Origin of the sequence: Falsigemmobacter intermedius, from assembly GCF_004054105.1 — a bacterium.
GTDB classification, from domain to species: domain Bacteria; phylum Pseudomonadota; class Alphaproteobacteria; order Rhodobacterales; family Rhodobacteraceae; genus Wagnerdoeblera; species Wagnerdoeblera intermedia.
This window is the reverse complement of the sequence record NZ_SBLC01000001.1, coordinates 56,064-171,406: the sequence shown is the minus strand read 5'-3', so window position 1 is coordinate 171,406 and position 115,343 is coordinate 56,064. Positions and strand designations below refer to the sequence as shown.

The 115,343-nt window shown below is 63.8% G+C and carries 100 protein-coding genes and 1 pseudogene (2 of these 101 cut by a window edge); 51 read left to right on the top strand and 50 right to left on the bottom strand.

Annotated elements, in window-relative coordinates; genetic code table 11:
• The 3 genes in view from coaE to EP867_RS00760 are tightly spaced (each overlapping or abutting the next) and all read right to left on the bottom strand, a layout consistent with a single transcriptional unit that may run on beyond the window.
• A protein-coding gene (gene coaE / locus EP867_RS00770) for a dephospho-CoA kinase (protein ID WP_128486309.1) crosses the window boundary here: on the bottom strand, positions 1-27 show its start. It extends 564 nt beyond the left edge of the window; only the first 27 of its 591 coding nucleotides appear in the window; its start codon is at positions 25-27; the stop codon falls past the left edge of the window.
• On the bottom strand, positions 24-875 hold the full coding sequence (locus EP867_RS00765) for a shikimate dehydrogenase (protein WP_128486308.1): 852 nt from the start codon (positions 873-875) through the stop codon (positions 24-26). The genes coaE and EP867_RS00765 overlap by 4 nt, the downstream gene beginning before the upstream one ends.
• Complete coding sequence (locus tag EP867_RS00760; protein ID WP_128486307.1) at positions 872-1,471, bottom strand: Maf family protein; 600 nt, start codon at positions 1,469-1,471, stop codon at positions 872-874. The genes EP867_RS00765 and EP867_RS00760 overlap by 4 nt, the downstream gene beginning before the upstream one ends.
• A 397-nt stretch (positions 1,472-1,868) precedes the next feature.
• On the opposite strand from EP867_RS00760, the gene EP867_RS00755 reads away from it, so the two are divergent.
• From EP867_RS00755 to EP867_RS00725, 7 genes are all read left to right on the top strand, one after another.
• A complete protein-coding gene (locus tag EP867_RS00755; RefSeq protein ID WP_128486306.1) occupies positions 1,869-2,330 on the top strand; it encodes a CopD family protein in 462 nt (153 codons plus the stop codon).
• A 129-nt stretch (positions 2,331-2,459) separates the two neighbouring features.
• Entirely contained in the window at positions 2,460-3,740 is a 1,281-nt protein-coding gene (gene rho / locus EP867_RS00750) for a transcription termination factor Rho (RefSeq protein WP_128486305.1), read from the top strand.
• Positions 3,741-3,751: 11 nt separating this feature from the next.
• Positions 3,752-5,038, top strand: coding sequence for a tRNA uridine-5-carboxymethylaminomethyl(34) synthesis GTPase MnmE (gene mnmE / locus EP867_RS00745; RefSeq protein ID WP_128486304.1), 1,287 nt, complete (start codon positions 3,752-3,754; stop codon positions 5,036-5,038).
• Between the two features lie 11 nt (positions 5,039-5,049).
• Positions 5,050-6,921, top strand: a complete 1,872-nt coding sequence (gene mnmG / locus EP867_RS00740; protein ID WP_128486303.1) for a tRNA uridine-5-carboxymethylaminomethyl(34) synthesis enzyme MnmG — start codon at positions 5,050-5,052, stop codon at positions 6,919-6,921.
• Positions 6,918-7,541 carry a 16S rRNA (guanine(527)-N(7))-methyltransferase RsmG gene (rsmG, locus tag EP867_RS00735; RefSeq protein WP_128486302.1) on the top strand — a complete coding sequence of 208 codons (624 nt, stop codon included), beginning with the start codon at positions 6,918-6,920 and terminating at the stop codon, positions 7,539-7,541. Before mnmG ends, rsmG begins: the two co-directional genes overlap by 4 nt.
• 11 nt (positions 7,542-7,552) lie before the next feature.
• The gene (locus EP867_RS00730) at positions 7,553-8,347 is read left to right on the top strand and encodes a ParA family protein (protein ID WP_128486372.1); all 795 of its coding nucleotides are present in this window, start codon (positions 7,553-7,555) and stop codon (positions 8,345-8,347) included.
• Positions 8,344-9,252, top strand: a complete 909-nt coding sequence (locus EP867_RS00725; RefSeq protein WP_128486301.1) for a ParB/RepB/Spo0J family partition protein — start codon at positions 8,344-8,346, stop codon at positions 9,250-9,252. The genes EP867_RS00730 and EP867_RS00725 overlap by 4 nt, the downstream gene beginning before the upstream one ends.
• On the opposite strand, the gene hemW is transcribed toward EP867_RS00725, so the two are convergent.
• From hemW to rph, 3 genes are read right to left on the bottom strand one after another with little or no spacing between them, the layout of a single operon-like run.
• Positions 9,244-10,401 carry a radical SAM family heme chaperone HemW gene (gene hemW / locus EP867_RS00720; RefSeq protein WP_128486300.1) on the bottom strand — a complete coding sequence of 386 codons (1,158 nt, stop codon included), beginning with the start codon at positions 10,399-10,401 and terminating at the stop codon, positions 9,244-9,246. The genes EP867_RS00725 and hemW overlap by 9 nt on opposite strands.
• A 24-nt stretch (positions 10,402-10,425) precedes the next feature.
• Positions 10,426-11,031, bottom strand: coding sequence for an RdgB/HAM1 family non-canonical purine NTP pyrophosphatase (rdgB, locus tag EP867_RS00715; RefSeq protein WP_128486299.1), 606 nt, complete (start codon positions 11,029-11,031; stop codon positions 10,426-10,428).
• Positions 11,028-11,741, bottom strand: coding sequence for a ribonuclease PH (rph, locus tag EP867_RS00710; RefSeq protein WP_128486298.1), 714 nt, complete (start codon positions 11,739-11,741; stop codon positions 11,028-11,030). The genes rdgB and rph overlap by 4 nt, the downstream gene beginning before the upstream one ends.
• A gap of 128 nt (positions 11,742-11,869) precedes the next feature.
• Between rph and hrcA the strand changes: the two genes are divergently transcribed.
• Both hrcA and EP867_RS00700 read left to right on the top strand, forming a co-directional pair.
• Positions 11,870-12,940: a heat-inducible transcriptional repressor HrcA gene (gene hrcA, locus EP867_RS00705; RefSeq protein ID WP_128486297.1), complete on the top strand. Its 1,071-nt coding sequence runs from the start codon at positions 11,870-11,872 to the stop codon at positions 12,938-12,940.
• Positions 12,941-12,945: 5 nt separating this feature from the next.
• Positions 12,946-13,488, top strand: coding sequence for a nucleotide exchange factor GrpE (locus EP867_RS00700; protein WP_128486296.1), 543 nt, complete (start codon positions 12,946-12,948; stop codon positions 13,486-13,488).
• Between the two features lie 50 nt (positions 13,489-13,538).
• On the opposite strand, the gene mutS is transcribed toward EP867_RS00700, so the two are convergent.
• Positions 13,539-16,190, bottom strand: coding sequence for a DNA mismatch repair protein MutS (gene mutS, locus EP867_RS00695; RefSeq protein ID WP_128486295.1), 2,652 nt, complete (start codon positions 16,188-16,190; stop codon positions 13,539-13,541).
• Between the two features lie 124 nt (positions 16,191-16,314).
• On the opposite strand from mutS, the gene EP867_RS00690 reads away from it, so the two are divergent.
• Positions 16,315-18,570 (top strand): NADP-dependent malic enzyme, encoded by a 2,256-nt coding sequence (locus EP867_RS00690; RefSeq protein ID WP_128486294.1) that lies wholly within the window; start codon positions 16,315-16,317, stop codon positions 18,568-18,570.
• A gap of 43 nt (positions 18,571-18,613) precedes the next feature.
• On the opposite strand, the gene EP867_RS00685 is transcribed toward EP867_RS00690, so the two are convergent.
• From EP867_RS00685 to EP867_RS00645, 9 genes are all read right to left on the bottom strand, one after another.
• On the bottom strand, positions 18,614-19,642 hold the full coding sequence (locus tag EP867_RS00685; RefSeq protein WP_194085559.1) for an alpha/beta hydrolase: 1,029 nt from the start codon (positions 19,640-19,642) through the stop codon (positions 18,614-18,616).
• A 481-nt stretch (positions 19,643-20,123) separates the two neighbouring features.
• Positions 20,124-21,974, bottom strand: coding sequence for a DNA mismatch repair endonuclease MutL (gene mutL, locus EP867_RS00680; RefSeq protein WP_380049804.1), 1,851 nt, complete (start codon positions 21,972-21,974; stop codon positions 20,124-20,126).
• 53 nt (positions 21,975-22,027) lie between these two features.
• Positions 22,028-23,326, bottom strand: coding sequence for a M16 family metallopeptidase (locus EP867_RS00675; RefSeq protein ID WP_128486291.1), 1,299 nt, complete (start codon positions 23,324-23,326; stop codon positions 22,028-22,030).
• Positions 23,323-24,651 (bottom strand): M16 family metallopeptidase, encoded by a 1,329-nt coding sequence (locus tag EP867_RS00670; RefSeq protein ID WP_128486290.1) that lies wholly within the window; start codon positions 24,649-24,651, stop codon positions 23,323-23,325. The genes EP867_RS00675 and EP867_RS00670 overlap by 4 nt, the downstream gene beginning before the upstream one ends.
• Positions 24,652-24,753: 102 nt before the next feature.
• Complete coding sequence (locus tag EP867_RS00665; RefSeq protein WP_128486289.1) at positions 24,754-25,275, bottom strand: DUF3035 domain-containing protein; 522 nt, start codon at positions 25,273-25,275, stop codon at positions 24,754-24,756.
• Positions 25,276-25,336: 61 nt separating this feature from the next.
• Positions 25,337-25,822 (bottom strand): signal peptidase II, encoded by a 486-nt coding sequence (lspA, locus tag EP867_RS00660; protein ID WP_128486288.1) that lies wholly within the window; start codon positions 25,820-25,822, stop codon positions 25,337-25,339.
• Between the two features lie 64 nt (positions 25,823-25,886).
• Positions 25,887-27,473: a bifunctional phosphoribosylaminoimidazolecarboxamide formyltransferase/IMP cyclohydrolase gene (gene purH, locus EP867_RS00655; protein ID WP_128486287.1), complete on the bottom strand. Its 1,587-nt coding sequence runs from the start codon at positions 27,471-27,473 to the stop codon at positions 25,887-25,889.
• A 16-nt stretch (positions 27,474-27,489) separates the two neighbouring features.
• Entirely contained in the window at positions 27,490-29,208 is a 1,719-nt protein-coding gene (locus EP867_RS00650) for a heparinase II/III family protein (RefSeq protein WP_128486286.1), read from the bottom strand.
• A gap of 72 nt (positions 29,209-29,280) precedes the next feature.
• Complete coding sequence (locus tag EP867_RS00645) at positions 29,281-30,552, bottom strand: RsmB/NOP family class I SAM-dependent RNA methyltransferase (RefSeq protein WP_128486285.1); 1,272 nt, start codon at positions 30,550-30,552, stop codon at positions 29,281-29,283.
• A gap of 112 nt (positions 30,553-30,664) precedes the next feature.
• Here EP867_RS00645 and EP867_RS00640 point away from each other — a divergent pair, with 112 nt between their 5' ends.
• From EP867_RS00640 to EP867_RS00630, 3 genes are all read left to right on the top strand, one after another.
• Complete coding sequence (locus EP867_RS00640) at positions 30,665-30,856, top strand: DUF1674 domain-containing protein (RefSeq protein WP_128486284.1); 192 nt, start codon at positions 30,665-30,667, stop codon at positions 30,854-30,856.
• Between the two features lie 99 nt (positions 30,857-30,955).
• On the top strand, positions 30,956-31,495 hold the full coding sequence (locus tag EP867_RS00635; RefSeq protein WP_128486371.1) for an RNA polymerase sigma factor: 540 nt from the start codon (positions 30,956-30,958) through the stop codon (positions 31,493-31,495).
• Positions 31,492-33,420: a vWA domain-containing protein gene (locus EP867_RS00630; RefSeq protein ID WP_128486283.1), complete on the top strand. Its 1,929-nt coding sequence runs from the start codon at positions 31,492-31,494 to the stop codon at positions 33,418-33,420. Before EP867_RS00635 ends, EP867_RS00630 begins: the two co-directional genes overlap by 4 nt.
• A 156-nt stretch (positions 33,421-33,576) precedes the next feature.
• Here EP867_RS00630 and EP867_RS00625 read toward each other — a convergent pair whose 3' ends face one another.
• From EP867_RS00625 to EP867_RS00610, 4 genes are all read right to left on the bottom strand, one after another.
• Positions 33,577-34,044 (bottom strand): Hsp20 family protein, encoded by a 468-nt coding sequence (locus tag EP867_RS00625; protein WP_128486282.1) that lies wholly within the window; start codon positions 34,042-34,044, stop codon positions 33,577-33,579.
• A 113-nt stretch (positions 34,045-34,157) separates the two neighbouring features.
• Positions 34,158-34,946: a 3'(2'),5'-bisphosphate nucleotidase CysQ gene (locus tag EP867_RS00620; RefSeq protein ID WP_128486281.1), complete on the bottom strand. Its 789-nt coding sequence runs from the start codon at positions 34,944-34,946 to the stop codon at positions 34,158-34,160.
• A complete protein-coding gene (locus EP867_RS00615) occupies positions 34,933-36,297 on the bottom strand; it encodes a TldD/PmbA family protein (protein ID WP_128486280.1) in 1,365 nt (454 codons plus the stop codon). Before EP867_RS00615 ends, EP867_RS00620 begins: the two co-directional genes overlap by 14 nt.
• A gap of 65 nt (positions 36,298-36,362) precedes the next feature.
• Positions 36,363-37,559, bottom strand: a complete 1,197-nt coding sequence (locus EP867_RS00610; protein ID WP_164888724.1) for a DUF2125 domain-containing protein — start codon at positions 37,557-37,559, stop codon at positions 36,363-36,365.
• Between the two features lie 147 nt (positions 37,560-37,706).
• Between EP867_RS00610 and EP867_RS00605 the strand changes: the two genes are divergently transcribed.
• From EP867_RS00605 to pyrF, 3 genes are all read left to right on the top strand, one after another.
• Positions 37,707-38,453, top strand: coding sequence for an SDR family oxidoreductase (locus EP867_RS00605; protein WP_128486278.1), 747 nt, complete (start codon positions 37,707-37,709; stop codon positions 38,451-38,453).
• Positions 38,450-39,067, top strand: coding sequence for an enoyl-CoA hydratase/isomerase family protein (locus EP867_RS00600; protein ID WP_128486277.1), 618 nt, complete (start codon positions 38,450-38,452; stop codon positions 39,065-39,067). Before EP867_RS00605 ends, EP867_RS00600 begins: the two co-directional genes overlap by 4 nt.
• A gap of 72 nt (positions 39,068-39,139) precedes the next feature.
• Positions 39,140-39,847, top strand: coding sequence for an orotidine-5'-phosphate decarboxylase (gene pyrF, locus EP867_RS00595; RefSeq protein WP_128486276.1), 708 nt, complete (start codon positions 39,140-39,142; stop codon positions 39,845-39,847).
• 33 nt (positions 39,848-39,880) lie between these two features.
• Here the strand turns inward: pyrF and EP867_RS00590 are convergent, their stop codons facing one another.
• From EP867_RS00590 to EP867_RS00565, 6 genes are all read right to left on the bottom strand, one after another.
• Positions 39,881-40,639, bottom strand: coding sequence for an SH3 domain-containing protein (locus EP867_RS00590; protein WP_128486275.1), 759 nt, complete (start codon positions 40,637-40,639; stop codon positions 39,881-39,883).
• A 4-nt stretch (positions 40,640-40,643) separates the two neighbouring features.
• Positions 40,644-40,913, bottom strand: coding sequence for an NfeD family protein (locus tag EP867_RS00585; protein ID WP_241656773.1), 270 nt, complete (start codon positions 40,911-40,913; stop codon positions 40,644-40,646).
• On the bottom strand, positions 40,913-41,788 hold the full coding sequence (locus tag EP867_RS00580; protein WP_128486273.1) for an SPFH domain-containing protein: 876 nt from the start codon (positions 41,786-41,788) through the stop codon (positions 40,913-40,915). Before EP867_RS00580 ends, EP867_RS00585 begins: the two co-directional genes overlap by 1 nt.
• A 65-nt stretch (positions 41,789-41,853) precedes the next feature.
• Positions 41,854-42,471: a Smr/MutS family protein gene (locus EP867_RS00575; protein ID WP_128486272.1), complete on the bottom strand. Its 618-nt coding sequence runs from the start codon at positions 42,469-42,471 to the stop codon at positions 41,854-41,856.
• Between the two features lie 3 nt (positions 42,472-42,474).
• A complete protein-coding gene (mltA, locus tag EP867_RS00570; RefSeq protein WP_128486271.1) occupies positions 42,475-43,479 on the bottom strand; it encodes a murein transglycosylase A in 1,005 nt (334 codons plus the stop codon).
• A 10-nt stretch (positions 43,480-43,489) separates the two neighbouring features.
• Positions 43,490-44,161 carry a Tim44/TimA family putative adaptor protein gene (locus EP867_RS00565; protein WP_128486270.1) on the bottom strand — a complete coding sequence of 224 codons (672 nt, stop codon included), beginning with the start codon at positions 44,159-44,161 and terminating at the stop codon, positions 43,490-43,492.
• Positions 44,162-44,293: 132 nt separating this feature from the next.
• On the opposite strand from EP867_RS00565, the gene EP867_RS00560 reads away from it, so the two are divergent.
• From EP867_RS00560 to rimM, 6 genes are all read left to right on the top strand, one after another.
• The gene (locus EP867_RS00560; protein WP_128486269.1) at positions 44,294-44,815 is read left to right on the top strand and encodes an FxsA family protein; all 522 of its coding nucleotides are present in this window, start codon (positions 44,294-44,296) and stop codon (positions 44,813-44,815) included.
• Positions 44,816-45,036: 221 nt separating this feature from the next.
• Positions 45,037-46,548, top strand: a complete 1,512-nt coding sequence (gene ffh, locus EP867_RS00555; RefSeq protein ID WP_128486268.1) for a signal recognition particle protein — start codon at positions 45,037-45,039, stop codon at positions 46,546-46,548.
• Positions 46,545-47,096, top strand: a complete 552-nt coding sequence (locus EP867_RS00550; RefSeq protein WP_128486267.1) for a GNAT family N-acetyltransferase — start codon at positions 46,545-46,547, stop codon at positions 47,094-47,096. The genes ffh and EP867_RS00550 overlap by 4 nt, the downstream gene beginning before the upstream one ends.
• 17 nt (positions 47,097-47,113) lie before the next feature.
• Entirely contained in the window at positions 47,114-47,410 is a 297-nt protein-coding gene (locus tag EP867_RS00545; RefSeq protein WP_380075218.1) for a chorismate mutase, read from the top strand.
• A gap of 39 nt (positions 47,411-47,449) precedes the next feature.
• Positions 47,450-47,800 (top strand): 30S ribosomal protein S16, encoded by a 351-nt coding sequence (gene rpsP / locus EP867_RS00540; protein WP_128486265.1) that lies wholly within the window; start codon positions 47,450-47,452, stop codon positions 47,798-47,800.
• Positions 47,801-47,874: 74 nt separating this feature from the next.
• Positions 47,875-48,381 (top strand): ribosome maturation factor RimM, encoded by a 507-nt coding sequence (gene rimM, locus EP867_RS00535; protein ID WP_128486264.1) that lies wholly within the window; start codon positions 47,875-47,877, stop codon positions 48,379-48,381.
• A 135-nt stretch (positions 48,382-48,516) separates the two neighbouring features.
• Here rimM and EP867_RS00530 read toward each other — a convergent pair whose 3' ends face one another.
• The 4 genes from EP867_RS00530 to EP867_RS00515 form a co-directional block, all read right to left on the bottom strand.
• On the bottom strand, positions 48,517-49,770 hold the full coding sequence (locus EP867_RS00530; protein WP_128486263.1) for a DNA polymerase IV: 1,254 nt from the start codon (positions 49,768-49,770) through the stop codon (positions 48,517-48,519).
• Positions 49,771-49,809: 39 nt separating this feature from the next.
• Positions 49,810-51,171 (bottom strand): FAD/NAD(P)-binding protein, encoded by a 1,362-nt coding sequence (locus EP867_RS00525; protein WP_128486262.1) that lies wholly within the window; start codon positions 51,169-51,171, stop codon positions 49,810-49,812.
• Between the two features lie 259 nt (positions 51,172-51,430).
• Positions 51,431-51,982 (bottom strand): RBBP9/YdeN family alpha/beta hydrolase, encoded by a 552-nt coding sequence (locus EP867_RS00520; protein WP_128486261.1) that lies wholly within the window; start codon positions 51,980-51,982, stop codon positions 51,431-51,433.
• Positions 51,983-52,084: 102 nt separating this feature from the next.
• Positions 52,085-52,558, bottom strand: coding sequence for an Lrp/AsnC family transcriptional regulator (locus EP867_RS00515; RefSeq protein ID WP_128486260.1), 474 nt, complete (start codon positions 52,556-52,558; stop codon positions 52,085-52,087).
• Positions 52,559-52,905: 347 nt separating this feature from the next.
• Between EP867_RS00515 and EP867_RS00510 the strand changes: the two genes are divergently transcribed.
• From EP867_RS00510 to EP867_RS00480, 7 genes are all read left to right on the top strand, one after another.
• On the top strand, positions 52,906-53,121 hold the full coding sequence (locus EP867_RS00510) for a hypothetical protein (RefSeq protein ID WP_128486259.1): 216 nt from the start codon (positions 52,906-52,908) through the stop codon (positions 53,119-53,121).
• A gap of 216 nt (positions 53,122-53,337) precedes the next feature.
• Positions 53,338-54,435: a sulfate/molybdate ABC transporter ATP-binding protein gene (locus tag EP867_RS00505; protein WP_128486258.1), complete on the top strand. Its 1,098-nt coding sequence runs from the start codon at positions 53,338-53,340 to the stop codon at positions 54,433-54,435.
• Positions 54,432-55,433, top strand: coding sequence for a sulfate ABC transporter substrate-binding protein (locus tag EP867_RS00500; RefSeq protein ID WP_128486257.1), 1,002 nt, complete (start codon positions 54,432-54,434; stop codon positions 55,431-55,433). Before EP867_RS00505 ends, EP867_RS00500 begins: the two co-directional genes overlap by 4 nt.
• Positions 55,434-55,443: 10 nt before the next feature.
• Positions 55,444-56,286, top strand: a complete 843-nt coding sequence (cysT, locus tag EP867_RS00495; protein WP_128486256.1) for a sulfate ABC transporter permease subunit CysT — start codon at positions 55,444-55,446, stop codon at positions 56,284-56,286.
• On the top strand, positions 56,283-57,104 hold the full coding sequence (gene cysW / locus EP867_RS00490) for a sulfate ABC transporter permease subunit CysW (RefSeq protein WP_128486255.1): 822 nt from the start codon (positions 56,283-56,285) through the stop codon (positions 57,102-57,104). Before cysT ends, cysW begins: the two co-directional genes overlap by 4 nt.
• Positions 57,105-57,295: 191 nt before the next feature.
• Entirely contained in the window at positions 57,296-58,816 is a 1,521-nt protein-coding gene (gene amaB, locus EP867_RS00485; RefSeq protein WP_128486254.1) for an L-piperidine-6-carboxylate dehydrogenase, read from the top strand.
• Between the two features lie 74 nt (positions 58,817-58,890).
• Positions 58,891-59,880, top strand: coding sequence for an aldo/keto reductase (locus EP867_RS00480; RefSeq protein ID WP_128486253.1), 990 nt, complete (start codon positions 58,891-58,893; stop codon positions 59,878-59,880).
• On the opposite strand, the gene EP867_RS00475 is transcribed toward EP867_RS00480, so the two are convergent.
• The gene (locus tag EP867_RS00475) at positions 59,871-61,127 is read right to left on the bottom strand and encodes a GumC domain-containing protein (RefSeq protein ID WP_128486252.1); all 1,257 of its coding nucleotides are present in this window, start codon (positions 61,125-61,127) and stop codon (positions 59,871-59,873) included. The two genes, EP867_RS00480 and EP867_RS00475, sit on opposite strands and share 10 nt — an antisense overlap.
• Entirely contained in the window at positions 61,127-61,972 is an 846-nt protein-coding gene (locus EP867_RS00470) for a CpsD/CapB family tyrosine-protein kinase (protein WP_128486251.1), read from the bottom strand. Before EP867_RS00470 ends, EP867_RS00475 begins: the two co-directional genes overlap by 1 nt.
• Positions 61,973-62,198: 226 nt before the next feature.
• On the opposite strand from EP867_RS00470, the pseudogene EP867_RS00465 reads away from it, so the two are divergent.
• A pseudogene (locus tag EP867_RS00465) lies at positions 62,199-63,142 on the top strand (glycosyltransferase).
• On the opposite strand, the gene EP867_RS00460 reads toward EP867_RS00465, so the two are convergent.
• Positions 63,143-63,898 carry a WecB/TagA/CpsF family glycosyltransferase gene (locus tag EP867_RS00460; RefSeq protein ID WP_128486250.1) on the bottom strand — a complete coding sequence of 252 codons (756 nt, stop codon included), beginning with the start codon at positions 63,896-63,898 and terminating at the stop codon, positions 63,143-63,145.
• Between the two features lie 130 nt (positions 63,899-64,028).
• Between EP867_RS00460 and EP867_RS00455 the strand changes: the two genes are divergently transcribed.
• The 7 genes from EP867_RS00455 to EP867_RS00425 all read left to right on the top strand — a co-directional run bounded on the left by EP867_RS00455 (position 64,029) and on the right by EP867_RS00425 (position 79,806).
• The gene (locus tag EP867_RS00455) at positions 64,029-65,411 is read left to right on the top strand and encodes a hypothetical protein (protein ID WP_128486249.1); all 1,383 of its coding nucleotides are present in this window, start codon (positions 64,029-64,031) and stop codon (positions 65,409-65,411) included.
• Positions 65,412-65,504: 93 nt separating this feature from the next.
• Entirely contained in the window at positions 65,505-71,801 is a 6,297-nt protein-coding gene (locus tag EP867_RS00450; protein WP_241656772.1) for a type I polyketide synthase, read from the top strand.
• Positions 71,798-72,745: a glycosyltransferase family 2 protein gene (locus EP867_RS00445; protein WP_128486247.1), complete on the top strand. Its 948-nt coding sequence runs from the start codon at positions 71,798-71,800 to the stop codon at positions 72,743-72,745. The genes EP867_RS00450 and EP867_RS00445 overlap by 4 nt, the downstream gene beginning before the upstream one ends.
• The gene (locus tag EP867_RS00440) at positions 72,746-77,281 is read left to right on the top strand and encodes a MupA/Atu3671 family FMN-dependent luciferase-like monooxygenase (protein WP_128486246.1); all 4,536 of its coding nucleotides are present in this window, start codon (positions 72,746-72,748) and stop codon (positions 77,279-77,281) included.
• A complete protein-coding gene (locus EP867_RS00435) occupies positions 77,278-77,979 on the top strand; it encodes a 4'-phosphopantetheinyl transferase family protein (RefSeq protein ID WP_128486245.1) in 702 nt (233 codons plus the stop codon). The genes EP867_RS00440 and EP867_RS00435 overlap by 4 nt, the downstream gene beginning before the upstream one ends.
• A complete protein-coding gene (locus EP867_RS00430) occupies positions 77,961-78,932 on the top strand; it encodes a hypothetical protein (protein ID WP_128486244.1) in 972 nt (323 codons plus the stop codon). The genes EP867_RS00435 and EP867_RS00430 overlap by 19 nt, the downstream gene beginning before the upstream one ends.
• 40 nt (positions 78,933-78,972) lie before the next feature.
• Complete coding sequence (locus tag EP867_RS00425; protein ID WP_128486243.1) at positions 78,973-79,806, top strand: glycosyltransferase family 2 protein; 834 nt, start codon at positions 78,973-78,975, stop codon at positions 79,804-79,806.
• Positions 79,807-79,816: 10 nt separating this feature from the next.
• Here EP867_RS00425 and EP867_RS00420 read toward each other — a convergent pair whose 3' ends face one another.
• From EP867_RS00420 to surE, 6 genes are all read right to left on the bottom strand, one after another.
• A complete protein-coding gene (locus EP867_RS00420; RefSeq protein ID WP_128486242.1) occupies positions 79,817-81,022 on the bottom strand; it encodes a glycosyltransferase in 1,206 nt (401 codons plus the stop codon).
• 71 nt (positions 81,023-81,093) lie between these two features.
• Entirely contained in the window at positions 81,094-81,690 is a 597-nt protein-coding gene (locus tag EP867_RS00415) for a LysE family translocator (protein WP_128486241.1), read from the bottom strand.
• A gap of 79 nt (positions 81,691-81,769) precedes the next feature.
• A complete protein-coding gene (locus EP867_RS00410; RefSeq protein ID WP_128486240.1) occupies positions 81,770-82,105 on the bottom strand; it encodes a YnfA family protein in 336 nt (111 codons plus the stop codon).
• Positions 82,105-83,373 (bottom strand): peptidoglycan DD-metalloendopeptidase family protein, encoded by a 1,269-nt coding sequence (locus tag EP867_RS00405; protein WP_128486239.1) that lies wholly within the window; start codon positions 83,371-83,373, stop codon positions 82,105-82,107. The genes EP867_RS00410 and EP867_RS00405 overlap by 1 nt, the downstream gene beginning before the upstream one ends.
• 83 nt (positions 83,374-83,456) lie before the next feature.
• Entirely contained in the window at positions 83,457-84,188 is a 732-nt protein-coding gene (locus EP867_RS00400; protein WP_128486238.1) for a protein-L-isoaspartate O-methyltransferase family protein, read from the bottom strand.
• Entirely contained in the window at positions 84,185-84,973 is a 789-nt protein-coding gene (surE, locus tag EP867_RS00395) for a 5'/3'-nucleotidase SurE (RefSeq protein WP_128486237.1), read from the bottom strand. The genes EP867_RS00400 and surE overlap by 4 nt, the downstream gene beginning before the upstream one ends.
• Before the next feature lie 263 nt (positions 84,974-85,236).
• Between surE and EP867_RS00390 the strand changes: the two genes are divergently transcribed.
• From EP867_RS00390 to EP867_RS00355, 8 genes are read left to right on the top strand one after another with little or no spacing between them, the layout of a single operon-like run.
• Positions 85,237-85,482 (top strand): hypothetical protein, encoded by a 246-nt coding sequence (locus EP867_RS00390; RefSeq protein WP_128486236.1) that lies wholly within the window; start codon positions 85,237-85,239, stop codon positions 85,480-85,482.
• The gene (locus tag EP867_RS00385; RefSeq protein ID WP_128486235.1) at positions 85,473-89,171 is read left to right on the top strand and encodes a PAS domain S-box protein; all 3,699 of its coding nucleotides are present in this window, start codon (positions 85,473-85,475) and stop codon (positions 89,169-89,171) included. The genes EP867_RS00390 and EP867_RS00385 overlap by 10 nt, the downstream gene beginning before the upstream one ends.
• A gap of 54 nt (positions 89,172-89,225) precedes the next feature.
• Complete coding sequence (locus EP867_RS00380; RefSeq protein ID WP_128486234.1) at positions 89,226-90,590, top strand: hypothetical protein; 1,365 nt, start codon at positions 89,226-89,228, stop codon at positions 90,588-90,590.
• A gap of 30 nt (positions 90,591-90,620) precedes the next feature.
• Positions 90,621-91,895 (top strand): ABC transporter substrate-binding protein, encoded by a 1,275-nt coding sequence (locus EP867_RS00375; protein ID WP_128486233.1) that lies wholly within the window; start codon positions 90,621-90,623, stop codon positions 91,893-91,895.
• Positions 91,896-91,942: 47 nt separating this feature from the next.
• On the top strand, positions 91,943-92,821 hold the full coding sequence (locus EP867_RS00370; RefSeq protein ID WP_128486232.1) for a branched-chain amino acid ABC transporter permease: 879 nt from the start codon (positions 91,943-91,945) through the stop codon (positions 92,819-92,821).
• Complete coding sequence (locus EP867_RS00365; RefSeq protein WP_128486231.1) at positions 92,818-93,753, top strand: branched-chain amino acid ABC transporter permease; 936 nt, start codon at positions 92,818-92,820, stop codon at positions 93,751-93,753. Before EP867_RS00370 ends, EP867_RS00365 begins: the two co-directional genes overlap by 4 nt.
• On the top strand, positions 93,750-94,460 hold the full coding sequence (locus tag EP867_RS00360) for an ABC transporter ATP-binding protein (protein WP_128486370.1): 711 nt from the start codon (positions 93,750-93,752) through the stop codon (positions 94,458-94,460). Before EP867_RS00365 ends, EP867_RS00360 begins: the two co-directional genes overlap by 4 nt.
• Positions 94,447-95,142 (top strand): ABC transporter ATP-binding protein, encoded by a 696-nt coding sequence (locus EP867_RS00355; RefSeq protein WP_128486230.1) that lies wholly within the window; start codon positions 94,447-94,449, stop codon positions 95,140-95,142. Before EP867_RS00360 ends, EP867_RS00355 begins: the two co-directional genes overlap by 14 nt.
• 9 nt (positions 95,143-95,151) lie before the next feature.
• On the opposite strand, the gene EP867_RS00350 is transcribed toward EP867_RS00355, so the two are convergent.
• Complete coding sequence (locus EP867_RS00350) at positions 95,152-95,850, bottom strand: sugar transferase (RefSeq protein ID WP_128486229.1); 699 nt, start codon at positions 95,848-95,850, stop codon at positions 95,152-95,154.
• A gap of 439 nt (positions 95,851-96,289) precedes the next feature.
• Positions 96,290-96,532 (bottom strand): hypothetical protein, encoded by a 243-nt coding sequence (locus EP867_RS00345; protein ID WP_128486228.1) that lies wholly within the window; start codon positions 96,530-96,532, stop codon positions 96,290-96,292.
• Positions 96,533-96,799: 267 nt separating this feature from the next.
• Here EP867_RS00345 and smc point away from each other — a divergent pair, with 267 nt between their 5' ends.
• Entirely contained in the window at positions 96,800-100,258 is a 3,459-nt protein-coding gene (gene smc / locus EP867_RS00340; RefSeq protein ID WP_128486227.1) for a chromosome segregation protein SMC, read from the top strand.
• Positions 100,259-100,348: 90 nt separating this feature from the next.
• On the opposite strand, the gene EP867_RS00335 is transcribed toward smc, so the two are convergent.
• Positions 100,349-101,320, bottom strand: coding sequence for a quinone oxidoreductase family protein (locus EP867_RS00335; RefSeq protein WP_128486226.1), 972 nt, complete (start codon positions 101,318-101,320; stop codon positions 100,349-100,351).
• Positions 101,321-101,487: 167 nt separating this feature from the next.
• Positions 101,488-103,818, bottom strand: a complete 2,331-nt coding sequence (locus tag EP867_RS00330) for a Tex family protein (protein ID WP_128486369.1) — start codon at positions 103,816-103,818, stop codon at positions 101,488-101,490.
• A gap of 126 nt (positions 103,819-103,944) precedes the next feature.
• On the opposite strand from EP867_RS00330, the gene EP867_RS00325 reads away from it, so the two are divergent.
• Positions 103,945-105,108 (top strand): amidohydrolase, encoded by a 1,164-nt coding sequence (locus EP867_RS00325; RefSeq protein WP_128486225.1) that lies wholly within the window; start codon positions 103,945-103,947, stop codon positions 105,106-105,108.
• Between the two features lie 39 nt (positions 105,109-105,147).
• Here EP867_RS00325 and EP867_RS00320 read toward each other — a convergent pair whose 3' ends face one another.
• Positions 105,148-105,498 carry a hypothetical protein gene (locus tag EP867_RS00320; RefSeq protein ID WP_128486224.1) on the bottom strand — a complete coding sequence of 117 codons (351 nt, stop codon included), beginning with the start codon at positions 105,496-105,498 and terminating at the stop codon, positions 105,148-105,150.
• Between the two features lie 238 nt (positions 105,499-105,736).
• On the opposite strand from EP867_RS00320, the gene EP867_RS00315 reads away from it, so the two are divergent.
• Genes EP867_RS00315 through EP867_RS00300 form a run of 4 tightly spaced genes read left to right on the top strand, consistent with a single transcriptional unit; the run spans position 105,737 to position 109,017 of the window.
• Positions 105,737-106,918, top strand: coding sequence for a lytic murein transglycosylase (locus EP867_RS00315; RefSeq protein WP_128486223.1), 1,182 nt, complete (start codon positions 105,737-105,739; stop codon positions 106,916-106,918).
• Complete coding sequence (locus tag EP867_RS00310; protein WP_128486222.1) at positions 106,918-107,868, top strand: glycosyltransferase family 2 protein; 951 nt, start codon at positions 106,918-106,920, stop codon at positions 107,866-107,868. The genes EP867_RS00315 and EP867_RS00310 overlap by 1 nt, the downstream gene beginning before the upstream one ends.
• Positions 107,865-108,674, top strand: coding sequence for an SDR family oxidoreductase (locus EP867_RS00305; RefSeq protein WP_128486221.1), 810 nt, complete (start codon positions 107,865-107,867; stop codon positions 108,672-108,674). Before EP867_RS00310 ends, EP867_RS00305 begins: the two co-directional genes overlap by 4 nt.
• On the top strand, positions 108,667-109,017 hold the full coding sequence (locus EP867_RS00300) for a dihydroneopterin aldolase (protein WP_164888722.1): 351 nt from the start codon (positions 108,667-108,669) through the stop codon (positions 109,015-109,017). Before EP867_RS00305 ends, EP867_RS00300 begins: the two co-directional genes overlap by 8 nt.
• Before the next feature lie 157 nt (positions 109,018-109,174).
• On the opposite strand, the gene EP867_RS00295 is transcribed toward EP867_RS00300, so the two are convergent.
• The 6 genes from EP867_RS00295 to EP867_RS00270 all read right to left on the bottom strand — a co-directional run.
• Positions 109,175-109,516, bottom strand: a complete 342-nt coding sequence (locus tag EP867_RS00295; RefSeq protein WP_128486219.1) for a DUF2853 family protein — start codon at positions 109,514-109,516, stop codon at positions 109,175-109,177.
• 241 nt (positions 109,517-109,757) lie between these two features.
• Entirely contained in the window at positions 109,758-111,146 is a 1,389-nt protein-coding gene (gene ahcY, locus EP867_RS00290) for an adenosylhomocysteinase (RefSeq protein WP_128486218.1), read from the bottom strand.
• A gap of 122 nt (positions 111,147-111,268) precedes the next feature.
• Positions 111,269-113,308 (bottom strand): DNA helicase RecQ, encoded by a 2,040-nt coding sequence (gene recQ / locus EP867_RS00285; protein WP_128486217.1) that lies wholly within the window; start codon positions 113,306-113,308, stop codon positions 111,269-111,271.
• 3 nt (positions 113,309-113,311) lie between these two features.
• Positions 113,312-113,596, bottom strand: a complete 285-nt coding sequence (locus EP867_RS00280) for a YggT family protein (protein WP_128486216.1) — start codon at positions 113,594-113,596, stop codon at positions 113,312-113,314.
• Between the two features lie 119 nt (positions 113,597-113,715).
• The gene (gene trmD / locus EP867_RS00275) at positions 113,716-114,540 is read right to left on the bottom strand and encodes a tRNA (guanosine(37)-N1)-methyltransferase TrmD (protein ID WP_128486215.1); all 825 of its coding nucleotides are present in this window, start codon (positions 114,538-114,540) and stop codon (positions 113,716-113,718) included.
• A 48-nt stretch (positions 114,541-114,588) separates the two neighbouring features.
• A protein-coding gene (locus EP867_RS00270; protein WP_128486214.1) for an N-formylglutamate amidohydrolase crosses the window boundary here: on the bottom strand, positions 114,589-115,343 show its 3' portion. 115 nt of this gene lie beyond the right edge of the window; the window shows 755 of its 870 coding nt (coding positions 116-870); its start codon lies beyond the right edge, outside the window; the stop codon is at positions 114,589-114,591.

Genomic DNA, 115,343 nt, shown 5'->3' with positions numbered 1-115,343 from the left:
TGTCAGGCCCAGAATATAGCGTTTCATGCAGAAAGCACTGCCTGCCGGGTTTCCGTATCCACGCTCGGCCGCAGGCCAAACCAGCGCTCAAAGCCGGGAACCGCCTGATGCAGCAGCATCCCCAGGCCATCAACCGTCCGGCAACCGGCCTGGGCTGCGGCCTGCAGGAAGGGCGTCTCAAGCGGGGTATAGACGATATCGGTGACCAGGGCTGCGGGATTGATCCGGTGCAGCGGCGTCTTAAAATCGGACTTCCCAACCATCCCGAGAGACGTGGTGTTCACAACCGTTGCGGCGTCTTCGATCATCTCGCCGCCGGCGTTCCAGTCCACCACGACAACCCGGCTGCCGAAATCATGACGCAGGATGTCAGCGCGGGTTCTGGTGCGGTTTGCCACCCGAACCTCCGGTGCCCCTGCCTCAAGAAGCGCCGAGATAACGGCACGCGCAGCGCCCCCGGCGCCAAAGACAGCCGCCGCCCCAAGCGCCGCGTTCCAACCTGGCGCTTCCTGGCGAAGATTGTTCAGAAAACCGATACCATCAGTGTTATCTGCCTGAATTTTCCCGTCTTTTCGGAAAATAACCGTATTTGCCGCCCCGATCAGCGCCGCGCGATCCGTGACGATATCCGCGACCGAGAGCAGCGCCTCTTTATGCGGAATGGTCACATTGCAGCCGACAAAGCCCAACTTCGGCATCATCTGCAAGGCCGCGGCAAAGTCCTGCGGGGCGATATCCAGCGGGACATAATGCCCGGCGATCCCATAGCGCTTCAGCCAGAATCCATGCAAAGCCGGTGAGCGAGAATGCGCGATCGGATGCCCGATCACACCAGCGAGCGGAATCTGAGACGGGGCAGGGGTCTGAGTGGTCATGCTGCAATCATTCCGCGTTGAGCCAGGTAGCCAAGAAGTGCGACGAGCGGCAATCCGAGGACGGTAAAGTAGTCGCCCTGTACCGCTGAAAAGAGCCGCACACCCTCTTCTTCAAGCTTATAGCCCCCAACACTGTCGAGCACAGAGGTGCCGTTCCGCGAGAGGTAAGCCTCCAGATAGTCATCCGAGAATTCACGCATCGTCAGACGCACCTCTCCCACATGCCGCCAGACCGGCTTTTCTCCTTCATAGACTACCACCGCTGAGAGAAGTTTGTGAGTCTGTCCCCGCAGCATCTGCAACTGCCCGCGAGCGGCCTGGAGGTCGCCAGGTTTTGCAAAGACCTGGCCTTTGAAGTCCAGCACCTGATCACAGCCGATGACCACCGCGCCAGGAAAGCGGCCCGCGACTTTGCGCGCCTTCATCTCAGCCAGAGCATCGGCCTGGTCGCGCGGCGTGGCCCCTTCGGCCTCGAGGGCCGTCCGGATGGCCTCTTCATCGATGCGGGCAGGGTGAAGCGCCACCTCAACACCCGCCCGTGCCAGCAGTTCAGCCCGGATCGCCGAGGCGGAAGCAAGGATCAGCTCTGTCATCATAAAACCTGTGGAAAACCCCGGTTATTTTCGCCCCATAAGTTCGCGGAACCTGGCGCTGCCTGCGGGAATGGGCGATACTGCGGGATAAGTGTCAAGTCTGACGCCCGAAAATCCACAGCCGGATAACTTCTCAGCGCCCAGGTTGAAAACCCTGGCGAAGAGAAAGTTTCCATAAACATGTCCACAGGCCTGGCGCAGACCCGCGGTTGTCTAATACACTGAGATTCCGACGGAATTTTTTCCGGACGGACTGATTCTGTGAATCCCTACCAGGTTTTTCCACAGCTGGCCAGGCCTGTGGGAAAGAAACCTGGTAATTTGTGTTTTCCTGTTTTCCACCGCCCCTACTATCTACTACATCTTTAATTCTTATTTCTTATTATAAAGAAGAAGACGGATGACCTGGCTGGCTGCGCTGCTTTCAGACCTCTACCCCTGGACCAAAACGCTGCATGTCATCTCTGTGATCTCCTGGATGGCAGGGATCTTTTATCTGCCGAGACTCTACGTCTATCACGCTGAGCGGGTCTCTCAGGGCATTCCTGAGGCCGAAGAGATGTTTCGCACCATGGAACGCAAGCTTCTTCGTGGAATTATGAATCCCGCGATGATCGCGACCTGGCTCTTCGGGCTTTGCCTGGTCTTCACACCAGGTATTATTGACTGGTCAATGGCCTGGCCCTGGACGAAAGCCGCCTCCGTCCTGGGGATGACGTGGTTTCATCACTGGCTGTCGGCGCGGCGCAAAGAGTTTGCCCTGGGTCAGAACCGGCGGCCAGGACGGACTTACCGGCTGATGAACGAGGTTCCGACCCTTCTGATGGTGCTGATTGTCGCCTCTGTGATCGTGAAATTCTGAGGCTTACGTTGACTCGCCAGGTCTGACCAGGCTATCAGCGGGTTTGGCGGCCGTCCGGCCAGGCCAATTCCCATTTCTGACCCTCCTGGCCGCGCCCTGGCGTGGCCCCTGTGTATTTGAGGCCTGCCCATGAGCCAGGACGTCCTGGAACAGCTGAAACTCTCGGACCTGAAAGCCAAGACCCCGGCAGATCTGCTGGCCATGGCTGAGGAATGGGAGATTGAGAACGCCTCGTCCATGCGTAAGGGCGAGATGATGTTCCAGATCCTGAAGGAACATGCGGAAGAGGGCTTTGAGATCGGCGGCGATGGCGTCCTGGAGGTTCTCCAGGACGGTTTTGGCTTCCTGCGCAGCCCGGAGGCCAACTACCTGCCAGGTCCGGATGACATCTATGTCAGCCCGGAAATGATCCGTCAGTGGTCGCTGCGCACGGGCGACTCGATCGAGGGCGTGATCCAAGCGCCGCGCGAGAATGAGCGCTATTTCAGCCTGACCAAGGTGACGAAGATCAACTTTGATGACCCTGAAAAGGCGCGTCACAAGGTTCACTTCGACAACCTGACCCCGCTTTATCCCGATGCGCGCCTGAAGATGGAGATCGAAGATCCGACCATCAAAGACCGCTCGGCCCGTATCATTGACCTGGTGGCTCCCATCGGGAAGGGCCAGCGCGCTCTGATCGTGGCACCGCCGCGGACCGGTAAAACCGTTCTGTTACAGAACATTGCTAGGTCGATCGAGGTGAACCACCCCGAGTGCTATCTGATCGTTCTGCTGATCGATGAGCGCCCGGAAGAGGTGACGGATATGCAGCGATCGGTGAAGGGTGAGGTCATCTCCTCGACCTTCGACGAGCCCGCAACCCGTCACGTCGCAGTGGCCGAAATGGTGATCGAGAAGGCCAAGCGCTTGGTCGAGCATAAACGAGATGTTGTGATCCTTCTCGACTCGATTACAAGACTTGGTCGCGCCTTCAACACTGTGGTGCCGTCCTCGGGTAAAGTGCTTACCGGTGGTGTCGATGCCAATGCCCTGCAGCGCCCGAAGCGCTTCTTCGGTGCAGCGCGTAACATTGAAGAGGGTGGCTCGCTGACAATCATTGCGACCGCGCTGATCGACACCGGCTCGCGCATGGACGAAGTGATCTTTGAAGAGTTCAAAGGCACGGGTAACGCCGAGATCGTTCTGGACCGCAAAGTTGCCGACAAGCGCATCTTCCCGGCGATGGATATTCTGAAGTCCGGCACCCGGAAAGAGGAACTGCTGGTCGATCGCAACAACCTGCAAAAGACTTATGTTCTGCGCCGGATCCTGAACCCGATGGGCACTACGGATGCCATCGAGTTCCTGATCTCAAAACTGAAGCAGACCAAATCGAACTCGGAATTCTTCGAGTCGATGAACAGCTGAGGAACCGGGGAATGGACACGATCTATGCCCTGGCGACCGCCCGGGGCAAAGCCGGTGTCGCCGTGATCCGCATCTCAGGGCCCCTCGCATGCGAGGGGCTTTTGCCGTTGGTCGGAAGCTTTGCCGCCCCCAGGGTTGCGGCGCTGCGGCGCCTGCGCCACGAGGGCGAGGTCGTTGACCAGGCGCTCGTCCTGCGTTTTACAGCAGAGGCCAGCTTCACCGGCGAGGAGGTTGTAGAGCTTCATCTGCATGGCAGCACGGCCATCGTTCGTGCCGTTCTGGATATCCTGGCGCAACTGCCAGGTTTGCGTCTGGCTGAAGCGGGGGAGTTTACCCGTCGCGCGCTTGAAAACGGGCGTATGGACCTGGCGCAGGTCGAAGGTCTGGCCGATCTGATAGAGGCGGAAACCGAAGCGCAGCGTCGTCAGGCGATGCGCGTCTTCTCCGGCGCCCTGGGGGATCGCGTGGAAACCTGGCGCTCACGCATCCTGCGTGCGGCGGCTCTGCTTGAGGCGGTGATTGACTTTGCAGATGAGGATGTTCCGGTCGACGTGCGCCCTGAGGTCCGGAGCCTGATCGTCGCTGTTCTCGAAGAACTGCGCCAGGAAGCCGCGGGCTATAAGGCAGCGGAACGTATCCGCGATGGTTTCGAAGTGGCGATTCTTGGCGCGCCGAATGCCGGTAAATCGACACTTCTCAATAGGTTAGCAGGTCGTGAAGCGGCGCTGACGTCCGAATACGCCGGCACCACCCGCGACGTTATTGAAGTGCGCATGGATCTTGGGGGCCTGCCGGTGACTCTACTGGACACCGCTGGACTGAGAGAAGCCAGCGATCCGGTCGAGGCCATGGGCATTGCCCGGGCCGTAGACCGCGCCAGGTCTGCTGATTTGCGGGTCTTCCTGCTCGGTGGTGACAATGACCAGTTTGATCTGCCGCCACAGGAGGGCGACATTGTCGTCTCGGGTAAGTCTGACCTTCGGCCCGGCCCGGGCTTTTCAGTCTCGGGCCGGACTGGCGAAGGTGTTGAGCAACTGGTCGGGTGCATAACTGCGCGCCTGTCAGAGCTTTCCGCCTCTGCCGCTACCATCACGCGCGCGCGGCATCGTGCTTCCGTTCTGCGGTCCATCGGGGCTTTGGAAAGCGCGTTGAAAATGGTAGAAAGCCGAAACCTGAGTGAGGAGCTTGCGGCCGAGGCCCTTCGGACCGCGATTGCTGCCATGGATGATCTCGTCGGGCGAATTGGTGTTGAAGAGCTGTTGGGTGAGATATTCTCGTCCTTTTGCATCGGGAAGTAGGATTGTTTCACATGAAACACTATGATGTTGTCGTGGTCGGCGGCGGGCATGCCGGTGTTGAAGCTGCGGATGCTTCTGCGCGCATGGGCGCTGCTACGGCTCTGATTTCGCTGAAACGGGATGGCATCGGCGTTATGTCCTGCAACCCGGCGATCGGCGGGCTTGGTAAAGGCCATTTGGTGCGCGAAGTCGATGCCTTTGACGGCATCATGGCCCGTGCCGGGGATATGGCTGGTATTCAGTATCGTCTGCTCAATCGCCGAAAAGGCCCTGCCGTTCAGGGGCCGCGTATTCAGGCAGATCGTGCGCTTTATCGCGAGGCCGTTCAAACCCTTCTCAGCCAGCGCCAAGGCCTTGATATTATTGAGGGTGAGGCGGTCAGCTTCGGGATTGAGGGGGATCGGATTACTGGTGTTGAGCTTGCTGATGGCAGCTTCCTTCAGGCAAGGGCGGTTATTCTGACCTCGGGCACCTTCCTGAATGGTGTGATCCATGTCGGGCCGGAGCGGTCCACCGGCGGTCGTGTCGGCGATCCGGCGTCTGAGTGTCTGGCCGCGATGCTGCGCGAAATTGCACCTGGTCGCGGGCGCCTGAAGACCGGTACGCCGCCGCGCCTGGATGGACGCACCATTGCCTGGGACAAACTGGAAGTGCAGGAGGGGGATGAAGAGCCGATGATGCTCTCTTTCCTGAATGACCGTCCGCAGGTCCGTCAGATCGCCTGTGGTATCACCCATACCAATGAACGCACGCACCAGATCGTGCGCGATAACCTCTCGCTGTCCGCAATGTATGGCGGGCATATTGAGGGGGTTGGTCCGCGCTATTGCCCTTCGATTGAAGACAAGATTGTTCGCTTTTCTGAAAAGGACAGCCACCAGGTCTTCCTGGAGCCGGAGGGCCTCAACGATCATACGGTCTATCCGAACGGAATCTCGACCTCGCTTCCGGCACACGTGCAGGAAGCTTACGTTCGTTCGATCGCTGGCCTGGAAGAGGTTCAGATCCTTCAGGCTGGCTATGCCATTGAATATGATTACTTTGATCCCTGCGGTCTGAGCCGCGGTCTCCAGGTTAACGCGCTCAAGGGACTGTTCTTTGCCGGGCAGATCAATGGGACGACCGGCTATGAGGAGGCGGCGGCTCAGGGCATCCTGGCCGGAATGAACGCCGTTCGCTATGCGCGTGGCGAAGGCGAAATCGTTCTGCAACGCTCTGACAGCTATATCGGTGTGATGGTTGATGACCTGGTTACCCGCGGCGTGACAGAACCCTACCGTATGTTCACTTCGAGGGCCGAGTATCGCCTCACGCTGCGCGTCGACAACGCGGATCAGCGCCTGACGCCACTTGGCATTGAACTTGGGCTTGTTGGCGAAGACCGCGCATTGGCCTTTGCCGAAAAGATGGCGCGTTTGGAGGCCGGCAAAGCGGTCATGTCCGACCAGGGCTTTTCACCGCGAGAGCTTGAGACGGTCGGAATTTCGGTCAGCAAAGACGGGGTTCGCCGTACTGCCCTCGAGGTCATGGCATTTCCGGATGTAACCCGGTCGCAGATTGAAACTCTTGTTCCGGCAGTGTCAGAGATCTCGGCGGCAGATTTCCTGCAACTGCATTCGCAATCGCTCTATGCGGCCTATGAAGAGCGTCAGCGGGCCCAGGTTGAAATCATGCGGCGCGAAGAAGGTCAGATCATTCCGGCCGAATTCGACTATGAGATGGTTTCAGGCCTTTCCAACGAATTGAAACTAAAACTGCAGCGTGCGCGCCCGGAGAGCCTTGCTCAGGCCTCGCGGATTGAAGGTATGACACCGGCAGCGATCGCACTGATCCATATCCGGATCAAAATGTTGGCGCGTGGCAGGCAGGAGGCTTCTGCGTGACCTGGACTGTTAAGGTACGTGGGCAATCATTAACAGCAGAGACCTGCGAGCGCCTCGAGACGTTCGAGGCAATGCTGGCGCGCTGGTCACCCAGGATCAACCTCGTTGCCAAATCGACGCTTGCTGATATCCGCCAGCGTCACGTTCTGGATTCGGTTCAGCTCTACGACTATGTTCCTGAAAACACGCAAAGATTTGCGGATTTTGGCAGCGGTGGCGGGCTCCCGGGGATCATCATGGCGATCCTCTCGACCCAGTTTGAGCCGCGCGCTCAGCATATTCTGGTCGAGTCTGATCAGCGTAAGGCGACCTTCCTGCGCGAGGCCGCGAGAAGCTGCTCGGTGAATGTAAAGGTCATCAGCGACCGTATTGAGACCGTTGCCCCTTTAGGTGCTGAGGTGGTTACGGCACGGGCCCTGGCGGCATTACCACTGCTCTTTAGCTGGATTTCGCCACATATGGCCCCTTCCGCCGTGGCCGTTCTTCCAAAGGGCGAAGCCTACCAATCGGAAGTCGACGCCGCTTTGGAAAAATGGCAGTTTGACCTGGCGGTCCACCAAAGTGTCACGGAACCTCTGGCACGCGTTTTGTGTGTGACAGCATTAAGCAGACGATCATAACCGAGGCGGGAATGAGAATTATCGCGATTGCGAACCAGAAGGGTGGGGTGGGAAAAACCACAACGACCATCAATCTTGGAGCGGCTCTGGCGGAGGCTGGCAAGCGCGTACTTCTCATTGATCTTGATCCGCAGGGGAACACCTCTACGGGCGTCGGGATCGAGCCGGAGCAGCGTGGATTCTCCAGCTATGACCTGCTGCTGAGCGGGCGAAAGCCGATGCCACTAGAGGTGAAGACCGCAGCCTCATCGCTTTGGGTAATTCCAGCGACGACCGATCTGGCTTCGGCTGATATTGAGCTGCATGCCCATGAAAAGCGCAGCTTTCTTCTGAGCCAGGCGCTTCGCCGTAAGGCACTGATGGAAATGGCTTTCGACTTTGTCCTGATCGATTGTCCCCCCTCGCTGAACCTTTTGACGGTGAACGCAATGGTTGCGGCGACTTCGGTGCTTGTCCCCCTTCAGGCGGAGTTTTTTGCGCTCGAGGGGCTGTCGCAACTCATGATGACAATCCGGGAGATCCGCGCAAAGGCCAATCCGGCGCTGCGTATTGAAGGCGTGGTGCTGACGATGGCGGATATGCGAAACCGCCTGTCGCAGCATGTGGAAGCGGATGTGCGTGCAACTTTGGGTGAAGTTGTCTTTAATGTTGTCATCCCGCGCAATGTGCGCATCAGCGAAGCGCCTTCTTACGCGACCACGATCCTGGACTATGACCCGTCATCCAAGGGGGCCTTGGCCTACCGCGCACTTGCAAGAGAACTTCTGGAACGGCACGATGGCCAAAAACGTGGAGAACGGGGATGAGTGAACGCAGAGCAGAGCGGCGTGGCCTCGGACGCGGGCTTTCGGCCCTGATGGCTGACGTCGGCATGATGGAGCAGTCGACGGGGCGTGGGGCCCATGCGCCTGGCGTGCGGGAAGTTCCCATCGAAAAAGTCCATCCCAATCCGGATCAGCCGCGTCGCATCTTTGACAAAGACGCATTGGAAGACCTGTCAAACTCGATCCGTGAGAAGGGTGTTCTTCAGCCGCTGCTTGTGCGTGAGGTGAACGGAAGTTTTGAAATCGTTGCCGGTGAACGGCGCTGGCGTGCGTCGCAGCTTGCGCGGCTGCATACGCTTCCGGTTATTGTTCGCGATTATTCGGACACTGAAGTTCTCGAAGTGGCTATCATTGAGAACATTCAACGTGCTGATCTCAGCGCGGTGGAAGAGGCGCAGGCCTATAAGCAACTGATCGATCGCTTCGGTCACACGCAGGAAAAAGTTGCCGAGAGCCTTGGCAAGAGCCGCAGTTATATCGCCAACTCCTTGCGGCTTCTGAGCCTGCCTGACGATGTGGTTGAGCTGATCGAGAACGGGTCTCTTTCTTCGGGCCATGCGCGTGCGCTTGTGGCCCTGGAGAACGCGTCGACGATGGCACGCCGGATTGTCGATAAGGGAATGAGCGTTCGGGAGGTCGAACGTCTTGTTCGGGAAGGAAAAACCGGCACAGGTCAGGCGCGGAAATATGCCGTTCGTTCGGATGCCCGCGATGATGACACCGTCGCACTTGAGGCTGATATTTCAGGAAATCTCGGAATGGCCGTTCGGATTCGCCATGAGCCCAATACGGGTGCGGGAACCGTAACGATCGCTTATAACTCGCTGGAAGAGCTCGACCGGCTTTGCGGACTTCTGTCGCAAATACCGGCCGAAAAATTACACTGAAATCAGCGGAACATCTGTCGCCAGCTCTGCAACCAATGTGTTGAGGAGCAGGCGACCCTCGAGGGTGGTGCGGATACCTTCGCCATCTGCGATAACGAATTTTTCTTCGATCATCAGGTCGAGTTTCGGCCAGGGGCCGCGCGCAATCCCTTCTGCAGAAAGAAGCTCCCAGCTCAGGCCTTCACGAACGCGCAGCCCCATCATCAGAAGTTCTTCCGCACGATCCATCGCGGACAAGGGCGTGCTGAGAAGATCACCGCTGCCTTTGCGCTCAACCGCACTCAGCCAGAGTGTGGGTTCGCGGATCGCCTCAGTCGCGCGGCGCTGATCGCCCCGTCCGATTCTGCCATGTGCGCCAGGTCCTATGCCGGCGTAACGGCCGCCTTGCCAGTAAAGACGATTGTGACGGGACTCCTCTCCAGGCACGGCGTGGTTTGAAACCTCATATGCCAACAGGCCGGCGCGGTCGCAGACCTCCTGAGTGGACATGAACATATCAACGGCGCGGTCCTCATCGGGCAGGCCACGCAATTGGCCCGCGGCAAAGCGGCGACCGAAGACAGTCCCATCTTCAATTGTCAGCTGGTAGAGGGAAAGATGTCTGGTTCCGAGGCTCAGTGCTTCGTCGAGTTCGCTGCGCCATTGTTCCAGCGTCTGGTTCTGCCGCGCATAGATTAGATCGATATTGACCCGATCAAAAGTTGAATGCGCGATACCAATGGCTTTGCGCGCTTCATCCGCGCTGTGCATTCGGCCCAGAAGTTTAAGATCGCCATCGTTAAGGGCTTGAATCCCCAAGGAAACACGATTTACGCCGGCAGCCCGATAGCCCGCAAAGCGACCCGCTTCGACCGAGCCGGGGTTGGCTTCCATGGTGATCTCAACATCATTGCTCCAGCGCCAGGCCTTACGTGCGCTTTCGATAATGGCGTGAACAACTTCGGGATCCATCAATGACGGTGTCCCACCGCCAATGAAGATGGTTTCCAGAATTTCGTCCGGGCATTCTGCCGCGAGACGCTGGATTTCTTGTTGATAAGCCGAAATCCAGCGCTTCTGGTCAATATGCGTCGCCACATGCGAGTTAAAATCGCAATAGGGGCACTTGGTCTGACAATAGGGCCAGTGGATATAGAGGCCAAAGGCCATAAGTCACCTCAGTTCAGTTGTGTTTCACGTGAAACATGCCTGGAGCTTTGCGAAAGCGCGGGCTCTGTGGCTAATACGATTTTTCTCCCAGCGATCCATCTCGCCAAAGGTCACATCATAACCTTCAGGTTTGAAGATCGGATCATAGCCGTGACCATTCTCACCAAGGCCGGGCCAGACAATCTCTCCATCCACTTTACCTTCGAACACCTCATCATGTCCATCGGGCCAGGCCAGGACAAATGTGCAGACAAAACCTGCACGCCAGGGCTGAGGTCGCCCTGTTTCCACCAGGCGATCATAGACTTTGCGCATAGCTATCGCAAAATCCCGTCCATTTGGTGTTTCGGCCCAATCAGCGGTGTAGACGCCAGGTTCACCCCCCAGATCATCCACCATCAGGCCGGAATCGTCCGAAAGAGCGGGCAGGCCGGTCGCTTTGGCAGCGGTGTGGGCTTTGATCCGGGCGTTTCCGACGAAAGTGGTCTCGGTCTCGGCGGGTTCGGGCAGGCCAAAATCTGCTGCGCCTTTTACGCTGACCTGGCGGTCAGAGAAAAGGGCTGCGATCTCTTCGAGTTTCCCCTTGTTATGCGTGGCAACCAGCAGCTCGGATCCGGTGAATTTTCTCATGCGATGGCTGCCTTTTGTGCTGCGACCAGTTGCTGAACACCGGCTTCCGCCAAGTCGAGTAGACGGTTCATATCCTCGCGCGCAAAGGTGGCACCCTCTGCGGACATCTGCACTTCAACAAGGCGGCCACGGCCCGTCAGGATGAAGTTGCTATCTGTTCCGGCTGCGCTGTCCTCTGCGTAATCAAGATCAAGGACAGTCTGGCCCGCATAGATCCCGCAGGAGACAGCAGCGATGTGATCGGGCAGGGGGTCAGAGGTAATGGCACGGGTCTGCAGCAGGCGGTTCGCTGCAAGGCGCAGGGCCACCCAGCCACCGGTAATCGCGGCGCAGCGCGTGCCGCCATCGGCCTGCAGGACGTCGCAGTCGATCACGATCTGACGCTCACCCAGGGCGGCGCGGTCGACGCCTGCGCGCAGGGCGCGGCCGATCAGGCGCTGGATCTCAACCGTACGGCCCTGCTGCTTGCCGGTCGCAGCCTCCCGCCGGGTACGCGATCCGGTTGCGCGGGGAAGCATACCGTATTCGGCGGTGACCCAGCCAAGGCCCGTGCCTTTCAGAAAGGGCGGCGGACGGTCTTCGATGGTTGCCGTGCAGAGCACATGGGTGTCACCCACTTTAATCAGGCATGATCCTTCGGCATGTTTGACCACGCCGGTCTCAATCGAGACCGTCCGCATTTCGTCGAGTTTCCGTCCAGAGGGGCGCATGATCTGTCCTTTCAACGCAGGTGCCTTCGAGTTACTCCCCCGACCCCTGTGAGACAAGTCTGTGCGGGGCAGGGTCCATTGACGCAGCCGTCGGGATTTCCATATTGGAAGCGAAAGGCAGGGCTCACATGACAGAAACATCTAACCCGCTGGCAGATATGAACGCCCGCTCGCGTGAGGTCTTCCGTCGTGTCGTGGAAGGCTATTTGCAATCGGGCGAACCTGTTGGCTCACGCACACTTACACGCTCCATGTCCGAAAATGTTTCGGCTGCGACCATTCGAAATGTAATGAATGATCTGGAGTATCTGGGTCTTCTGAACAGCCCGCATGTCTCTGCCGGCAGGGTGCCGACGCAGATGGGACTGCGCATGTTCGTGGATGGACTCCTCGAGGTGGAAGAACTGCAGCACGAGGACCGTGAGAAGCTTGATGCGACCTTCGGTGGTAACAGTCCGGATGTAACGCAGATGCTTGACCGCATCGGCTCGACGCTTTCGCGGATCACCCGCGGGGCCAGCCTGGTGCTTGCGCCGAAGCATGAGGCTGAGATCCGCCACATAGAATTTGTCAGCCTGGGGCCGGACCGCGCGCTTGTCGTACTCGTTCTCGCGGATGGCCATGTCGAAAACCGGGTCTTTGTGCCGCCCAAGGGCATGACCCCCTCGGCCATGCGGGAAGCTGCGAATTTTGTCAACGCCTGGGCGGGCGGTCGCAATCTCAGCGATCTGCGCAAGCAGATGCGGGCCGAACTGGAGAGCCGTCGTCAGGAACTGGACGTTCTTGCCGGACGTCTGGTGGAAAGCGGCCTCGCGCTTTGGGAAGACGCCGGAACCGTGTCAGAGCGTCTGATCGTACGCGGCCAGGCAAATCTGCTGCCCGAAAGCGACAATTCTGAAGATCTGGAGCGTGTTCGCAGCCTTTTCGAAGATCTGGAGCGCAAACAGGATATCGCCGATTTTCTGGATCTGACGGAAAGCGGCGAAGGTGTGCGCATCTTCATCGGCTCAGAGAACAAGCTTTTTTCACTTTCGGGTTCCTCTCTGGTGGTTTCGCCCTATATGAACGCTGAAAGAAAAATCGTGGGTGCGATCGGGGTCATCGGGCCAACCCGGCTGAACTATGGTCGCATTGTCCCGATAGTCGATTACACCGCACAACTGGTCGGACGCGTATTGTCAGATCGAACGAAAGGATGAGGAAAATGCAGGACGAAAAGCTCAACCCTGAAGCTGAAGTCGTGGCGGAAGGGGGCGAGCAGGAGTTCGGCTACATCGATGCAGCAGAACTCGACGCCCTGAAGGCTGAACGCGATGAGCTGCGCGATAAGTATATGCGCGCGCTTGCTGATGCCGAAAATTCGCGTCGCCGTGCAGACCGTGACCGTCGCGAGGCGGAGCAGTATGGCGGTTCGCGGCTGGCGCGTGACCTGCTGCCGGTGCACGACAACCTGAAGCGCGCGCTTGAAGCGCTCGGTGAAGAGCAGCGTGCCCAGTCCGCGGCTTTCGTTGAGGGCGTTGAACTCACTCTGCGTGAGCTGCACAGCATTTTCAGCAAGCATGGCGTGCGGGTGATTTCCCCGGCCATTGGTGATGCCTTCGATCCGCAGGAGCATGAGGCCATGTTCGAGGCGCCGGTTCCGGGCACTGTCAAGGGCACCATTCTTCAGGTCATGGCGGATGGCTTTATGCTGCACGACCGCCTGCTGCGTCCGGCTCAGGTGGGCGTTTCGTCCTTTCCGGGCTGAGACAGCCTGAACGGGAATGAAAAAGGCCGGCCCCTCGGGGCCGGCCTTTTTTATGTCCGGGGCAAAAGCCCGCGCAGCTCGTAAAGCAGATCAAGCGCCTCCCGCGGGCTCAGATCGTCGGGCACGATGCTGCGCAGACGATCTTCCACCGCTGAGGCTTTCTCGACCACAACCGGGGCAGGGGGCGGTGCGATAGCCGCTGAGAAGAGCGGCAGATCGTCAATGACGGCCTTTTGCCGTTTCGTGCCACCCTGGCCACCCTCGCCCTTCTCCAGAGCCTCCAGGACCACTCTGGCGCGTTCGACCACCGTGGCCGGAAGACCCGCCAGACGGGCCACCTGGACGCCGTAAGAGCGATCGGCCGCTCCCTTTTTGACCTCGTGAAGAAAAATCACCTCGCCGTTCCATTCCCGAACGGAAACGGTCGCATTTTCAACGCCGTCGAGCCGCTGCGACAGCTGCGTCATCTCATGGTAATGCGTGGCGAAAAGTGCCCGGCAGCGGTTGGTGCCATGCAGATGCTCCAGCACGGCCCAGGCGATCGAGAGGCCGTCCCAGGTCGCCGTCCCGCGTCCGATCTCATCGAGGATCACCAGCGCCCGATCATCGGCCTGATTGAGGATGCCCGCGGTCTCGACCATCTCGACCATGAAGGTTGAGCGGCCCCGCGCCAGGTCGTCTGAGGCGCCAACACGGCTGAAAAGCTGGCTGACCAGACCGATCCGCGCTTTGGTTGCCGGAACGAAAGACCCCGCCTGGGCCAGCAGCGCGATCAGTGCATTCTGGCGCAGGAAGGTCGATTTACCCGCCATGTTCGGGCCGGTCAGCAGCCAGATCGCCGGAGTATGCCCGTCCGAGAGTGCGCAGTCATTGGCAACGAAAGCCTCGCCCTGACGTTTCAGCATGCGCTCGACCACCGGGTGACGTCCGCCGGTGATCTCAAAGGCGCGGCTGTCGTCGACCTCAGGCTCACACCAGTCCAGCTCTGCCGCCAGGTCCGCAAAGGCGCAGGCCAGGTCAATCTCAGCAAGGCTGGCAGAGGCAAGGCCGATCGGTCCGGAATGATCGAGCACAAAGCGCTGAAGGGCGCTGAAGTGGCGTTTTTCCGTTTCCAGGACATGGTTTGCCGCATTGAGAATACGGGTCTCAAGCGCGCTCAGCTCAACAGTGGTGAAGCGGACCTGGTTGGCCGTCGTCTGACGGTGGATGAAGCGTTCTGACAGCGGCGGGGCCATCATGCGCTCGGCATGACGGTCGGTCGTCTCGATGAAATACCCCAGGACGTTGTTATGCTTTATTTTCAGCGCCTGGATGCCGGTCTCGCTGATGTAATCGGCCTGCATTCCGGCGATCACACCGCGCCCCTCGTCGCGCAGACGGCGGGTGTCATCAAGATCGGGATCAAAGCCGGGCGCGATAAAGCCACCATCGCGGGTCAGCAGGGGCGGTTCTGCCACCAGGGCCGACCCCAGATGGCTGGTGATCTCCTCATGGCCCTTCAGCGCGTTCAGCGCCTGCGCCAGGTTCCGCGGAACGCCCGGATGCGCCAGAAGATCTGAGACATCGGCTGCCTTCTCAAGGCCGCTGCGCAGCGCGGCCAGATCACGCGGGCCACCGCGATCCAGCGCCAGCCGCGACAGGGCGCGGTCCATATCCGGCACAGCTTTCAGCGCGGCGCGCAGCCTTTCGCGCAGACCGGATTCCGCGCGCAGGAACCGCACAGCCTCCAGACGCTCATGAATGGTCCTCAGATCGCGTGAGGGGCCCGACAGCCGCCGTTCCAGCAAACGTGCCCCGGCGGCAGTCACCGTGCGGTCAACGCTGCCCAGAAGCGAGGTCTCACGTCCGCCCTGCGCGCCCTGTGTGATCTCAAGGCTGCGCCGCGTCGCGGCATCAATCTGCATGACGCCGCCTGCGGTTTCGCGCACCGGCGGACGAAGCAGCGGAAGCCTGCCGCGCTGCGTCAGGTCCAGATAGTCGGCCAGCGCGCCCATCGCCGAAAGCTCGGCCCGGTCAAAGCTGCCAAAGCCGTCGAGCGTGGTGACCTTCCAAAGCGCACAAAGCCGCTTCGTCGCCGCCGTGGAGTCAAACGATGACCTGGGCCGGATCGTCTCGGCCGCTCCGCTCTCAGCGACCTGGGGGGCCAGGGCGACATGGGTTTCGGGCAAAAGCACCTCACGCGGGGCCAGGCGCGCAAGCTCAGGCCCAAGGCGCAGGACCGGGCAGGGCATCACGCGCATCTCGCCGGTTGAGATATCCACCCAGGCCAGCGCGGCCTCATCCCGCACCTCTGCGAAGGCCGCGAGGAAGTTGTTGCGGCGCGCCTCCAGCAGGCTGTCCTCGGTCAGGGTGCCGGGGGTAACGAGACGCACAATATCCCGTTTTACAACGGACTTTGAGCCACGTTTCTTTGCCTCTGCCGGATCTTCCATCTGCTCGGCAATCGCCACGCGAAAGCCCTTGCGGATCAGCGCCAGCAGATAACCCTCAGCCGCATGGACCGGCACGCCGCACATCGGAATGTCTTCATCCAGATGCCTGCCGCGTTTCGTCAGGGCAATATCGAGCGCCGCCGCGGCATTGACCGCATCCTCGAAGAACATCTCATAGAAGTCTCCCATGCGGTAAAACAGGATTGCATCCTGGCAGCCGGCTTTGATCTCAAGATATTGTGCCATCATCGGCGTGACGGTAGCGGTCATCGGTCATCCCCTGGTGTTGCACAGACCCTACCTCAGCCTTGAATAAGGGAAAAGCGCGGCAAATCCGTTGCGGCCTTAAGTCCATGGGTGATAAGGACGCAGGAGCGTTCAGAGAGGATTATTCATGTCCCGCACCAAGATCACGCCGGAAGAGGCGCTCGCCTATCACCTTGAGCCGCGTCCGGGTAAATACGACATTGTCGCCTCCACCCCAATGGCGACCCAGCGTGATCTTTCGCTTGCCTACAGCCCCGGTGTGGCCGTTCCGGTCCAGGCAATCGCCGACAATCCGGAAACCGCTTACGACTATACCGTCAAAGGCAATATGGTGGCCGTGGTCTCCAACGGGACCTCGATTCTTGGAATGGGCAACCTGGGCGCTCTGGCTTCCAAGCCGGTGATGGAGGGTAAAGCCGTCCTCTTTAAGCGCTTTGCGGATGTGAATGCGATCGATATCGAGCTTGATACCGAGGATGCGGATGAGATCATCAAAGCCGTCAAGCTGATGTCGCCGACCTTCGGGGGCATCAACCTTGAAGATATCAAGGCGCCGGAATGCTTTATCATTGAGCAGCGCCTGAAAGAGATCTGCGATATTCCGGTTTTCCATGATGACCAGCACGGCACGGCGGTGATCTGTGCTGCCGGTCTGATCAACGCGCTGGAACTGTCGGGCAAGCGCATTCAGGATGTGCGCATCGTTCTGAACGGTGCCGGGGCCGCAGGGATCGCCTGTCTCGAGCTGATCAAGGCCATGGGCGCGACCCCGAATAACTGCATCATGTGCGATACCAAGGGCGTGGTCTATCAGGGCCGTACCGAAGGTATGAACCAGTGGAAATCGGCCCATGCCGCCCGCACGGACCACCGCACCCTTGAAGAGGCGATGCGCGGTGCGGATGTTTTCCTTGGCGTCTCTGCCAAGGGGGCAGTCACCCAGGAGATGGTCGCCTCCATGGCCGAAAATCCGGTGATTTTCGCCATGGCGAACCCCGATCCGGAAATCACCCCTGAAGAAGCCCATGCCGTCCGGCCTGATGCCATCGTGGCGACCGGGCGTTCGGATTACCCCAACCAGGTCAACAATGTCCTTGGTTTCCCTTATCTTTTCCGTGGTGCGCTGGATATCCATGCCCGCGCCATCAATGATGAGATGAAGATCGCCTGCGCCGAAGCCCTGGCCCGTCTGGCCCGTGAAGATGTGCCTGATGAAGTGGCCATGGCCTATGGCCGCAAACTCTCATTTGGTCGCGATTACATCATCCCGACGCCGTTTGACCCGCGTCTGATCTATGTGATCCCGCCCGCTGTGGCCCGCGCAGGCATGGATACCGGCGTTGCCCGTCGCCCGATCATAGATATGAAGGCCTATGAGCAGTCGCTGAAAAGCCGCATGGATCCGACGGCCTCGATCCTGCAGGGCGTCCACGCCCGCGCCAAACAGGCCCAGGCCCGCATGATCTTTGCCGAAGGCGATGATCCGCGCGTGCTGCGTGCGGCGGTGGCCTATCAGCGCTCGGGCCTTGGCCGTGCCCTGGTGGTTGGCCGCGAGAACGACGTGCGCGAGAAACTTGAGGCTGCGGGCCTTGGGGATGCTGTGCGCGAGCTGGAGGTGGTGAACGCCGCCAATACCCGCCATCTCGAGATCTACAAAGATTTCCTTTACAAGCGCCTGCAGCGCGAAGGGTTTGACCGTCAGGACATCCACCGCCTTGCCGCCCGCGATCGCCATGTTTTTGCAGCGCTGATGCTGCAGCACGGCCATGGCGATGGTTTGGTGACCGGTGCCACCCGGAAATCGGCCCATGTGCTGAACCTGATCAACCATGTCTTCGACGCCAAGGCGGAAGACGGCGCGGTGGGCGTGACCGCCCTGCTGCATAAGGGCAAGATCGTTCTGATGGGCGATACCCTGGTGCATGAGTGGCCCGAGCCAGAAGACCTGGCGACCATTGCCGAGCGTGCCGCCGGTGTGGCCCGCAGCCTCGGGATTGAGCCGCGTGTGGCCTTCGTCTCCTTCTCAAACTTTGGCTATCCGGTCTCAGAGCGCGCGACCAAGATGTATCGCGCAGCCGATGTGCTCGACCGCCGCCGCGTCGACTTTGAGTATGAAGGCGAAATGACGGTGGATGTTGCCCTGAACCCTGAGCAGATGAAGCAATATCCCTTCACCCGTCTCAGCGGCCCGGCAAACATTCTGGTCGTCCCGGCCCGTCACTCGGCCTCGATCTCGGTCAAACTGATGCAGGAAATGGCCGGTGCAACCGTGATCGGCCCGATCCTCACCGGTGTCAAAAAGCCGATCCAGATCTGCTCGACCACGGCCACGGTGAACGACATCGTCAACATGGCTGTCATGGCCGCCTGCAGAATCGGCTGAGAGCGCCGGAATGCGAAAAAGGGGCGCCACTGGCGCCCCTTTTTTATTCTCCCCAGCGGGCGACGGGGTTGAGAACCATCTGCGTCACCCCCTGTACCCGCAAAGCCGCCCCCGGGAGCAGCCCCACGCGCGAGCGGGCGTCCTGGCCAAGCGCCAGTTCGATATCCCCGGCGCGCTTCAGAAGCGCGATCAGCGCAGGAGAGGTGGCGGCCGCGAAGTGGCTGTCACCATCGCTATAAGCTCCGGTCTCAACCAGGGTGACATTGAGCCCGGCAAGCTGTGAGGCATCGCTGAGATTGCCAAGGCGCTCGCGCTCTCTCGCGATCGTGGCCGAAAGCGCCAGGGCATTGTCCCGCTTTGAAGTCATCACCACGAACGGCTGAGGCAGCGGCCCCATCCGTGCGGCCTGGGTTTTGAACACCTCAACATCGACGTCGGGCGACATCAGCACCACGCCCGCGAGACGACTGCGGATGTCGCGGTTCTGCCCGACCAGGCGCAAAGTCTCCATCGTCAGGGCTGAACCCATGGAATGGGCAACGATCAAAATCCGGTCGGCTCCGGCTGCAGAGACATCATGTAAAAGTGTCTCCAGCCCGTCACGGGCGAACAGCGTGGAGTCGCGGTCATAGGCATAGGCCAGGACCGACCCGCGCGAGGGCCAGGAGTAGTGAACCGCCACGCCCGGTAGTTCAAGATCATGATAAAGCTGGGCAAAGCGATAAAGACCTTCGGCGAAAGTGTTGTTGAAGCCATGCACGAAGATCACGGCCTCCCGGGTGCCCCGGCGGGACACGGACATCTCTTTTGCCAGCGCGGCCCGGAAGGCGCTGGCACCCGGGTAAAGATCGCGATTGATTGTCACCATGTGCTTTTGCGGGTCCGCAGGCCTGTTTCGGGGCGGCCAGGGCAGGCTGCCTGCCTCGCGATCCGGGGGGATAGAGATGTCAAACCTGGCGTAGCGGGGCATATATTGCCGCTTTGCCGACCAGGCCTCTCCTTCGCCATCATCCGCACGGGTGGTGGCGACAAAGACCTTCTGGACCTCTCCGACACCTCTGGCCCCCGGCATAAACTGCAATTCTCCGCGTGGCGCGCAGGCCCCCAGCATTATCAGCCCGCATAATCCGATCAGACGCAGCACAATCACCTCCGTGAAGATGCTGCATCATGGAATGCAGGATCCGTTCAGGCAATCCTCCGCTGACGACCGGACGCAGAACTTTCGCTGATGGGGAGAAAAGATGTTCCAAAAAGAGCATAACTAAACCGCGATAAATGAGATTTATAGATGTTTCATCTAATGCCCATTAATTATAAATTACGCAAATATGAATCTTAAGTACCTTTAATTTATAGAAGACTTATTTGAAACATGGGAGAGGCTTGATGATCTGCCCGCGGTACCCTGAGAGTGGAAATGCAGATGCTTTGATAAAGGCGCGTTTCAATGACCGCCCTGAGCGGTCTGTTGAAGGCTGAGCGGAGCGGGTGCAGCCAGGTCCGCGCAGGCAGCTTTAGGCGTACACTGTCAGGCCGATCCAGGACGAACCTCAGGTTCGGCCGAAAAGCCGTTCAATATCGCTCAGGCGCAGTTCAACATAGGTGGGGCGTCCGTGGTTGCACTGGCCCGAATGCGGCGTTGCTTCCATCTCGCGCAACAGAGCGTTCATCTCTTCCGCCCGCATCTGCCGGCCGGAGCGGACCGAGCCATGACAGGCCATCCGGCTGAGGATCGCGTCGATGCGCACCTGCAATGCGGAGGTGGAGCCCTGGTCGGCCAGTTCGTCCAGGATATCGCGGATCAGACCCTGGCTGTTGACCTGGCCAAGGATTGCCGGGGTTTCACGCACCGCAATCGCACCGCCGCCGAAGGCCTCGATGACCAGGCCCAGCTTTTCCAGCTCGGGGGCGAAGTCCAGAAGGCTGGCGGCCTCGTCCTGGGCCAGCTCGATGATATCGGGGATCAGCAGGGCCTGGGCTGCGATACCGGTCTCTGCGGCCTGGCGTTTCAGGCGCTCATAGACCAGCCGCTCATGGGCAGCATGCTGATCGACGATGACGATGCCGGTTTCGGTCTGAGCGATGATGTAATTCTCATGCACCTGAGCGCGCGCAGCGCCAAGCGGGCGGCGGCTCAGATCCTCGGTCACCTCAGGGGAAGGGGCAGGCTCAAACCTGGCGGAGGGCGTCTCCGACAGACCTGGCGCGGGCGCCTGAAAGGCAAAGCTGCTGCGCAGCGCGCCCTGCGAGGGGCGATCCATCTGCCAGACCCGCGCATTATGAGTGGTGGTCCAGGATGCGGCTCCGGAAAGCGGCACCTGCGCAACGGGCTCGGGCCGCATGGCGGACAGCGTCGCCTCTGCCACGGTGTTGGAGCTGCGATGCCCTTCACCGGCCAGCGCATGGCGCAGCGCCGAGACGATCAGCCCCCGCGTCATGGCCGGATCACGGAAGCGCACCTCAGATTTCGCGGGGTGGACGTTGACGTCCACAAGCTGCGGATCGCAGTCCAGAAACAGCACCGCCCCGGGGTGGCGGTCGCGCGACAGCAGATCCTGATAGGCGGCACGCAAAGCGCCAAAGAGCATCCGGTCCAGCACCGGGCGACCGTTTACAAAAAGAAACTGCGCCACCGCCGTGCCGCGTGACCAGGTCGGCAGCGCCGCATAGCCGGTCAGCCGCACCCCCTCCCGGGTGGCATCGACGGGGATGGCGTTTTCGGTGAAATCCGCACCGATGATCCTGGCGAGACGCCCGCGCAGGGCATCAAAAAGATCGCCCTGTTCGGCATCGGCGCGAAAGATCAGCCGCCCCTCACCACCGTCGCTGACATCCCGAAGGGTAAAGCTCACAGTGGGTTCAGCCATGGCCAGGCGCTTCATCACATCGCTGATCGCCATGGCTTCCGCCCGGTCCGAGCGCAGGAATTTCAACCTGGCGGGTGTGGCGTAGAAGAGATCGCGCAGCTCGACCACGGTGCCACGGTTCAGGGCTGCGGGGCGCACCTTCTCCATCCGGCTGCCCGAAACGGTGACCGTGGCCGCCTCATGGCCTGCGGCGCGGCTGGTAATGGTCAGCCGCCCCACAGCGCCCAGGCTGGGCAGGGCCTCGCCGCGAAAACCAAAGGTATGGATGTTGAGCAGATCCTGGCCGTCAATCTTTGACGTCGCATGGCGCGAAAGGGCCAGCGGCAGATCTTCCGGCGACATGCCGCAACCGTCATCGGTGACCCGGATCAGGGATTTTCCGCCCTGGGCATAGGCCACATCGACCCGTTTTGCCCCGGCATCCAGGGCGTTTTCGACCAGTTCTTTGATGGCCGAGGCCGGACGTTCCACCACCTCGCCTGCGGCGATGCGGTTGATGGCGGATTCGTCTAACTGCCGGATCACCGGCCGCATCTGAGGGAGGGTCTGGTCCATCCCTCAGATTTAGCAGAAGCCCCGCGCCAGTTCTACTGCTGCTCCAGGCCCTCAGGGCGTCCCACGACGATGAAGGACAGATCCTTTGCGCGGAAATGGGCCTTTGCTGCTGCCTGCACCTGATCGAGGGTCACGGCTTCGATATAGCTGTTGCGCTTTGATGGATAATCAATCGGCCAGCCCTGAAGCTGCAGCCCCACCAGCGCACGGGCGATATTGGCATTGCCGTCCCAGCGAAGCGGATAAGAGCCGGTCAGATAGCGCTTGGTAGCTTCGAGTTCTTCTTCGGTGATATCGGGCAGGCGGTCCCATTCGGCGCGGATGACATCGATGGTTTCTTTCACGGTGCCATTGGCGGTCTGAACCTGGCCGGTCAGCAGTTCTGCCTGATCGAGTGAGGAGAACCCCGCGCCAATCCCATAGGTCAGCCCGCGTTTTTCGCGCACTTCCGTCATCAGGCGGGTGCCAAAACGGCCACCGCCCAGGATTTCAGAGGCGATAAAGGCCGGGAAGAAATCCGGATCGGTGTTTTTGATCCCTTCATGCCCGAAAAGAACCACAGCCTGAGGGCCGGGAAATTCCTCGGTCACGACCTGGCCATTCAGCTTTACCTCCGCCGGGCCGGGCAGGGCGCCGCCCTTTTCCGGCAGACCGGAGAGAAGCCTGTCCAGCAGCAGGCCAAGGGCCTCCCCAGTAATATCACCCGTTGCCGCGATGATGACATTGTCGCGCGCCAGGGCCGCCTTATGGACGGCCTGGAGATCCGCCAAGGTCAGGGCTTTCACGCTGTCCTGGGTTCCGTCAGCGGGGCGGGCATAGGCATGGCCTTCAAAGGTGATCTCATTGAACAGCTTTGCCGCCACGGCACCCGGATCACGCTCTTCGGCGGTGAGATTGGACAGGATCTGCATCCGGACCCGCTCAACAGCCTCCTCAGGGAAGGAGGGCTCCGTCAGCGCGCGGCGCAGCAGATCAACCGCTTTGTCCTGGTTCTCACTCAGGAATCTCGCCGAAACACTGACCATTTCACGGGAGGGGCGGAAGGAATAGGAGGCTGCAAGATCATCGCGTGCCGCCGCGAACCCCTGGGAATCAAGATCCCCGGTGCCCTCTTCCAAAAGCCCGGTCATCAGGGAAACCGCGCCCTCTTTACCTGGCGGGTCCAGTGTTGCCCCGCCCTTAAAGCGCAGCTCCAGGGCGACAAAGGGGATCTCATGGGCCTCAACCAGCCAGGCCTTCAGCCCGCCCGGAGAGGTGACCTCTTTCACCGGAACATCGGCAAAAACCGGCAGGGCGATCAGGGCGAAAAATGCTGTCAGTCGCGCGATCATTCCGCAGACTCCTTTTGCAGCCAGCCGGTCACCGACTGTTTGCGGTCGAGAACTTTCTTTGCCGCCGCCATCACCTGCTCAGGCGTCACGGCCTGCAGAACCTCCGGCCAGGCCTGCTGGTCGGCCACGGTGAGCCCGGTGGTCAGCGCGGTGCCATAGCGGCGCGCGACGCCCATGGCGCTGTCGCGGGCATAGATCTCACTGGCCTTCAGCTGCGCTTTGATCCGGCGGAATTCGTCGTCTTTGATGCCCTCGGCCAGGAATTTTTCCAGGGCCGCATCCACAGCCGTCTCCGCCTCCTGCAGCGAAACGCCCGGTGCGGGCATGGCGTATACGCCAAAGGTCGAGCCGTCATAGCCGGTCGGATCGTAAAAGGCCGAGGCCGAGACCGCGACTTTTGAATTTACGGTCAACTCACGCCCGAGAACCGAGTTCACCCCGGCCCCGCCCAGAAGCTGAGCCAGAACGACCAGGGCTGCTGCCTCATCCTGCGCGCCGCTCTGACGCGAGGGGGCGATGTAATGGCGGATCACATAGGGCTGGCCGACCCGGTCATCCTGCATGATAACCCGCCGCTCGGCGATCTGCGGCGGCTCCAGGGGGCGCTCGCGTCCGGTGATATGCTCCGAGGCTTGCAGCGGGCCGTAGTATTCCTTCGCCAGCCGTTCAACCTCAGCCGGGTTCACATCGCCTGCGATGACGACAATGGCATTATCCGGGGCATAGTGGCGCTTGTAAAAATCCAGCGCGGCTTCACGGTTTAACGCCTCAAGCTCGTGCCGCCAGCCGATGATGGGCCGCCCATAGGGGTGGTTCAGATAAAGCGTGGCCGACATCTGCTCTGAGAACAGACCCTCAGGGCTGGAATCCGTGCGGGTGGTGCGCTCTTCGAGAACGACATTGCGTTCCGTCACGACATCGCTTTCCGCAAGGGTCAGATTGACCATGCGGTCGGCTTCCATCCGCATCACCATTTCCAGGCGGTCCGAGGCGACCCGCTGGAAATAGGCCGTGAAATCATAGCTCGTAAAGGCGTTGTCAGAGCCGCCCTCTGCCGCCACAAGCTGCGAAAATTCGCCAGGTGCGAGGGTCTTGGTGCCTTTGAACATCAGATGCTCAAGGAAATGCGCCAGCCCGGATTCCCCCGAGCGCTCATCGGCAGAGCCGACGCGATACCACACCATATGAACGACAACCGGCGCACGGTGATCTTCGATCACCACCACCTGCAATCCGTTGTCGAGCCGGATTTCCGTGACCTTCTCTTCCGCCTGCGCCACCAGTGGCGCGATGAAAGACAATGCCAGAGCCAGCAATAACCGCATTCAGGGCCTCCTCAGATCAGCCTCGCGCGAGGCTAAATCAGACAGAGGCGGCGTCAAGCGCAGCGGACGGGCTGAGACGGGATTGTGATCGCTGAAACGCGCTCAGCGCCCCGAGTCTTTCGGTGGGGCCGAAGGGGTCCGGGCCTGGGCGGCACGCCAGCGCTCAAGTTCCTCATAAGACTGCGTTGTCTGATCGCTGTAGACCCGCTGATAGGAGGAGCGGTTGAACAGACGCTCCAGCAGACGCGGGCTGTTCTTTTTGCGGAAAGCCTCATCCTCAGCGGCGAGGGTCTGGCGCACGTTCGGATCAATGCCATTGCGCCCGGCGGCTGCAACCAGGGCCGCATCTGCGCCACCAGCGCCCGGACGGCCGCCAAGCGCGATGACCGCATCATCAAGCGGGCGCGGGTCCACCAGGTTCGGTGCGCCGCGCACAGGCTCAGGCAAAGCGCTCATATCGGCGGGCATTTCCAGCGGTTTGGTCGGCAGGATCGAGAATTCATCCGGGCCGTCGCCGCTGGCCTGCAGCCGCATCAGCCGTGGTGCCTCATCAGATCCGCCACAGGCTGAGACCAGCAGCACAGCCGTCAGCACAGCTGCCACCCGCGTTTTCCCTGCCGTCATCGAACTCTCCTGTCCCGATCTTCGCGCTCTCGCCAAGCCTTAGCGCATCATGCCGCAGCCGTCACGGCTTCTTTGCTTCCCCGCGCGGGCTCCCGCCGGAAAAGAGAACCAGCCCGATCGCACCGGCGAAGATGGTGATATCGGCCACGTTAAAGGAATAGGGATTGCTGAAACCGCAGCAGGACATGTTCAGGAAATCCGCAACCGCGCCATAAATCAGCCGGTCAATCACATTCCCAAGCGCCCCGCCGATCAGCAGACCGGTGGAGATCTGAACCAGCGGGCGGTCAGCCTCGCGCTTTGCCCAGATCCAGACCCAGGCCGAGATAATCAGCGAAATGACAATCAGCGCCCAGCGGGTCAGCTCATCCTGGCCGGAAAAGAGACCGAAATTGATGCCCTGGTTCCAGGCCATCCGGAAGTTGAGGAAAGGCGGCCAGACATCGATGCCGCGCACCCGGTCAAGCTCCAGCCCGTGCACCACGGCGAATTTGCTGGCCTGATCGAGGAGAAACACGCCCAGGGCGACCAATGCGGCAAGCTTCATGCTTTCTCTTTCCTTTACAGGCGTGGAAAGCCGGGGGGTCCCGCCCCCCGGCCGGTTTCACCCGTCAGTGACGGAAGTGACGCATACCCGTAAACACCATCGCAAGCCCGGCTTCATCCGCTGCCGCGATCACTTCTGCGTCACGCATCGAGCCACCCGGCTGGATGATGGCCGTCGCACCCGCCTGAGCAGCGGCCAGCAGACCGTCTGCAAAGGGGAAGAAGGCGTCAGAAGCCACGACCGAACCCACGGTGGTCGGCTGCGGAAGCCCCAGGACTTCCGCCATATCCTGCGACTTGCGAGCTGCAACCCGGGTCGAGTCGAGACGGCTCATCTGACCGGCACCCACGCCGACGGTTGCGCCGTCTTTGACATAGATGATGGCGTTGGATTTCACGTGCTTCGCGACTTTCCAGGCGAAGAGCATGTCGGCCAGTTCCGCCTCAGAGGGGGCGCGTTTGGTCACAACCTTCAGATCAGCCAGCGAAATCTGACCAACGTCACGGTCCTGCACCAGGAAGCCGCCCGAAACCTGGCGCCAGGCCAGAGCTTTCTCGGTGGCATCCGGCAGCGCGCCGGTGGTCAGCAGACGCAGGTTCTTTTTGGCAGCAAAGATTGCCTTCGCTTCATCGGTCGCATCAGGGGCGATGACCACTTCGGTGAAGATCTCTGCGATTTTCGCAGCCGTTTCGCCGTCGAGGGTCTGGTTCAGGGCGATGATGCCGCCGAAAGCCGAGGTGCGGTCGCAGTCGAAGGCGCGCTCATAGGCCTGGGCCAGAGTCTCACCCACAGCCACACCGCAGGGGTTGGCATGTTTCACGATCACGCAGGCCGGGTTCGCGCGGTCAAGATCTGCGACCAGCTCAAAGGCCGCATCGGTGTCGTTGATGTTGTTGTAGGAGAGCTCTTTGCCCTGCCACTGTTTCGCGGTCGCCACGCCCGGGCGGTTGGTGCCATCGGTGTAGAAGGCCGCCGACTGATGCGGGTTTTCGCCGTAACGCAGGGTCTGCGCCAGGGTGCCGGAAAAGCTGCGGCGGCGCGGAGCTTCTTCCGCGATCGCACCGGCCATCCAGGTCGACACGGCGGTGTCATAGGCAGCGGTGCGCGCATAGGCGATCTGCGCCTGACGGGTGCGGAACTTCAGCGAAGTCGCGCCGTCATTGGCCGACATTTCCGCCAGCAGCGCGGTGTAATCTTCCGGATCGGTGACCACGGTGACGAATTTATGGTTCTTCGAGGCCGCACGGATCATCGCCGGACCACCGATATCGATGTTCTCGATGCAGTCGTCGTAGGAGGCGCCTTTGGCGACGGTGGCCTCAAAGGGGTAAAGGTTCACGACCAGAAGGTCGATCGGCTCGATGCCGTGGGCGGCCATGGCGACCAGATGCTCGTCATCATCGCGCAGGGCCAGCAGACCGCCGTGCACCATCGGGTGCAGGGTCTTGACGCGGCCGTCCATCATTTCCGGGAAACCGGTGACATCCGAGACATCGCGCACTTTCAGACCGGCCGCACGCAGCGCAATCGAGGTGCCGCCGGTTGAGATCAGCTCAACGCCCTGGGCTGCAAGCGCACGCGCAAACTCGATGAGCCCCCCTTTGTCGGATACCGAAATCAGCGCACGGCCAATAGGAACCAGATCAGTCATTTCTCTGTACCTTCTGTCAGACGGGAGGCTCGTCCCGGTCAAGATCGCGGATGGCCAGGGGGGTATCCTGTGCTTTCGCCAAGGTCCAGCCAAGTTCGGCCTGTTCCGTGACAAGATGTGCAGAAAGCCGGATCTGCAAAGTCGGTCGCGGCTTCAGGCGGCCCTTCTCAAGATAGACCGAAGGCTCCAGCGAAAGCTGACCCGTGCCGTCATGGCGGAACACCCAGATTTCGCCCGAGCGCAGCGCCAGCGAGACTGCCGCACCGCCCATGTCAACGCGGGCGTCCACATCCGGGTGCAGATGAAACCTGAGGCTGAAGGGAATGCCCGCCTCTCCGGCATGGGCGAGCACCTGTGCAAGACGCGCTTTCATCTCGGGGTCGCGGGCTGCCAGAGTGTCCTGGCCCACCAGGACCCGCCCGTCCTGCGAGAGCTCCAGCGCGCGCAGGTGTTGCACGCCGTGGCTGCGCGCCCAGCCCGAATGGCCCGAGATCAGGCTTTGTCCGTCCACGCTTTGAAAAAGCCGCGGTGCGAGGGTGGCCGCCCGATCCGAGAGCCGCTGCCCTTTGCCAAAGCGCGAGGAGGAAAATCCTTCGACCACCAGGGTCGAATGGCTGGCCGTTGCCCGTCCGGCCCGGTGCCATTCCGGCCCGAAGGGCGCACCCGATCCGCAGGAGACGATCACCGGACGCCGCGCTGAGGTCAGCTCAAGACCCAGGGTTGAGGCATGGGCCGTTGCCTCTGCTTCACCCCCCGGCGGCGATGCGACATCGACCACCAGAGAGGTGCGCCCGCCGCTCAGCCGGGCATAGCCCATAGCCTGGATCATATTTGGCCCGCGCCGGACCCGCGATCCGGTCAGCGCCAGGTCCAGCCGCCCCTCAATCCCGCGCCCGCCGCCGTGAAACCTGGCGAGATTGCCATCGGCATGACGCAGGGCACGCAGAACCGGCGCGATCCGCCCGGATGTGGCGGTCAGTTCAGCCGGGACACTACGGCCCAGGTCCTCCAGGGTCATGCGCAGCCAGGTCAGCAGCGTGAATATATCGAGCAGATCTTCGGGGTTTCGCGAAGCAATGGCACCCTCGGCGTCAATGCTGGTCCCGGCCTCTGCCAGAAGGGCGCTGATGGCCGGATCCGCCAGCTGCCCGAGGCCGTCGAGCAGCAGACCTGCGGTTGCCAGAGCGCCCAGGCTTTCGATGCGGGGCAGACCTGGCGGGGCGGTTTTCCAGCGCCGCGCCAGGTAATGCGCCTGGCGGCTGAGGCTGCGGAAGAAAGGCGCAGTTTCGTCAGACATCTGACCTTCCGTCAGCATCTGCCCGTGTGAAATCATCCGCAAAAGCCGCTGTCCGGTGATCTGAACAGGCCAGAACGGCCCGCGCCCGAAACGCTCAATCCAGGTGGTGACCCAGGCCTCCGCCAGGGCGCGCGCGGGGGCGTCGCCACAGGCCGCCAGGTCGTCCAGCCAGGAGAAACTCTGCGCGGCTTCATCGAACTGCGGACCTGGCGAGGGGATGTCCCAAAGATTGACGCCCCTGGCTTCGACCGCAGCGCCGCCAAGAGCGAAACTGCCGCTGATCAGTTGCTGCCCGCGGGCCACCAGGCCGATAAAGCGTGGCTCAGGGGGAGAAACAAAGCCCTTTGCGACCTGTCCCGCTCCCGCGCGCCAGGTCGCATAGCGGTCCGCAAGGGACCGCCGTCTGTCAATGCCGTTGCCGTCGCTCAGATCCGCCATAGGCCGTTACTTCCGGGATATCCCGCAATCATAACCACAGGTTGAGGGGCTGTCACGGGGCGGCAGCCCGCCTCAGAGGTCTTTACGGAAAGCGGCGATGAAAAAGCCGTCCATACCGCCCGCTTCGGCCAGGTGATCCGGGCGCAGGCGCAGACCGCCGCCCTTGGCATCCCAGGCGCCCGGCCATCCGGCAACGGCCTTCTGATCGCGCTGCAGGTTTTTATGCCGCGAGAGGGCCGAAATCATCTGCTCTTCGCCTTCTTCGGGCAGCAGCGAGCAGGTGCAGAACACCAGCCGCCCGCCAGGTTTCAGGACATGAACGGCGTGATCGATCATCTGCGCCTGCAGACGGGTCAGCGCGGGCATATCATCGGGATCTTTGATGAAGGGAAGCTCAGGGTGACGGCGGATGGTGCCGGTGGCCGAGCAGGGCGCATCGAGAAGCACCGCATCAAACTGGTTCGGCACGCCGTAAGACAGGGCGTCTGCCACCACCTGTTCAGCGCTCAGACCGGTCCGCGCCAGGTTCTCGGCCAGGCGCTCCATGCGCTTCGCGGACATATCGAGCGCGGTCACAATGCCACCGGCTGCGGCCATCTGCATGGTCTTGCCGCCGGGGGCTGCGCACATGTCGAGAACCTTCTCACCAGGTTGCACCGCAAGAATTTTCGCCGGAAGCGCGGCGGCTGCGTCCTGAACCCACCAGTCGCCTTCTGCAAAACCCGGCAGGGCCGAAACCTGGGCCCCGGCACTCAGACGGATCGAGCCGGTCGCCAGCAATTCGCCCTCAAGACGCTCTGCAAGCTCTGCCGCACGGGCCGGGTCTTTGGGGGTGATGTCAATCGGCGCGCCGGCCATATGGGCGACTTCCATCGCACGCACGGCAGCCTTGCCAAAGCGCTGCACCAGCGGCTGGCGCAGCCAGGAGGGCAGGCGCTGCGGCTCAAAGTTCAGGTTTGACGCAGCCACTTTGCGCAGCACGGCGTTCACAAAACCTGCGGCCTGGGCCGAGCGGTCATCGCCCCGCGCCAGGTTCACGGCTTCGGAGACGATGCCATGGGCATCTTTGGGACGCAGCGACAGCTCAGTCGTGGCAAGACGCAGGATATTGAGCACATAAAGACCCGGGCGACGCTGCATCTGGCGCGAAATCACCTCATCGCAGCCATCAATGCGGCGCAGGGTGTCGAGCGTCAGCCGCTGAGCGCGGGCGCGGTCCTGGGGGGAAAGGGAGCTCAGCGGGTTTTCCGCATCCGACAGGATCTCAGCGATGGTCCGGCCCTTCGCGGTCACTTCCTGCAAAAGTGCCACTGCGCCACGGCGTGCTGCCTGACCTTCTGCCATGATCCTGATCCTTTCGTGACACATACCCGGCCCCGCCGCTCTTTTCCCGGCAGGGTTTTGGCGCATATAACGCAGCAGACCCTTTAAGGAAATGTCTGAAAGGACGCGGCCCATGAGTGAAGATACCGGCGAGACCCTCCGCCCCGACCTGCCCCCCGCCGCGCAGCGTGCGCTGGCCGAAGCGGCTGAGCGCCGCCGCCTGGCTCAGGATCTGAACCTGGCGACCGAGCTGGGCGGTCGCAGCGGTCCGGAGCCCGTGCGCTACGGCGACTGGGAGAAAAAGGGCCTCGCCATCGATTTCTGACGTTTTGACGCGCCGCTTTTGCGGCGCGTTTTTTTTATGAATTTTCTGGTGGGACGCCAGGATTTCGGATCCGGCCTGCGTCTCAATGGTATCATGCGGATGGAAACACCTGATAATGACCTGGCGACTGCGGCAGCAGCGGGGGACCGCGCTGCCTTCTCGGCGTTGATTTCCCGCCATTATGACCGGATCCACGGCCTGTGCTGGCGGCTCACGGGTGCAAAGGCTGAGGCTGAGGATCTGACCCAGGACGTCTGCATGGCGCTGCCGCGCAAGCTTGCGGGCTGGCGGGGCGAGGCGAAATTCACGACCTGGCTCTACCGGGTGGTGGTCAATGCCGCCCATGACCGCCGCCGCCGTCAGGCGGTTCATGCCAGGGCCGCCAGCGGCTGGGGTGATTACGAAGTGGCGCGCCAGGATGAGATTGAAGCAGGCCGTGAGGCTGAGCGCTGGCTTTATGAGGCCATGCGCGGTCTGCCGGGCGATCTGCGCGATACGGTCGCACTCCTCTTTGGGGAAGATCTGAGCCAGGCAGAGGCGGCTGAGGTTCTGGGGATCGGCGAGGGCACGGTGTCCTGGCGGATGTCTGAAGTGAAAAAGCGGCTGCGCGCTTTCGCGGCCCGGGAGGCGAAGGCATGACAGAGCCCCGCGATGACACGGAGCGTCTGCGCGCTGCCCTGAAGGGCGCAGCCCCGCAGGCCGATGCCGCACGCCGTGCGGAGATCCTCGCCCTTGCGATGGAAAATTTTGACGCGACCGCCAAGGATCAGGCCCGGGTGATGCGTCCTGAGAACAACCGCTCCCTCGGGGGTGGCTTGTTTTCAGGAGTAAGAGAGATGTTGAGTCGTCTGACGTCACGCGGGGCCCTGGCGGCCACCAGTTCGGTTGCCGTTCTGGCCCTTGGTGTGACCCTTGTGACCCTGCCGCAGCAACCCGGCCCTGAGGCAATCGCGGTGCCGGATGCCCCTGCTGAGTTACATGGAGCAGCCCCTGCGGCGGAACAGGCGATCGCGCCGGTCACCGCGCAGTCGGACAGGATGGCGCTGCCACCCGCGCCGATCTCTCCTGCGCCGCAGATGGGGGGCGGCGGGGCGGCGATGCAGCGGATGGCGCGCCCGGCCTCGGGCGCGATGCAGAGTGCCGATGCGCCGCAGATCGCCCCCTCCGGCTCTGATCGCTTTGCGGAATTTGAGGCATCGGGCGTGAAGGTGACCGCAGAAGAGCCGGTCTCAACCTTCTCGGTGGATGTGGATACGGCGTCCTGGTCCTGGATCCGGCGCAGCCTGCGTGGCGGCGTTCTGCCCGATCCGGCCTCGGTCCGGGTCGAGGAGATGATAAATTATTTCCCCTATGCCTATCCGGCCCCGGCCGCAGAGGCGGAGGAGCCTTTCAGTCTGAGCCTGTCGCGGTTCGCCAGCCCCTGGGCAGAGGGGAAGGACCTGGTGCGGATCGGACTGCAGGGAAAACTGCCCGTTGTGGCAGAGCGCCCGGCGCTGAACCTGGTATTTCTGGTCGATACTTCCGGCTCGATGGAGGGCGAGGACCGGCTGGGGCTTTTGAAAACCTCGCTATCGCTGCTGCTGGGGCAGCTCAGTGCGGAGGATCAGGTGGCGATCGTCGCCTATGCCGGATCTGCCGGCGAAGTTCTGCCCCCTACCTCTGCTGCAGAGCGCGGGAAAATCCTCGGCGCTTTGAACAATCTGCAGGCGGGCGGCAGCACCGCCGGGGGCGAGGGGCTGGAGCTGGCCTATCGCCTGGCCGGGCAGATGGCGGGCGAGGGACGCATCGGCCGGGTGCTTCTGGCGACCGACGGGGATTTCAATGTCGGCCTCTCCGACCCGGAGGATCTGAAGGCCTATGTCAGCGGGAAGCGGAATTCCGGGATTGCGCTTTCGGTCCTGGGGTTCGGGCGCGGCAATCTTGATGATGCGCTGATGCAGGCGCTGGCGCAGAATGGCAATGGCCAGGCCGCCTATATCGACAGTGCCGAAGAGGCGCGCAAAGTTATGGTCGATCAGGCAGCAGGGGCGCTTTTCACCATTGCGGGGGATGTGAAGCTGCAGGTGGAATGGAACCCGGCGGTGGTCGCGGAATACCGGCTGATCGGTTATGAAACGAGGGCGCTTTCGCGGGTGGATTTTGCCGATGACAAAGTGGACGCCGGCGAGATCGGCGCAGGACATCAGGTGACCGCGCTTTATGAGATCACCCCGGTCGGCAGTGCCGCCCGATTGAGCGAGCCGCTGCGGTATGGCCGCGAAAGCCTGGGGTCGTCGGAAGAGGCCGGCTGGCTGAAGCTGCGCTACAAAGCGCCGGGGGAAACGGCGAGCCGTCTGATCGAACAGGCCGTCCCGGCCACGGCCTCTGAACCCGATGCGGATGCACGTTTCGCAGCCGCAGTGGCAGGCTTTGGCCAGCTGCTGAGCGGTGGACGCTTTGTTGACACCTGGGGGTATCAGGAGGCCGTGGCACTGGCAGAAGGGGCGAAGGGGGAAGATCCTTTCGGCTATCGCGCAGCAGCGGTCGAATTGATGCGCCTCGCTGCGGCTTTGAGCGGAAAGTGAAGGGGCCGCGGGGGCTCTGCCCCCGCAACCCCCGCCGAAGGGGGCAGCGCCCCCTTCGGGAACCCCCGAAATCTGAAACGGGGCGCAGATCATCTGCGCCCCGTGTGTCGTCTGACCGGTCTGTTACGAGGCAGGCCGTTCGCGCGGAGGCCTCCCTCAGATCTCGACGGTTTCCGCCGTCAGAACTTTGGTATCGGCGCCGCGGGGGGTGGCGATCTCGATGCGGCGCGGCTTCAGCGCCTCGGGGGTTTCGCGCACCAGGTCGATATGGAGCATACCGTTTTCATGCAGAGCGCCGGTGACTTTCACATGATCGGCCAGAGCGAAGCGGCGTTCAAAGGCACGGGTGGCGATGCCGCGGTGCAGATAGCTGCGCTCAGTGGTGTCGGGGCCTTTCTTGGCCGTGATATGCAGAGTGCTTTCCTTCACCTCAACCGAGAGCTCATCGGGCGAAAAGCCGGCGACGGCCACCGAGATGCGATAGGCATTCTCAGCAGTTTTCTCAATGTTGTAGGGCGGGTAGCTCGTCACGCTGTCCGCGCTGAGCGTGCGGTCCATCAGATCGGCGATGCGGTCAAAGCCGACGGTGGCACGATAGAGCGGAGCAAAATCAAAATTACGCATATTCATCCTCATTGAGCGATGCCAGATGCTCTCCCGCCAGGGGGCAGAGCGGTCGTGAACCGGATCCGTTGTGGCCTCCGGTGAGGATGATCTGGGAAGCCCCGAGCCGGGTTTCAAGAGGGCAGATGCAGCGCAAGCAGCCTGGGGTGCAGCGCGGCGCCTGCCGCCAGAACGCCGGAGGGGATGCGCGCCCCGGGCGTGTTGAAGATCAGCGCCGCGCCGTTTCCGGCGGTGGCGCGTCCGCCCGCCCGCTCGACGATCAGGCTTGCGGCGGCGATGTCCCATTCCCAGGTCGGGCGGAAGCTGACCATGCTGTCGTGGCGTCCCTCGGCCACCAGACAAAGCCGGTAGGCGAGCGAGGGTCTGAAGGCGCGGCGCACATCGGGCAGCCCGCCCGGCCAGTGCGAAGCCGCGAGGTTTGGCGTGGCTGTCAGCATGGTCGCGCCATCCGGCGCGCTTCGCTCAGAGGCGGTGATGGTCTGACCGTTCATTCGCGCCGGGCCTTCGGCATGGGCGGTGTAAAGCCGCTCGAGCGCAGGAAGATAGACGGCTCCGGTTGTCATGCGGCCCCGGTGGCAGATCCCTGCCGCGATCGCGAAAGTGTCTTCGCCCTGGATGAAGCTGCGGGTGCCGTCGATCGGGTCGATGATAAAACAGTCGTCACGGGCCAGACGCTCCGGCGTGTCGGCGGTTTCCTCGGAGAGCCAGCCATATTCCGGCCGCGCCGCCCTAAGCTTTGCCAGCAGCAGATCATTCACCGCCAGGTCTGCTTCAGAGACCGGACCGGCATCGCCGGGTTTGTCATAGAATTTCGGCTTATGCCGCCAGTAGCGCAAGGCGAGTTTCCCCGCTTCGCGCAGAGTGTCACTGAGGAGAGTGAGATCCGCCTCAGGCCCCCGCAAGGGTCATTCCTTCGACCAGAAGGCTCGGCACCACCGCCGAAAGATGGCGGCGCGCATCATTGGCCGGGGTGATCCGCCCCAGCATGTCGATCAGATTACCGGCGATGGTGCATTCATTGACCGCACCGACAATCTTACCGTTTTCAACCCAATAGCCTGCGGCACCGCGCGAATAATCGCCCGTGGTCGGGTTGATGGTAGAGCCGATCATTGAGGTGACCAGGAGACCTGTTCCCATCTGGCGGATCAGATCTTCACGGCTGGCCGTGCCCTCGGTCAAAGTGATGTTCCCGGCGCTGGGACCGGGGGGGCCGCCGGTACCGCGTGCGGCATTGGCGGTGCTTTCCATTCCGAGTTTGCGGGCGGTCGCCAGGTCGAGAATCCAGCTCTCCAGCACGCCGTCGCGCACAAAGGCGCGGCGCTGCGTGGGCAGGCCCTCGCCGTCAAAGGGGCGCGAGCCCGAGATGCGCGGGCGGGTCGGGTCTTCGATCAGATCGAGGCCTTTGGGCAGAACCTGGCGGCCGAGTTTATCGCGCAGAAAGCTGGAGCCGCGGGCAATCGACGAGCCATTGATGGCGGAGAGCAGATGCCCGATCAGCGAGCCGGAAATCCGCTCATCAAAGAGCACCGGATAGCGGCCGGTCGGCGGGCGCTTTGCCCCGGCACGGGCCAGCGCACGCTCGGCGGCCAGCAGGCCGATGCTTTCGGGTGAGGGCAGGTCTGCTGCCCAGGCGCGGCTTTCGCCGGCAAAGTCACGCTCCATCGCAGAGCCGGTGCCGGTGATGGCGACGCAGGAAATCGCGCGGCCGGTGCGGCCGTAACCGCCGGAAAATCCATTGGTCGCGGCCATGTGAAACGCCCGGCGCGAATAGCTGGCCGAGGAGCTGTCGACCTGAGAGATCCCGGCGACATCCCGGGCGGCCGCCTCGGTGCGCAGGGCATCTTCCTGAAGTTCCGCCGCCGTCGGGGCGGCCGCAGGATCGATCATCTCAAGCGCGGCCTGGTCCCAGCTGCGTGCCAGCTGCGAGGGATCGGCCAGACCGGCGGTCGGATCTTCGGGCGCTTCACGCGCCATGGCAACGGCACGTTCGGCCATGCCGGCGATCACATCGTCCGAGATATCCGAGGCGGACACCGAAGCCTGGCGGCGACCGATCAGCACCCGCAGCCCGATGTCAAACCCTTCGGCCCTCTCGGCCTGCTCAAGCTTGCCGCCGCGCACGTCGATGGAGATGGCATCGCCTGCCACCGCCACGGCATCCGCGCTTTCCGCACCGGCTTTGCGGGCGGCATCAAGCAGACGGGCGGTCAGCCCTTCAAGGGTGGCGGGGTCAAAGCGGTTGCCGGACATGGGGCCGTCCTTTCACGAAAAAGCATCCCCGGCGTAGCGCGGGGGATGCTCTGAGGCAAGCGGCCTTACTGCATCGACTGTCCGTTGACCAGGAAGTCACCGGTTTCGGTCACTTCCACGGTGCTGGTGATCGAGCCCGGCGTGTCACCGGCTTTCGTGAACATGGCCAGCATCATCTGAACGCCCATCATCTGATCGGCGGGGATCAGGCCGGTCGCGCTGAGGTTATCAAGCAGCGCCTGGCTTTCGTTGATGGTCACGGTGAGGGTGCCGGATTTGAACACCTCGGTATCATCCGTGGCACTCGGGTTAAGCATCGCCAGACCGCGCAGGATCAGGTCGGAGGCGCTGGGCTTATCGCCGGCAGGACCAGCCTGGATGCCCTTGAGATCGAGGTCGAGTTTGATCTCGCTGCCCGAGAGGCCGAAGCTGCTGGCGGTGGAGCTGAAGCGGCCTTCGCCTTTGAAGGGCATGTCCGGCGAGGCCACGTCGACGGAGAATTCAACCGGGCCGCTTTTGTGGTTTGAGATACCCGTGAGGCCGGTCTTCAGAAGCGAGGTCAGATCGCTTTCCGCCGCGGCTTTCGGCGGCAGATTGCCCTGGAAATCAGAGGTCAGCTCTTTCATATCAAGGGTAAAGCTGCTGCGCTGATCGGCGCTCTCGCCTCCGGCTTTCAGCACGATCTTCATATCGGCCGCGTTGAAGCTGTAGGTCATCTGCTGCGCATCGCCGCTGCCGGTCAGGGTGAAGCCACCGTCCAGCGCGATCAGGGTGCCACTGGTATTGACCGAGCCCTGGGCTTTCGCGTTTTCAGCCGGAAGCGGGATCTTTTGTGCAAAAGACATGCTGTCGGCTTTGAATTTATAGACCGGTTCGGCGGCGGTGCCGGTCACGGTCATCAGATAGCCGGTCTGGCTGAGGGTGGTGGCGATCGACTGGGTCTCGCCGTCCACCGTCACGGTGGACTCGCTGAGCCATTCCGGCGAGGCGGTCACTTCGACTGCGCCGCCGGTTTCACGCAGCACCATCTCGGGCACGCGGTTGATGACCTTCATCTCTTCAGTGACCATGTTGAAGGTCACATCCTTCGCCACCAGCCGGTCGCCGCTGCGGGTCAGATCCCCTGCTGCAAGCTCATAGCCCATGTCCTTGCTGACCGCCTGCCAGTTCTTCCAAAGCTCATCTGCACTGACCTGTGCAAATGCCGGAGCAGCAAGAAGAACGAAGGCACCGGTAAACACACTTTGACGCAATAGGGACATTCTGAAACCTTTCAGGCCACTGGGGCAATTTTCCGGCGAAATCATTTCAGCCGGCCCGGCAGTGGTCAAGCCTTTCGGCTTTTGCTTGCGGGCAGGGCGGCAGGCTGCCTAACCTTCGGCGCAAAGCGACAGCAGGGAATAAAGACGATGGAACTGAAGGGTAAACTGGTCGTGATCACCGGTGCCGCACGCGGGATCGGGGCCGCAGCCGCGCGGGAGTTCTCCGCAAAAGGTGCAAGCCTTGCGCTGATTTCACGCTCAGGTGCAGCGCTCGAGGCCGTGGCCGCTGAGACGGGGGGCCTGGCGCTGCCCTGTGATGTGTCCGATGCCGCCGCATTGAAAGCCGCAGTCACCCGGGCTGAGGCGGCTTATGGCCCCGTTGAGGTGCTGATCAACAATGCCGGGGTCCTTGGTCCGGTTGCGCGGATCGCTGATGGCGACGTGAAGGCGTTTCACGACACGCTCTCGATCAATATCGGCGGCGTCTACAACGGCATGCAGGCGGTGCTGCCGGGAATGATCGCCCGCGGGCGCGGGGTGATCATCACCGTGGGCTCCGGCGCGGCCCATAACCCGCAGGAGGGTTGGGCGGCCTACTGCTCGTCCAAGGCCGGGGCCTATATGCTGACCCGCGCCGCGCATCTTGAGGCGGGGCCTGCGGGCGTGCGGGTGCTGTCTCTGTCGCCTGGCACCGTGGCCACGGATATGCAGCGTGCCGTTAAGGCCAGCGGCATCAACCCGGTCAGCCAGCTTGACTGGTCAGTGCATATCCCGCCCGAATGGCCCGCAAAGACCCTCGTCTGGATGTGCGGGGCTGAGGCGGCGGAGTTTGACGGGGCGGAGGTGTCTTTGCGCGAGGAGAGGATCCGCCGCGCTGTGGGTCTGATCGCATGATCCGGGTTGAGGATGAGGGGGCGCTGCGCGTTCTGACCATCGCGCGGCCCGATAAGGCCAATTCGCTGACCGGTGAGATGCTGATCGCTTTGCGCGATGCGGTGCGCGGGGCCGCCGAAGCGGGCGTTCAGGTGCTGATCCTGACCGGGGAGGGGCGTGTCTTTTCCGCCGGGGCGGATCTGGAGGAGGCAAAGGCCGGTCTGGCGCTCTCGCCGCTCTGGGAGGAGCTTTCGGGGGCCATTGCGGCGTTTCCGGGCCTGAGCATCGCCGCCCTGAACGGCACCCTGGCGGGCGGGGCCAATGGCATGGCGCTGGCCTGTGATCTGCGTCTGGGCGTGCCGGGGATGTCGGTCTTTTATCCGGTGATGAAGCTTGGCTATCTGCCGCAGCCCTCTGATCCGGGGCGTCTGCGCGCGCTGGTAGGGCCTTCGCGGGCGAAGATGATCCTCGTCTGCGGTGAAAAAATCCCGGCGGAGGAGGCCCTGGCCTGGGGGCTTCTGGACCGCCTGGTCGCCCCTGAGACGCTTCTTGAGGCCGCAAAGGCGCTGGCCGCGCCGGTTCTGACAGGCAAACCCGGCCATGCTGCGGCGATTGCAGCCATGATTCCGGGCTGAAAAGGCTTGCGCGGGGGGCAGGCGGGGATTATCGCCTCAGCCGTTTGCCCCCTGACCAAAAGGAAGAGCCCGATGACTGCGGATGATCGTCTGATTGTGGCGCTGGATGTGCCCAACGCTCTGGCGGGCCTGGAACTGGCCGAAAAGATCGGTGATGCGGCCTCTTTCTATAAGATCGGCCTTGGCATGCTGACCGGTGGCGGTCTGGCGCTGGCCAATGAGCTGAAGCAGGAGCACGGCAAGCGTGTCTTCCTTGATATGAAGCTCTTTGACATCGGTGCGACCGTTGAGGCGGCGGTGCGGGGTCTGGCACAGTTTGACCTCGACTTCCTGACCGTTCACGGCGATCCCCAGGTTGTGCGGGCGGCGGCTGAGGGCCGTAAGGGCCGCGCGACGAAGATCCTGGCGGTTACCGTGCTGACCTCGCTTGACCGGGCGGATCTGGACAACAACCTGATCGTTCCGGGCGACATCCGTGAGATCACGCTGGAGCGTGCGGCCCGCGCGCTTGAGGCCGGGGCCGATGGCGTCATCGCCTCGCCCCAGGAAGCCGCGCTGATCCGCGCCCTGCCGGAAGCGGCCGGAAAGCTGATCGTGACGCCGGGCGTGCGCCCGACCGGGGCTGAGCTCGGCGATCAGAAGCGCATCGCCACACCCGCGCAGGCCATTGCGGACGGGGCCGATCACATCGTGGTGGGCCGTCCGGTCTGGAAGGCTGAAGATCCGCGCAAAGCCGTTGAGGCGATCAGCGCCGAACTGGCCGCGCTGCTGAAGCGCTGATGCGATAAGGGGGCCTCAGCGGCCCCCTTTCTTTTACAGGCAGCTGTTGCGGGAATAGACGGTGGTTGCATCCTGTTTCAGCACCCATCCGCTGAGGGTCTCAGTGCTGACGCTGCACCAAAGCCGCCCCTCTGCATCACTGTCGCAAAGGCTGACGGTAAAGCAGGTTCCGGCTTCGGCCTGGCCGACACGGGCACCCGCCGCATTGGGGGCGTCGCGCAGGTTCATCCGCGTCAGCGTCTGAAGCTGGCCAAGGGCCGGGGCTTCGAGGTCTTCTTCCTCAACGCAGCTGCGCCCGCCGGTATAGGTCCGGCAGTTTCCCGGAGGAGCGGTCTCTTCGGGGATTTCTGCGGAGGGCGGTGTCGTCTCGTCCTCGCTCTCGGAAAAGGCGGGGGCAATGTCTTCGCCGGTGGTCAGACCGGTGCGCGGATCGGCGATGCCTTTCTGGCCGGACTGATGCTCCATCCGCACGACCATGCCATTGCGCAGGGTGCCGCGGTAAAGCCCTTCTGCGTCGCGGGTCATCTGGCCGACCAGATCCACCCCCTCGAAGGTTGAATAAAAGACGATCTCGCCGCCGTCATCATTCAGCGCATAGCCGGTGATGCGGCCGATATCGGGGCCGCAGTCGGCCTCGCCCCGATCGACGAAGAAAATACCGTCATCGACCATTTCGGGCACCAGGGTCACACGGCACCCGCCGGATTCTGCCACCAGCTCCCATGTGCCCCCTGCCGCCAGCGCCGGTCCGCTGATGAGAGAGAGCGCGAAAAGACAGGGCAGCATCCGCATGGTCTCAATCCTCATTGATGTCGCGGCGAATGATCTTCACATCCCGCGGGGCCACGCCAAAGACAAAGCGCAAAGCGCCCCAGGCAAGACCTGAAAGCAGCGCAAAGACGACGAGGGTTAACGCCGTATTCGCCCCGGCGATCCCAAGTGCCACCAGCCCCCCGGTCAGCACCGCGCCTGCGGCAAAGCCGAGGAAGAAATAGCCCGGCACTGCCAGTTCAAGCCCCGCCAGAACCAGTCCGCCCAACACCCAGAGCCACCAGGTGCCCGCCATCAGCCGCGCCCCCGCAGCAGTTTGAAGGCATCGCCGAAGGCTGCAACCGCGTCAGCGGGCAGAATAATGGTCTGCTTGCCCGCGCCTTTGGCAACTTCGCCAAGCGCTTCGACCTGTTTCAGCGCGACCTGATACTGGGCGGCTTCAAGGCCGTTCTCGCGGATGGCGGCAGCGACAACGCCGGTGGCATAGGCCTCGGCATCGGCGCTGATGCGCCGCGCCTTGGCCTGCTGCTCGGCGGCGTAAAGTTCGGCATCAGCGCGCAGTTCCACGGCGCGTTTCAGCCCCTCTGCCTCGGTCACCTGGGCGCGGCGGGCGCGTTCTGCATTGAGCTGCTGCAACATGGCAGAGCGGGTGGCGTCATCGAGATTGACGTCCAGAAGCTCAGCCCGCGTCACCTCAATGCCCCAGTCATCGACCACATTTTCCAGGCTGGAGCGGATCTTCTCCATCAGACGCGCGCGGTTGGACTGCACTTCATCAAGATCCATCATCCCGATCTCCGCCCGCACGACCCCCGCCACAGTGGTGGTGATCGCGCCGTCGATATCGCGGATCCGGTAGACGGTCTTTTCCGGCTCGGTGATGCGGTAAAAGACGGAGGTCTCAACCTGCACCAGAACGTTGTCCGCCGTGATGGCATCCTGGCGCGACACCGGCAGCTGACGCTCGAGGATCGAGATTTTATGCGCCACCCGGTCGAGGAAAGGGGTGATGACATTCAGCCCCGGACCCAGAACCTTATGCAGCCGCCCGAAACGCTCGATGACGAATTTATCGGCCTGTGGGACGATGCGGATTGCCATCCGCGCGATGACAAGCAGCAGAACCGCCAGAACGATCCAGACAAGGTTTCGTCCGATGAAGTCTTCCATAGCGCGCACTCTCTGCCGTCACTGATGCGGGCAGTCTGACGCGGGGCGGGCTTTGGGTCAAATCTTCAGCGCAGGCGGCGCAGGTAAATATACCAGGCGCCGGCCCCGCCGTGCTTCAGATGCGCCTGAGAGGCCTGGAGCACGATATGGCGCAGCGGCGGCAGTGCCAGCCAATGCGGCAGTTGATGGCGCAAAGCCCCGATGCGCGAAGGGATCGGGCCGCCGTCATCGCGGTCCTTGCCCTTGCCGGTGATCACCAGCGCCAGCCGTTTGCCGTCGCTTTGCGCGTTCATCAGAAAGCGGATCAGTTCGGGATGGGCCTCTGAAAGGGTCATGCCGTGCAGATCGAGCCGCGCTTCGGGGCTGACCCTGCCGCGCGTCATGGCTTTATGGGTACCTGCATCCATCCGCACGGGTGCTGCGGCCAGGGCCTCTGCCGGTGTGGGGGCCAGATCGACCTTTGTGGCTGAGGGACGCGCCTTCGCGCCCAGGCGCAGCGAGGCCGGCAGCCGGAAAGGCTGCGGTTGTGGCGGCGGGATGAGCGGGCGGTCTGAGACCTCAGGCGCCGGCGCAGGCTCCGGCAGTTCGGGAGCTTTGCGCGATTTGTGCATCGGCTCTGCGGTGCGGGCGACTTTCTCCCAAAGCTCGCGTTCTTCGGGGCGCAGGCTGCGACGGCGGGCCATGTCTCAGCGCTCCGCCATCAGCTGCTCAATCGGCAGCAGGGTGATCATCTGGCCCGGGTCTTTGATGCGCCCCGCCGCTTCACCGGCCGCATCGCCGGTGCCGTAGAAAATATCCGCGCGCTGGGCGCCTTTGATTGCGGTGCCGGTGTCCTGGGCGATCATCAGCCGGTTCATCGGAGTGGCGCCGCCCTTCTCAATCCAGACCGGTGCGCCGAGGGGGGTAAACTCCGGGTCCACGGCCAGTGTGCGCAGGGTGGTCACGCTGCGCCCCATGGCGCCGATCGGGCCGCGATGGGGGGGGAGGTCGGGAAGTCTGCGAAAGAAAACAAACGACGGATTGTGCCGCAGCAGCTGCAGCCCCGGCCCCGGGTTGGCCCGCACCCAGGCTTTGATACCCTGGGCAGAGACCTGATGTGCCGCCATGACGCCGCGCCGGATGAGTTCTGTCCCGACAGAGCGGTAGGGGTGGTTGTTCTTGGCCGCAAAGCCCAGCCGCATCACGCTGCCGTCGGTCATGCGGATACGGCCCGAGCCCTGGATCTGCAGAAAAAAGGCCTCAACCGGGTCTTCCAGCCAGGCCAGTTCCAGGCCACGCCCGCGCAGAAGGCCCCGATCCTCAATGACATCGCGGCTGTGCCAGATGCCCTTGCCGTCAAACTCGGGCGGGCGGGCATAGACGGGCCAGGCAAAGCGCGCAGTGCGGATGGGAGAGCCGCTCAGTTCCGGCTCATAATAGCCGGTGAAAAGGGCGGGCGGCTCTCCGGTCAGCACCGGGCGGAAAAACATCTCAAAGAAAGCGCGGGCGTCGGTGGCCTCCTTCGCCAAAGCGCAAAGGGGCGCCCATTCAGGCGCCCGGATCAGATCACAGGTCTCGGTAAAAGCCGCGAGAGCCGCGTGGTGATCCTCCTCAGCCCAGCCGGAAAGATCACCAAAGCTCAGGGTTTCGGCCGCAACGCTGCTCATTGTCAGGCTGAGGCCGGAAAGCGCGGCGAAGGCCAGAGCCCGCATCCGCGCAACCTCACTCTCCGGTGGCGACCAGCTGCCAGTTCGGATCCTCGCTGCCCAGGCGGCGGGCGAAGGTCCAGACATCGCGCTGGCGTTTGACTTCCGTTTCGCTGCCTTCCACGATCTCGCCCAGGCGGTTGCGCACCACCGAAGTCAGTTCCGCCACGAAGCGAACGGTGATCTCAGCCTCATTGGTGGCCGGATTGAAGGTCGCATCCTGAAGCGTCAGTTCACGAAGGCCGACGAAGGTGGCGTCGATCGTCAGGCCTTCGCGCTCGCGCGCATCGACCACCGATTGAAAGCTGTCATAGACCTCTTTCGACAGGAAGGGGACGATCTCATCCATACGGCCTTTCTCAAAGGCCATCAGGATCCATTCATAAGCGCCGCGGGCACCGTTCAGGAATTCGGTCGCCGAAAATTCCGGCTCAGCCTTTTTCATGGCGGTCAGCGCGGTGGCGGCGGCGGAGCCAGCGGGGACGTGGTCCACGATGTCGTGATCGGGGCCGCCTTCAATCACGCGCAGATCGCGGCGCGCGGGTTCCGGAGCGGCTTCTGCCGGGGTGCCGATCGGCTTTTTGGGGCGTTCAAAGCCGTCCCGGGTCCCGAGAACCGATTTCAGCTTGAGGATCAGGAACACGGCAATCGCGCCCAGGACCAGAAGTTGGATCAATGCAGAGTTCATGGGGCCTCGGTTGGGGTATCGCCTCCGGTCTCAGGTCCTGAAATCGGGGGCGAGGGGTTGGTCTTACTGCGGTTGTTCCCATATGTAGGTGACGCCCCCCTGCAAGTCCACCTGCGGGCGGGTAAAACTGACATGAAAGGCCTGTCTTTGCGCGTTTTGCTGCCCCTTCTTCTCTGGCCCCTTGCGGAAATCGCTCTCTTTGTGATGGCGGGTGATCTTCTGGGGTTCTGGCTCACACTGCTGTGGCTGGCAGTGGCGATGGTGATCGGCGGCACGCTGATCCGTACCTCCGCCGGTTACGGCCGTCCCGCGGACGCTGAGAGCGCACTGCGGGCGGTTGCGGGTGTGCTGCTGATCCTGCCGGGCTTTCTGTCGGACTTTTTCGCGCTCATCCTTCTGCTGCCGCCGGTGCGCCGGCTGATCAGCGGTGCCATGTTGAAGCGCATCCTTGCCGGGCAGGGCGGCGTCTTTACGTTCCGGGGCGCCCCGCAGGGGTTCGGCGGCTTTGCCCAAGGGGGGCACCCGGGCGCGCAGCGCGGCCCGCATCCGGCAGATGACATCATCGATGCAGAGGCCACCGAGATCCGGCCGGACGCCCCGCCGCTGCCGGGGCAGTCGCCCCGCTCGGGGTGGCACAGGCAGATTAAGGTCTGAGGACGGGGGCGAATTTTCGCCCCCTTTGCTTTGCAGCCCCTGGAAAGCTTGACTCTTTGGCGCTTTCCGGCCTATGGCTGACCCCAAATCCGGAATGAGTGAACATTCCGGTCCCATGGCCTTGTGCCGGGATCGCCACCCGCCAGCGCGTTGCGCCCGTGGGTGCGTTACCGCTTTGTGCCGGGGAAACTGTGATCCGCGTGCCACGAAGGAGGCCCCGCATGTTCGAGAATCTCTCAGAGCGCCTTGGCGGCGTATTCGAGCGACTGTCGCGTCAGGGTGCCCTGAACGAGGCTGACGTCATCACCGCACTCCGCGAAGTCCGCGTGGCCCTGCTGGAGGCAGACGTCTCGCTGGCCGTCACCCGCGACTTCATCAAAGCTGTGCAGAAAAAGGCGACGGGTCAGGCAGTTACCAAATCGGTGACCCCGGGCCAGCAGGTCATCAAGATCGTCCATGACGAGCTGGTGGCGATGCTTCAGGGCGAAGGCCCGGCAGAGCGTCTGAAGATCGACAACCCGCCCGCGCCGATCCTGATGGTCGGTCTGCAGGGCTCGGGTAAGACCACCACTTCGGGCAAACTCGCCCGCCGTCTGAAAGAGCGTGAGGGCAAGAAAGTCCTGCTCGCCTCGCTCGACACCCAGCGTCCGGCCGCTATGGAGCAGCTGGCGATTCTGGCCACGCAGATCGGCGTCGACAGCCTGCCGATCGTCGCGGGTGAGTCGGCCGTTCAGATCGCCAAACGCGCCAAACAGCAGGCGACGCTCGGCGGCTATGACGTCTACATCCTCGATACCGCCGGTCGTCTGCAGATCGATGTCGCCCTCATGGAAGAGGTGGCACAGGTCAGCCAGATCGCGCAGCCGCGCGAAACCCTGCTGGTCGTTGACGGTCTGACCGGTCAGGTCGCCGTGGAAGTGGCGCAGGAATTTGACGCCAAAGTCGGCATCACCGGCGTTGTGCTGACCCGGATGGACGGCGATGGCCGCGGCGGTGCCGCGCTCTCGATGCGCGCCGTGACCGGCAAGCCGATCCGCTTTGTGGGTCTGGGCGAGAAGTCTGAGGCCCTGGAAGTCTTTGACGCCGAGCGCGTTGCAGGCCGTATCCTTGGCATGGGCGATATCGTCGCCCTGGTGGAAAAAGCCCGCGAGACCTTTGAGGCCGAGCAGGCAGAGCGCATGGCGAAGCGTTTCGCCAAGGGTCTGTTCAACCTGAACGACATGAAAATGCAGCTCGAGCAGATGATGAAAATGGGCGGCATGCAGGGCGTCATGGGCATGCTGCCGGGCATGGGTAAAATGGCCAAAGCCGCCGAAGGTGCGGGCTTTGACGACACCATGCTCAAGCGTCAGATCGCGCTCATCAACTCGATGACCAAAAAAGAGCGCGCCAATCCTGATCTGCTGCAGGCGGGCCGCAAAAAGCGGATCGCGGCCGGTGCCGGTCTTGATGTGGCTGAACTCAACCGCCTTCTGAAAATGCACCGCCAGATGGCGGATGTGATGAAGAAGATGGGCAAGGGTGGCATGATGAAACAGGCCATCAAAATGATGATGTCCAAAAAGGGCATGCCTGACCCGTCGAAAATGACCCCCGATCAGCTGGCAGAGCTGTCGAAGGGCATGCAGGAAGGCATGAATATGCCGGGTCTGGGTGGCATGGGCGGTATGCCTGGCCTGCCGCGCGGCATGTCGCTGCCTTCGGGTCTGTCGGGGCTGATGAAGCGCAAATGATCACCCTCGCCAACACCCCTGTGCTGGAGACGGAACGTCTGATCCTGCGGGCACCGCAGGCAGATGATTTCGCCCCTTTCGCTGCCTTTATGGCCGGCGATCGCGCAGGTTTTGTTGGCGGCCCTCTGTCGGCGGATCTGGCCTGGCGTGGCTTTGGCCATGTCATCGGCCATTGGGTGATGCGCGGCTATGGCTTCTTTGTGATCACGGAGAAGGCCACGGGTCGTGCGCTTGGCACCGTTGGTCCCTGGTATCCCGAAGGCTGGCCTGAGCCGGAACTCGGCTGGACGCTTTGGGATGCGGCCTCTGAGGGCAAAGGCATTGCCCGCGAAGCGGCCGAAGCTGCCCGCGCCTATGCCTATGGCCAGCTGGGCTGGAGCACGGCGATCAGCCTGATCGCGCCGGATAATGCCCCCTCGGCGGCGCTTGCCCGCCGGATGGGTGCGGTGCCCGAGGGGCAGTTTGAGCTGCGCGGAACGCAGGTCGATATCTGGCGTCACCCGGCAGCCGCGGCACTCGCTGACGGCGGCCCGGAGGCTTACGCATGACAACGGAGGAGAGCCAGGTGAGTGACGTCGTATCCCGCGCTGCAGAAATTCTGCGCAACCATCGTGAATCGATCGACCGGCTGGATGCCGTTCTGGTCTTCACCCTGGCAGAGCGCTTCAAGCACACCCAGGCCGTGGGGAAACTGAAAGCCGAACACGAGCTTCCCCCCTCGGACCCCACGCGCGAAGCGCGTCAGATCGAGCGTCTGGAACGGCTGGCCAAAGAGGCCGATCTGGACCCCGAATTCGCCAAAAAGTTTCTGGCGTTCATCATCTCGGAAGTCATCCGGCATCACGAGACCTTTCAACAGTAATCCGGTGTTGCCGGTCCTAACATCCCAAGGAGATTCCTCATGTCCATGAAAATCCGTCTCGCCCGCGGTGGTTCGAAAAAGCGCCCGCACTACGCAATCGTTGCTGCTGACGCCCGCATGCCGCGCGACGGCCGCTTCATCGAGAAGCTGGGCACCTACAACCCGCTGCTGGCAAAAGACGCAGAAGACCGCGTCAAACTGAACGTTGAGCGCGTTCAGTACTGGCTGTCGCAGGGCGCACAGCCGACCGACCGCGTTGCACGCTTCCTGGAAGCTGCCGGCCTGAAAGAAAAAGCAGTCCGCAACAACCCGAAGTCGGCTCAGCCGGGCAAAAAAGCTGTCGCACGCGCTGCTGAAAAAGCTGCAAAAGCGGAAGCTGCTGCTGAATAATGATCCCTGCGGATCAGTGATATCTGCCGGGTGCCTTCGGGCGCCCGGCTTTCTGCTTTCTGAGGACAGGACAAATGGCCGGATCGGAACGGATTTGCGTCGGCGCCATCGGGGGCGCTTTTGGTGTCAAAGGCGAAGTGCGCCTGAAAAGCTTTTGCGCGGACCCGGCCGCGATTGCGGATTACGCGCCGCTTTACTCGGAAGACGGCAAGCGTGAGTTTGACCTCGTGCTGACGGGCATTCTTAACAATGGGCTTTCCGCCCGGATGAGCGGCATCACCACCCGCGAGCAGGCCGAAGCCGCCCGCGGTATTCGCCTCTTTGCCGATCGCGCGCGGCTGCCTTCGCTGCCCGATGATGAATTCTACCACACCGATCTGATCGGTCTGACGGTGTTGGACACCGGCGGGACTGAGCTTGGCAAGGTGAAGGCGGTGTTGAACCATGGCGCCTCCGATCTGCTGGAGATCATGGGCCCGGGGATGAAATCGCCGCTGCTGCTGCCCTTTACCCTCGCAGTGGTGCCGACGGTGGATCTGGCCGGGGGCCGGATGATCGTCGATCCGCCCGAAGAGGTCTGATCCTAAAAGTTAAAGCGCGGAAGGGGCAAAACGCCCCGGCCGCGTTCTCTCGGTCAGGGTCCGGCTCTTTGTCATTCGCGGGCCGACCCTTTGCCTGGGCGACTTTTGGCCGGGTGGTGCACTGCGTCTCGCAGGTCAGCGCAGCATACGCCCCTTGATGATCGCATCCGTTCCGAATTTCGCGCGGATGACGTCGGTTGCCCGCTCCGCCGCGGCCCGCCTGGCAGCACCGGGGTCGAGCAGATCCCCCGCCGGATCGCGGCCTGAGGCGGGTGCCAGATCCGAGATCCCGACACCCACCAGCCGGAAGGGTGCTTTAGGGGCCAGATCGCGCAGCAGCTCTTCTGCCACCCGCCAGATCGCATCCGCCAGTTGCGCGGGCTCCCGCAGGCTGCGGCGGCGGGTCAGGATGCGGTGATCGGCCTGTTTCACCTTCACGGTGACGGTTTTTCCCTCAAGCTCGCGGGCCTTGGCGCGGTCCGCTACCTGTTCGGTTAAACGCCAGAGGTGGCTGAATAAAAGTTCGGTATCCGTCAGATCCTGATCGAAGGTGGTCTCTTTTGAGATGGATTTCGGCTGATCATGGGGGCAGACTTTGCGGGTATCGATACCCCGTGCGAGATGCCAGAGCCGCTCTCCTGTCTGGCCAAAGCGGTCCGTCAGATCGCGGATATCCCAATCCAGGATGTCGCTGACAGAGCGGATCCCGGCCTGTTCCAGTGCGCCCTGGGTGGACAGCCCCACCCCCCAGAGGATCCGCAGAGGCTTGTCTTTCAGAAAGGCCTGAGTTTCCGAACGCCCGATCACAGAAAAGCCCCTCGGCTTGTCGAGATCAGAGGCAATCTTGGCCAGGAACTTGTTATGCGAAAGCCCGACCGAGAGGCTGATGCCCAGGTCGCGTTCAACCTCATGGGCCAGCCGCGCCAGAAGTTCGGCGGCGGGGGCGCCGTGCAGTCTTTCGGTGCCGGTCAGATCCAGAAAGGCCTCATCCAGGCTCAGCGGCTCAACCGCAGGGGTCAGCGCTTCCATGCGGCTGCGCAGGCTGCGCGAGACCTCGGCATAGACCGACATGCGCGGCGGCACGACCACGGCTTCCGGGCAGCGCCTGCGCGCCTCAAACATCGGCATGGCGGAGCGGACGCCGTAAAGTCGTGCGATATAACAGCAGGTTGAGACCACCCCACGGGTGCCGCCCCCCACGATCAGCGGCCTGTCGCGCAGCTCGGGGTTCAGGTGCTTTTCGACGCTGGCGTAAAAGGCATCGCAGTCGAGATGTGCGATGCTGAGGCTGTTTAATTCGTCATGCGCAATCACCCGCGGGCTGCGGCACGTCGGGCAGCGCGGGCCGGTCGTCAGCGGGGTCAGGCAGTCGCGGCAAAGGGCGGGCATGGTGCAGATATGCGCCTTTTGCCCCGCCCCGCCAAGAGATTAGCGCGGTGAAATGCGCGCGGCCAGGGCTGCAGCCTGGGCGCGGATGTCGGGGATCGCGGTGATCTCCCACAGGGCGGCGCGGGTCGGCGGGCCAAGGGCCACCACACCGGGCATCAGGCTGCCGCTTTCGGTGATCAGCCGCCCGTCGGTGGTCACATCCGGGCCGATCCCCAGCGGGTCTTTGCGCGCAAAGCCGCGGGCGAAAAGATCTGCCAGAACCGGAGAGGCATGGGCAACCGGATCGCGGCGAATACCGCGGCAATCCACGATGAAGGCGGCTTCGATTTCTGTGATAGCTGTCGATCCGCGCGGGCGCAGGCAGGCGATCAGATTGCCCTCTGCGTCCCGTTTCGCGCCCTGAAACCCTGCCCGCAGGATCGTGAGCTGGCCGTCCTCCATGGCCCGGCGCAGGCGCAGGTCAGAGGCGTCGGGGATCCGGTGGCGATGCACCTCCCACCAGGAACTCGCGTGGCGCAGGAAGCGCCTGCGCTCCCGCTCGGGCCAGGCCTGCCAGATTTCAGCGATGAAGGGGCGGATGCCATCCACCACATCGCGCCATGTGCCTCCCGCAGCCTTTGCTGCGCGTGCTTTGCCGCGCAAAAAGCGCAAAAGCTGCGAGACACCCTGATCGAGGGGCAGATCGGCAGGCGTCAGTTTCATCGGCGCAGAGGGGGCATGGGGCAGCGGCAAAAGCCCCCGGCGGGACACGGCCAGGATCGGCCCCTCATGCCCCTTGTTCAAAAGCGAGAGCGCCTGATCGACCATCGACAATCCGGTGCCGATGATGATCACCCTGGCCCCCCGGTCCTCAGGGGCGCGGAAATCCCAGGCGCCGGTCACCGGATCACCCTCCCGGCTTTGCGGCAGGGCATGGCCGGTGGCCAGGATCGTCAGATCCCCGCGCAGCTGCCGCCCCGAGGCGAGGGTCACATCGCGCCCGTCGTCGGAGAGCTTCATCGCCTGGTCCTGCAGGATGTCAAACCGACCGCTGTCTTTCCAGGGATCCGCCAGATGAGTCAGGTAATCGCCATAAAGACGACGGCTTATGAAATCCTGCGGCGTGATCTCAGCGGTTTCCGGATGCGTGCGCAGCCAGTTCAGCAGATGCTCAGGCGTCTCAGGCCAAGCCGACATCTGCGCCACGCGGGTGTTGAGCAGGTGATCGGGGTCTCTGGTCGAATAGGCCAGACCCCGGCCGGGTTCAAAATGGCCCTCGATCAGCGTGATGTGAAACTGCGCCGCCTCTCTGGCCAGCAGATGGGCCGCGATCAACATGCCGGTTGCGCCGCCGCCGATGATGGTAATCCGCGCCCCGGACTGAAGGGGGGGCATCGGCGGGACGGCAGGGCTGGGCATCATGAGATCGGAGTTCCTGTCAGGCTGAGCAGCCCCGCGTCGTGCTCAGGGCGGACAGCCGGCAGCGCAACCGCAGCGGGACCGGCGGTTGCGCTATTCTGGCCCTCAGTGCCCCGAAAATGCAAGTCACGACCGGATCGGGCCGGCGGGCGCGGCGATCAGGGGAGAAGGATAAAGCCTGCCAGGCTGAGCATCGCCATCAGCGCAATGGCCAGGCCTGCGTAATCCGAAAAGCCCGGCTGCGGGTTGCGAAACATCTCTTTCATGAGGCCACCCGCTTTTCACTCCGTCCCCCGCCGGCAAGAAGGCGGTCGCGCAGCGCCTTCCCCTCTGGCCAGGGGCCAAAGCCGGAGGCGACATTGACGTGCCCGGCAAGTCCCAGATCGCTCAGCTCTGCGCCCCAGACCTGCGAGAGGCTGCGGGCCTGGGAAAAGCGCATCCAGGGATCATTGCGGCTGGCCGCCAGGATCACCGGCACGGGAAGCTCCGTCTCCGGAATGCGGCCGAAAGGTGAGGTCCGGGGGCTGACAGAGGGTTCGGCCGGAGCGACCAGGAGGGCCGCCCGCACCCGCAGTTGCGGCCAGCGGGCCAGCACCCGGGCACTCAGAATTGCGCCTAAGGAATGGCCCACCAGAATGGAATCGGGGTGTTGCAGCAGCAGACCCGCCAGCTCCGCCTCCCAGGTTTCCGGGTCAGGGTGAGAGGGGTTTGACAGATCCACCATCAGCGCGCTCGGGTCGGTGACGGCCCACCAATGCTGCCAGTGGGGGGCGTCTGATCCGTCAAGGCCAGGAACCAGTAGGGTGCGTTGCATGGCGATCTCCGGGGTACAGTCAGCTCACTACGGCTTAACTCTACCCCGGAAGTCGTCTTTTCGCACTTTCAAAGAAAATGGCGAAAAGAGAAAAATATTCTCTCAGCGATCCCGGGTGTTGACCGGATAGGCGGTGGTGAACTTCATCCGCTCCATCGCGAAATGCGAGGTGACATTCTTGATCGGCACCGCATCCGTGAGGCGTTTATACAGCCCGTCGAAGGAGCGGATGTCGGGAATGGCGACACGCAACAGGTAATCCATCTCTCCCGCCATCCGGTAAACTTCCATAATTTCCGGGATGTTAGATGTCACATTCTCAAAATTCTCGCGCCATTCGGTAGAGTGATCCGGCGCCTCGATCCCCACAAACACCGTCAGTCCGAAGCCCAGCCGGTTCGGGTCCGCCAAGGCGACACGGCCGGTCAGAATGCCATTGGCCTCGAGTTTCTGGATCCGTTTCCAGCAGGGCGTCTGCGAGAGCCCCACCCGATCTGCGATCTGGGCCACGGGAAGGGTCGCATCCCGCATCAGTTCCGCGATGATCTTCCGGTCGATGAGGTCGAGATCGTCCATTCTGCCACTCTCCTGGGGCCGGGCCTCGTTGGCCTGCGCGGGCGGAAAGATGACATTTGGCCTGAAAATGTCCAGTTTCATTCGCCAAAGAACATGAATTTGCTCTCTGTGGCTATTTTTCAGGGGAAAACTTCCACGATCGGGCTGAGTCGGGCGGGATTTATACTCCGGTCCCTCAGTTCGCAGGGGAAAGGCTGCGACACAGCAGAGACTTTCTGCGCTCGTAGAAGAATCCTCCTAAAACACGATTAACTTAGCCGAGAATACTCTGTTGCCAAAGACGACTCCTGCGGTCGATATTTATTCGGGATCACCCTTTGGCGGGATCAACAGCAGAAGAGGGAAGCATGACTGGCAGGGATAGGAAAGTGCCGGGGGCGCGGGGCGAAGCTCTGGTCCTGGTTCAGCTGACCGACCGGCGCACGGGTTCAGTGCATCGTGTGGATGGTCGTCCCCTCGCGGCCTGGGTTCCGCCTTCGGGGATCGCTGAGGCCACTGCGCAACTGATGTCGGGGCGCGATCCGCAGGTCTGGAGCGTGCGGGTGATGGAAATGGCCTCCTGATCGGCCCTGCGCTGAAATGAGAACAAGCGCAGGCCCGCGCCGCGCCTGGTGGTCAGATGTCCCGGCGTTAAGGCGGGGCAGGGGGCGGATGCTCTGAAAGGCCCCGGTGCCTGGGAAAGATATCCCGACTGTCTTGGGTTTGTGGCGTGTATCGTCCGGTTGTTTTACTTGATTGGCGTGAATTGCGGAACTATTTCCCGTGTTCGGAGGTGCCCTATGGCCATTGAGATCAGCGGTATCAGCAAACAGTTTGGCAAGACCCAGGTTCTGCGCGGCATCGATCTGTCGATCGCCGACCGGGAGCTTGTGGCGCTTCTCGGCCCCTCAGGGTCCGGAAAAACCACACTTTTGCGCATCATCGCCGGCCTGGAGTGGCCCGATGCGGGGCAGCTGGTCGTCGCGGGCGAAGACTGGATGCAACTGGGGGCCAAAGACCGCCGCATCGGCTTTGTCTTCCAAAGCTATGCGCTGTTTCCCCATATGAGCGTGCGCGAGAACCTGGCTTTTGGCCTGACCGTGCGTCCCAAAGCGCAGCGCCCCTCAGCAGCAGAAATCAAATCCCGGGTGGATGAGCTTCTGAGCCTCTTGCAGATCGACACGCTTGGGGATCGCTACCCCGCGCAGCTTTCGGGCGGTCAGCGCCAGCGGGTGGCGCTTGGCCGGGCCTTGGCGATTGAGCCGCGGGTTCTGCTGCTGGATGAGCCCTTTGGTGCTTTGGATGCCGCGATCCGCCGCGACCTTCGCCGCTGGCTGCGTGACGTGCATGAGCGCACCGGCTCAACCACGATTTTTGTCACTCACGACCAGGAAGAGGCCTTTGAACTGGCCGACCGCGTGGTGGTGATGGAGCAGGGCCGCATCGCCCAGATCGGCACCGCCGATCAGATCCACGATCACCCCGCCACGCCCTTTGTCGCGCGCTTCATGGGGGCAGTGATTGAGCTGCCGGTGACGCTGCGGGCCGGGCGGGCGGAGTTGAAGGGGGTGGACACCTCGGCCCTGCCGCGCCGACCGCTGGGCGATGGTCCGGCGACGCTCTTCCTGGCACCCGATCAGGTGGCCCTGGAGGCTGATCCCGCCAGTCCCTTCCTGGTGACGGGTGTCAGCTCCACCGGCAGGCTTTTGCGCGTGACGCTTGAGGCCCCGGGACTGCCCGTCGTTGAGCTTGATCTGCCGCGCCTTCAGGCGCGCGCTGTGGCCGTTGGCCAGAATTTCCGCCTGCGTCCGCTGGCCGGCGCGGTCTTTTCCGCGCCGCGCAGCCCAGCTGCGGCGGACCCCATTGATCGTCTTCCGGTAAAGGAAAACATTGCATGAAACACTCGATTTTCCGCGTGGCCGCTCTGGTGGCGGGTCTGGGGGCTGCCGCTCCGGCGCTGGCGCAGGACAGCATCCTCAACGTCTCTTATGACATCGCACGAGAGCTTTTTGAGGATTTGAACCCGAAGTTCATCGCGCAGTGGAAGGCCGATAAGGGCCGCGATCTGACGATCGACCAAAGCCACGGCGGCTCCTCGCGCCAGGCGCGGGCGATCCTCGAAGGGCTGGCCGCTGATGTGGTCACCTTCAACCAGGAGACCGATATCGATGCTCTGGTTGAGGGCGGTCTGGTCGATCAGAACTGGCGTGAGGCTTTCCCCAACGGCGCCTCGCCCTATTACTCGCTGCCGGCCTTCCTTGTGCGCAAGGGCAACCCCAAGAACATTCAGGACTGGGGTGATCTGGCGAAAGAGGGCGTGCAGCCGGTCTTCCCGAACCCCAAAACCTCCGGCAATGCGCGCTATACCTATCTCGCGGCCTACGCCTGGGGGCTGAACGAATTTGGTGGTGATCATGCGAAAACCCAGGACTTCGTGAAAAAGCTGCTCTCCAACGTGCCGGTCTTTGACACCGGCGGTCGCGCCGCCACCCAGACCTTTGCCGAGCGTGAGATCGGCGATGTGCTGGTCACCTTTGAGGCTGAGACCGGCGGAATTGCCGCGGAATATGCCGACAAGGGCTTTGAGCGTGTGACGCCCTCAATCTCGCTTTTCTCGGCCTTCCCGGTGGCTCTGGTGGGTGCGAATGCGAAGAAAAAGGGCAGCGAAGAGGTGGCCACGGCCTATCTGAACTGGCTCTACACCCCTGAGGCGCAAAAGGCTCTCGCTGAGCATTATTACCGCGTGACAGACAAAGACGTGGCAGCGGCCTATGCCGACAAACTGCCTGAGGTGAAACTTGTCACCGTGGATGAGGCTTTCGGTGGCTGGGAGAAAGTCCGCGCCGAGCATCTCGCCGATGGTGGCATCCTTGACCAGGTTTTCGTCAACCGCTGAGGGTTCATAAATGACCGCTGCCGCTCCGATCCGGGCGAAGCGCGTGCTGCCGGGGTTCACATTGAGCCTCGGCACAACGCTTTTATATCTGACCGTTGTCATTCTGATCCCGGTGCTGGCCCTGGTGCTGAAAGGCGCAGATATCGGGCCGCAGCGCTTCTGGGTCATTGTCACATCGGCCCGCGCGCTGGCGGCCTTTCAGGTCACGCTGACGGCGGCGCTGATTGCGACGGTCTTTAACGCCTTTTACGGGCTTCTGATGGCCTGGGTTCTGGTGCGCTATGAGTTTCCGGGGCGCAGGCTGCTCGATGCGCTGATGGATATTCCCTTCGCGCTGCCGACGGCCGTGGCGGGTCTGTCGCTGACGGCACTCTTTTCGGCCAATGGCTGGTTCGGGCAGTTGCTGGCCCCGCTTGGCCTTGTTCCGGTCTACACCATCTGGGGTGTGGCGATTGCCATGGCCTTCACCTCGATCCCCTTCGTGGTGCGCACCGTGCAGCCCGTCCTTGAAGATCTGGACCCCGCCTATGAGCAGGCGGCCCGCACGCTTGGCGCATCCGACTGGACGATCTTTTCGCGGGTGGTTTTCCCGCAGATCCTTCCGGCATTCCTTGCGGGGGTGACGATCTCCTTTGCGCGCTCGCTGGGCGAGTTCGGCGCGATCGTTTTCATCGCCGGAAACCTGCCCTTTAAAACGGAGATCGCCTCGCTTCTCACCTTCATCCGGCTTGAGGAATATGACTACCAGGGCGCGGCGGCCATTGCGCTGGTGTTGCTGATGTTTGCGGTGATCCTGCTGGTCATCTCAAACCGCCTCCAGGCCTGGGCCGCACGTTACCGGGGGCAGGCATGAGCATCGTGCATCATAAAGAAAGCCGCCTGGTTCCGCGTCTGCTGATCGGTCTGGCCGTGGCGCTGACGCTGCTGATGGTAGTGGCGCCGCTGATCTTCATCTTCTGGAGCGCCTTTTCCAAAGGCTGGGACGTTTATGTCTCCAATATCCTGCATCCGGTGACGCTGCATGCGATCTGGCTGACCACCCTGGTGGCGGTGATCGTGGTGCCGCTGAACGTGGCCTTTGGGGTGGCGGCCGCCTGGGCGGTGGCGCGGTTTAAATTCCCCGGTCGCGGGCTGGTGCTGACGGCGATTGAGATCCCCTTTTCGGTCTCGCCGATCATTGCGGGCATTTGTTACCTTTTGCTCTATGGCCGGCAGGGGCTCCTGGGGCCCTGGCTGATGGCGAATGACTGGCAGGTGCTGTTTGCGCTGCCGGGGATTGTGCTGGTCACCATGTTTGTCACCTCGCCCTTTGTCGCCCGTGAAGTGCTGCCGCTGATGCAGGCCCAGGGGTCAGAGCAGGAGCAGGCGGCCGTGACGCTGGGTGCGAGTGGCTGGCAGATTTTCCGCCGGGTGACGCTGCCCAATATCCGCTGGGCGCTGCTTTACGGTGCGGTGCTCTGCACCGCGCGGGCGGTGGGAGAGTTCGGCGGCGTCTCGGTGGTCTCGGGCAATATCCGTAGCCAGACGAATACGCTGCCGCTGCATGTAGAGCTTTTGTTCAACGATCTGAACGCCGTGGGGGCCTTTGCCGCAGCCTCAACGCTGACGGTGATTGCGCTGGTGGCGCTGGTGGTGAAATCCATCCTGGAAAGCCGCCGCCACCAGGCCTGAGGATCTTCGCGCATTGGAGAAAAGCCGCCCCCTGTCGGGGCGGCTTTTTTGATGCTGGCCGTGGCAGGTTCATTCCGTTCACGCATAACCTCAGGCGGAAAGTTTGGATTTTCTCTGTCTCTTCAGATGATAGACTGCGGCCAGTCATTCGGCCCGCGCTTCGCCCGGGCCTCAGCTTAAAGGACCCTGCCATGACCGCAGCGCTTCCCGCCTCCACCCGCGATCTTATGGCGAAATTCGGCATTGAGGCCTCGGTCTTTACCGGCGGTCCGATGGCCAGTTTCAGCCCGCTGACCGGTGAGCAGATTGCCGGGCTGACCCCGACCTCTGCCGCTGAGACCGATGCCGCGATTGCCCGCGCGCATGCCGCCTTCCTGACCTGGCGTAACCTGCCCGCCCCGCGCCGGGGGGAGCTTGTGCGTCTGCTGGGCGAAGAGCTGCGCGCCGCGAAAGAAGACCTCGGCCGTCTCGTCTCGATTGAGGCCGGCAAAAGCGCCTCGGAGGGTCTGGGCGAAGTCCAGGAGATGATCGACATCTGCGATTTCGCCGTTGGTCTGTCCCGTCAGCTTTACGGTCTGACCATCGCGACTGAGCGTCCCGGTCACCGCATGATGGAGACATGGCACCCGCTGGGTGTTGTGGGCATCATCTCGGCTTTCAACTTCCCCGTTGCGGTCTGGTCCTGGAACGCGGCGCTGGCGCTGGTCTGCGGCAACCCGGTGGTCTGGAAACCCTCAGAGAAGACACCGCTGACCGCGCTGGCCAGCCAGGCCATCCTGGACCGCGCGCTGAAGCGCTTTGGCGCGGATGCGCCCGAAGGGCTGAGCCAGGTTCTGATCGGCGGCGCGGATGTCGGCAATGCCCTGGTGGTGAACCCGAAAGTGGCGCTGGTTTCGGCCACCGGCTCGACCCGCATGGGGCGCATTGTCGGCCCGAAAGTGGCGGAGCGCTTTGGCCGCACCATTCTGGAACTGGGCGGCAATAACGCAGGCATCGTCACGCCTTCGGCGGATCTCGATATGGCGCTGCGCGCGATTGCTTTCGGGGCCATGGGCACCGCCGGTCAGCGCTGCACCACCATGCGCCGCCTTTTCGTGCATGAGAGCGTCTATGACACCCTGGTGCCGCGCCTGATCAAGGCCTATGCCTCGGTCTCGGTGGGCAATGTGCTGGAAACCCAGGCCCTGGTCGGTCCTTTGATCGACAAGGACGCTTTTGACGGCATGCAAAAAGCGCTTGAGGCCGCAAAAGCGGCAGGCGGCACCGTCCATGGCGGCGAACGTCAGCCCGTGGGTCCGGACACCGCCTATTACGTGAAACCGGCGCTGGTTGAGATGCCTTCGCAGACCGGTCCGGTGCTGCATGAGACCTTTGCGCCGATCCTTTACGTCATGAAATACAGTGACTTCGATCAGGTGATCGAGCTGCACAACGCTGTGGGGGCGGGGCTGTCCTCCTCGATCTTCACGCTGGATATGCGCGAGATGGAGACCTTCCTTTCGGCTTCGGGCTCGGACTGCGGCATTGCCAACGTCAATATCGGCACCTCGGGTGCAGAAATCGGCGGGGCCTTCGGTGGTGAGAAAGAGACCGGGGGCGGTCGTGAATCCGGCTCGGACGCCTGGCGCGCTTATATGCGCCGCGCGACCAATACGGTGAACTATTCCCGGGCCCTTCCCCTGGCTCAGGGCGTGGTCTTCGACATCGACTGATTGCAGAGCCCGCATCGTCTTGACCCTGCCCCGGTGCCCATTAGGGTGCCGGGGTTATCTTTTGGGGGACGGCCATGAAGCAACTCACACTCGGCGCACAGGGACCAAAGGTCTCGCAGATCGGCCTTGGCTGTATGAGCATCGCCGGGGCCTATGGCCCGACCACCGAAGACGAGGCCTTTGCCCTCCTCGATGCCGCCTGGGAGGCGGGGGTCACCTTTTACGACACCGCCAATATCTATGGCATGGGCCGCTCGGAAGAGATCCTCGGCCGCTGGATGGCGGATCGCCGCCCCGAGGGGCTGGTGCTGGCGACCAAAGCCTCGATCATCCCCGGTCCGCCACGTCAGATCAGCAATGAGGCGGCGCATCTGCGCTCAGAGCTTGAAGGCTCGCTGAAACGTCTTGGGGTGGAACGGGTGGATCTGTTTTACGCCCACCGCCGCGACCCTTCCGTCGAGCCGGAGGTCCTGGCCGAGACCATGGCCGCGCTGATCCGCGAAGGGAAGATCGGCGGCTATGGCGTGTCGGAATGGGCCCCTGCCAGCCTGCGCCGCGCCCATGCGGTGCATCCGGTGACGGCGGTGCAAAGCGAATATTCGCTCTGGACCCGCCAGCCGGAACTGGGAATGCTCCAGGCCTGCGCGGCGCTGGGCGTGGGCTTTGTGCCCTTCTCGCCGGTCGGGCGGGGGATGCTGACCGACCGTGTGCAAAACCCCGCGGATTACGCCCCGGGCGATTTCCGCGCCCGCAACCCGCGTTTCCTGCCCGGCACATTTGAGCGCAATATGGCGGCTGTCGCGCCCTTCCGCGACTTCGCGGCCGCGCGCGGGCTGTCGACGGCGACGCTGGCCATGGCCTGGGTTCTGGCGCAGGGCGAAGGCGATCTGATCCCGATCCCCGGCACCCGCAGCGTCAAACACCTGCGCGAATGCCTGGCGGGCGCGCAGGTGCAGCTCAGCGCGGCAGATCTGCAGGAGATTGAGCGGATTTTGCCCCCCGGTTTTGCAGAGGGTGGCCGCTATGCGGCGGCGCAGACCCTCGGCGTCGAAAGTTACGGCTGAGGGTCGCGACGGCGGAAAAGCCGCGAGAAAAGGCCCCGCCGCCGGGTGGGGCCCAGATCCGGCAGCGCGATGACCGGGCGGATCTGCAGCACGCTTTCCATCTGACGCGCGGTGTGGATTGCAGGGTTCTTCAATTCCAGCAGGAAGGCCAGGGCCACGGCGAGCAGCCCTGAGGCCAGGCCCCCTGCTGCCATGATTTTGCGCCGCCCGGTTGAGAGCGAATGATCCGCCGGAAGGGCCGCTTCAAGCAGGGTGAAATGCTCAGTCTGCTGTTCGCTGTCGAGCCGCTGGGTGGTCTCAGCCTCAGCGCGGCGGCGATTGATGACCGAATACTGATCCTGAAGCTGCTGCTGGCGCCGCAGATAAGTGCCCAGACGGGTCTCAACCATGGGGGTCAGGCTGATCGAGTCCTGCAGCTCTGCGATCCGCTCCTCCACGCCTTTATGCCGGCTCTGAAGCGCCTCCATCCGCGCCTCCAGGAGAGACATGCGGCGCTGTTCCACCACGCGGGGGGCCGCGACGGCCTGAAGCGGCATCAATTCCTGCTGCAGATCCATGATCTGACGGTCATATTCGCGGATCTGCACCTCAAGCAGCGATAGTTCCTGGCGTCTTGCGGCCAGGCTTTCCGGCAAAGCAGCGATCTGCGAATTCTTGAAGGCGGTGATCTCGGCTTCCAGAGCGGCCAGCTCACCCGACAGGCGCCGCTCTTCGCTGGCATAAAAGTCGAGGGTTTCGCGGGCCACGGTGCTTTTGCGGGCGGCGGTGCTGTCGAGAATTTTCTGCGCCAGCTCATTGGCCATATCGGCGGCCATATCGGGATCGGGCATCACCACGCGGATCACGATCGCCGAAACGGCGGTCTCGGCGTTGACGCCATGCGGGGTGCGGATCGACTCAAGGTTGACCGAATTGCGCATGATCGACAGGCGCTGCCCGATCGGAAGCTCCGGTGCGGTGTCAAAGATGCCGTAACGCTCTGCCAGCCCCAGCAGCGAGTCGCGGCTGCGGATCTGCTGCTCCAGAAGCTGCATCCGCTGCCCCGACTGGGTGACCGATTCCGCCGCCGTAGCCCCCGCGATCCGCGGCAGCTCCATCTGCAGAATGGCCGTGCTTTCAAACGAGCGCTGACGCTGCATCGCCACGACGAAAGACAGAATCGAGCCGATCAGAAAAACAAACAGGATCAGCACGAGATGGCGGCGGATCAGATCCACAAGATCCGTGAGGCTGCGGATGTTTCCCATCAGAACCACCGTTTTCTGCGTGCCGGACTGTCCTCGGCGCGGTTGAGAACCACCCCGATCAGCTCGCTGCGCTCGCGGATCATCTCTTCGCAGCGGGCAATATCTGCCGGGGCAGAGCGTTTGCCATCCACCACCAGAAGAACCCCGTCCACCTCGGGCAGAAAGCCGAAGACATCGTCGCTGCCAAGGATCGGCGGCAGATCAAACAAAATGACATCCGGGCGCAGATCTTCGGTCATATGCTCAAGCGCCAGGGCCGTAGAGGGCTCCTGCAAAAGCTCGGCGGCATCGGGTTCTGCCTGCTGGTTCAGCCCGAGCGCCAGATTGCGGCCATAGCGCAGAAAGTGGCTTTCAACCGCATTCTGTCCGGTCAGCATATCGCGCATGATCCCCGGCTCCGTCACCCCGAAGCGGTTGTGCAGCGAGGGGCGGCGCAGATCGAAGTCGAGCAGCGCCGTCCGGCCCGAGGGGCGCCGCGCCAGCGAGAGCGCCAGATTGGCGGCGACCGTCGTGGTGCCGCAGCCCCGTCCCGGTGCGGTAATGGCCACACGCCGCCAGCCGCGCTCTCCCAGGGCATGGAGCAGCCGGGTTCTGAGGTGGTCGTAAAGCAGCCCGACCGGATCGTCTTTGTGGGTGGGAATCAGATGGCGGCTTGCGGCGGATTTCGTATCCAGCGGGACCGGGGGCAGACTGGCCCAGATCTGCGAGGTGGCCGAGCGAAGGGCATCATCCCCGGCAGGCGGCAGCACGACGGCAGCGGTCCGGCGTCCCCCAAAGGGTGTAAGTCCGCTGGTGCGAACTCTTTTTCCGCCTTCGGGCTCTTCCGTCGTTCTGCCTGCCTTCATCACTTATTCTCAAATTCCAGGACTCGTAAAATACTGAGCGTCCCCGCCGTCCGGCCAAAACGCCCTCTTGGTAATGCACAAGGGGGCCAAACGGTTTCCTGAGATTAGCGGATCGGGGCTTTTTGAGAAAGACATTCATCCGGAAACGGTCTGCGTCCGGAAACGGTTTGACGAAGCAGCCGTAAAACCCGGATCATATCTGAAAGCGGAAGCGGCGGAGGGGTGCATGACGGGGCAGATCTGTGATGCGGTGATTATCGGCCGCAACGAGGGCGAGCGGCTGAAGGCCTGCCTCGGATCGGTGCAGGGCCTGTTCCGGCGCGTGATCTATGTCGACAGCGGCTCAACTGACGGCTCGCAGGCGGCCGCGGCGGCCCTGGGCGCTGAGGTGGTGACGCTGGATCTCTCGCAGCCCTTCACGGCGGCGCGGGCGCGCAATGCGGGGCTGGCGCAGCTGGCCGGGGATCCGCCGGATCTGGTGCAGTTTCTGGACGGTGACTGCCGCATGGACCCGGACTGGCCGGCGCAGGCCCGGGCCTTTCTGGCGGCGCAGGCGGATGTGGCGGTGGTCTGTGGTCGCAGACGCGAGATTGCGCCGGAGGCTTCGGTTTATAACCGTCTGGCTGATGCCGAATGGGACACCCCCGTCGGAGAGGCCAGGGCCTGTGGGGGCGATGCGATGATGCGTTACGCCCCGCTGGTGGCCCTGGGCGGCTATCGCGCGGATCTGATCGCCGGAGAGGAGCCGGAGCTTTGCCTGCGCCTCAGGCAGGCGGGGTTTCGCATCTGGCGCCTTGATGCGGAGATGACGCTCCATGATGCGGCTGTCGCAGTGGTGGCAGCGGATGCGTCGCGCGGGCCATGCCTTTGCCGAAGGGGCCGCGCTTCATGGGGCGGCACCCGAGCGGCATTGGGTGGCGGAGACGCGCCGGGCGCTGCTTTGGGGCGCGGCGCTTCCACTGGTCACGGTGATCGGCGGGCTGCTTTATGCGCCGCTGTGGCTTTTGCTGCTGATCTGGCCGCTGCAATGGCTGCGTCTGCGCCGCAGGATGGGGGGAGAGCGCAGTTTTTTTACCCTGCTCGGGCGCTTTCCTGAGGCGCAGGGCGCGCTGGGCTATCTCTGGCAAAGGCTGCGCGGCAGGAAGGGGGGGGCTGATCGAATATAAATGATCAGCCGCCGCGCCGCAGTCGCAGGGCATCTGCCACAAGCTCGGGCAGCAGCAGCGCACAGCGCAGATAGCGGCCCGCAAGACGGCGCGGCGACGACAGCATCCGCCAGAGCCATTCCATCGCGATCTTCTGCACCCAGACCGGTGCGCGCTTCTGATGGCCGCCAAGGAAATCCAGACCAGCCCCGATTGAGGCAAAGCCGGTCTGCGGCGCAATGCTCCGCGCCCTCGCAGCAAGGATCTCCTGGCGCGGGGCGCCCAGGGCCAGAAAGCAAAGTCCCGCACCGCTGTCGCGGACCTCAGCCAGCAGGGCATCGGCCGCCGGGCTTTGCGGGTCAAATCCCATGGGCGGGGCGATCCTGGCGCTGATCTGCAGCCCCGGCAGACGGCGTGTCAGATCCTGCGCCGCATCCGCCAGCGCCGCGTCGGACGAGCCGAAAAGCGCGATGCTGAGCCCGGAGTCCCGCGCCAGTTCTGCCATGGGGACCACCAGTTCCGAGCCCGGCACCAGGCTCACCGGCTTTTTTGCAAGCCGCGAGAGCCAGACCACCGGATTGCCATCCGCCACCACCAGGTCCTGCGCCAGATAGGCGTCGAGAAAGGCCTCGTCCTGGCGCAGCTTGACCAGATGATCGAGGTTCAGCGTGGCCAGCGCAAAGCCCCGACGCTGCCTCATCCGCTCGCGCAGTTCAGCCATAAGCCGCGCCCGATCGGGAATGTTGACCCTGAGGCGGCGGTCCCTGATGCGAAAGTCCATGAAGCCCTCCTGGCAGCGGCTGTCTCAGGGGAGCCGAATTTACGCTCTGCGGCAAGCCCGTGCGGCTTAATTCGTTGTGAGATGGCGTGGCCGTGCTAGTCTGAGGGCCGCCATCGCGCCAGAGACCTGCATGCCCAATCTGTTTGCCTATATCGTTCTGTTGCTCTGGCCGCTGGTCGTCTGGACGCTGTTTCAAAAGCTGCCGCCGGGGCGGGCGCTGATCTGGGCGGTGCTTTCGGGCTATATGTGGCTGCCGCCCGTTGCCAATTTCGACCCGCCGGTTCTGCCACCCTTTGACAAAAACACGTTGACGGTTCTGTCCTGCTGGCTGGCGGCCTGGGGTGTCACCGGGGTGCGGGCGGGGCTAATTCCCAAAGATCTGACGGGGCGTCTTCTCGCACTGCTCTATCTGTTCTGGCCGGTGGTCACGGTCTTTGCCAATTCCGAGCCGGTGCCGCGCGGCCGCTTTGAGCCCATTCCGGGGATGAGCTACCCCGATCTGCCCTCGATGATATTTGAGCAGTTCTACGCGCTGATGCTTCTGGGGCTGGCGCGGCAGCTTCTGACCAAGCGTGAGGATCTTACCGCGCTGCTCCAGGCGCTGATGGTGGCGGGCCTCGTCTATTCGCTGCTCATGCTGGTTGAGGTGGTGCTCAGCCCGCAGCTGAACACCTGGATTTACGGCTTTTTCCAGCATGACTTCGGGCAGATGATGCGCCAGGGCGGGTTCCGCCCCATCGTCTTTATGCCCCACGGCCTTTGGGTGGCCCTGTTCGCGGCCTCGGCGCTCTGGGCGGCACTGGCGCTGACCCGCCATGCCTCTGATCGCGAGCGGCCCTTTCTGATGGGCTGCACCCTTTGGCTGATGATCGTGCTGATCCTGTGTAAGTCGCTGGGCGTCCTGATCTTTTCGGCGCTTCTCTTTCCGGCGATCTGGCTTTTGTCGCCGCGGATGCAGTTGCGCATCGCGCTGGTGCTGGTGGTTGTGGCGCTCTGCTATCCGGTCTTCCGCTCGTCAGCGGCCTTTCCGGCAGACTGGCTGATCGAGACCGCCGCCCGCATTGAGCCCGAGCGTGCGCTCTCGCTGGAGTTCCGGCTGGTGAATGAGACGATCCTGCTGGACCGCGCGGGGTTGCAGCCGCTGACCGGATGGGGGGGCTATGGCCGCAATATGACCTTCAGCGTCTGGGATGGCCGGGTGGAATCCGTGACCGACGGGCGCTGGATCATCATGCTGGGCATGTTCGGCTGGCCGGGGTTTCTGGCGGAATTTGGTCTGCTGGCGCTGCCGGTTCTGCGGGCGGCTTTGCGAAAGACGACTGACGCCTGGCCGGTATTCACGGCATTGGCGCTGATCCTTGCGGTGAATATATTTGACCTGCTGCCCAATGCCACGCTGACCACCCTGACCTGGCTGATCGCCGGTGCGCTCTGGGCAGGTGTTCCCGCGTCAGAAGAGGAGAGTCAGAAAATTCGGGATCCCTTCCAGCGCGAAAAGCGTACTCTCATCTGATGTGCTGCCTCTGTGCCGGGGCGGCATCGCTTTGAGTGCAACAGTATTAGGCTTTGCCGGGTCCGGGCCCGGTCTGATTTGAAAGATACGGCTGTGGATTTGAACGAGTATCCGGAAGGTGACATTGCCATTATCGGTATGGCGGCCCATCTGCCGGGGGCGCAGGACATCGGCGCCTATTGGAAGAACCTTTGCGCCGGTATTGAATCGATCCGCCGCCTGAGCCCGGAGGAACTGGCTCAGGCCGGGGAAGACCCTGCGCGCATGCGGCGCAGCAATTACGTGCCCGCCGCCGTGGTGCTTGATGGTTTTGAAGATTTTGATGCGGAGTTCTTTGGCCTTTCGCCCAAAGAAGCCGCCATCATGGATCCGCAGCATCGCCAGTTTCTGGAAGTGGCCTGGGAGGCGCTGGAAGATGCCGGCCATCCGCCGGGCAGCTTTGCCGGGCCGACCGGGGTTTTCGCCGGTTGCGGCATGGGGAGCTATTTCTATTGCAACATCTGCTCCAACCCGGATCTGGTGCAGAACACCGGCATGTTCCTGCTGCGCCATACCGGCAATGATAAGGACTTTCTGCCCACCCGCGTCAGCCATATCTTTGATCTGAAAGGCCCCTCAATCACGGTGCAGACCGCCTGTTCCACCTCGCTGGTGGCGGTGCATCTGGCGGTGCAAAGTCTGCTGAGCGGAGAGAGTGACATGGCCCTCGCCGGGGGGGTCACGATTGAGCTGCCCCATCGGCGCGGCTATCTCTACCAGGAGGGGGAGATCCTGTCGCCGGACGGGCACTGTCATGCCTTTGACCATCGCGCCCAGGGGACGATTTTCGGCTCAGGCGCGGGCTGTGTGGTGCTGCGGCGGCTGCGCGATGCCATTGCGGATGGCGATCAGATTCATGCGGTGATCCGCGGCACGGCAGTGAACAATGACGGTGCTGCCAAGGCGGGCTATCTGGCGCCTTCGGTTGACGGACAGGCGGCCGCGATCCGCGAAGCCCATCAGATGGCGGGGGTTCCCCCTGAGACCATCGGCTATGTCGAATGCCATGGCACCGGCACCTGGCTGGGCGATCCGATCGAAGTGGCCGCGCTGACCGAGGCGTTTCGCGCCGGCACCGACCGTGAGAATTTCGCGAAAATTGGTTCTGTAAAGACCAATATCGGCCATCTGGATACCGCCGCCGGGGTGGCCAGCCTGATCAAAGCCAGCCTCGCGGTGCGCGAGGGGCAGATCCCGCCGAGCCTTGGCTATGAGGCGCCCAACCCCGCCATCGCCTTTGAGGGCTCGCCCTTCTCAGTCAATGACCGGCTGTCAGAGTTTCCGCGCCTCGGGGCCCCGCGCCGGGCCGGGGTGAACTCGCTGGGCGTGGGTGGCACCAATGCCCATGTCATCGTCGAAGAACCCCCTGAGCGGGCACCCTCTGAGCAGTCGGACTGGCCCTTTCAGCTGCTCACCCTCTCGGCCCGTTCGAAAAAGGCGCTTGATGCGGCCTCGGCGCGGCTGGCCGCGCATCTGCGGGAAAGTCCCGGGGTCAATCTCGCCGATGTGGCCTTCACTCTGAAGGAGGGCCGCAAGCCCTTTGAGCACAACCGCGTGCTGGTCGCCGAAACCGCCCTTGAGGCTGCGGAACTGCTGGAGAAGGGCGATCGTTACCGCGTCTTTACCCAAAGCCGCGCAGCAACCCCGCCCGAAGTGGTCTTCATGTTCCCAGGCGGCGGGGCACAATATATCCACATGGCCCGCGATCTTTATGAGACCGAGCCGGTCTTTCGGGAGTGGATGGAGCGCGGATTTGCCGTCCTTGGTGAGGAAACCGGGGCCGGGCTGCGCCGTCTCTGGCTTCCTGCGCCCGGAGAAGAGGCCGCTGCCGCCGCCAGCCTGACGCAGCGCCCCTCGCAGCAGTTGCCGCTGATCATGATGGTCGAATATGCCCTGGCGCAGCTTTGGATGAGCTGGGGTGTTGAGCCGGATTATCTGATCGGCCATTCGATGGGCGAAAACACCGCAGCGGCCCTGGCAGGGGTGATGTCCTTTGAGGATTGCCTGCGCCTGGTGCGCCTGCGGGGTGAGCTCTTCGACAGCATCCCCAGGGGGGGCATGCTTTCGGTGCCGCTGTCTGAGGCGGATCTGCGCCGCGAGCTGGGGGACAGTCTGGATCTGGCTTCGGTCAATGCGCCCGGGCTTTGCGTGGTCTCCGGTCCCGATGCAGAGCTTGAGGCCCTGGCGCAGCGTCTGTCAGCCCGGGGCATCGACAGCCAGCGCGTGCCGATCGACATCGCCGCTCACTCGCGGATGCTCGAGCCGATCCTGAAGCCCTTTGGTGATTTTCTGCGCAGCATAAATCTTGCTGCACCGCAGAAAACCATCATTTCGAACCGCAGCGGAAGGCCGCTGACCGCCGCAGAGGCGACGGATCCCGATTATTGGGTCATGCACCTGCGTGGCACCGTGCAATTTGCAGCCGGGCTGTCCTGGCTGAGTTCTGAGCCGCGGATTTTCCTTGAGGTCGGTCCCGGTAAGGCCCTGTCTTCCCTGGCTCAGGCCAATGGTGTGGCCTCTGAGCGGGTGGTTTCTTCTCTGCGCCACCCTGACCAGGTTTTGGGCGATGATCTGCATTTTGTCACCATGTTCGGGCGTCTGAGCGGACTTGGTCTCTCTCTTGACTGGGCTCCGCTTTGGGGCGGGCAATCGCGTCGGCGTCTCTCTCTGCCGGGATATCCTTTCCAGCGCAGCCGCTATTTTATCGAACCTGGTAAAATTGCTGCACCGCAGAATGCTGCACCCATGCTGCGCCGCAGCGATGATGCGGCGGACTGGGGCTGGCAAAAGATCTGGCGACCGCGTGAGACGGGCGGACCCCTCGCAGCAGAGCTTTCCGGCATGGCGCCGCAGGACTGGCTGATCTTTACCGATGCCGGTGGCGTTCTGGCCCGGCTGGCGGATCGTCTGCGCAGCGCCGGACAGCGCGTTGTGACCGTCCGTGCCGGCGACCGGCCTTCGGGATTTGGCACGGATAAGGTGACCCTTGCGGCCGAACTGGGCCGCGAAGGCTATGATCTGCTGATCGGTGATTTGAGCGCGCGTGGCCGGATGCCCGCACGTATCCTGCATGGCTGGCTGCTGGATGGCGGCAGTGGTCCCCGGCCCGGATCGGATCTCTTTCAGCAGCATATGGAGCAGGGCTTCTGGTCGCTGTTCTGGCTGTCGCAAAGTCTGATCGAGGCCGGACACTCCGGGCCTTTACAGATGACAGTCTTCACCACGGGGGCAGCGTCAGTTGCGGGTGAGGGGATTTCCTTCCCGCAAAAGGCGGCGATTGACGGCGTGTTGCAGGTCCTGCCGCGTGAGCTTCCCGGCGTCAGTTGTGCGCAGCTGGATGTCACGCTTCCCCTTGAAAATGAGGATCTTCTTCTCGAAGAGGCACTGTCTGCGCCGCTGTCGGGTCAGGCGGCGCTGCGGGCTGGCCGCCGCTATGGGGCCGGCCTGCGCGCCCTGCCTCTGCCCCCGGCTGAGCCGTTGAAAGAGGGCACGGTGGTTCTGATCACCGGCGGCTTTGGCGGCATTGGTCAGACGCTCGCGGCAGAGCTTGCCTCTGGCGCGAAGGCGAAGATCGGGCTTTTGTCCCGCCACCACCTGCCGCCGCCCTCGGAGTGGGAGGGCATTCTCTCCCGCAGTCCGGCGGGGGCCGATGCGCAGCGCATCCGCCAGATCCGCGCGCTTCAGGCGGCGGGGGCAGAGGTGCTGCCCCTGGCGGGTGAGGTGAGCAATCTTCAGGACATGCAGGCCGCGAAGGCCGCGCTCAGCGCGGCTTTTGGTCCGGTCGATCTGGTGATCCATGCCGCCGGGGCGGTGGATGACGGGCCGATCCTGTCGCGCAGCGAAACGGCGATCGACCAGGTGTTTTCGCCGAAAATCCAGGGCACGCGGGTGCTCGATGCGGTTTTCCCGGCGAGCGAGCCCTGCCTGATTGTTGTTTTCGCCTCAACCTCGACGGTGATCGGGGCGGCGGGGCAGGTTGATTATGTGGCGGCCAATGCCTTCCTGAATGCCTGGTCTCAGACGCAGCCACCCGGGCCGCGCCGGGTTCTGGCCGTGAACTGGGGGATCTGGGCCGATACCGGCATGGCCGCTGCGGCGGCTGGTGAAACCGGCTCAGACCAGCCCCTTGACAGCCTTCCCATGCTGTCCGCCCTGCGGCGCGAGGCGGATGGGCGGCTGATCTTCAGCGGTCACTGGCGGATCAGCGACTGGTGGCTGGATGGGCACCGCACCCGGGCGGGTGAGGCGCTCCTGCCGGGGACCGGGACTTTTGATCTCCTGGCCTCTGCGCTGCGCGCCAGCGGCCATGCGGGTGGTTATATCCTGCGGGACATCAGCTTCCTCAGCCCGCTGGCGGTGAGCGACAGCCGCGATATCCGACTGGTGCTGCGCCCCGCGCCGCAGGGCTGGCGCTTCACGCTGCAGTCCAAAGTTCAGGCGGGGGGCACCTCCGGCTGGCAGAGCCACAGTGAGGGGGAGGTCGCACTGACGGCCCCTGCCTCCGCGACGGTCGATCTGGCTGCGCTGCGTCTTCGCTGCGGCGCAGCAATCACGGGAGAAGGGTTGCGCAGCCCGCAGGAGGCGCATCTGAATTTCGGCCCGCGCTGGCGTGTGCTGCGCGCGCAGGCGATCGCGGGCAGGGAGGGGCTGGCTGAACTGGAACTGCCCCAGGCCTTTGTCAGCGATCTTGCGGTCGGGCATCTCGCGCATCCGGCGCTGCTGGATCTGGCGACCGGCTGGGCGATGGATCTGATCCCCGGCTACCGGCCCGATCACCTTTGGGTGCCGGTCAGCTATCACGAAGTGCGGGTCGCGGCAGCGCTTCCGGCGCGGATCTTCAGCCATGTGCGGCTCTCGCAGACCGGGCATGCGGAAAGCGGCTCGGTGCGGTTTGATGTGACGCTGACCGACCCGGAGGGGCGGGTGCTTTATGAGGTGACGGGGTTTGAGATCCGCCGCCTTGATCACGGCCTCAGCTTTCCTGCCCCCGATCCCCGCAGTCTTGAGCCCCTTTCAGAGGCCCGACAAAGTGGTCCGGGGCAGGAGCGTCTGCGCGAGGCGCTGGCGCTTGGGATCCGCGCCTCAGAGGGGGGAGAGGCTTTCCTGCGCGCCCTCGCGGTCGCGGAAAGCCCGGTCTATGTCAGCCCTGTGCCCCTGCCGGATCTGATCCGCGCGGCGGATTTCGAGGCGGCCCCCGCCCCGGTTGCTGAGACCGGCTTTGCGCGGCCTGAACTCGACAGCGATTACATCGCCCCGCGCAGCGCGGTTGAGAAAGAGCTGGCCGCCCTGTGGAGTGAGCTTCTGGGGGTGGCCGAAGTCGGGGTTGAGGACAGTTTCTTTGATCTGGGTGGCCATTCGCTGATCGCGGTGCGGCTCTTTGCGCAGATCCGGCGGATCTGGTCGGTCGATCTGCCGATGTCGGTCCTTTTTGAGGCCCCGACCATCGCGGCCTGTGCAGCCCTGATCGAAGCACAGACCGGCCCGCAGGAAGAGGGCGCGGCTCCTTCTGCGGTGGCGCAGCAGGTGGTGCGGCGGACCCATCTGGTTCCCATGCATCCCGGCTCTGCGCCGATGGATCAGCAGCCGCTCTTTGTGGTGGCGGGGATGTTTGGCAATGTGCTGAACCTGCGCCATATGGCGCAGCTGATCGGCAAAGACCGTCCCTTCTACGGGCTGCAGGCGCGGGGGCTTTTCGGTGATGCGAAACCCCATGACGATTTCACCGAAGCCGCCAGGGATTATCTGGCAGAGATGCGTGAGGTGCATCCCGGCGGGCCCTGGCTTCTGGGCGGTTTTTCCGGGGGCGGTCTGATCGCCTGGGAAATGGCCCGCCAGCTTGAGGCTGCTGGAGAGGTGGTGGCCGGTGTTGTTCTGCTGGACACGCCGCAGCCTCTGGCGCCCCAGGTCACCAGGGGGGACGCTCTGCGGGCACGCCTTCAGGGGCTGATGCGAGGCGGGATTGGCTATCTGCGCGAGTGGCAGGCCGAGAAGGCTGCCTATCGTGACCAGCTTGCCCGCGAGGGGGGCGGGGAGAGCGAAGGCCAGCATCAGAACCGCGCGATTGAGGCGGCCTTCCGCGCCGCGCTGCCGCGCTACCGGGTGGAGCGCCGCGAGGGGCCGGTGCTCCTTTATCGGCCTGCGCCGGATCCGATGTGGCAGGTGGGCGGGCGGATGATCGCCCATACCCGGCACTACATCTATCCCGACAACCTCTGGACGCCCTTTGCGCCGGGGCTCGAGATCATCGAGGTGCCGGGGGATCACGACAGCATGGTGCTCGAGCCCAATGTCCGGGTGCTGGCCGCGGGTCTGCGCCGCCGGCTGCGGGATCTGGCCGGAGGCGGAGCATGAGCCGGGTTCTCACCGTCATTCTGAACTGGCGCACGCCGGAGATGACGCTGAAAGCCGTTGAAACGGCACTGGCCGCGATGGAAGGTGTGGGCGGCGCGATCACTGTCGTCGATAATGACAGCGGCGATGGCTCAGAAGAGCAGATCCGCGCCGCGGTTGAGGCGCAGGGCTGGGACCGGGTGCGGGTGATCCAGGCCGGGCGAAATGGCGGATTCGGGGCCGGAAACAACGTCGGGATCCGCGCGGGATTGCCGGGCGGCGAGGTGCCTGATTACGTTTATCTTCTGAATTCAGACGCCTTTCCCGCGCCTGAGACCATCAGGCTGCTGCGCGATCATCTAGAAGCCAGCCCGCGCCTTGGCATGGCAGGCGGCTATGTGGGGGGCGCAGACGGCGTGCCGCATCAGACGCTGTTTCGCTTTCCCTCGATCGCCTCAGAATTTGAGGGCGCGGCCCGCACCGGCCCGATCACGCGGCTTCTGCGCCGCCATGTGGTGCCGCTGCCGATCCCGGATGCGCCCGTCACACCGGCGGACTGGAGCGCGGGTTGCAGTCTGATGATGCGGCAGGCCATGCTCGATCAGATCGGCCTCTTTGATGAGACCTTCTTTCTTTACTTCGAAGAGACGGACCTTTGCCGCCGTGCGGCGCAGGCGGGCTGGGGGCTGGATTATCTGCGCAACGCCCCCGTGGTGCACATCGGCTCAGAAAGCACGGGCATGAAGCGCTGGGCGCGCACGCCGGGTTATTGGTTCGACAGCCGCTGGCATTATTTTTCCAAACATCACGGGCGCGGCGGCGCGGTGCTGGCCACGCTTGCGCATCTTGCGGGCGGCGCGCTGCACCGGCTGCGCTGCCGGATCAACGGCGGGGCGGTGGGGGATCCGCCCCATTTCCTGAAAGACCTCGCGCGGCATATGCTGAGCCGGGGTAAGGGGGGCTGAATGTTTAAGGCATTGTTTATTGGTAACGAGTCGCTGGTGGCGGAATGCGTTTCGCTCTGGCGTGCGGCGGGGCATCAGGTGGCGGCGGTCGTCACCCGCAATGCGGCTCTGCGCGACCGGCTCTCGCAGGAGGGCGTTGCGGTTCTCGCCCCCGGTGCGCCGGTGCCCGAGGGGGGATATGACTGGCTTTTTTCGATTGCCAATCTCTCGCTGGTGCCGCCGGACTTCCTGGCCGCAGCGCGGCGCGGGGCGATCAACTTTCACGACGGCCCCCTGCCGCGCCATGCGGGGCTGAACGCCCCGGTCTGGGCGCTGCTGGAGGGGGAGAGCCGTCACGGCATCACCTGGCATTTCATTGAGGGCGGTATCGATGAAGGCCGCATCCTGCTGTCGCGCAGCTTTGACATTGCGCCCGATGACACGGCCCTGACGCTGAACACCCGCGCTTTTCAGGCGGCGCTTGAAAGCTTTGGCGATCTTGTCGCGCAGATCAGCGCCGATGCTTTGCAGCCTGTGGCGCAGGATTTCTCGCAGCGCAGCTATCATGCCCGCGACGACCGCCCCGCTGCGGCCGCGCGGCTCGATTTCACGCGCCCCGCCGCAGAGCTTGCGCGGCTGGTGCGGGCGCTCGATCACGGCAGCTATACCAACCCCCTGGCCTTGCCCAAGATTGTCGCTGCGGGTCAGATCCTGGTCGTCGGCAGCGCTGAAGAGGTCAGTGGCCGGGGCGCAGCGGGTGAGGTTCTGGCGCTCGATCAGACCACGCTCACTCTGGCCTGCGCGGGGGACACGGCTTTGAGGCTGGGCGGTCTGCGTAATCTGCAGGGTGAGGCTTTCCGCCCGGCTGAGACCCTGCGCAGCGGAGAGATTCTGCCCTCGCTCAGCCCCGCGGAGGCGGCAGAGATCACGGCGGCCCTGGCGGCCGTCACCCCCTCAGAGGGGCGCATCCGCGCGCTTTTGCGCCGCTTTGCGCCGCTTGAGGTGACGCAGACGCCGCCCGTCGCGGCCCCGCGCTGGCAAAGCCTGCCGTTGCCCGCGCTGACAGAGGGGGCCATCGCGCTCTGGGCCTGCCGCATGGCGGGGGCAGAGGTGGCGGATCTTGCGCTCGCTCACACGGACATAGTGACGGCCGGGGGCTATGTGATCCCCTGGGCTCCCCTGCGTCTGACCGCGCCGGCTGACAGCGATGGGCAAAGCCATCAGGCCGCGCAGGCGGCGGCTGTGGCGCGGGCGCGCCAGGGGGCGGGCTTCGCTGCGGATCTCGCTCTGCGGACGCCGGGTGTCGGGGCTGTGCTCATGCCACAGGTGGCGCTGTCGCAGGGGGGGCCGGTGGAGGGCAGTGTCATTACGCTTGCGCCGGGGCAGTTCCATTTTGACGCCGCGCGGCTCGATCCCGCAATGGCGCAGCTTCTGGCCGATCGCCTGGGGGCGCTGGGCGCGGCGCTGGCGGCAGAGCCTGCACGGATCGGTGCGATCCCCGGGCTGGCCGGTGCGGAACGCGATCTGGTGCTGACGGCCTGGAACGACACGGCAACCGCTTATGACGCGCTGACCATGGCGCAGGGCTTTGAGGCCCAGGTGGCGCGCACCCCCGATGCCGTGGCGCTGATCCATGAAGATCAAAGCCTGAGCTATGCGGCGCTGAACGCAATGGCGAACCGTCTGGCGCATCTGCTGCGGGGGCGGGGTGTCGGGCCTGGCGCATTGGTCGGGCTGTCGCTGCGCCGCTCCCCCTGGCTGGTGGCGGGTGCGCTGGGCATTCTGAAGGCGGGCGGGGCCTATGTGCCGATGGACCCCTCCTATCCGGCGGACCGTCTGGCGCTGTTTCTGGAGGACAGCGGCGCGGCCCTGGTGGTCACGGACCGCGCAAGCCTGAGCGTGCTGCCGAAGGGCGCTGAGGTTCTGGTCGTCGAAGATCTGCCCGAGGCGCCTGAGACCAACCCGGAAGGCGGCGCCGGGCCGGAGGATCTGGCCTATCTGATCTATACCTCCGGCTCGACGGGCCGGCCCAAGGGGGTGATGCTGACGCATCGCAATGTGGCGAATTTCTTTGCCGGGATGGATGCGCGGATCGGCACCACGCCGGGCACCTGGCTGGCAGTCACCTCGCTTTCCTTTGATATCTCTGTTCTTGAACTGTTCTGGACCCTGTCTCGCGGCTTCCGCCTGGTTGTGATGGGTGAGGAAGAGCGCAGCCTTGTGGCCGGGGACAGCAGTGCCCTGCCTGCCCTCGGGGGCGGGATGGAATTCAGCCTCTACTACTGGGGCAATGATGACGGCGCAGGCCCTGCGAAATATCAGCTGCTGCTCGATGGCGCGCGCTTTGCCGATCAGCATGGCTTTACCGCCGTCTGGACACCCGAGCGGCATTTCCATGCCTTCGGCGGCCCCTATCCGAACCCTTCGGTGACAGGGGCTGCAGTGGCAGCGGTGACAAAGAACATTGCCGTTCGGGCAGGCTCCTGCGTGGCGCCGCTGCATCATCCGGCGCGGATCGCCGAGGAATGGGCGGTGATCGACAATCTCACCAATGGCCGGGCAGGGATCGCCATGGCCTCGGGCTGGCAGCCGGAAGACTTTGTGCTGCGGCCCGAAAATACGCCCCCCGCCAACCGTAAGGCGCTCTTTGACAGCATTGAGACCGTGCGCCGCCTCTGGCGGGGTGAGGCCGTCTCCTTCCCGCAGCAAAGCGGAGAGATGCTGCCGGCCATCACCCAGCCGCGCCCGGTGCAGAAGGAGCTGCCGGTCTGGGTCACCACGGCAGGCAATGCTGAGAGCTGGCGGGAGGCCGGGCGCATTGGTGCCCATGTGCTGACCCATCTTCTGGGACAGACACTGGCAGAGGTGCGCGACAAGATCGCCATTTATCATCAGGCCCTGCGCGAGAGTGGCCGCGACCCGAAGGACCATAAGGTCACCCTGATGCTGCACACCTTCCTTGCGGGCAGCACCGATGAGGCGCGTCGCATCGCGCGGGAGCCGATGAAGGACTACCTGCGCTCAGCCGCCGGGCTCATCAAACAATATGCCTGGGCTTTCCCGGCCTTCAAAAAGCCCGCAGGGGTGACGGATCCGGGCGCGCTAGATCTGCGCGATCTGGGGGAAGACGAGATGGAGGCGATCCTCGACTTCGCCTTTGAGCGCTATTTCGCGGACTCCGGTCTTTTCGGCACGGTGGAGCAGGCGCTCGCACGCGTGGCAGAGGTTCAGGCCATTGGCGTCACCGAGATTGCCTGCCTGATCGATTACGGCATCGCCCCTGAGGTGGTGCTGGAGGGGCTTCGGCCGCTGGCCTCGGTGGTGGCGCGTGCCGCCGGCGCAGCCTCCGGCCCGCAGGCGGGGGATTACTCCATCGCCGCGCAGATCCGCCGCCATGGGGTGACGCATCTGCAATGCACCCCCTCCATGGCGCGGATGATCGCCATGAATGAGCAAAGCCGCGCCGCGCTGGGCTGGCTCTCGCTGATGATGATCGGCGGTGAGGCCCTGCCCGGAGCGCTGGTGCGCGATCTGCGGCAGGCGGGGGTAGGGCGCATCCTCAATATGTATGGCCCGACCGAGACGACGATCTGGTCCACCACAGAGGAAGCCTCAGGGGATGAGGGGGTGGTGAACATCGGTACGCCGATTGCCAATACCCAGGTCTATGTGCTGACCGATGAGATGGAGCCCTGCGCCATTGGTGTGGCGGGAGAGTTGTGGATCGGCGGCGACGGTGTGGCCCGGGGCTATTGGCAGCGCCCTGATCTGACCGAAGAGCGCTTTAAGCCCGATCCCTTCCGCGCGGCGGGCCGCATCTACCGCACCGGCGATCTGGTGCGCTGGCGGGCGGATGGCAAGCTTGATTTCCTTGGCCGCGCTGATTTCCAGGTGAAGCTGCGTGGCTACCGGATTGAACTTGGCGAGATTGAGGCCGTGCTGGAGGCAGCCCCCGGTGTGCGGCAGGCCGTGGTTCTGGCGCGCGAGGATGTGCCGGGGGATCTGCGGCTTGTGGCCTATGTCACCGCCGACAGCTGGCTGGTGCCTGAGACGCTGCTCTCTGAGGCAGCAAAGCAGCTTCCCGCCCATATGGTGCCGGGGCAGATCGTGAAGCTGGCGGCTTTCCCGCTGACGCCGAACCGCAAGGTTGACCGCAAAGCGCTGCCCGCGCCCCGGGCGGCTGCCCTGCGGGTTGAGGCTTTTGAAGCGCCGGAAGCCGGGGTCCAGGGGGTGATCGCTTCGGTCTGGCAGAAGGTGCTGAACGTGCCGCAGGTCAGTGCGCAGGACAATTTCTTCGCGCTGGGCGGGCATTCGCTGCTGGCGGTCCAGGCCCATCGCGAAATCCGCGCGGCGCTGTGCACGACGAAGCTTTCGATCACCGATATCTTCCGCTTCCCCACGCTGAAGGCCCTGGCCGATCACCTGGGCGCCGCCCCGGCCACCGCCCCCGCAGCCGCCGCCACTGCCACTGCGCCTGCGGCGCAGACCGGCAACAGCCGCCTTGATGCCATGCTGGCGCGCCGCGCCCTTCGGGCCAGCCGGGGATCCTCTGCATGAGCCGGAAGACGGCGGCCCTCGCCGCTTTGCGCGGGCTTTTCCCAGGGGTTGAGGCGGGGTTTGGCCTGGCTGAGGCCGCTGAGGGCGGTGCACTCTGTCCCGGCGAGACGGCGGGGACGCCGGGGCGGGTGGTGCCGCAGCGTGAGGTGGAATTCATCGCCGGGCGCATGGCCGCCCGGGCCGCCATGGCTGATCTTGGACTGCCGCCCCAAGCTGTGCCGCGGGGCGCGGATCGTGCGCCGATCTGGCCGGAGGGGCTTTGCGGCTCGCTGACCCATACCGGGGGGCTGGCGCTGGCCGTGGTCATGCGGCAGGGCGCGGCCAGTCCGGGCATTGATCTCGAACCCGCCGAGGATCTGCCGCCGGAGGTGATCCCCGCCATCCTGACCAGGGCAGAGCGTCTCTGGGCGGCGCGTCAGCCCCGCCCGGGCCTGGCTGCGCGGCTGGTCTTTGTGGCCAAAGAGGCGGGTTATAAGGCGCAATACCCCCTCAGCCGCAGCCTTTTAGGCTTTCAGGAGGCCGAGTTTGAGCCGGGAGGGCCCGGTGAATTTCGCCTGCGGCTTTTGCGTGCCGCAGGGCCGCTGCCGCAGGGCTTCACCTTCGGCGGTCGCTTCAGCACCTCCGGGGAGTTTCTCTTCGCGGGAGCGCTGCTTCCCGCTCTGACGCAGGAGGGCTGTCCATGCAGCGGCGCAGCGTGATCGGTGCAGGGCTTGCCCTGCTGGGATTGGCAGGCGCAGGGGGCGGCTATGCGCTCTGGCGGCGGAGATCCGGAAAGCTGCCGCTGCCCGCGCTGCCGCCTCTGGCGGATGAGGCGGTGTTTTTGGCCGATTTCACCCGCCCTCTCCCGCCGCCCGGTGGGCCGATGCGGGTCTATCACATCGGCCATTCGCTGGTCGGGCGGGAAATGCCTGCCTTCCTCGCGCAGATGGCGGGGCATGGCTATGAAAGCCAGCTTGGCTGGGGCACCTCTTTGCGCGAGCATTGGGAGGAGGGGCTGACCATCAATGGCTATGAGGCCGAGAATGCCCATCCCCGTTTCCGCCCCGCGCGCGAGGCCCTGGCCTCGGGGGATTATGACGCACTCGTGCTGACCGAGATGTCTTCGGTCGAAGACAGCCTGCGCTGGCATGCGACGCCGAATTACATCGCCGAATGGGCCAAAGCGGCGCGGGCCGGGCGGCCTGATATCCGGGTCTTTCTCTATCAGTCCTGGCGCAACCTCGACACGCCGGGCGGCTGGGAAGCGCAGACCACCGCCGATCTGCAGCAGTTCTGGATCACTGAATTTCTGCGCCGCGCCCATGCCGCAGGCTCAGGCCCGGTGCATCTGATCCCGGCAGGGGCGGTTCTTGTTGCGGCGGCTCTGGCCGCTGAGGCGGGGCAGATCCCCGGCGTCCCCCGGCGGCAGGCCTTCTTTTCGGTCTCACCCGAAGGGGTGCCGGATCCTGTTCATCTGAGCGATCTCGGCGCCTGGCTGGTGGCGCTGACGCATTATGTGGTGCTTTACCACAAACTCCCCGAGCCTCTGCCTGTCGATCTGCTGCGCCCGGATGGCCGCAGCTTCAGCCTTGCGCCGGAGGCGGCATCCGCCCTTGCAGAAAGGGTGCGTGCCGTGATCGCGGCAGAGCCCGGCACCGGGGTGAGGTTGTGAAACACCCGCCTGCTGCAGGCCGGGCCATGGAGGGGCAGGGATGAAACTTTCGGTTATTTTGCCCGCCAGCAATGAGGCCGGATATATCGGGGCCTGCCTTTCCGCGCTCTTCGCCTCCGAGGCCGTGGAGGGCGGGGCGGAGGTGATCGTCGTGGCCAATGGCTGCCGCGATGCCACCGCCGAAGTGGCCCGCAGCTTTGCGCCGGCCGCTGCGGCGGCGGGTTGGGGCTTCCTCGTGCTTGAGAGGGCAGAAGGCGGCAAGCCCGCCGCGCTGACGGCAGGCGATGCGGTCGCCGGCGGGGAGGTCCGGGCCTATCTGGATGCCGATGTCTGCGTCTCGCCGCCGCTGATGGCTGCGCTGAGCGCGGCGCTGGCGGCGCGTGAGGGCGCGGCCTGGGGCAGCGGGCAGGCGGTGCTGCCACGGGCCGCTTCAGCCCTCTCACGGGCTTATGGGCGGTTCTGGCAGCAGCTTCCCTTTAACCGCGCCGGTACCGCGCCGGGCTATGGGCTTTTCGCGGTGAATGCGGCGGGGCGTGCCCGCTGGGGTGCCTTTCCGCAGATCATCTCGGATGACACATTCGTGCGGCTGTCTTTCGCGCCGCAGGAACGGCTTTCGGTGCCGCACAGCTATTCCTGGCCGCTGGCTGAGGGGTTTTCGCGCCTGGTCCGGGTGCGGCGGCGGCAAAACCAGGGCGTTGCTGAGCTGGAGCAGCTTTATCCGCAGCTGATCGCCAATAACGATCACCGCAAACCCGGAGCCGGTGAACTGGCCCGTCTGGCGCTGCGCGACCCGTTTGGGTTCGCGGCCTATGCCCTGGTGGCGCTGGTTGTGCGCTTTGGCAGGGCCGAGCAGGGCTGGACCCGGGGGCGTTAGGCCCACTGGCTCAGCGTGCAAAGGCGCGGGCGAGCTTTGCTGCCTCCAGAGAGACGTCATGGCGCAGGAGCACCCTTTCGCGGCCGCGAAGTCCCATCTCGGTCAGATGCTCAGCCGGGGTGCGGGCCAGCTCACACATTGCAGTCGCCAGCCCGTCAACATCCCCTGCCGGGATCAGCCAGCCGGTCTCTCCGGGGACAACAAGTTCCGGGATCCCGGCGACATAGGTGGCCAGCACCGGGCGGGCGGCGGCCATGGCCTCCATGACCACCATGGGCAGGCCCTCGGCAAAAGAGGGCAGCACCAGAGCATGCGCCCGCGCCAGTTCCTGCCGCACACCGGCCTCATCGAGCCATCCGGTCAGGGTGACCCGATCTGTCAGCCCCAGCCGCGCAATCGCGGCCTCAATCGGGGCGCGCAGCCCGCCATCCCCCACCAGCGTCAGATGTAGCTCCGGCGCCTGAGGGCAGGCTTTCGCCAGGGCTTCAATCAGCAAAAGCTGGCCCTTCTGCTCTGACAGCCGCCCGATCGCCACCATGCGCCCCTGACCCTCCGGCAGCGGCAGGGGAGCGGCGAATTTCGCGGGCTCAATCCCGCAGTGCACCACCTCCAGGCGGTGCCAGTGCGAGGCTTCACACCAGCGCATCAACTGCGAGCGGCCAAAATTTGAAATCGCGGCCACGAATTTCGCCGAAGCGATCTTTGCTGGCAGCGACAGGGGCAGCGGCGCGTCAAACTCCTCCGGACCATGCAGGGTGAAACTGTAGGGCAGACCCGAGATCAGATGGGCCAGATGCGCCACCATGGCCGCATTGGTGCCGAAATGCGCATGGAGATGGCCGGCCCCTTCGGCCCTGGCAATCTGCGCCACCCGTGCAGCCTCAGCAAGATAGATCAGATGGCGCAGAGGCCCGCCGGTGCCTGGCACCCCCGCTCCCGCGCCCGCCCGGCCCGCCCGAAGCGCCGCCGGAAGGGCTGCCGCAACGCGCCCGGCCTGAGCCAGCATGGCCCGCGCCAGCGGCCCCGGGCCTTCACGCAGGATATGACGGGTTTTCGTGGCCTCTGCGCGGTCACCCTCATCTTTCAGAACCGCGCTGTCGCCGCGCATGGCGAGGCGCAACACCTCATGGCCCTGGGCCTCAAGTGCGTTGATTTCACGTCTGATGAAGCTGTGCGAGGGGCTGGGGTAGGTGTTGAGAATATAAGCGATCTTCATTCCGGCCCCGGCTGTGGATGCATCTTTACGCATCATAGCCCCGCGCCCGGCAATTCCCCCAGGGAAATTTCTCAGCCCAACAGCGCGGGTGCGAGCGAAAGCACCAGAAGCCCCGCCATCAGCCAGTTAAAGACCTTCAGCCGCAGCGGGTCCTGCAGCCAGCGCCGCATCAGCGTGCCCGCCAGCGCCCACGTAGAGACCGAGGGCAGGTTCACCGCACCAAAAATTGCTGCGACCAGCAGCACCTGAGCGGCAGACTGGCTTGGCGCATAGATCGGGATCGCACTTAACGCCATGATCCAGGCCTTGGGATTGACCCATTGAAAGGCGGCCGCCTGCGGAAAGGTCATGGGCTTGCCACCGGCCCGGGCCCCGTCTTCGGGCGCAGAGGATTGTGTGATCTTCCACGCCAGCCACAGCATATAGGAGACTGCCACGACCTTCAGCGCGGTCTCCAGCTGCGGGAACTGTGCAAAGATCCCGCCCAGGCCAAAGCCGACCAGCGCCAGCATGACGGTAAAGCCGATCCCGATGCCCAGCATATGCGGCAGCGTGCGGCGAAAGCCGAAGTTCACGCCTGAGGCCATAAGCATCAGGTTATTCGGCCCCGGCGTGATCGAGGAGACGAGCGCATAAAGCGTGAGGGCAGAGAGCATGTGCAGATCCATGCCGACACCATGCCCCCGCGGTTGCGGAGTTGCCAGAGGGGGCCAGGCGGCGGCGGAGATATTTCCGGCCTGCCCTGGCTCAGCCGCGCGCGCCCGAAAGGATCAGCGCCGCGCCGCACAGGCAAAGGGCTGTGCCCGCCAGATCGCGCAGGCCGGGGACCTGGCCCTCAACCGCCCAAAGCCAGACAAGCGAACATAGGATATAGATCCCGCCATAGGCCGCATAGGCGCGGCCCGCGAAATCGCTCTCTGCCCGGGTCAGCACCCAGGCAAAAAGCACAAGGCAGCCCAGACCCGGCAAAAGCCAGAGCGCGGATTTTTCCATCCGCGCCCAGGCCCAGAAGGCAAAGCAGCCCGCGATTTCCGCCAGCGCCGCCAGCGCAAAAAGCGCCAGCGTCGGAACGGCGCTGCCCATCAGGGCAGCATGCTCATCGGATCGACGCTGTCGGCCCCGCGGCGCACCTCAAAGTGCAGGAAGGCCGGGTTTCCGGCGCGCACCCGCCCGATGGTCTGGCCGCGGCGGACGGTGGCATCCTTTGCCACGGAGAGATCGTCGACATTGGCATAGACCGTCAGCAGGTTATTGGCGTGACGGATCACCACAATCGGCACCTGCCCGGTGTCACGGGTAATGGCGGCAACCGTGCCGTCAGCGGCGGCCCGCACCGGGCTTCCGGCGGCAGCGCCAATGCCGATGCCGTCGTATTTGCCCTTCTGATAGGCGCGGATCACCTTTCCGTCTGCGGGCATCGCCAGACGCGAGGCGGTGCTGGTCGTTGTCGGAAGCGACGGCGAGGCGGGGGCCGCCCCGGTATTGCCGCCACCCGCGCGGGTCGGGGTCTCTTTCGGCAGGGGTTTGGAGGCCGAGGGCGGCTGCGGCGTGGGCGAGCTCTGGCCCGGCGGATTGATCACGGCCGGAGCGGGCGCGGGGGCCGGAGCGGCAGCGGCGCTGCGGGTCGCGGTCGGCGGGATCAGCAGATACTGGCCCTCACGCAGAGTGAGGCTGCTGTTGAGGCCGTTCCAGTCTGCCAGCGCCGAAGTCGTCACGCCGTAGCGCTGTGCGATGCTTTGCGCCGTCTCGCCACGGGCCACGCGGTGGCGTGCGGGCTCAACCCCGCCTGCGGTGCTGCCGGAGGTGCTGAACGGCACCTGGGTCTGTGCGGGGGCGCTGCTCTGTGCAGAGCTGCTGCCGCCCGAGGGCACGCGGTCCAGCGCGGTGGTGGCGATGGCGCCGATATTGGTGGCACCGCCCGATTGCGCCGGCGCCATGGGCTGGCCCCAGCCGCCCTGGGCGGGGCTTTCGGCCACGCGGCCCGGCAGAACCAGGAGTTCACCACCCTGCAGCATGATGTCGGGCTGAATGGCATTGGTGCGCGCCATCTGATCGGCGCTGACGCCCAGGCGCGAGGCGATGGTGCCCACGGTTTCGCCGCGACGGGCCACCACGACCTGATAGCCGGGGTAGGAAATGATCCCGCGGCTGTCGACCTGGGGTCGGTTCATCGAAGCAGAGCGTGCCGCATCCGCCGTTGAGCCGATCTGCGCCGGGCGCAGGTCCCAGTCGAGGGGCTGGCCGTTCTGCGGCATACAGCCCGACAGGATCAGCGCCACCGCACTGAGGGCAGCCGCGCCACGCAGAACAGAAGTCTGCCGGGAGGAACCGATGGTCTTGGAAATGGACATATCTGCTCTGCCTCGTCACCTGGCCGGATTGACCCCGGCACTGTTTCTCCTGCTCCGGTTCTCGGCGCGCCCGAAGGGGCGGCTTACTCCGGCGCGATACCTTCTGTCAGGGGAACGAAGCGCACGGGCCTCAGTTCCTCATAGGCGAAGCCCTCATCAAGGCGGCGCACGCGCACCAGCTGCTGCACGGCGTCTGACTGCCCGACGGGGAGGACCATTATACCGCCGATCCGCAACTGCTCCAAGAGGGTGGGGGGCGGATCCTCAGCGGCGGCGGTGACGATGATGCGATCAAAGGGGGCCTGATCGGCAAAAGGGGCCACCGCCTCACGGCGCGGCGGCACCACCGGCAGATCGGGGCGCGCGGGGGGCAGCGGCCCCAGACTGCCGTCGCCGGTCCGGGCGGTGATGTTATGCAGCCCCAGTTTCGCGAAAACCTCTTCGGCCTCGCGCACAAGGCGGCGGTGGCGGTCCACGGTATAGACCCGGCGGGCCAGCTGGCTCAGCACGGCCGCCTGATAGCCCGAACCGGTGCCGATCTCGAGCACGATGTCGCGCGGCCCGATCTCCAGCGCCTGGGTCATCAACCCCACGACCGAGGGCTGCGAGATGGTCTGACCGCAGGCGATCGGCAGCGGCATATCTTCATAGGCCCGCTCGGCAAAGTGACCGCGCACAAAGGCACCGCGGTCGATCTTTTCCATGGCTGAGAGCACAGCCTTGTCCGTCACCCCACGCGAGCGCAGGGCGAAAAGGAAGCGCATCTTGCGCTCCGCGAGGGTTTCTTCCGGCTCAGAACCCTCGGCTTCGCTCATGTGAACCGCGCCTCAAGTTCTGCCAGACGGTCATGGGCGGTCAGATCGCAGCGCATGGGCGTGATCGAGATATAGCCCTCAAGGTTCAGCGCCACATCGGCGCCGGCTGCCGTTGCGGCCCGCTGGTCCGCCGAGCGGATCCACAGGAACCGGCGGCCCGAAGGCGAGAAATGCGGCTCAACGCCATAGCCGGTGCCCTGGCGGAAGCCCTGGGCGGCGATTTTGACCCCCTTCACGTCCTTTGAGGCACGCGGCGGGAAGTTCACCGAATAAAAGATCCGGTAATCGCGGTCCTCTTCCCAGATGCCTTTTTCCAGCAGATCGCGCACGACCTGAACGCCGTAATCGCGGGCCACCTCAAATTCATCCTCAAGATCTTTGGTTTCCGGCCCCAGAAACTGCGACAGACCAATGGCTTTCACGCCCTGAAGCGCACCCTCCATCGCCGCGCCAAGCGTGCCGGAATAAAGCGTGTTCTCACCCGAGTTATTGCCCCGGTTGACGCCCGACAGGATCAGATCCGGCTTCTGGCCTTCGAGCACGTCATAGATGCCGACCAGCACGCAATCGGCCGGGCTTCCTTCGGTGGCGTAGCGCTTTTCCGCCAGCTTCGAGACCATCATCGGATGGGTATAGCTGATGCAATGCCCGACGCCCGACTGCTCAAAGGCGGGGGCCACGACCCAGACTTCCCCCTCGGGGCCGGCCACCTCCTGCGCGATGGCGATGAGGGTTCTGAGACCCGGTGCATTGATGCCGTCGTCATTGGTCACGAGTATGCGCATGATGATCCTGAGGTCTTTCCGTCTCTCTCCCGAATACCGCAGACTTAGAGCCTGTGCAGGAAAAAGGGAATTCTCGTGACGGTTTTTCGCGTCCGGACCGGCGGAGAGGCGGCATAAGTGCCAATCTGTGTTCTTTGCGCCGCAGAAGCCGGCGGCTTTTCCCAAGGGTCGCATCCCGGCGTTCGGCGCTGCGTTCAGCACTTCAGCCTTCCTTAAGAGGGCTGCGTCAGAGTGAGCCCGTTTACGCGACGACGGAGGGGCCTGTGGCTGAACTGAAGCCGGAACGGCGCGGGGGGCTGCCGCGCAGGGGGCCTGTGGAGGCCGTCACGGGGCTGCTGACCGAAGCCTTGCGGCGCGCGCCGGATGCGGCGGTGAAGGCCCTTCTGGCAGGGGTTGAGCAGATCTGTCCCGGCGGGACGGGGATAACGCTGATGCGCCTGCAGGGGCAGGATCCGCCTGCCTTTCTGCCGATGTGCATTTCGGCGGCAGCGGCCCGCCGGTGTTTCTGAGCGCAGATCATCTGACCACCCTTGCTGAGGGCGGATCCCTTGAACACGAGGGGGCGGTCTTTCTGCCGCTGCTGAGCGAGGACGGGCTTCCCGGTCTGATGCGGCTGCAGCTGCCCTCACAGGCGGTGCTGACGGGGGCCGCGCGAAGGGCGCTTGATCTGCTGGCGGCCGGTCTGGGCGGCCTGCTTGCGCGGCTGGAGAGTGAGCGGGCGGGGCAGGCTGCCGCTCTGGCGCTGGAGGCGACGCGGCAACGGCTGCAGGCCACCCTGCGCGCCATGCCCGATCTTGTGCTGGAGGTGGATGATTCCGGGATCTACACCGATATTCACACCTCAACGCCGGAACTGCTGGCCCAGGCGCGCGCGCAGATGCTGGGCCGCTCCTTCACCGAGATCCTGCCGCCGGATGTGGCGGGCATCGTCGGCGCCGCTATGGAGCGTGCGCGCCTTGAGGGGCGGGCGGATGGCTGTCGCTATGCGTTAAACATCGCCGGTCAGGAACGGTGGTTTGAGGCCTCTCTCGGGCGCACCCGCCCGGTCCCCCATCAGCCCGGCGGCGGTTTCATCGTGGTGGTGCGCGATGTCACCGAGGATGAGCGGCGCCGCAGGGAACTGATCGGCCTTGGTCACGTCGCCCGACACATGAGTAATTATGCCCTGGTGATGGATGCCGGTTTTCGGGTGACCTGGGTGAACCGCGCTTTTGAGGAGCGGTGCGGCTATTCGCTTGCAGAGCTGATCGGCCGCGACCCGCGGGAGGTGCTGCGTCCCGCCGGGACCGGCTGCGGCAATGCCCTGCGGATGGATGCTGCCATCGCGGCCTGTCGCCCTGAACGGGTTGAGGTCTGTAATACGGATCGCAACGGCCAGGCCTATTGGGTCGATTCCAGCCTGGTGCCGATCCGCGATGAGGCGGGCGGTCTGATCGGCTTTGTCGCGGTTGAGGCCGATGTGACCGCGCGGCGGGCCCAGGATGCCGCCCTGGCCGCCGCCTCAGCCGAAGCGGTGCGCGCGCGCGATATTCTTGAGGCGGCGATCCATGTGCTGCCCGATGGCTTCTCGATCTATGATGCCTCAGACCGGCTGGTCTTATGCAATGAAAAATACCGCGAATTTCTGGCGCCCCTCTCCGATGAGGTGGTGCCCGGCGTCTCTCGTGAAACGCTTTTGCGCAGTGGTCTGCGCTATGGGCGCTACCCCGAAGCCCTGGGGCGCGAGGAGGAGTTTATCGCCGAACGTCTTGCCCGCGCCCGTCACTGCCCCGGAATGGAGGAGGTCCGCCTGGGCGACGGGCGCTGGTTTCGCTTCTGGGACCGGCTGACCCCTTCGGGGGAGCGGGTGGGCATGCAGATCGATATCACCGACATCCGCATGACCCGCCAGAAGCTTGAGGATGTTCTGGCCGTCTCGGCTGCGGGCACCTGGGAATATGACGCCCTTACCGATGATCTGACTGTGAATGACCGCTGGGCTGAAATGCTGGGCTTTGATTCCGCGACCCTGACCGCCGAAATGCGCCGCCGCTGGTCAAAGCTGATCCACCCCGAAGATAAGGTCGGGCTGCGGCCGGTGTTTCGCGCCCTCGCCAGCGGGGAGATCGATGATTTTGCGGTCGAATACCGCCTGCGCCATCAGCAGGGCCACTGGATCTGGGTGCAGTCGCGCGGGCGCGCGGTGTTGCGCAATCAGGATGGCAGCGCGCGCCGGCTGGTGGGCGCGAATTTTGAGATCACGCCGCTGAAGCAGGCCTCGGCCCGGATTGAGCAGATTATCCGCGGCGCAGATGTCGGCACCTGGGAGCAGGATGAGCGCAGCGGGGAAACCCGGGCCAATGATCTTTGGTGGAAGATGCTGGGCTATGAGGCGGCGGTCGAGAATTTCGGCGACTGGCGGCGGCTTTTGCATCCCGATGACCGGGTGCAGCTGGAAGCGGTGCTGGACCGCGTGCGCTCCGGCGCGCAGGAGCAGTTTGAGATCACCATGCGTCTGCGCCACCGGGAGGGGCGATGGGTCTGGGTGCTGTCGCGCGGGCAGGCGGCGCAGCGCGGGGCCGATGGACGGGCAGAGGTGCTCTCGGGCATCCATATCGATGTCACCGCCGCCAAAGCGCGCGAGCTTGATCTGCAGTCCGCCAATGCGCGTCTGCGCGAGGCGCTGGCGGGCCGTGACCTTGCCGAGCGGCGGTTTGCCGATATCACTGCCGTCTCACCCGACTGGTTCTGGGAGACCGACAGTGACTGCCGTTTTACCTTTGTCTCGAACGGCTTTACGGCCCAGACCGGCCGTCCTGCCGCGCGGCTGATGGGTCTTGATCTGCGCAGCTTCGCCCGGATGAGCCCGACCACCGATCCCGCTGCAGGGGCCGCTGACTTTGAAGAGCGCATTCGCAGCGGCGAGGTTTTTCGCGACTTCGTCTGGTTTTATCCCGCGCGGATCCCGGGAGAGCGCGAGATCTGGGTGCGCAGCAGCGGGCTGCCCTTCTTTGACGCCGACGGGATTTTCATGGGCTATCGCGGGGTGTCGTCCGACATCACCGATCTCTACACCGCCAAAGAGCGTGCGGAGGCGGCGAGCCGCGCGAAATCGCAGTTTCTCGCCAATATGAGCCATGAGATCCGCACGCCTTTGAACGGGGTTCTGGGCATGGCCGATCTTCTGGCCGCGCGCCTTTCCGACCCCGAAGAGCAGTCGATGATCGCCACCATTCGTGACAGCGGTGAGGGGTTATTGACGGTGCTGAACGACATCCTCGACATCGCGAAAGTGGAGGCCGGAAAACTCACCGTCACGCGGGAGCCGTTTCGCCCCGCCGATCTCGCGGATCGTCTGGAAGCGGTCTATGCGCTGCGGGCGCGGGAGACCGGATTGCGCTTCACCGTCACCCGCGATGCCGGGACGACGGAGCTGCGCTATGGCGATGCGCATCGTCTGCTGCAGGTGCTTTATAACCTCGTCAGCAATGCCCTGAAGTTCACCCATGAGGGCGGTGCAGAGGTGAGTTTCCTCACCGATCCGGCCGGGGCTTTGCGGATTTCGGTGCGCGACACCGGGATCGGCATGTCCCCCGCACAGCAGGCCCGCGCCTTTGAGGATTTTGAACAGGCCGATGGCGCGATCACGCGGCGCTATGGCGGCACGGGCCTCGGGCTTGCGATCTCGCGGCGTCTGATCGGCCTGATGGGGGGAGAGATTACCCTGAAAAGCCGGCAGGGAGAGGGGACGGAGATGACGGTTCACCTGCCCCCCGACCCGGCCCCCGCGGAGGCTCTTCCCGCCCTGGCGGAGCCCCAGGCGGATCTGAGCGGGATGCAGGTGCTTTTTGCCGATGATAATGCCACCAACCGATTGATTTTGAAATCAATGCTAAGCCGTCTGGGGGTCGGGGTGACGCTTGCCACGGATGGCCGCGAGGCCGTTTCACTTGCGCAGAGCGGGCAGTTTGATGCTTTGCTTCTGGATATCTCCATGCCCGATCTCGACGGAGTCCAGGCCCTGGCGCAGATCCGCAGCGCGGCGGCTGCGGGTGGCGGGGCCACACCGCCTGCGGCGGCGGTGACTGCCAATGTCATGACCCATCAGATTGAGGCCTATCTCGCGGCCGGATTTGACGGCTGTCTGGGGAAGCCCTTCCGGCGCGCGGATCTGGTCCGGCTGCTCTGCGATTTTCGCCAGGCTGCGGCAAAGGCTTGATATTTGCGCCAATGTCAGGCTTTAGCCCCCGAAGGACAGAGGTGGGGGAACGGGATGCGGCGCAGTGGCAATGCCCTTCTTGCAGCGGTTCTGGCGGGCTTGCCGGGGCTGGCCCTGGCCTGTGCGCTGCCGCCGTCGATCGTGATGACGCTGCCGATCGGCCATTATCTGGCCGGGGCCGCGGTGACGGTGGCGCTGACGGCGCTGATGGCGGGGGGCGCGGCCTGGCTGCGCCTGCCCGCTCCGGTCACGCTGGCGCGCTGGCCTGCGGGCAGCGGCGCGGACTGGCTGAGCTATTTCTCTTTCGTGATCTTTCTGGCGCTGCTGTTCACCGGCTGGGTGGGGCCGCGCGATCCGATGCACAATCTGCTGACGCTGGTCTTCTGGGCCGGGGTCTGGGTGGCGCTGCCTTTGCTGTCGCTGCTGACCGGGGATCTCTGGGGGGCGCTGAACCCCTGGCGCGGGCCGGTCAGGATGCTGCGTCTGCTGACGGGCTGGCAGGGAAGCGTTGGTCTGACGCGCCTCGGGGCCTGGCCTGCGGTGGCGGGTCTGGCGGGGTTCAGCTGGTTTCAGATCATCTCGCTTGCGCCGGAAGATCCGATGATCCTTGCACAGGCGGCGGGTCTTTACTGGCTGGTGATCTTCATCGCCGCCTGCCTTGAGGGTGAGGACTGGCTGAAGGAGGGGGAGTTTCTGCACCTGACCTTCGCCATGATCGCCCGCCTCGCCCCCTTTCGGATCAGCACGGCGGCGGGGGAGCGTGCCTTACAACTCGGCTGGCCGGGGGCGCATATCGTCACTGCCCCGTCGCTCCGGCCGTCGGGTCAGGTCTTTGTGCTTCTGCTGCTGGCGGCCCTTTCTTTTGATGGTCTGCAGGCGACGTTTTTCTGGCTGGGGCTGATCGGCGAAAACCCTCTCGAATTTACCGGCCGCTCTGCGGTTCAGGGGATCAACACGCTTGGCCTGATCGGCAGTTTTGCCCTGACTGCGGCCTTGATTTACGGCGCCATCGCCCTTGGTCGCCGTCTCTCGGGTGCGGCGCTGCCTGCGGGGCCGGTGATGCTGTCGTTTCTGGCCATCGCTGCGGGGTATCATGCGGCGCATTATCTGATGATGCTGCTGACGGCGGGGCAATATCTGCTTCTGGCGCTGAACGATCCGCTGCTGCAGGGCGACGCCTTTCTGGGGCTGGAGCCTTTCTGGGTCTCGATGGGATTTTTGACGGACCGCTCCGTTATGACCGCAATCTGGAACCTGCAATTCGCTTTAATTGTTGGCGTTCACGTCCTTGCTGTCATGTTAGCGCTGCAGATGACACCGGGGCGGCGAAGCGGTCTTGCGCATCTGCCGCTGAGCGTGCTCATGGTCGGTTACACGATATTCGGCCTGTGGCTTTTGTCCTCGCCCACCGGGGTCTGAGCGCTGCAGGATCAAGAGGGGAGAGAGCGCATGTCGCAGTCCGTTATCCACCGCCGCAGCCTTCTTGCGGGTCTGGCCGCCGGGGGCGCTGCTCTGGCGCTGCCCGCGCGTTTTGCTTCGGCGCAGTCGGCCGCGCCGATCAAACTGGGGTTTCAGCTGCACCGCACCGGCATCGGGGCCGCCTATGGCCGCTGGTATGAGCGCACCGCCCAGGCGGCGCTGAAGCGTCTGAATGACGCCGGGGGCATCAATGGCCGTCCTGTCGAGATCCATTTTGAGGATGACGGCACCGACCCGAAGCGCGGCTCTGAAGTGGTTGAAAAGCTTGCGACCCAGGCAAAGTGTGATCTGATTTTCGGGCCGCTGTTCAGCCATGTGGTGATCGGCTCTGCGCCGCGCGCGGGAGAGCTGAAGATCCCCTATCTGGTCTGCTCAGAGGGGTTCCACGTGGCCTCGGGCGCGCTGAACCGCTGGGCGATGCAGCCGGGGATTTCGGATGTGCGCGCGCAATGCACCTCGGTCGCGCCTTTTGTGACGCAGAACCTGGGCAAAAAGGTCACGCTGATTTTCCCGGATTATGCCTTTGGCCATGACCACCGCGACTATTTCTCTGAGGCGGTGAAGGCTCAGGGCGGCGAAGTGGTGGGCATGGTGGCGATCCCGCCGACCGAGACCAGCTTCACCCGCTATTTCCCGCGCATCCCGCGCGAGACGGAAGTGATCTATCACGTCATGATCGGTCCCGCCGTTCTGACCTTCGTCAAAGAGCTCGGGCAGTTTTACGGCAAGCGCGCGCGGCCTGAGATTTTCGGCTTCATCGACAGCCTTGAGGCCGTGGATCTGAATTCGCCGGGTCTGGAGTTCCTTGAGGGCACCCATTTCTGGGAGGGGCATTGCCGCAACCTCCAGGCGGATGCTTCTGAGCATGAAAAGGCCTATCGCGCGGCGGTCGGGGTGGATGACAATGGCGCTTCGGTCTCAGATGCGCGGGATGTCTCGACCTATGGGCATATGTTCTCGGTCTGGGAGACGCTCTCGGTGATCCGCCAGGGCATGGAGGCTGCGGGCTACCAGGGCCCGGCTGACCGGCAGAAATTTGTCGAAGCGGTTGAGGCGATGACTGGCTGGGAAGAAAGCGCCGATCACCCGCAGGGCCGCAAGGTCTTCAACGGCAAGACCCACCAGGTCTTCGCCGAGCAGGCGATCAGTAAGGTTGAGGGCGGCAAACTCATCCGCGTGCATAAGACCGCGATTGAGGACAGCTTCTATCCCGACGCGGTCGATTATACGACGCAAAGCTTCTGAGACTTCGCCCCGCCTGTTACGGCAGGCGGGGCCACAACGGGCCATCGGTGATGTTTGACCCCTATTTTCTGTTGGCCCTTCTGGAAGGGACGGTCACGGCAGCGATCCTTGCACTGACTGCCGTGGGGCTGAGCCTGGTGTTCGGCGTGATGCGCGTGGTGAATGTGGCGCATGGCGAATTTCTGATGCTGGGGGCGGTGGTGGCCTGGTATGTGGCGACCTTCATCCCCGGACCGCCGCTGATGACCTGGGGGCTGTCGCTGCTGATCGCGCCTCTGGTGGTCGGGGGGATCGCAGCCCTGTCTGAGCGGCTGGTGCTGCGGCGGCTGAACTATGAGGCTGAAGGCACCATCGTCGCCTCAATCGGGCTGATGTATATTCTGCAGCAGGCGGTTCTGACGGGCTTTGGCCCCGGGGCGCGGGCGGTTGAGCCGCCCTTTGACTGGATGATCGACACGCCCTGGTTTGGCTATTCCGGCTATAAGCTGGCGGTGGTGGGGCTGGCGGCGCTGGTCCTGGGCGCGGTCTGGCTCTTCATGACCCGCTCGCGCGCGGGGCTGGTGATGCGGGCCACGCAGATCGACCGCGATATGGCGCGGGCCTTCGGGATTCGGGTCGACCGGGTCTATGCCCTGGTCTTCGCCCTTGGCGCGGGGCTTGCAGCGCTGGCGGCGGTGCTGCTGGTCCCGGTGCAGCAGGCGCATTACCTGATGGGGCATGACCCGATGCTGATGGCCTTTACGGTGGTGATTATCGGCGGGCTCGGCTCGATCCGCGGGACGCTGATTGCGGCATTGCTGATCGGGCTGAGTGACGGGGTGATTTCCTTCTACTGGTCGCCGTTGCTGGCCAAGATTCTGGCCACGCTCTTTGTGGCGCTGGTGCTGGTCTTCCGGCCCCAGGGCCTTTTTGGGGAGCGCGCATGAACCGGGCCCTCGCAGTTCATCTGATCGTGGTGGCGGTGCTGGCGGCGGGGATCTTCCTGCTGCCGGTCTATCACGCGACCAACCTCGCCCGCATCATGGTGCTGGCGGTCTTTGCCATGGGCTATAACCTGGCCTTCGGCTACACCGGGCTTCTGAGCCTTGGGCACGCGATGTTTTTTGCGGCGGGCATGTATGCGGCGGGCCTGGGGATGACGCTGCAGGGCTGGTCTGCGGGCCTGGCGCTCCTGTCCGGGCCGATCGCGGGTGCCGCCCTGGCCCTGGCGGCCGGGGCGCTGGCTCTGCGCACCGCGGGCGTCAGCTTCATGATCGTCACGCTGATGCTTGCGCAGGCGGGCTATCTGACCATCCTTTACTATACCCCGATCACCCGCGGCGAAGAGGGCTTTGTGCTTGCGCAAAGCCTGCGCCGCATTGGGGAGTTTGATCTTTCTGCGGACCTCAACCGCGGGCTTTTTGCGCTCGGGCTTTTTGCGGCGGGTCTGTTTTTGTCGCTGGCTCTGGTGAAGGCGCGCTTCGGGCGCATCCTGGTGGCCATGCGCGAAAATGAAGAGCGTTCGCAGATGCTGGGCTATAATCCCTTCACCGTGAAACTGGCGGTGATGGGGATCTCGGGGGCCTATGCGGGGGCGGCAGGCGCGGCCTATGCGCTGCTCTTCGGGTCGGTCGGGGCGAGTTTCGGCGCGATCGCCTTTTCCATCCTGCCGCTTTTGTGGGTGCTTCTGGGCGGTGCGGGGACCACGCTCGGGCCGCTCTTGGGGGCGGGGCTGATGTTTTATCTCACCGATATCGCGTCCAGCTATACTTCGGCACATCAGTTTGTGGTGGGGGCGGCACTGCTGGTGCTGGTGCTTTTTGCGCCGCGCGGCATCCTCGGAGCTCTGCGGGAAAGGGGGCTGAAATGGCTGCCGTGACGTTGCTGGAGGCAAAAGGCCTTACCCGCCATTTCGGCGGCATCCGGGCGGTGGACGGGGTGGATCTGACGCTGAGGCGCGGCGAGATCCACGCGCTGATCGGCCCCAATGGCGCAGGCAAGACGACGCTGGTGTCGATCTTGTCGGGCCGTATCGCCCCCCAGTCGGGGGTGATCCGCTTTGAGGGAGAAGATATCACTGCGCTGCCTGCGCATCGCCGGGTCACCCGGGGCGTGGCCTATACCTTTCAGATCACCTCGATCTATCCGCGGCTGAGTGTGTTCGACAACGTAGCCCTGGCGCTGCGCGACAGCCGTGACCTGGCCCGGGATGTCCCCCTGGCGCTGGCCCGAACGGGGCTTGAGGGCTTTGCCGATGAGACAGCCGGGGAATTGTCTTACGGCCATCAGCGGCTTCTGGAACTGACCATGGGCCTCGCTCTGCGCCCGAAACTGCTGATCCTGGACGAGCCGACCCAGGGCCTCGCCAATGAGGATATCGCGGGCTTTAAGGCTCTGGTCCGCAGTCTGGTCCCGGAGACCACGGTGCTGCTGATTGAGCATAACATGGAGGTGGTGATGGATCTCGCAGACCGCATCACGGTGCTGAATTTCGGCCGCAGTCTCGCCACCGGAACTCCTGCCGAAATCCGGGCCAATCCGGAGGTTCAGGCCGCCTATCTGGGGGGCGATCATGCTGAAGCTTGAGGGGGTCTGCGGGGGCTATGGCGCGGCGGAAGTGCTGCGCGGCTTCTCGCTTGAGGTGCCGCCGGGGCAGGTGACCTGTCTGATGGGGCGCAACGGGGCGGGCAAGACCAGCGCGCTGCGGGCCATCATGGGCCAGCTGCGCCTGAGCGGCGGCAGCATCACCCTGAACGGGCAGCCGCTGCGCAGCCTTCCGGCGGAAGAGGTGCCAAAGGCCGGGATCGGCTATGTCCCCCAGGGACGGCGGCTCTTTGGTCCGCTGAGTGTGCAGGAAAATCTGACCATCGGGCTGATGACCCGAGGTCGCGGTGCCGGGCAGCTGGAGCGGGTGTTGAGCCTCTTTCCGCGCCTGCGTGAGCGGCTGTCGCAACGGGCCTCAACCCTTTCGGGGGGCGAGCAGCAGATGCTGGCCATCGGTCGGGCGCTTTGCCTTGAGCCTTCGGTATTGCTTCTGGATGAGCCCTCAGAGGGGTTGCAGCCCTCTATGGTGGCGCTGATCCGCGACACGGTCCTGCGCCTGAAGGCCGAGGGCGTTGCCACGGTCCTGGTTGAGCAGCGCGCTGAAACCGTGCTGGCTCTGGCGGATCAGGTCGGATTTGTCAGCAATGGCGCGGTGGCAGAGGTCTTCCCCCGCGCGGCGCTGATGCCGGATCATCCGGCCTTTGCCCGCTGGGTGGGTGTCTGACGGGGCGGTTTAAACGCCTGTCCCCTTCAGCACGACATCGACGGTCTTATACATCACCTTGACGTCGTTGATCAGCGAGAGCTCTTCTTCGTAGCGGTCGTCATACCAGGCGCGTTCGGCAAAGCTGGAGTGGTTGCGCTCAGTCACCTGCCAATAGCCGGTAAGACCCGGGCGCAGAGCGTAGTAGCCAAGCCCCGGATAAAGCGGCTGCTGATACTCCAGCATGGGGCGCGGGCCGACCAGGCTCATATCCCCCTTCAGCACGTTCCAAAGCTGTGGCAGTTCATCCAGCGAGGATTTGCGCAGGAAGTGGCCGAATTCCGAAATACGCGGGTCGTTGCGCAGTTTCTGCGTGCGATCCCACTCGGCTTTGGCTTCGGGGTTGGCGTTCAGATAGCCGATAATCATCTCATCGGCGTTCACCACCATGGTGCGCAGCTTCCACATCCGGAAGAGCTTGCCGTCTTTGCCCACGCGAAGCTGCGAATAGAACGGCCGACCGCCTTTGCGCGAGACGATGAAGGCCAGCAGCAGCACCATAGGCACCACCATCGGTGCCGCCAGCAGCACGAGAAAAAGATCCGACAGACGCTTCACGAAAGAGCGATAAACTCCGCGGCGGCGTCGGTAGGTGGCGCGTAATTTCCGGGCATGAATAGTGCGGGGGGCCTGGGGATCTTCAACAAAACGGCCGATGGGAGCTGTCATTTGGCAGGCTTCTCAACAGTGAGCCGGAGCTCTGAAACAGGTGCGACTTTTAACTCAGTTATTCATAAAATTTTCAGAAATCGGCGGATATGCAGTTGAAATCTGCGTCATCGCGGGGTCGGATTTACTGAAACCGTTTCGAGGAAACATTACCGGAAAATCGAAGCTTCACGAAGAACATTCTCCGCCGATATCCTGGTTTCATGAGGAGCGAGAGGGGGGGATTTCCCACTTACTTCAATCAAATGATGCATTCCGCTTTCGCTCAACGACCATAAGTTGCGCCATCATCGGTATCGACCCTCATCGGGGTGCGGGGATGGGGGTGATTCCTTCGGTCGCTGCGCTCCCTTGTCTCCCCGGTTCGGAACATGAACCAAAGCGGGTTGCTTTGGTTCCCGCCATTTGTTCCAGCCGCTTAGAGAAAACCTGCTGTTTCTCAGGCGGCGACAATCTGCTTCTCGGAACCTTCCGCCGGGGTGAGCTGCTCCCGGGCTTTGCCCGCCCGGCGGCTCTGCATCCAGATGCGAATTGTCACAGGGGCCAGAATCAGCGCCGATCCGCCAAGCCCGCTGAGCATATAAACTGCGAGGGCAGCCAGCAGGCTGTCGCTCGACCAGAAGGTGAGACCGAGGGTGACGATGGCGGTAAATGCGCCGATCAGGATTGCTGCGAGTGCCAAGAGTGCCTCCATTCTTAAAGTACATTCATGCCTGCGGCTGAACCGGGGCCGTGCCTCACAAGAGGGGCCGATTGGGGCGAAATCCGGGCGATCTGAAAGCGCTGCCAGGGAAATCCGCGAGAATTGGAATGGGTGCCGGTCCGGCGGCACCGCAACAGCTGCCGTCACTTGTCAATATCTGGTGGATGCGTCACTTTAAGGCCCGAAATCCCGGCAGGGGGTTCCGGTCAATTCCGGTGCTGATCTGCTGTTTCTCACAGGTGTGGTTTGCGATTCTCTAAACTCCGTCTCAATGGCTTCAAAAGCTTCGTTGATCAGACTGACCTCGTGATCGGGGACGGGCTGACCGGGGTTGTCGGCCCGAACGGCTGTGGCAAATCCAACCTGCTTGAGGCGCTTCGCTGGGTCATGGGCGAGAACCGTCCCACGGCCATGCGCGGCGGCGGGATGGAGGATGTGATCTTCGCCGGGGCCGCGACGCGCGGCGCGCGCAATTATGCTGAAGTCGCGCTGACCATCGACAACGAAGACCGCCTCGCCCCCTCGGGCTTCAACGACTCCGTCATGCTGGAGGTGGTGCGCCGTATCACCCGCGATGCCGGCTCAAACTATAAGATCAACGGCAAAGATGTGCGCGCGCGGGACGTGCAGATGCTCTTTGCCGATGCCTCGACCGGAGCGCATTCGCCGGCACTGGTCCGCCAGGGCCAGATCTCAGAGCTGATCAACGCCAAGCCCCGCGCCCGTCGGCGGGTCCTGGAAGAGGCTGCCGGGATCTCGGGCCTTTATCAGCGCCGCCATGAGGCGGAACTGCGCCTCTCTGCGGCAGAGACCAACCTCACCCGCGTCGATGATGTGATCGAGCAGCTGGCCCAGCAATTGATCTCTCTGTCGCGCCAGGCCCGCCAGGCCGCACGCTACCGCGAAATCGGCCGCGATCTGAAGCGCGCCGAAGGCATGCTGCTGGCGCGCCGGTGGCATGAGGCCGAGATGACCCGTCAGGCGGCGCTGGCGCAGTTTGCCGAGGCGCTGCGCCTGACCGCCGAAGCTGAGGCCCGCGCCGAGGAGACGTCTGAGGCCCGCGAAGCGGCGGAAGCGGCGCTTCCCGCTTACCGTGAAGAAGACACCATCGCCGCTGCCCTGCTGCAACGGCTGATCCTGCAGCGCGAGACCCTGGCTCAGGAAGAGAGCCGCGCTACCGAGCGGGTCGCCGCCCTGCGCGCCCGCATCGCCCAGCTGGCCCGCGACGCGGAGCGCGAGGCCGTGATCAACCGCGATGCCGGGGAAACCATCCGCCGTCTTGAGTGGGAACTGGAACAGCTCGCCCGCGCCCAGGACGGCGAAGCCGACCGCCTCGATGAGCTGGCCTCCCTGGCGCAGAACGCGGCTCTGGCCGTGGCCACCGTGGAAAGCCGCCTCTCAGACGCCACCGAAGATGCGGCCGAACTTTCGGCCCGCGCCCAGGGGATCCGCCGCGCCCGCGATGAGGGAACCGCGGCGCTTGAACGCGCCCGTGCTGAGGCCGCCCGCGCCGCTGAGGCCGCCGAAGCCGCCTCCGAGGCGCTTGAGGCCGCCACCGAGGCCTTCACTGAGGCCGAAGAGGTCCAGGCCGAAGCCCTGGAGATCGCCACTGAGGCCGAAGAGCGCCTCGCCGGCGCCGAAGACGCCCGTGAGGCTCTGCAATCGCGCGAGGCTGAGGCCCGCGCCGCCCGCGCCACCGCCGAAGGCGACCTTGCTGCGCTCAACTCAGAAGCCGCCGGGCTTGAGCGGCTGCTGGCGCGCGCCACCTCTGACACCGGTGAGGCGCTGATCGAACGCCTCAGCGTCGCCCCGGGCTATGAGGCGGCCCTGGGGGCGGCGCTGGCCGATGATCTGCGCGCCCCGGAAATCAGCGCTGAAGATCCCACCGGCTGGGCACCGATGGCAGATTACACCGATGCCGAGGCGCTGCCCGCAGGCCTGCCGCCGCTCAGCGCCCATGTCACCGCCCCCGAGGTTCTGGCCCGCCGCCTGGGCCGCATCGGCATCGTGGATCGCGCCAAAGGCGCCGCGCTTCAGGCCGCGCTGCGGCCCGGTCAGCGGCTGGTCTCGCGCGAGGGGGATCTCTGGCGGTGGGATGGCTACCGCGCGGCCGCGGGGGATGCGCCCTCTTCTGCGGCTCTGCGCCTGCAGCAGGTCAATCGCCTTGCCGCCCTGCGCGAAGAGCTGACCCTCGCCGCCGCGAAAGCGGCTGAGGCCGCCGCGCTGCACAGCCGCCTGCAATCGGAACTCGCCACCCTCACCCAGGCCGATCAACTTGCCCGGGAGCATCGCCGCAGCGCCGACAGCCGCCTGACCGAAGCCAGCCGCCGCCTCGCCCGTGCCGAGGGGGACCGCTCTCTCGCCGCAGGCCGTCTTGAGGCCGCGCGTCAGGCGGGCGAACGCGCCACCCGCGCCGCCGATGACGCCGCCGCCCGCCTCGAAGAGGCCGCCGAGGCCGAGGCCGCGCTTCCCGATCTCGCCGATCTGCGCGCCCGGGTCGAAACCCTGAAGACCGAGGTGGAGGCGGCCCGCAGCGAGATGATCGCCCGCCGTGCCGCCCATGAAGAGGCCCGGCGCGAAGGCGAGGCGCGGACCCGCCGCCGCCAGGAGGTGATGAAGGAACTCTCCGGCTGGCGTCACCGCCTCGAAACCGCTGAGCGCCATTCAGAAGATCTGCAGGAACGCCGCGAGGCCGCCGAAGAAGACCTCGCCGAAGCGCTCGAACAGCCCGACGAAATCCTCGCCCGCCGCGAAGAACTGGCTGAGGCCCTTGAGGCTGCCGAAGCCCGCCGTCAGGCCGCGCAAAGCCGCCTGACTGAGGCCGAAGCCGCCCTGCGCAGCGCTCAGGATGCAGAGCGCCTGGCCGGGACCACAGTTGCAACCGCCCGCGAAACCCGTGCCCGCGCCGAGGCCCGCGCCGAAGCGGCCAGAGAGGCCGCCACCGCCGCGGCGGCACGGATCCGCGAAGACCTCGGTCAGGAACCCGCAGAGCTGTTCGCAGAGCTTGGCACCCCGCCCGATCAGCTTCCCGATGCCGCTGAACTGGATCTTGAGGCGCAACGCCTGCGCCGCTCCCGCGATCAGCTGGGCGCGGTGAACCTGCGCGCCGAAGAAGATGCCCTCGCCGTGCAGAGTGAACACGACACCCTGCGGCGCGAGAAAGAAGAGCTCGAAGAAGCGATCCGCAAGCTCCGCTCGGGCATCTCCTCGCTCAACCGCGAAGGCCGTGAACGGCTGCTGGCCGCCTATGACGTGGTGAACGGAAACTTCTCGCTGCTCTTCACCCATCTCTTCAACGGTGGCGAAGCCCGCCTCGTGATGGTCGAATCCGACGATCCGCTGGAAGCGGGCCTCGAGATCATGTGCCAGCCGCCGGGCAAAAAGCTTTCCACCCTGTCGCTGCTGTCAGGCGGCGAACAGACCCTGACGGCGCTTGCGCTGATCTTCGCGGTCTTTCTCGCCAATCCGGCACCGATCTGCGTGCTCGACGAAGTCGACGCGCCCCTCGATGATGCCAACGTGACCCGGTTCTGCGATCTTCTCGATGAGATGACCCGCCGCACCGACACGCGCTTCCTCATCATCACTCACCACGGCGTCACCATGAGCCGCATGGACCGCCTCTTTGGTGTGACCATGCAGGAACAGGGCGTCAGCCAGCTCGTCAGCGTCGATCTCAAACGCGCCGAAGCCCTCGTCGCCTGAACCTGAAAAGACGGCGCCCCTTCATCCGGGGCCCCGTCTTTGGCTTTTTTCAAATACTCCGGGGTCCGGGGCAGCGCCCCGGATCGCCGCTCACAGCGTCAGTATCGTCGCCCCCGTGGTCGCCCGCGCCTCCAGCGTGCGATGCGCCTCAGCCACCTGATCGAGCGGAAAACGCTGATCAATGCGGATTTTCACCGCGCCCGAGGTCACCTTTTCAAAGAGCATCTTTGCCATGGCCTGGCAGTCCTCATGCTGCGCGATATGGGTGAACAGTGTCGGCCGCGTCAGCTGATAAGACCCCTTCGCCAGCACCGCCAGCGGGACCGGCGGGACCACGCCGGAGGCATTGCCGAAGGAAATCATCATCCCCACCGGCCGCAGCGACTCCATGGATCCCTCAAAGGTCGAAGCCCCCACTGAATCCATCACCACATCAACCCCGCGCCCCCCGGTCAGCTCGCGCACCTTCGGCGCGAAAGGACCTTCGCTGTAGTTGATCGCAGCCTCAGCCCCGTGATCCAGCGCCAGCTGACATTTCTCATCAGAGCCTGCGGTGGCAATCAGCCGGATCCCCTCAGATTTCGCCCATTGGCAGGCAATCAGCCCCACGCCGCCGGCAGCGGCATGAAAGAGCACCGTATCCCCGGCCTTCAGCGGCACTGTGCGGTGAAAAAGATACTGCACCGTCAGCCCCTTCAGCATCATGGCCGCTCCCTCTTCAAAAGAGATGCCATCGGGCAGCGGGCAGACCTGGGCCGCGGGCATGACCCGCGCCTCGGTATAAGCCCCGGGCGGCTGCGCCGCATAGGCCGCGCGGTCTCCCGCCTTCAGATGCGTAACGCCAGGCCCCACGGCCTCAATAACCCCCGCTGCCTCCATGCCAAGCGCCTGCGGCAGCTGCATCTGATAGACACCCGAGCGCTGATAGACGTCGATGAAATTCAGCCCCACCGCATGATGACGGATGCGGACCTCCCCCGGCCCCGGCTCACCGACCGGACGATCCTCAATCATCAGAGCCTCAGCCCCGCCATGCGCCCGGATCACAACTGTTTTCGCCATTCTGCCTCTCCCGCTGAACCGGCGTCAGTCTGACCTGCAATCGCGCCTCTGAAAAGCCATTCCGTCAGCGCCGGGCAGATCTCTCAAGCCCCGCCGCGCGGCCCGTTTTGGCTTTTTCCAAATACTCCGCGGGGGTCCGGGGGCGCGAAGCCCCCGGCTGCGCGGCTTCAGCGTTTGCGCATCGCATCCAGCAGGGCCGCGCCGAAGCCTCCCGGCGCATCTTTTGCGACCTGCGGAGCAGACGACATCGGCCCGCGCCCGCCTTTCGGGGCTGCCCCCTTCGCCCCGCCCTGGGCGCGGCGCTCAGAGGCCTCTTCCCGCCCGCCGCCGTCTTTGCGCATGCTCAGTGCGATGCGCTTGCGGGGCACATCCACCTCAGTGACCCGCACCTTCACCACATCCCCGGCCTTCACCACCTCATGGGCATCTTTGACAAAGCGGTCCGCGAGCTGGCTCACATGCACCAGCCCGTCCTGATGCACACCGATATCCACAAAGGCCCCGAAGGCCGCCACATTGGTCACGGTGCCTTCCAGCAGCATGCCGACGCGCAGATCGGTGATCTCTTCGACGCCCTCGGTGAAGGTCGCGGTCTTAAAGGCCGGACGCGGGTCGCGACCGGGCTTTTCCAGCTCGGCCATGATGTCTTTCACCGTCGGCACCCCGAAGCGCTCATCGGCGAAATCGCGCGGCTCAAGGCGCTTCAGCGGTGCGGGATCCGCCATCAGGCTCCGCAGATCGCGACCGCAGGCCTGAACAATTTTACGCGCCACATCATAGGCTTCCGGGTGCACCGCCGAGCCGTCCAGCGGCTCCTTTCCGCCCTGAATACGCAAAAAGCCCGCGCATTGCTCAAAGGCCTTCGGACCAAGCCGCGCCACCTTCAAAAGCTCTTTGCGGGTCGCAAAGGGGCCATTTGCATCGCGGTGGCTGACGATGGTTTCCGCCAGCCCCGCCCCGATACCGGCCACCCGCGCCAGCAGCGGGGCTGAGGCCGTATTCAGATCCACGCCCACGGCGTTCACCGCATCCTCAACCACCGCATCCAGCGCTTTGCCCAGACGGTGCTGGTCCACATCATGCTGATACTGGCCCACACCGATGGATTTCGGCTCAATCTTCACCAGTTCCGCCAGCGGGTCCTGCAGGCGTCGCGCGATGGAAACCGCGCCACGCAGGCTCACATCAAGCCCCGGGAACTCCGCCGCTGCCAGCGCTGAGGCCGAATAGACCGAGGCCCCGGCCTCCGAGACGATGACCTTGGTCGGCTTCTTTGCCCCCGGCATCATCGCCAGAAGATCGGCCACCATCTTTTCCGACTCGCGGCTGGCCGTGCCATTGCCGATGGCGATCAGCTCGACCCCATGTTTCGTGATCAGCGCGCCCAGCACGGCCTGAGCGCCGCGCAGATCGTTCTTCGGCTGGAACGGATAGATCGTCGCCGTCTCCAGAAGCTTGCCGGTGCCATCAACCACGGCCACCTTGCAGCCCGTGCGGATGCCCGGATCAAGCCCCAGCGTCGTGCGCCCGCCTGCAGGGGCTGCCAGCAGCAGATCTTTCAGATTGCGGCCGAAGACGCGGATCGCCTCCTCCTCAGCCCGTTCGCGCAGCTCCATCATCAGATCAACCGAGAGCGAGGGGCGCAGCTTCACCCGCCAGATCCAGCCCGAGATGGTCGAAAGCCACTCATCCCCCTTGCCCGCACGCCCGCCGCCAAGAGAGGCTTTCACCATGGTCTCGCAGCGCCCCTGGCCCGGCGCGGCCTCGGTGTCAGCCTCAAGGTCCATCGACAAAAAGCCTTCATTGCGGCCGCGGAACATGGCAAGCGCCCGGTGGCCGGGGGCGGTGGCAAAGTTTTCGCTATGCGCGAAGTAATCCGAGAATTTCGCGCCTTCCGTCTCTTTACCCTCAATCACCTTTGACACGATCTTCGCTTCGCGGCGCAGGTAATCGCGGATGCGGGTCTTCAGATCGGCATTCTCAGAGACGCCTTCCGCAATGATGTCGCGTGCCCCTTCCAGCGCAGCTTTCACATCGGCGACATTTTCGGAAATATAGCCTGCGGCAAGAACAGAGGGGTCGGCGGCGCGATCGGCAAGGATGGCATCGGCCAGCGGCTGCAGCCCGTTTTCCCGCGCGATCATCGCTTTGGTGCGGCGCTTGGGCTTATAGGGCAGATAGATGTCTTCGAGTTCCGCCTTGGTGCTGACACCGGCGATTTTCGCGGCCAGATCCTCCGTCAGCTTTCCCTGATCGCGGATCGAGGCAAGCACCGCCTCACGGCGGGCGTGAAGCTCACGCAGATAGGTCAGACGCTCATCAAGCGTGCGCAGCTGGGTGTCATCGAGCCCCCCGGTCACCTCTTTGCGGTAGCGCGCGATGAAAGGCACCGTGGCCCCCCCGTCGAGCAGCGCCACGGCCTGGGCCACCTGATCGGCGCGGGCCCCGATTTCACTGGCAATCGCAATGGCAATCTGGCGGGCGGGGTCTTGGGCAATCGCCATGGGGCACCTGTCTTAAAGTCTCGGGAGGGAGAGGTAACCCCGGCTTCGCGCAGGTTGCAAGTGGCCCTTGCGGTGCTCGCGGCTTCCCGCCAGTCTCCCCTGACCAACAAGGAGAGTAACATGGCTCTTATACCTGCGATTGCTGATCATGCCGCAGAGCTGACGGCGATTTTCGAAGATCTCCACGCCCATCCCGAAATCGGTTTTGAAGAGACCCGCACCGCGGCAATCGTCGCGGCAAAGCTGCGCGACTGGGGGGTGGATGAAGTCCATGAAGGCATCGGTGGCACCGGCGTTGTCGGCATTATCCGCGGCAATCGCCCCGGCGCACGCCGGGTCGGGCTGCGCGCCGATATGGATGCTCTGCCGATCGAGGAGACGTCAAACCTCGCCTACAGCTCAAAAAATCCCGGAAAAATGCATGCCTGTGGCCATGACGGCCATACCACCATGCTGCTGGGGGCGGCAAAATATCTGGCCGAAAGCCGCGATTTTGCGGGCACCGTGGTGCTGATCTTCCAGCCTGCCGAAGAGGGCCTGGGCGGCGCGAAACGCATGATCGCTGAGGGGCTTTTTGAGCGGTTTCCCTGCGATGAGATTTACGGCATGCACAACAGCCCCAACGGGAAATCCGGCTGGATGGGCATGCGCAAAGGCGCGGCCATGGCGGGGGCGGCCTTCTTTGACATCCGCATCACCGGAGTCGGCAGCCATGCCGCGCAGCCCCAGGACAGCAAGGACGCGCTGCTGATCGCAGCCTCGCTGGCGGCAGAGCTGCAGACCATCCGCGCGCGCAACATCCATCCGCTGGATATGCTGGTTTTGTCGGTCACAAAGCTCAACGCCGGAACCGCCTATAACGTGGTGCCCGAAACCGCCAGCATGGGCGGCACCATCCGCTATTTCTCGGATGCAGCTTTTGAGCTGGCCTCGCGGCGGATGAAAGAGATCTGCAAGGGTTACGCTCTGGCCCATGGCGTTGAAATCGACTGCGATGTCCGGGGTGCCTTCGACGTTCTGGTCAATGGCGACGAATATACCGAAGCCTATCTGGAGGCCGGTCGTGAAATCCTGGGCGAGGAGGCGGTCGATGCCGAAGTGCCGCCGGTGACCGGCTCGGAGGACTTCGCCGATATGCTGCGCCTGGTGCCGGGGGCCTATTGCCAGATCGGCCACGCGGGCACCGTGCCGCTGCATAACCCGGCCTTCCGGCTTGATCCGGCAATCCTGCCGGTGGGCGCTTCGGTCTATGCGCGGCTGGTGGAAAAGCGTCTCGCGGCATGAGGTCAGGGCAGGGCGGTGCGCCGCCCTGCCACCCAAGGCTCAGCCGCTGGTCAGCAGCCAGACCGGCTCATTGTCGCGGGCAACATAGTCCAGCGCCGCGCGGTCCGGCACCTTTGAGGCGCGTTTGAAACTGCACAGCAGTTCATCGCCATCAATCTCTGCCGCGTTGATGAGACAGGTCAGGATATGCCTTGGCCCTTCATGGATCTCAACAAGGCCGCGAAGCTGTCTCACGTCCTCCAGGGCAATGGAAAACCCGTCGTTCCACATGCGGCGGATGGAAAACACCATATCCCCCTGATGCAGGGACAGACGACGGCGGCGGCTTCCCTGGCGCAGCCTTGCGCCATGCAGTCCGTCCCGAATCTCGGCTGGCAGATCTTCAAACATCTCTCACCTCCAACTCATCCGAGTTTGCACCGCAATAGATGAAGATCAAGTCAAGGTTGTGACAGCTTTGCCGCCCTGCCGGATCTTTGCAGCACCTGGTGCACTCCTGTCGCGCGTGCCGTTGAAGGAACGCCCTGCAGGCGGCCCGGCTCCGGCCCGATCAGAAAAGACCTCACGGTAAAGTCCCTTGGCGCGGCGCCTTTTGCGGGACTAAGCTTGGCGCAAAGGGGAGAGCAGTATGTGGCGAAGCTTCAGCGGTGCACTGGCCCTGGTTCTCGGGCTGACGACAATATCTGCCCAGGCTGCCACCTGTGGTGGCGATTTCACAACCTGGCTGCAGGACCTGCGGGCGGACCTGCTGGCGGCGGGCGGCACTGAGGCTGAGGTGAGCCGCTTTCTGCGCGGCGCTGCCGCCGATCCAAAGGTGCTTGCCGCAGACCGCAGGCAGGGTGTCTTTCAGCGCAATTTCACGGATTTCTCCCGCCGCCTGATCAGCGCGGACCGGCTGAACAAAGCGCGCGCAAAGCTGAAATCCGAGGCCTCTCTGCTGGCGCGTGCGGAAAAAGAATACGGTGTTCCGCCGGGTATTCTGCTGGCCTTCTGGGCCTTTGAGACCGACTTCGGCGCGGTGCAGGGGGAGTTCAACACCCGCAATGCCCTGCTGACCCTGGCCCATGACTGCCGCAGGCCCGGATTGTTCCGGCCCCAGATCCTTGCGGCCTTTGAGTTGAGCCGCCGGGGGGATTTTGACCCTGCGACCACCAGAGGGGCCTGGGCCGGAGAGATCGGCATGGTGCAGATGCTGCCCGCCGATCTTCTGGCGCGCGGGGTGGACGGCGATGGCGACGGCCGGGTCGATCTGCAGTCCTCGGTCGCGGATGCCCTGCTTTCGGGCGCGGCGCTGATCCGTGATCACGGCTGGCAGGCCGCTGCGCCCTGGATCACCGAAGTGCGCCTGCCGCAGGGGTTTGATCTCAGCCACAACGGGTTGAACAGCTGGCTGCCGGTGGCAGACTGGCGGGCAAAGGGTCTGCGTCCGCGCGAAGGCGGCGATCTGCCGGAGGGCGGTGAGGCCGCTTTGCTCCTGCCCCAGGGCCGCCTTGGTCCGGCCTTTCTTGTCTGGCCGAATTTTCGCGTTCTGACCGAATGGAACCAAAGCCTGACCTATGTGACCATGGCAGCCTATTTCGCCACCCGCATTGAGGGGGCGGCGGTTTTTGATCCCGGCGATCCCGTGCCGGGCCTGAACCCCGAGCAGATGAAGACCCTGCAGCAAAAGCTGAAGCAGCGCGGGCATGATGTCGGAAATGTCGATGGCATTCTTGGGCTTATGACCCGCGAGGCCGTGCGTCGTGAGCAGATCCGCCTTGGCCTGCCGCCCGATGCCTGGCCGGATCAGCGCCTGCTGGAGCAGCTCTGATGGCGGCGCAGGGCTGGGGCGTTGCGGTCACTCTGAAAGCGCCTGTGGCCCAGGTCCTCGCCTTTGTGGCCTGGTATCTCGATCTTGGGGCCGCGCGGATCTGGCTTCATTTCGACGATCCCGAAGATCCCGCCGCTGCCCGTCTCGAGGGGCATGAGCGCGTGCAGGTCATCCGCTGTCACGACGGCTATTGGGAAAAGGTGGCCGGCCGCCGGCCAGAGACCCATCAGCAGCGGCAGGTGCGCAATGTGACCCGCGTGCTGCGCCGTACGGGGCTGCCCTGGGTCGCGCATTTTGATGTCGATGAGTTTCTGCTGGCCGCGCGTCCGGTGGCCGACATCCTTGCAGAGCAGGCGCCTGACCGGCTGATCCTGCGGGCAGAGCCATGGGAGGCGCTCTGCGACCCGAAGCTGCCCGATGATATCTTCACCGCGAACCGCTTTCGTCAGGCCCTGCCTCCGGGGCGTGAGGCGCTGGCCCATGCGCTATACGGTGAGGCAGGCGCGCTGCTCGAGCGTGGCATGTTAAGTCATACGGTCGGAAAGTGCTTTTTCCGCAGCGGGATACCCGGCATGACCGGGCGCATCCATGGCGCCCGCATCAATGGAGAGCCGGTGCCGGGCGGAGCCTTTCATCCCGATCTGGCGCTTTTGCATTTTCATGCCCAGGACCGGGAGGGCTGGCTATCGCGGCTGCCCTATCGTCTGGCCAGAGGGGCCTATCAATACCGCCCTGCCATGCAGGCTTATCTGCTGGAGCAGACCGCCGAAGGGGTCGAAGCGTTCTACGACACTGTGCAGCGGGCCCGCCCGGCCCTTGTCGCCGCCCTGGAGGTTGAGGGGTTTCTGCGCCAGGAAGAGCTGTCGCTGCGGCAAAGGGTCGGGCGGCATTTCCCCGGCCTTCTTCCCGGTTCCGAAACGCCTGAAAGCGGCGTAGACCCGTCTTTATGACAGAACTGAACACCGAACGGATCCACAAGCCCCCCCGGCGCGCAGCGCTGATTACCGGTGCTGCCCGCAGGCTGGGGGCCGCCATGGCGCGGGCGCTTGCGCGTGAGGGGTGGTTCGTGGTGATCCATTGCAACCACTCCCGCAGCGAAGGCGAGACCCTGGTCGCAGAATTGCAGGCGACGGGGGCAGGCGCGGCTCTGGTCTGCGGGCCGCTTTCAGCCAAAGCGGAGGCTGAGGCCATCTTCGCCGGGGCGGTGGCCCTGGCAGGTCCCTTGTCGCTTCTGGTGAACAATGCCTCCGCCTTTCAAAGCGATGATCTGAGCACAGCGGATGAGGCAGGGCTGGCCCTGCACATGGCGGTGAACCTTGGCGCGCCGCTCTGGCTGATGCAGCAGTTCCGCGCGCAGGAGGCACTGCCCGGGGATGCCCTTGTCGTGAATATGCTCGACAACAAGCTCTTCGCTCTAAACCCGGATTTCTTCACCTATACGCTGTCGAAAGCCGCACTCAGGGCTGCGACGGAAATGGCGGCGCAAAGCTTTGGCGGCCGTCCCAGGGTCTGCGCCATTGCCCCGTCGATCACCCTGATCTCCGGCGCGCAGAGTGCCGGGGATTTTGAACGGACGTCGCGGATTAACCCCCTGGGGCGGCGCGTTTTCCCCGATGACATCTGCGAGGCCCTGTTGATGCTCTGCGCGGACAGGGGGCTGAACGGTGAAACGCTGGTGGTTGACGGCGGCCAGCGTCATTGGCGGCTTCCGCGCGACGTGGCCTTTCTGGACGAGAAGGACATTCCCCTTGGCTGAGTTTCTGATCGAAGTCAGCAGACAGACGGTTGAGATCATCATCGGCCTGCATGAGTTTGAGCGCCACGCCCCGCAGCGGGTCGAGATCTCGGTGCAGGTTCTGACGACGGATCTCTCTGGTGATGCGGGTAATTTTATGGATTACGACGCCATCGTTGCGCATATCCGCAGCTATGCGGGGCAGAGGATTGCCACTCAGGAAGATCTGGTTCTGGCGATCCACAGCTATGTCAGCGGGCTTGCGCATGTCGCAAAGGCCCGCGTCTCAAGCCGTAAGCCCGATATTTTCAGCGATGTGGACTGGGTGGGGCTGAGCTATCCGGCCCGCAGCCTTTCAGGGTGACAAAAAGGATCGGACCCCGACCTCAGTCGGGGTCCGCAGCACACCCTGGCGCACCCCTGCACCCGAACCGACGACAGGTCCGCAGCTTTATCCTAGCGCAAAAGCAGGGGGGACGGCTAATTCAGAGTTTTCCGTCTTTTAGCCAAATCCTACCGGCTCAGCCGTAAACGGCTTCTTTCTTAAAATGCTTCACCAGCATGTAATACATGACGGCGCGGTATTTGTTGCGCTCTGATTTGCCGTAGGTTTCCACCACGCTGTCGATGGCCTTCTGCAGCTCCGGGCCATCCGGGAGGCCAAGTTTCTTCATCAGGAAATTGGTGCGCACGCGCTCAACCTCCTCGGCGTTGCTGGCAGCAACGGTCTCGCTGTCCGCGTTGTAAATGGCCGGGCCGCAGCCGATGGTGACCTTGCGCAGCAGATCCATATCAGGCTCAACCTTGCATTTGGTCCGCAGGTCAGTCGCGTATTTCTCGATCAGTGCGTCGCGCTTGCTCATGCCACATATTCCCCTGTATCGCGCCAAGCCCTGCTCCCCGCAGGCGCCTGACTGAAGGCTATGCGCGGGGATGGCCGTGCGCCAAGCGAAATCTTCCGGAAGCTGTGAAATCAGGCAGAGGATCGCTTCAGGCGGATGGTATCGGGGGGCAGGTCGGGGAGTGAAAAACGGATCTCATCGGGGCAAAGAAAAACGCCCGCCCCTTTGGAAAGGGACGGGCGCTTTGCCGACGGACCGGGGGTCAGTAGCGGTAATGCTCAGGCTTGAAGGGGCCTTCCGGGGTGACGCCGATATAGGCGGCCTGCTCTGCCGAGAGTTTCGAGAGTTTCACGCCGATGCGGTCGAGGTGCAGGCGGGCCACTTTCTCATCCAGGGCTTTGGGCAGGATGTACACGCCGGGCTGATACTCATCGCCCTTCGTCCACAGCTCAATCTGCGCCAGCACCTGGTTGGTGAAGGAGGCCGACATCACGAAGCTCGGGTGACCGGTGGCATTGCCCAGGTTCAGCAGACGGCCTTCCGACAGCAGGATGATCCGTGCGCCCGAGGGCATCTCGATCATATCAACCTGGTCTTTGATATTGGTCCATTTGTGGTTCTTCAGCGAAGCCACCTGGATTTCATTGTCAAAGTGGCCGATGTTGCCGACGATCGCCATGTCTTTCATGGCATGCATATGCTCAAGACGGATGACGTCTTTGTTGCCGGTGGTGGTCACGAAGATATCGGCGGTCGAGACCACCTCTTCCAGAGTGGTGACCTGGAAGCCATCCATCGCGGCCTGCAGCGCGCAGATCGGATCCACTTCTGTGACGATCACACGGGCGCCTGCGCCTTTCAGCGAAGCCGCCGAGCCTTTGCCCACGTCGCCATAGCCGCAGACGACAGCCACTTTACCGGCCATCATCACATCGGTTGCGCGGCGGATGCCATCGACCAGCGATTCTTTGCAGCCGTATTTGTTGTCGAATTTCGACTTGGTGACCGAGTCGTTGACGTTGATCGCCGGGAAGGGCAGCTGGCCCTTTTTGTGCAGATCATAAAGGCGGTGCACACCGGTGGTGGTCTCTTCCGAGACACCTTTGATCGCAGCTTTGGTCTTGGTGAACCAGCCGGGCGACTGGGCCATGCGCTTGAGGATCTGCGCTTTGATGACCGCTTCTTCTTCCGACTGCGGCACCGGGATCACGTCTTCACCGGCTTCCATACGGGCGCCGTAAAGGACGTAGAGCGTCGCATCGCCGCCGTCGTCGAGGATCATGTTTGCGCCTTCCGGGAACTGGAAGGAACGGTCGAGATAGTCCCAGTGCTCTTCCAGCGACTGGCCTTTGATCGCAAAGACCGGAACACCGGCTTTGGCGATGGCAGCAGCCGCATGGTCCTGGGTCGAGAAGATGTTGCACGAAGCCCAGCGGACATCGGCCCCCAGAGCGACCAGGGTTTCAATCAGAACAGCGGTCTGGATGGTCATATGCAGCGAGCCGACGATGCGCGCGCCTTTCAGCGGCTTGCTTTCGCCGAACTCAGCGCGACAGGCCATGAGGCCCGGCATTTCGGTCTCAGCAATATCGAGTTCTTTACGACCGAAATCGGCCAGACCGATATCCCGGACGATGTAATCCTGTGCCATTTGGGCCCCATTCGTCATCAGAGTTGCAGGTTTTGCGATGCTGCTGACATAGCACCCGGGCGCAGATGCAGCAATGCGGCAGGGGGTGCGCGGCCTGCGCAGGGCAGGGCGCGGGGCCGGCGTTACTTCGCCGCGATCAGCGACAGAAAGGCCGGGCCGAAGCGCTCCGCCTTTTGCGCATCCATGCCGGGGATGCCCTCAAGCTGCGCCAGGGTGTGGGGTCTGCGCTCCGCAATCAGCCGCAGAGTGCTTTGGGTCAGGCTGAGATAGCGTCCGATGCCGTCCTCGCCGCGCGCAAGATCATTGGCACGCTCCTGCAGGCGATCAAACAGCAGGCCCGCAGGCTTTCCGGCCAGCTTCATGCGCTGCGGATGAAGCCCCTCAGCCGCGCCTGAGATCACGGCCAGAAATTCCGCGCCAAAGCTGTCGAGCTTTTTCGCCCCCACGCCGGAGATCCCCGCCATCTCATCCATTGAACGCGGGCGCTTTTCGGCCATTTCGATCAGCGTCTTATCGGTGAAGATGATATAGGCAGGCACGCCCTGTGCCTCTGCGAGCGCACGACGTTTAGCCTTGAGTGCTGACAGAAGCGGCGCATCTTCTTCCGAGACCAGAGCCTTTACCGCGGGACGGTCCGTCGATTTCAGCGTGTCGCGGCGCAGGAAGATCGTCTCTTCGCCGCGCAGAATGGGATGGGCGGCGAGCGTCATGCGAAAGGCGCCGTGCCGCTCGGCATCCGGGCGGATCAGATCGCGGCCCATCATCTGACGGAAGACCGCTTCCCACATCGCTTTCGACAGATCTTTGCCCACGCCGAAGGTGGGCAGGTTCTGATGGCCGCGCCCGCGGACTTTCTCGGTCTCAACGCCGCGCAGAATGTCGATCAGATGGCCTGCACCATAGCTCTCGCCGGTACGCAGACAGGCGGACAGTGCCTTACGCACCGCATCGGTGGCATCAAAGACATCCGCCGGACGATCGCAAAGATCGCAGTTGCCGCAGGGCTGCGACTCCTCGCCGAAATAGCCCAGAAGCCGCTGGCGTCGGCAGCCGATGGCCTCTGCCAGCCCCAGAAGCGCGTTCAGGCGGCCGTGATCGGCCTCTTTGCGCTCGGGCGGGGCCAGGCTTTCGTCGATCTGGCTGCGGCGCAGGCGGATGTCATCGGCGCCATAAAGCGTCAGCGTTTCCGCCGCCGCACCGTCACGACCCGCGCGGCCGATTTCCTGATAATAGCCCTCAATACTTTTGGGCAGATCGGAATGTGCCACCCAGCGGATATCGGGCTTGTCGATCCCCATGCCAAAGGCGACCGTGGCCACCACGATCAGCCCGTCCTCCTGCTGAAAGCGGGTCTCGGCATGGCGACGGGCTTCGGCCTCCATGCCGCCGTGATAGCAGATCGCCGGATGGCCCGCTTCGCGCAGGGCCTGAGACAGCGTCTCCGTGCGCGCACGGGTGCCGCAATAGACAATGCCCGACAGACCCTTGCGGGCCGCCACAAAATTCAGGATCTGCTTGCGCGGCTGGTCTTTGGCGGCAAAGGCTAGGTGAATATTCGGCCGGTCAAAGCCGCGCAGGAAGGTCTCGGGCTGCACGCCGCCAAAGAGGCGGTTGACGATTTCCTCGCGGGTCTCGGCATCTGCGGTGGCGGTGAAGGCCGCCAGCGGCACATCCAGCATCTCGCGCAACTCACCGATGCGCAGATAATCTGGGCGGAAATCATGGCCCCACTGGCTGACGCAATGCGCCTCATCCACCGCAATCAGGCTGCAGCCGGCGCGGTGCAAAAGGCTTTGGGTGCCGAAATTCGCCAGCCGCTCCGGCGCAAGATAGAGAAGCTTCAGCCGACCCTCATCAAGGGCTGCAAACACTTCGGCATTTTCTTCTTCGGTATTGCCCGAGTTCAGCGCCCCGGCCTCAACCCCCACGGCGCGCAGGGCGCGGACCTGGTCGCGCATCAGCGCAATCAGCGGTGAGATCACCACGGTCAGCCCCTGGCGGCAGAGCGCAGGCAGCTGAAAACACAAAGATTTACCGCCGCCCGTCGGCATGATCGCCAGCGTGTTCTGCCCGCGCATCACCGCGTCGACGATCTCAGCCTGGCCGGGGCGAAACTCTGCGAATCCGAAGATTCGGGCCAGGACCTCGGCTGGATCAGGCATGGATCAGAAATAACCGAGGTTGTTGATGATCACGATGCGCAGCGCCTCAATGCCCAGCAGCACGATCAGCGGGGCCAGATCAATCCCGCCGAGGTTCGGAAGGAACGAGCGGATCCGGTTGTAAACCGGCCCCAGCAGGCGCTCGAGCCCGGTCCAGATCTGATAGACCAGCGGCTGGCGCAGGTTCAGCACCTGGAAGTTGATCAGCCAGCTCATGACGACATGAACGATGACGACGAACTGCGCGATTTTCACGATCAGCAGCAGAATTTCCATCAGCGACATCATGAGGGGTGGTTCTCCGGTGAATTGATCCAGACAGACCTAATGGCGGCAGGCCAGAGGGGCAAGAGCCTGCGACAGCCCGTCTGCCCTGTCTCATCAGATTAAAGTTAACGATGCTTTGATCAGCGCTTCTTTTTCGGCGCGGGCTGGCGGGCCATCCAGGCCTCGTGCAGCTCCGGGCGGCGGGCTTTGGTGATCTCAAGCGACTGCGCGCGGCGCCACTTTTCGACCTCGCCATGGTTGCCGGAGTTGAGAACGGCCGGAATCTCCAGGCCTTCCCAGGTCTGAGGGCGGGTGTATTGCGGATGCTCCAGCAACCCGTCGGAGAAGCTTTCCTCATCGGCGGAGGCGGCATTGCCAAGCACACCGGGCAGCAGGCGCACGGTGGCATCGATCATGGCCTGCGCCGCGATCTCACCCCCGGTCATCACGAAATCGCCTAAGGAAACCTCTTCGATCTGATAGCGGTCAAGCACGCGCTGATCGACGCCCTCAAAGCGGCCACAGATCATCACCACGCCCTCTGCCGCCGCCCATTTGCGGGCCATGGCCTGGTCAAAGCGTTTGCCGCGCGGCGAGAGATAGATGATGGGGCATTTCTCACGGTCCATGGGCAGGCCGTGGCAGGCCTCACCCAAAGCGCGGGCCACCACATCGGCACGCAGCACCATGCCGGCGCCGCCACCGGCGGGGGTGTCATCGACATTGCGGTGTTTGCCTTCGCCAAACTGGCGCAGCGGAATAGCATCAAGCGCCCAGAGCCCCTGATCGAGCGCTTTGCCGGTGATCGACAGGCCAAGGGTGCCGGGGAAAGCCTCAGGGAACAGCGTCACGATCCGCGCGCGCCAGGCGTTTTTCACCCGCGGCGGCTCAGCCATCAGATCGCGCGGCTTCAGTGAGACCTGCACCGACAGCCGTCCATGCGATTTGCCCTTCACTTCCGTCATGCGATTACCCGTCTTTGCGCTGCTCAGGCGCTTTCCCTAGCAGAAGGCTTATTCCGCGGCCAGCGCCCGGGGGGCGTCGCCCTGCCGCAGGATCTGCACCACCGTGCCGACAGCCATGGCCAGGCGCGCGCGGACCTCATCGAACTCAGGCCGCGGGGTCAGGCTCGCTTCCTCCATATAAAGGCTGCGGTCGATCTCAACCTGAATGGCGTGGCAGCCTGCCTGGGGGCGGCCCCATGTCTGGGTGATCCAGGCCCCCGCGAAGGGGATGTTGCGGCTGGTGCGAAATCCTGCGGTGCGAAAGGCCCCTTCGATCTTTGACATCACCTGCGGGGCGCAGGCCGCACCATGGCGATCGCCCAGCACGATCTCGGGCGGCTCGCCGTCACAACTGCGCAGATGCGAGACTGCGTCATGGGGCATCGAGTGGCAATCGAGCAGCAGCACCTGGCCAAAGCGGCTGCGCTGCGCCGCCATGACCTCTGAAAGCTTTTTGTGCCAGGGGTGCCAGTGTCTGCTCAGACGTTCATCGGCTTCTGCGCGGCTGATGCGGCCGGGGTGAATCACCCGTCCTCCGGCCACCACCCGCGGAATGACGCCGAGGCCGGAAGAGAGCCGCGGATTCAGTCCGGTCCGCTTCACCCCTTCGATCAGGGCAGGGTCCAGCTCATCCGCTCCGCGGTTCAGATCAACATAGGCCCGCGGGGCCCGCGCGGTCAGCAGCGGCACCCCAAGGCCTGGGGCATCCTGAAAGAGCAGATCGACAAAGGCATCCTCAGATGAGCGCAGTGCGCGGGCGGAGA

Coding starts and splice junctions, on each gene's coding strand:
- EP867_RS00765 (WP_128486308.1), bottom strand. CDS start 875: ATGACCACTCAGACCCCTGCCCCGTCTCAGATTCCGCTCGCTGGTGTG.
- EP867_RS00760 (WP_128486307.1), bottom strand. CDS start 1,471: ATGATGACAGAGCTGATCCTTGCTTCCGCCTCGGCGATCCGGGCTGAA.
- EP867_RS00755 (WP_128486306.1), top strand. CDS start 1,869: ATGACCTGGCTGGCTGCGCTGCTTTCAGACCTCTACCCCTGGACCAAA.
- rho (WP_128486305.1), top strand. CDS start 2,460: ATGAGCCAGGACGTCCTGGAACAGCTGAAACTCTCGGACCTGAAAGCC.
- mnmE (WP_128486304.1), top strand. CDS start 3,752: ATGGACACGATCTATGCCCTGGCGACCGCCCGGGGCAAAGCCGGTGTC.
- mnmG (WP_128486303.1), top strand. CDS start 5,050: ATGAAACACTATGATGTTGTCGTGGTCGGCGGCGGGCATGCCGGTGTT.
- EP867_RS00730 (WP_128486372.1), top strand. CDS start 7,553: ATGAGAATTATCGCGATTGCGAACCAGAAGGGTGGGGTGGGAAAAACC.
- EP867_RS00725 (WP_128486301.1), top strand. CDS start 8,344: ATGAGTGAACGCAGAGCAGAGCGGCGTGGCCTCGGACGCGGGCTTTCG.
- hemW (WP_128486300.1), bottom strand. CDS start 10,401: ATGGCCTTTGGCCTCTATATCCACTGGCCCTATTGTCAGACCAAGTGC.
- rdgB (WP_128486299.1), bottom strand. CDS start 11,031: ATGAGAAAATTCACCGGATCCGAGCTGCTGGTTGCCACGCATAACAAG.
- rph (WP_128486298.1), bottom strand. CDS start 11,741: ATGCGCCCCTCTGGACGGAAACTCGACGAAATGCGGACGGTCTCGATT.
- hrcA (WP_128486297.1), top strand. CDS start 11,870: ATGACAGAAACATCTAACCCGCTGGCAGATATGAACGCCCGCTCGCGT.
- EP867_RS00700 (WP_128486296.1), top strand. CDS start 12,946: ATGCAGGACGAAAAGCTCAACCCTGAAGCTGAAGTCGTGGCGGAAGGG.
- mutS (WP_128486295.1), bottom strand. CDS start 16,190: ATGACCGCTACCGTCACGCCGATGATGGCACAATATCTTGAGATCAAA.
- EP867_RS00690 (WP_128486294.1), top strand. CDS start 16,315: ATGTCCCGCACCAAGATCACGCCGGAAGAGGCGCTCGCCTATCACCTT.
- EP867_RS00685 (WP_194085559.1), bottom strand. CDS start 19,642: ATGCCGGGGGCCAGAGGTGTCGGAGAGGTCCAGAAGGTCTTTGTCGCC.
- mutL (WP_380049804.1), bottom strand. CDS start 21,974: ATGCGGCCGGTGATCCGGCAGTTAGACGAATCCGCCATCAACCGCATC.
- EP867_RS00675 (WP_128486291.1), bottom strand. CDS start 23,326: ATGATCGCGCGACTGACAGCATTTTTCGCCCTGATCGCCCTGCCGGTT.
- EP867_RS00670 (WP_128486290.1), bottom strand. CDS start 24,651: ATGCGGTTATTGCTGGCTCTGGCATTGTCTTTCATCGCGCCACTGGTG.
- EP867_RS00665 (WP_128486289.1), bottom strand. CDS start 25,275: ATGACGGCAGGGAAAACGCGGGTGGCAGCTGTGCTGACGGCTGTGCTG.
- lspA (WP_128486288.1), bottom strand. CDS start 25,822: ATGAAGCTTGCCGCATTGGTCGCCCTGGGCGTGTTTCTCCTCGATCAG.
- purH (WP_128486287.1), bottom strand. CDS start 27,473: ATGACTGATCTGGTTCCTATTGGCCGTGCGCTGATTTCGGTATCCGAC.
- EP867_RS00650 (WP_128486286.1), bottom strand. CDS start 29,208: ATGGCGGATCTGAGCGACGGCAACGGCATTGACAGACGGCGGTCCCTT.
- EP867_RS00645 (WP_128486285.1), bottom strand. CDS start 30,552: ATGGCAGAAGGTCAGGCAGCACGCCGTGGCGCAGTGGCACTTTTGCAG.
- EP867_RS00640 (WP_128486284.1), top strand. CDS start 30,665: ATGAGTGAAGATACCGGCGAGACCCTCCGCCCCGACCTGCCCCCCGCC.
- EP867_RS00635 (WP_128486371.1), top strand. CDS start 30,956: ATGGAAACACCTGATAATGACCTGGCGACTGCGGCAGCAGCGGGGGAC.
- EP867_RS00630 (WP_128486283.1), top strand. CDS start 31,492: ATGACAGAGCCCCGCGATGACACGGAGCGTCTGCGCGCTGCCCTGAAG.
- EP867_RS00625 (WP_128486282.1), bottom strand. CDS start 34,044: ATGCGTAATTTTGATTTTGCTCCGCTCTATCGTGCCACCGTCGGCTTT.
- EP867_RS00615 (WP_128486280.1), bottom strand. CDS start 36,297: ATGTCCGGCAACCGCTTTGACCCCGCCACCCTTGAAGGGCTGACCGCC.
- EP867_RS00610 (WP_164888724.1), bottom strand. CDS start 37,559: ATGTCCCTATTGCGTCAAAGTGTGTTTACCGGTGCCTTCGTTCTTCTT.
- EP867_RS00605 (WP_128486278.1), top strand. CDS start 37,707: ATGGAACTGAAGGGTAAACTGGTCGTGATCACCGGTGCCGCACGCGGG.
- EP867_RS00600 (WP_128486277.1), top strand. CDS start 38,450: ATGATCCGGGTTGAGGATGAGGGGGCGCTGCGCGTTCTGACCATCGCG.
- pyrF (WP_128486276.1), top strand. CDS start 39,140: ATGACTGCGGATGATCGTCTGATTGTGGCGCTGGATGTGCCCAACGCT.
- EP867_RS00590 (WP_128486275.1), bottom strand. CDS start 40,639: ATGCGGATGCTGCCCTGTCTTTTCGCGCTCTCTCTCATCAGCGGACCG.
- EP867_RS00585 (WP_241656773.1), bottom strand. CDS start 40,913: ATGGCGGGCACCTGGTGGCTCTGGGTGTTGGGCGGACTGGTTCTGGCG.
- EP867_RS00580 (WP_128486273.1), bottom strand. CDS start 41,788: ATGGAAGACTTCATCGGACGAAACCTTGTCTGGATCGTTCTGGCGGTT.
- EP867_RS00575 (WP_128486272.1), bottom strand. CDS start 42,471: ATGGCCCGCCGTCGCAGCCTGCGCCCCGAAGAACGCGAGCTTTGGGAG.
- mltA (WP_128486271.1), bottom strand. CDS start 43,479: ATGCGGGCTCTGGCCTTCGCCGCGCTTTCCGGCCTCAGCCTGACAATG.
- EP867_RS00565 (WP_128486270.1), bottom strand. CDS start 44,161: ATGAACTCTGCATTGATCCAACTTCTGGTCCTGGGCGCGATTGCCGTG.
- EP867_RS00560 (WP_128486269.1), top strand. CDS start 44,294: ATGAAAGGCCTGTCTTTGCGCGTTTTGCTGCCCCTTCTTCTCTGGCCC.
- ffh (WP_128486268.1), top strand. CDS start 45,037: ATGTTCGAGAATCTCTCAGAGCGCCTTGGCGGCGTATTCGAGCGACTG.
- EP867_RS00550 (WP_128486267.1), top strand. CDS start 46,545: ATGATCACCCTCGCCAACACCCCTGTGCTGGAGACGGAACGTCTGATC.
- rpsP (WP_128486265.1), top strand. CDS start 47,450: ATGTCCATGAAAATCCGTCTCGCCCGCGGTGGTTCGAAAAAGCGCCCG.
- rimM (WP_128486264.1), top strand. CDS start 47,875: ATGGCCGGATCGGAACGGATTTGCGTCGGCGCCATCGGGGGCGCTTTT.
- EP867_RS00530 (WP_128486263.1), bottom strand. CDS start 49,770: ATGCCCGCCCTTTGCCGCGACTGCCTGACCCCGCTGACGACCGGCCCG.
- EP867_RS00525 (WP_128486262.1), bottom strand. CDS start 51,171: ATGATGCCCAGCCCTGCCGTCCCGCCGATGCCCCCCCTTCAGTCCGGG.
- EP867_RS00520 (WP_128486261.1), bottom strand. CDS start 51,982: ATGCAACGCACCCTACTGGTTCCTGGCCTTGACGGATCAGACGCCCCC.
- EP867_RS00515 (WP_128486260.1), bottom strand. CDS start 52,558: ATGGACGATCTCGACCTCATCGACCGGAAGATCATCGCGGAACTGATG.
- EP867_RS00510 (WP_128486259.1), top strand. CDS start 52,906: ATGACTGGCAGGGATAGGAAAGTGCCGGGGGCGCGGGGCGAAGCTCTG.
- EP867_RS00505 (WP_128486258.1), top strand. CDS start 53,338: ATGGCCATTGAGATCAGCGGTATCAGCAAACAGTTTGGCAAGACCCAG.
- EP867_RS00500 (WP_128486257.1), top strand. CDS start 54,432: ATGAAACACTCGATTTTCCGCGTGGCCGCTCTGGTGGCGGGTCTGGGG.
- cysT (WP_128486256.1), top strand. CDS start 55,444: ATGACCGCTGCCGCTCCGATCCGGGCGAAGCGCGTGCTGCCGGGGTTC.
- cysW (WP_128486255.1), top strand. CDS start 56,283: ATGAGCATCGTGCATCATAAAGAAAGCCGCCTGGTTCCGCGTCTGCTG.
- amaB (WP_128486254.1), top strand. CDS start 57,296: ATGACCGCAGCGCTTCCCGCCTCCACCCGCGATCTTATGGCGAAATTC.
- EP867_RS00480 (WP_128486253.1), top strand. CDS start 58,891: ATGAAGCAACTCACACTCGGCGCACAGGGACCAAAGGTCTCGCAGATC.
- EP867_RS00475 (WP_128486252.1), bottom strand. CDS start 61,127: ATGGGAAACATCCGCAGCCTCACGGATCTTGTGGATCTGATCCGCCGC.
- EP867_RS00470 (WP_128486251.1), bottom strand. CDS start 61,972: ATGAAGGCAGGCAGAACGACGGAAGAGCCCGAAGGCGGAAAAAGAGTT.
- EP867_RS00460 (WP_128486250.1), bottom strand. CDS start 63,898: ATGGACTTTCGCATCAGGGACCGCCGCCTCAGGGTCAACATTCCCGAT.
- EP867_RS00455 (WP_128486249.1), top strand. CDS start 64,029: ATGCCCAATCTGTTTGCCTATATCGTTCTGTTGCTCTGGCCGCTGGTC.
- EP867_RS00445 (WP_128486247.1), top strand. CDS start 71,798: ATGAGCCGGGTTCTCACCGTCATTCTGAACTGGCGCACGCCGGAGATG.
- EP867_RS00440 (WP_128486246.1), top strand. CDS start 72,746: ATGTTTAAGGCATTGTTTATTGGTAACGAGTCGCTGGTGGCGGAATGC.
- EP867_RS00435 (WP_128486245.1), top strand. CDS start 77,278: ATGAGCCGGAAGACGGCGGCCCTCGCCGCTTTGCGCGGGCTTTTCCCA.
- EP867_RS00430 (WP_128486244.1), top strand. CDS start 77,961: ATGCAGCGGCGCAGCGTGATCGGTGCAGGGCTTGCCCTGCTGGGATTG.
- EP867_RS00425 (WP_128486243.1), top strand. CDS start 78,973: ATGAAACTTTCGGTTATTTTGCCCGCCAGCAATGAGGCCGGATATATC.
- EP867_RS00420 (WP_128486242.1), bottom strand. CDS start 81,022: ATGAAGATCGCTTATATTCTCAACACCTACCCCAGCCCCTCGCACAGC.
- EP867_RS00415 (WP_128486241.1), bottom strand. CDS start 81,690: ATGGATCTGCACATGCTCTCTGCCCTCACGCTTTATGCGCTCGTCTCC.
- EP867_RS00410 (WP_128486240.1), bottom strand. CDS start 82,105: ATGGGCAGCGCCGTTCCGACGCTGGCGCTTTTTGCGCTGGCGGCGCTG.
- EP867_RS00405 (WP_128486239.1), bottom strand. CDS start 83,373: ATGTCCATTTCCAAGACCATCGGTTCCTCCCGGCAGACTTCTGTTCTG.
- EP867_RS00400 (WP_128486238.1), bottom strand. CDS start 84,188: ATGAGCGAAGCCGAGGGTTCTGAGCCGGAAGAAACCCTCGCGGAGCGC.
- surE (WP_128486237.1), bottom strand. CDS start 84,973: ATGCGCATACTCGTGACCAATGACGACGGCATCAATGCACCGGGTCTC.
- EP867_RS00380 (WP_128486234.1), top strand. CDS start 89,226: ATGCGGCGCAGTGGCAATGCCCTTCTTGCAGCGGTTCTGGCGGGCTTG.
- EP867_RS00375 (WP_128486233.1), top strand. CDS start 90,621: ATGTCGCAGTCCGTTATCCACCGCCGCAGCCTTCTTGCGGGTCTGGCC.
- EP867_RS00365 (WP_128486231.1), top strand. CDS start 92,818: ATGAACCGGGCCCTCGCAGTTCATCTGATCGTGGTGGCGGTGCTGGCG.
- EP867_RS00355 (WP_128486230.1), top strand. CDS start 94,447: ATGCTGAAGCTTGAGGGGGTCTGCGGGGGCTATGGCGCGGCGGAAGTG.
- EP867_RS00350 (WP_128486229.1), bottom strand. CDS start 95,850: ATGACAGCTCCCATCGGCCGTTTTGTTGAAGATCCCCAGGCCCCCCGC.
- EP867_RS00335 (WP_128486226.1), bottom strand. CDS start 101,320: ATGGCGAAAACAGTTGTGATCCGGGCGCATGGCGGGGCTGAGGCTCTG.
- EP867_RS00325 (WP_128486225.1), top strand. CDS start 103,945: ATGGCTCTTATACCTGCGATTGCTGATCATGCCGCAGAGCTGACGGCG.
- EP867_RS00320 (WP_128486224.1), bottom strand. CDS start 105,498: ATGTTTGAAGATCTGCCAGCCGAGATTCGGGACGGACTGCATGGCGCA.
- EP867_RS00315 (WP_128486223.1), top strand. CDS start 105,737: ATGTGGCGAAGCTTCAGCGGTGCACTGGCCCTGGTTCTCGGGCTGACG.
- EP867_RS00310 (WP_128486222.1), top strand. CDS start 106,918: ATGGCGGCGCAGGGCTGGGGCGTTGCGGTCACTCTGAAAGCGCCTGTG.
- EP867_RS00305 (WP_128486221.1), top strand. CDS start 107,865: ATGACAGAACTGAACACCGAACGGATCCACAAGCCCCCCCGGCGCGCA.
- EP867_RS00295 (WP_128486219.1), bottom strand. CDS start 109,516: ATGAGCAAGCGCGACGCACTGATCGAGAAATACGCGACTGACCTGCGG.
- ahcY (WP_128486218.1), bottom strand. CDS start 111,146: ATGGCACAGGATTACATCGTCCGGGATATCGGTCTGGCCGATTTCGGT.
- recQ (WP_128486217.1), bottom strand. CDS start 113,308: ATGCCTGATCCAGCCGAGGTCCTGGCCCGAATCTTCGGATTCGCAGAG.
- EP867_RS00280 (WP_128486216.1), bottom strand. CDS start 113,596: ATGATGTCGCTGATGGAAATTCTGCTGCTGATCGTGAAAATCGCGCAG.
- trmD (WP_128486215.1), bottom strand. CDS start 114,540: ATGACGGAAGTGAAGGGCAAATCGCATGGACGGCTGTCGGTGCAGGTC.